The organism is Amycolatopsis sp., assembly GCF_036008905.1.
Classification (GTDB): Bacteria; Actinomycetota; Actinomycetes; order Mycobacteriales; family Pseudonocardiaceae; genus Amycolatopsis.
Genome location: NZ_DASYMU010000175.1, coordinates 1 through 83,052 on the forward strand (window position 1 = coordinate 1; position 83,052 = coordinate 83,052).

Here is an 83,052-nt window from a genome sequence, read left to right on the forward strand (position 1 = left end):
CGTGGGGTTCGGTGCAGGACGGCTCAGATTTGCGTGGGCCGCGTCCGGCGGCCGGTCAACCTGGCGATACAGACGCGGACGCCGGTTTCGAAGGCGCCGACGGTGAGCGTCGTGTAGGGCATGGGGATCGGTTTGTCCCCGTCGCGGATGGGCCGGGCGAGGCCGAGGCCGGTCACCGTCCAGCCGCCGTTCCCGCGCTGGTCATGGTGGGTGAACTCGACGGCGATGGGTCGTCCGGCTATCGGGCGCTCGATCGGTCTCTCCCGATCGAGGTCGATGAGCAGATCCCCGTCCCCGACGATGAGGCAGGTGAGCCGGCGGGGCTCCCGCCCGTCGACGGAGACCATGCCGTAGCGGGCGCGCTCCGGTGAGCCGATGAGTTTGACGCATTCTCGATGCGTCAAGGTGACCTCTCGCATGACCATCCTTTCCCGGAGTAGTCGTCATCGCCAGTATCCTCGCGATTTCCTTTGGGCGACAGGGGGAAAGTCGTCAATATCCACAATGGACCGTTTAGTGGTGGTACGAGACCTAGATCCGCCCGGCGTCGATGACGCGCCGCAGGAAAAGGCGGGTGCGTTCGTGGCGGGGGTCGCCGAGGACCTGCTCGGGTGGCCCGGTTTCGACGACGGCGCCGTGGTCCAGGAAGACGACCTGGTCGGCGACCTGCCGGGCGAAGCCCATCTCGTGGGTGGCCATCAGGATCGTGCCGCCCTGCCCGGCCAGTTCGCGGACGAGTGCGAGAACTTCGCCGACCAGTTCGGGGTCGAGGGCGCTGGTGATCTCGTCGAGCAGGAGCAGACGCGGCTCGTAGGCCAGTGCCCTGGCGATCGCGACACGTTGCTGCTGCCCGCCGGAGAGCCGGTCGGGGTAGCTGTTCGCCTTGTCGGACAGGCCGACGCGGTCCAGCAGGTCGAGGGCGCGCTGGGTGGCTTCCTTGCGTGGCACGCCGTGCACCTCGCGCGGGGCGAGGGTGATGTTGTCCAGTACCGAAAGATGCGGGAACAGGTTGAACGCCTGGAACACGATGCCCATGCGCCGCCGTGCCTTGCCGGCGTCGTGGCGCGGGTCGCTGATGTCGTCGCCGTCGAGCAGCAGCCGGCCGTCGTCGAGGTCTTCGAGGAGGTTCACGCAACGCAGCAGCGTCGACTTGCCCGAACCCGACGGGCCGATCAGGACGACGACCTGGTGCTCGCCGACGTCGAGGTCGACGCCGTCGAGCACGCGATTCCCGTCGTAGGACTTGACCAGCCCCCGCACGCTCAGCACCGGCTCCACGGTCATGCTCCCTGCCTGTTCGTCGCCCGGCGTGAAACCCAGTCGGCGAGCCGTCCCGACGGGATCGCGAGCAGCACGAACAGCAGCCCGGCCACCACGTACGGGGTGAAGTTGTAGGAAGTGGACGCGGTGATCTGGGCCGCGCGGACGGCGTCGACCGCGCCCAGCACGGAGATCAGGCCGCAGTCCTTCTGCAGCGCGACGAAGTCGTTGAGCAGCGCCGGAAGCACCCGGCGCACGGCCTGTGGCAGCACCACGATCCGCATCGTCTTGGCGTGGCCGAGGCCCAGCGACTTGGCGGCCGCCAACTGCGACGGGTGCACCGACTCGATGCCGGCGCGGAACACCTCGGCCACGTAGGCCGAGTAGACCAGCACCAGCGCGATCCCGCCGAGTAGCACCGGGTCGTTCGGGATCCCGCTCAGCCGCAGGCCCGGCAGGCCGAACCCGATCAGGTACAGGCAGATGATCAGCGGCAGCCCGCGGAAGAAGTCGACGTACCCTGTCGCGAGCGCGCGGACCGGGAACCACACCGGGCCGCGCAGCGTGCGCAGCACGGCGATGCCCAGCGCGAGCACCAGGATCAGCACCTCGCACACCACGAGTACGCGCAGGTTCAGCCAGAGCCCGTCCAGCAGCGCGGGCAGGGTGCGCCACGCGACCTCGGCGTTGAAGAACGACTGCCGTACCCGTGGCCAGCCGGGCGAGTTCGTGACCGCGAGCACCGCGACGGCCGCGAACACCACGGTGGAGGCGAAGGCGACCAGTACGGATCGGCGCGAGCGGGAACGCCGGTAGGCCAGGCGTTCCCGCTGCAGGTCACTGATCATTTCAGCTCGGGGGCGTTGCCGGCGGTGGTGAGCCACTCCTGTTCGAGCTTCGCGAGCGTGCCGTCGGAACGCAGCCCGTCGACAGCCCCGGACACACACGGCGTCAGCGAGCTGCCCTTGTCCAGCACGAGGCCGAACTGCTCCGGTTTGCCGTCGCCCCGCGGCAGCTGCCCGACGATGGTGGCGTCGGGCAGCTCGGCCGACGTCACGTAGAATGCCGTCGGCAGGTCCAGCACGAGGGCCTGGATCTGGCCGTTGCCGAGCGCGGCCTTGGCGTCGTCGTTGGTGTTGTAGACCGCGACCTGCTGCTCAGGTGCGACCCGCTGCGCGGCGTCGTAGCTGGTGGTGCCGACCTGCGCGCCGAGCTTGACCTTCTTCAGCTCGGCGAGGGTCTTGGCCGCGGCGGCCGGGGAGTTCTTCGGCGCGATGACGGCCTGGGCGACGTCGTAGTAGGGCGAGGAGAAGTCGACGGCCTGTTTGCGCTCGTCGGTGATCGAGAATTCGTTGACGTCGACGTCGTAGGCCTTCTTGCCCGGCTGGATCGCGGCGTTGAACGGCACCCGCGTCCAGACGACGTCGGCGGGCGCGTAGCCCAGTTTCCCGGCCAGGGCGTAGGCGACAGCGGCTTCGAAGCCCTGGCCGCTCTCGGGCTTGTTGTCCACGAACCACGGCTGGTAGACCGGCTCGTCGGTGCCGAAGGTCAGCTTCCCGGCGGTCAGCGTGGCCAGCTTGTCCTTGCCGCACGCGGCGCCGGTGGCCGGTCCGGCCGCGGTGGGGGTCTCGTCTACGGGCGCGCAGGCGGAGACGGCCAGCAGCGCCATGGCGGCCATGACGGCCTTCTTCTTCAGCATGCGCGTGATTATGGTGCCTGCCGGCAAACGCGGTGGTGTCGGCCAAACCGTGGCGTGATGGTCATGGGGAACGGCTCCGGCCGGTTAATACAATCAGGCAATGAGCGAGACGAGTGAACTGCTCACCGCTGCCCCGGCGATATCGGGACGGCGGCGGAGCCGGGTACTGGCCGGGGCGGCGGCCGGTTGCGTGGTCGGGTTGACCGCCGTCTACTTCGGGTTCGTCTGGACGCGCGCCGGCCAGGCGTTCGAGTTCGACGTCCTGAAAGGCGCTCCCGCGCTGCTCGACACGCCGCCGGTGCTCCGGGCGAGGTCGTGGCTGGCCTACCTCACCGAGTACGCGATGGCCGCGGTCGTCGTCCTCGTCCTGGTCGTCAGCCTGCTGCGCCGGCGTCCGGCGCTCGCGCTCCTCGGTGCGGCCGTCATCGTGGTGACAGCCGGGGTCGACCGGGTGCTGGTGCGATGGGTGTTCACCCGGCCGCCGCTCGTCGTCGACCCGATGAGCCGGGAAAACAGCTTCCCGAGCGGACATGTCGCCATGGCGATGTCGGCGTTGCTCGGCCTGCTGATCGTGGTCCCGTACGCCTGGCGCGGCGCCACCGCGCTGGTGGGTTCCGTTTTCGTCCTCGGCATCGCGGAGATGACGATGACCGTCGGCTGGCACCGGCTCAGCGACACCCTCGGCGGGAACCTGCTCGCGCTCGGCGTCGCCTGCGCGGGTCTCGCGGTGCTCATCCGGCGCTCCGGGGTGTGGATGCCGCTGCCCAGTCGACGGGTGCTTTCCGTTCTGCTGGCGGTGATCCCGCTGCTCGGTTACGTGGTCTGGACCATCGTGGCCGCGGTCGGACCGGTCTCCGACGCGCTCGAACACCAGTCCGCGCTCTTCCATGCCGCGGGTGCCGCCGCCACGGTGTTCAGCACGCTGATCGTGGTCGCGTTCCTCCTCTTGCTGGCCCGGATCGAACCCGCTCGCAGCACTCGCCGCCGGGCCGACGCCTGATCCTTTCGGCACGCGAGTTCCTTGGTCGGGAGCTGGTTTTCCCCTGCCCGGAAACTCCGCCGCCGCACGAGGTTAGCCGCTCGTTAGCGAATGCATAGCGGCTGCTGCGAGTGTTCCCGGACAACCTCGATCCGCCGGGACGGCGGTCGAGCGGGACAGGGGAGGAGGAACAGACATGAACGAGGCACAGCAGGCCGTGGTCGAAGCGGTGAAGCAGGCGATGGCCAACGAGTCGGCCTGGCGCGAGCGCTCGGACAGCGGCTGGAACCACTAGCCGGTCGGGCCGGTGGTGTGGAGAGCCGGGGGCTGACCCCGGCCTTCCGCACCACCGGCTGCGCCCGGGTCCCGGACGGAGTCGAATCATGTATCTGCCGAAGAAGGACGCGCCGCCCGCGTTCCAGGTTTTCTGGCCGCACCGCGAGCCGGCCGCACTGCTGGAGTCGGCCGAGCCCCGGTTGGCCGAGCGGCTCACCGTTTCGTCCTTGATCGGCAGCGCCGACTTCGACGCGCGGGTCGCGCCCTACGCGAAATGGGTCACCGAGATCGGCCTGCGGCCAAGCCGGGAAGTACAGCAGGCCGTCAACGCGCTGCTCGGGCGCACCTCCGTCGAACAGCGGTGGGAAGCGGTCGCACCGCTGGAGACGTTCGACCACTTCAGTCGCGGTCTCGCGGAGCGTGCCGGTGTCACCGGGAGGCCCGCGTTCGACCATCGCCGATGGGCGCGTCGCTGGCTCGAAACGGGGGAACACCAGGTCGTCACGCACACGATCGCGCAGTATGTCGACGGAGTCGGCTCGCAGGCCGACGCCGTGGAAGTCAGCGCCGCCGTCGCGGAGAGCGAGCCCGGCTTGGCGCGCACCGGCACCGCCGCGTTCCTCGTCCTGCACGCCGCGTGCGCCTTCGCGGTGGTGGGCGACGAGCGGTGCCGCGGCCTGTTCGACGCCGCCGCGGATCGGATGACCGGAGCGTGGGACCGCTATTTCGTCCTGCTGCGCGCTCTCACCGCCGAGGTGAAACGGCTCGACGGCGCCAGGTTGGACGAAGTACGGGAACGGGCCTGGGATTCGGTGCGGACGTTGTCCGCGAGCTACGGCGACGCGGCGGGAGCACTCGGCGAGGCGCTCCTGACGAACCTGGACGCGTACCGGGCGATGAAAGCCGGGGACCGCGGGTTCGCCGGTGAGCGCATCGACCGGGCGCGCGAGCTCGTTCTCCGCTCCGCACAGGGGGAAACCGGGTACCCGTGGCAGATCGGTTCGCGCTACTACGTGCAGGTCTGCCAGAACTGGGCCCGCACCCGGCTCGCCGATCCGGCGACCAGTGCCGCGGCGGTGCGGGAGATGGTGCGGCTGGTGGGTTTCTGCCGGACCGACGAGCGTGATTCGCTTCCCGAAGCGCTGAGCCTGCTCGGCCTCGGACTGTTCCGGCTCGGGCGGTACGAAGAGGCGATCGCGCCGCTCCAGGAAGCCGCGCGCGAGTTGACCGGCGGTATCAGCCTGATCCGGCGCAACACCGTCGTCGGCACCCTCATCGCCGCGTTCGACGCGTTGGGGCGCATAGAGGAGGTCGAGCGCTGGGCCGGTGAGCTGGAGCCCGGCGACGAACTGCTCGACCGGCTGCTCGCCGAGCGGAGCTGACGCCGATGTGCGGAATCGCGGGCTTTCTCGACAGTGCGGCGGACCCCGGATCCGAGGCTGCCCGCCGGTCGCGGGTCGCCGCCATGACCGGGCGGATCGCCCACCGTGGCCCCGACGCGACGGCCGTCGTGATCGACGGCCCGTTCGCGCTCGGCTTCACCCGGCTGTGCGTGGTGGACGCCGACACGACGTCACAGCCGTTCCGGTCTTCCGACGGCCACCGGATCGCCGCGGTGAACGGGACCATCTACAACCACGCGCGCCTGCGTGACCGCCTCTCGGGACGACATCGGTTCCGGACGGCGTCGGACTGTGAGGTTGTGCCGCACCTCGTCGAGGAAGTCGGCGCACAGCGCTGTCTCGCCGAGCTGGACGGGATGTTCGCCGCAGTCGTGTGGAATTCCGCGGACGGCACCGTGGACCTGCTCCGCGACCGGTTCGGGATCAAGCCGCTCTACACCTACCGGCACGGCACGCGGACCTACTTCGCCTCGGAGATCAAGGCGTTCCTGGCGATACCGGGCGCGAAGCCGTCCTTCGACTGGGACACCGCGCTGAACGATCCGCTCATCGGCGGTGTCCGTGCCTCGGCCCCGCTTCCGCAGCGGTCGCTGTTCCTGGACGTCGAGGTGGTCGAACCGGGAACGGTCGTGCGGCTCGCCGGTGACGGCCGCCGGACTGTCCTCTGTGGAGAGTTGACGACCGCACCGGGCACGAGCGGCGAGCGCCGCGAGTCGCTCCGCGAGGCGTTGTCGGACGCGGTCAGGGACACCTTCGCCGTCACTGATTCCCGTTACGGCACACCGGCCGTACTCCTCAGCGGAGGTTTCGACTCCGCGGTGATCGCCGCGCTCGGTGCCCGTGCGGCGACGCCGTCGTGCTACACCATCGACCATCCCGCGACGCGTGCCAACGGGGATCGGCAGAGCAGTGCCGCACTGGCCGCGCACCTCGGGCTGCCGCTGCACGTCGTCGACGCGACGGGCGCCGAGGCCCGTGACCCCGACGCCTGGCGTTCCCTGCTGTACACGGTGGAAACACCGATGTGCGGGATCGACACCCTGCTCAAGTCGGAAGCCGTCCGCGCGGCGTCGGCGCGGAACGTGCGGGTGCTGCTGTCGGGCACGGGGGCGGACGAAGTCGCCGGGGGATTCACCACCGTCGCGGCCCGCGGCCACCAGGAGCCGTCGTGGGCGGACTTCGCCGCGCGGGGACGAGGGATGGCCAGGATGGTCGCGGGGCTGGCCGCTCCGGGCGGACTGTGCCGCTGGGACGCGATGCTGCCCGAACCCGTTGTCCGCCATGGGGGTGGCGCGCCGGTGGACGAGGAGTGGTTCCGTTCGGTGCGCGACGGGCGCATCCGCGATCTCGCCCTGTTCGGCCTGCAGATCGACGACCGGATCACCGCGGCGGAGGGCATGGAATGCCGGGTTCCGTTCCTGGGCGGCCGAGTGGCCGACCTGTTCGCCGGGATCGGCGCGGCGGAGGCCGGATCTTCGTTCTGGGACAAGGCTTTGCTGCGTGACGCCGTCGAAGGCCTGATTCCGGACCAGTGGCGGCTGCGGCCGAAGACCCCGTTCGGCTATGCGGCTTCCGCGTCCCGGTACCTGGAACTCGATGTGGTGAACCTGCTCGCCGCGAAAGATTTCTCGCTCGTGCGGGCCGCGATCGAGAATCCGTCCTTCAAGGACCGTTTCGACCACGACGCCGTCTGGCGGTGCGCGCTGGCGCTCCAGGACGACCCTTCGTTCGCCGAACCCGTGCTGCGCCTGGTGAACATGAGCCTGCTCGACACGATGTTCTCCGAACACGCCGAGCCGGGTGGGCGACGTCATGTTCCCGTTGTCGTCACCGGGACCGAGCAGCCGCCGGAGCCCACCGGGCTGTCGGGCGACGACGTCCTCACGCTGCGGGACGAAGTCCTGCTGCTGGGCGACGTCCGGGTCCCAGACCTCTCGCCGCTCATCGTCTCCGTCACCGGGCGGAAACCGGTCATGCTCGACCGGCAGAGCGGGCAGGGACGCCAATGCGCCGATCTGCTCTCCCGGATCGACGGGGCCACGACGTTGTCCGCGCTCGCCGACGACGTCGGGTGTTCGCCCGCCACGGCGTCGGAACTGCTGGCCGAACTGGTGGGCGCCGGGTTCGTGACCGTGGTGGGACAACCGCTGTGCTGACCCTGCTCAAGTTCGTCGGCTACCGCCGCCTGCTCGCCGCCGACGCGTTGTCCAGCCTGGGTGACACGATGCTGCTCATCGTCCTCGGCGTGATGCTGAAGAACGAAACGGGCTCCAGCAGCGCGGCGGGTCTGGTCGCATTGGCCATGCTGCTCCCGAACCTCGCCGGGCCGCTGCTCGGCGCGGTCGCCGACCGGTTCTCCCGCCGGCGCGTGCTGGTGACGGTCAGCGTGGTGATGGTGCCGGTGGTCCTGCTCGTGGCGGTCGCCTCCGGCACCGCGATGGTGGTGGTCGTCTACCTGGTCGCGCTCGGGTACGGGTTCGCCTTCGTACTGATCGGCAGCGCCCAAGCGGGGCTCGTGCCCCATCTCGTTCCCGAGCCCATGCTCGGCCGGGCGAACGCCGCGATCCGCATGCTCAGCGAGGGCGCCCGGTTCCTCGGACCCGGTATCGGCGTGCTCGTCTACACCGCGGCCGGGGGCGACGCCGTCGCGATCATCGACGCCGCCACCTTCGCCTGCGCGGCGATCCTCCTGGCGCGGATACCCCGGCAGGACCGCGCACCGGCGCTCCCGACGTCGCCGCGGACCGACCTGATGGCGGGGATCAAGCATCTCCGCCGGTCGCCGGTGCTGCGCCGCACGGTGGGGGCGGCGATGGTGGCGTTCGCGACGATCGGCTTCCTGGAGACGGCCGTTTTCGCCGTGGTCACCGATGGTCTCGGCCGCCCGGCGGCCTTCGTCGCCACCTTCGCCGTCGCCCAAGGTGCCTGCGCCATCCCGGCCGGGCTGGTCGCCGGCGCGGTGATGGACCGGCTCGGCGCGGTGCGCACCGCGGCGGCGGGACTGGGTGTTTTCGGGGTCTCCGCGGCTTTGCTGATGGTGCCGGTGACCCCGGTCGCTGTCGCGGGCGCGGGGATCGGCGCGATCGGCATGACCTGGTTCTTCATCGCCTTCGGCACGGCGATCCAGCAGAACACCACCGATTCGGTGCAAGGGCGGGCTTTCGGCTCGGCCCGCGCGCTCGTCACCGCCGCCCAGCTGGTGGGCATCGGGGTCGGCGCCGCGCTGGGGACCGCGGTCGACCACCGGTTCCTGCTCGCCGCGATCGTCCTCGGCTGCGCCGGCGCGTTCGTCTTGACCTGGGCACCGGCCAGGGCCGAACTCGCGCAGGCGCGTCAGGCGGGGTAGAGGTCTTGATTCCGGCGCCGGGCGCCGTTAATCTCCAGGTATTCGGCACTGCGTGCCAAATACCTGAGCCCGCCCGGCCGACCAAGGGGTGCTTCCGCTGTGACCGTGCCCTTGCCCGCCGGCTTCCGCCTCACGATCGACCCCGACACCAAGCTGCTGGACGAGACCACGTTGTTCGGCGGGATGCCCGCCCGCGTGCTCCGCCTGTCGGCCGGCGGGGTCAAGGCGTGGACGGAACTGCGGGACGGCCCGGTGCGTTCCGCGAACGCCGGGGCGCTCGCCAGGCGGCTCACCGACACCGGCCTGGCCCACCCGCGGCCACCGGGTCCGCAGGTCGCGCCGGAAGTCACCGTGGTCATCCCGGTGCGGGACCGGCCCACGATGCTGGCCCGCTGCCTCGCCTCGCTCGGCGGCGCCTTCCCGGTCGTCGTCGTGGACGACGGCTCCTCGGACGAACGAGCGCTGGCCGACGTCGTCGCCGGTTCCTCGGCCACGCTGGTCCGGCGGGCGACCAGCGGCGGGCCGGGTGCCGCGCGGGCGACCGGGCTGGACGAGGTGCGCACCGAGTTCGTCGTCTTCCTCGACAGCGACTGCGTCGCCACGGACGGCTGGATCGAGGCACTGGCCGCCCACTTCGCCGATCCGCTCGTCGCTGCCGTCGCCCCCAGGGTCGTCGCGCTGCCGTCGGGAACCTCGGCCGGTCAGTACGCCGAGACGAACGGGAGCCTGGACCTCGGCGATCGCGAAGCTCGTTGTGTGCCAGGGAGCCGGGTCTCCTACGTGCCCACCGCGGCGCTCGTCGTACGCCGGGCCGCGCTGCTCGACGTCGCCCGCGAAGGAGCGGTGTTCGATCCGGCCCTGCGCTATGGCGAGGACGTCGATCTCGTCTGGCGCCTGCACGAAGCCGGCTGGCGGGTCCGTTACGACCCGGCCGTGCGGGTGCACCACGAAGAACCCGTGAGCTGGCGAGGAGTATTGACCCGGCGGTTCCATTACGGCACTTCCGCCGGGCCGCTCGCCCGCCGTCATCCCGACGCGATGGCTCCGCTGGTACTCCAGCCCTGGCCCACGCTGACCGTGCTCGCTTTGCTTTCCCGCCGCCCCATCCTCGCCGGGGCGAGCTTCGCCGCTTCGGTGCTGGCCATGAACCGCACGGTGCGACGCGCGGGCCTGCCGGTGACCGGGGTCGTCGGCGCGATGCGGACCGGCGTGCACCAGACCTGGCTCGGCGTCGGCCGTTATGGCACGCAGTTCGCCGCGCCCCTGCTGGCCGCCGGATTGGTGGTGCCCGGCGGTTCGACGCCGGTCCGGCGCTGGGGCCGTCGCGCCGCGATCGCTTCGCTGCTGCTCGGCCGCCCGGTGACGACCTGGCTCAGCGCCCGTCCCGCGGTGGACCCGGTGCGGTTCGTGCTCGGCCACATCGCGGACGACGTGGCCTACGGCGCCGGGGTGTGGGCGGGCTGCGTGCGAGCCCGGACCGCCGTTCCGTTGCGGCCCAAGGTGTCCTGGCGCCCGTTCCGGGTCAGCCGCGCCGCCGTGCCGACTTCCCCAGCGACGACGAAAGGTGCCAGCTGATGGGCAACCCCTGGTTCGAAACAGTGGCGGAAGCACAGCGACGCGCGAAGAAGCGGCTGCCCAAGTCCGTCTACGGCGCGCTGATCGCGGGCTCGGAGAAAGGGCTGACGCTGTCGGACAATCTCGCGGCCTTCGGTGAACTGGGCTTCGCCCCGCACGTGGCCGGGTTGTCGGGGGAGCGCGATCTGTCGACCACGGTCATGGGCCAGCCGATCGCGTTGCCGGTGCTCGTTTCCCCGACCGGGGTGCAGGCCGTGCACCCCGACGGCGAGGTGGCCGTCGCCAGGGCCGCGGCCGCGCGCGGCACGGCGATGGGGCTGAGTTCCTTTGCCAGCAAACCGATCGAGGAGGTCGTCGCGGCGAATCCGCAGACTTTCTTCCAGATTTACTGGGCCGGGACGAGGGACAGGTTGCTGCAGCGGCTGGAGCGGGCCCGTGCCGCCGGCGCGGTCGGCCTGATCGTCACCCTGGACTGGTCGTTCTCCAACGGCCGCGACTGGGGGAGCCCGGCGATTCCGGAGAAGATCGATTTCAAGGCCATGGTCCGGTACGCCCCCGAGGCGCTGACGCATCCGCGCTGGCTCTCCGATTTCGTGAAGAGCCGCCGGATCCCCGACCTCACCACGCCGAACATGGCCGTGCCGGGCGAATCCGCGCCCACGTTCTTCGGCGCGTACGGCGAGTGGATGCAGACACCGCTGCCGTCATGGGACGACGTGCGGTGGCTCCGGGACCAATGGGACGGCCCGTTCCTGCTCAAGGGCGTCATCCGCGTCGACGACGCCCGGCGCGCCGTCGACGCCGGGGTCAGCGCGATCTCCGTGTCGAACCACGGCGGCAACAACCTCGACGGGACGCCCGCGTCGATCCGGGCGCTGCCCGCTGTCGTCGGCGCGGTGGGGGAGCAGATCGAGGTGCTCCTCGACGGCGGTATCCGGCGCGGCAGCGACGTCGTCAAGGCACTCGCGCTCGGCGCGCGGGCGGTCATGATCGGCCGCGCGTACCTCTGGGGCCTGGCCGCGAACGGGCAGGCCGGCGTGGAGAACGTGCTCGACATCCTGCGCGGCGGGATCGACTCGGCGCTCCTCGGTCTCGGGCACTCCAGCGTCCACGACCTCTCTCCGGACGACCTCGTCATCCCGCCCGGTTTCGCCCGCGTGCTTGGGGATACCACCGCTGTCCAGTCCTGAGTCCCGCGCTAAACGGCGCGTCGCAGCACGTCCCGCAACGCCCTGGCGTTCTTCACGACCAGGCTCGATCCCTTGCGCCCGGCCACTTCCGTGACCGCCGCGAGCTCACCCGAGGCGCCGCAACGGGACGCGCAACGCGGATGACCCTAACGAACACCAGGCCGACCTCGGAGTCTTGGGCCACGAGATGTCGACATCTCGTGATACCCCGCGTCCGCAACTACCGCAATCTGTCGACAGATGGCGAAGGTTAGCTGGCGCGGTCTTGCGCAGGTTCACGTTCATGCGGATGAGTCAAGTGTCCCGGGCGGGTGTCCACATCGGTCTTCCGGCGGGCCGAACCGGGAATCCGGCCGACCTTCCGCGTTGGTCATCCGGAATTGCGGTCGGTGTCGGCCGGCTTGACGATCGGATTCCATACGACGATGAGGAAGGTCGCGATCGGGCCGAGGAGCAGCGACAGCAGCCACCAGTTCCAGCCACTGCGGCCCTTGCTTTGCGCGAGACCGGCGTTGATGAGAGTGAGCGTCCCCCACCAGGGGGCGAGATCGGTCGCGTTGTTCATGTGCTGCTCCAGTCGTGTCGAAATAATCGGTGGGCGGTCAGGGGGTTTCCGGGGGTGAGCCGGGTACACGGTCGTTGAACCGGGCCAGCAGTGCGGCGAGGAGTTTCATTTCGGCGGCCAGCGCTTCCCGTCCTTTGGGCAGGATGGCCGCCCAGGTTCTGGGACGCCGGCCCTCGTAGCCCTTGGTGAGTTCGATCAGGCCCTGCTGGGCCAGGAAATCCAGATGGCGGCCGAGATTGCCGTCGGTGAGACCCAGAACTCTTTTGAGATAAGGGAAATCTGCCCGGCCCGCCTCGTCGAGCACGGTCAGCAGCGCCAGCCGGGTCTTCTGGTGCACCGCGTCGTCGAGTTCGAGGGCCGGGTGGGAGCCCGGTTCCGGCGCGGTCACGGCGAGTACCGCTCGCGACGCCGGGTGACCAGCCCCGCGGTGAGGAGTGCGACACCGGCCAAGGCGTAGACCACCGATTGCAGCCATGCCCACTCCGGCGGCAGGCCGAGGCGTAGCACCACCAGGCTCTCGAGGCCGCCGGCCACACCGATCACCACGCCCAGCAGGACCAGTGTCCGGTTGCGCTGCCAGGCGCCGATCGCGGCCAGGACGGCGGCGGGCCACACCAGCGGCAGGAACACGCCGACGAACAGCACCGGGATGAGCACGACGATGATCACCACCTGCGCGACCACGTATCCCGCCGTCACGGCCCGATAGGACGGCGAGCCCTCGCCGACGCCGTCCCTGGCCGCCCGCCGCCGCGATCCCAGCCACAGGCCGAGCAGCGCGAAGAAGGTCAGTACCGGCCAGAACACGAGCAGGCCGAGATGACGGCCCCCGGCGCCAAGGCCGCCGAGGAACGGCCCGGCCACCGCGAAACCGAGCACCAGCGCGCCGAAGACCAGCAGGGGATCGGACGTCGCCCGCCGATCCGCGCGCACCCTGGCACGTAACCGCTCCAGTTCGTGCGTCAGGTCCGTCTCCACTGTTGCCTCCCGGTTTCTCACTATGAGAGAGAACTCTACATCAGAGAGTACTCTCCGATCCGAGGGCCAGTAGGCTGAATGAATCGTCGAGCCTTACGCCCGGTACCGTCCCTGGAAACCCTGGCGCGAGCCAAACCGTCGCCCTTTCAGTTGATTAAGATCTGCGGATGCCCGAGCGAGCGCCGACCGTGCGCCAGGTCCTGCGATGGTCGCGACGGGTGATCGCCGTGCTGATCACCGTCTGCGCGTTGGTAGGTGTAGTGCGGCTGGTCGCGCCCGCCACCGCCGGTCCGACCGGCGAGCCACCCGGCGTCCAGGGGCAGCTGGAATTCCTGCGCACAGCCCTGGACGAGGGCGCCGGTGAGGAAGCGCAGAGCCTGTTCCCGGAGGGGTACTTCTTCCTGCACGTGCTGTACGGCTTGAGCTGGGTCGAGATCGGGATGCGCGAACCGGCAGGCGAGCGGTCGGCGGCGCTGCGGGAGGCCCGGGATGCGTTGGGACGCTTGGAATCGCCGTCCGGCCGTGCGCCGTTCAGCGCGGAACTCGTGCCGTCGTACGCAGTCTTCTACCGCGGTTGGACCAATTGGCTGCGAGGCGGGGTGCTGAGCCTGCAACCCGCCGGGCAACGCGACCCGGCCGAGCTGCACCGCTTCACCGAGGATTCCGCCGCCCTCGGCGCGGCGTTCGATGCGTCGGTTTCCCCTTACCTGGAGGCGTATCCCGGTCAGGCGTGGCCGGTCGACTCGGTGGTGGCGATGGCGTCGCTGCGATTGCACGACACCGTGGCACCCCCGCGGTTCGCCGGGACCGTCGAACGGTGGCTTCAGGAGGTGGGGCAGCGGCTTGATCCGCGGACGGGATTGATTCCGCATCGGGCCGACCCCGGCACCGGTGACGCGGCCGAGGTGGCCAGGGGAAGTTCGCAGAGCCTCATCCACCGGTTCCTCGGCGAGATCGACCCGGTCTTCGCCGGTGCGCAGTATCTGCGCTTCCGTGAGCTGTACGTCGTTTCGCCGCTCGGTCTCGGCCCGGCCGTGCGCGAGTATCCCGATGGGATGGACGGTCCGGCCGACGTCGACTCCGGCCCGCTCCCGCTCGGCGTGAGCCTGTCGGCGTCCGCGGTCACCATCGGCGCCGCCCAGGTCCACAGCGACGGCCCGCTCGCCGCCGCGCTGGCCGGCTATGCCGAATTGGTCGGCCTACCGGTCGACACGCCGTGGACGAAGCGGTATGCCTTCGGTCTGCTGCCGATCGGCGATGCGTTCCTCGCGTGGTCGAAGACCGCACGGCCGTGGGTGGGGTCGTCGCCGTCCCCGCCACCGGCGACTATCTCGTGGTGGTGGCGGACGCCGTTGTCGTCCCTGCTGGTCGTTCTCGGTGCCGTGCCGTGGTTGCCGGCGTTGGTGCGGCGGCGGCGTATCGAACAAGGCGCGCCGATGGCCGGTGGCCAGGAGAGGGAAGTGGCACAGTGAGGGAACTCGACGAAGACGGACCCGTTCTCGCGGATCGAGCGCTGTGGTCCGAAGTGGACGACCTCGCCGGTATCGGCGAATTGACAGCCCGCTGGCTGGAAGGGGACATCACCTACCGGCCCGCGCGCGACGGACGGGCCCCCGGCGAGGAGACCGCCGAACCGGTGCCGGTGCTGGCGGCGCTCAATCGCGCGGGATTCGTCACCGACTTCTCCCAGACCGGCCTGCAGCTCACCGCTGGAAGCGCGCGCCGCGCCGCAGTCGGTGGCTTCTGCGATGAGCGGATGCGGCGGAACCTGGCCGGCGCCACTGCCGCGACCGACCTCGTCGTTCTGTGGTTCGCGCCCGCCGTCAAAAGCGTGGCGCAGGCCGTGGTCACGCTCGACGGGGGCAAGGAGGTCACCTGGCTGGGAACGGCGATGGCGCCGGACGCCATCGAGTACAGCTACGGCGAAGATGTTTCCCTTGCCGGGTTGGAAGCGTTGATCGACGCGTGGCAGGTGCACCTGTTCGACCCGGTCTGGGGGCGCGACGACCTGCTCTGGCCGCTGCTGGCCGACGTCGCCGCGCAGAGTTCTTGAGGCCGCGAGGCACTTTCTCGCCAAAGTGCGCCCGTGGCACTGGCCGACTGGAACCGGGGTCTCCGGTGACAGCCGGCCAGTGCCGCACGATCAGCCCGCCGTGACGGTGGGCGCCCGGAATTCGTAGTGACCGGAGCCCACCGTCATGGTGAGCGCCCCGCCACCGTGCGAGGAATCGGTGACCCCCATGGCTTTCGCCGCGGGTGCGCCGTCCTCGGTCACGGCATTCGCCGCCGTGGCCGGGATTTCGATCTGGGCGGTGGTGTTGGCCGGGACGTCGACGGAGAGCCGGAACCCGCCGGCGTCGTTGCGCCACGCCGACTTGATCGTGCCGTAGACCGAGTCGAACGAGCCCGAACCGCTGGTGAGCCCGCCGCCGACCCGCGGCGCGATCCGGGACTTGTGGTACCCGGCTTCCAGCGGCGAGATACCGCCGATGTTCTGGTACATCCACTGCCCGACCGCACCGTAGGCGTAGTGGTTGAACGAGTTCATCGAGGCGTCGCCGAAGGTCCCGTCCGGGTTGATGGAGTTCCAGCGCTCCCACATCGTGGTGGCGCCCATTTTGATCTCGTAGCCCCACGACGGGTATTCCTGTCGCGACAGCAGTGCGTACGCCTCGGTGAGCTTGCCGCTCCCGCTGAGCGCGGGCAGGAGCCACGGCGTGCCGAGGAACCCGGTCGTGAGGGCGTTACCGCTGGCCTGGAGCTTGGCGACGAACTTGGCGGCGACCTTCGGCCGTTGCGCGCCGGTCACCAGGTTCATGCCGAGCGCCATCGCGTACGCCGTCTGGCTGTTGCCCGTCACCGAGCCGTCGGCGCCGACGAAGGCCGACGCGAAGGCGGCCCGGACGTTGGCCGACAGCGCGGCATAGGCGTCCGCGTCGGCGTTCTCGCCGATCGCGCGTGCCATCTCCGAGAGCATGCGCGCGTCCTCGGCGAAGTAGGCGGTGCCGAGAATGCCGCTCGGGGTGGGATCATCGAGGTTGAGCCAGTCTTCGAACCTGCCACGGGCGTCGTCGATCAGGTCGGCACCCGCGCTCGAGCGCACGAACTCGAAGAACTTCTTCATGGCCGGGTAGTGCTCCCGCACGGTGGCCGTGTCGGCGTAGGCCTCCCAGACCGCGTACGGCACGGTGATGCCCGCGTCGGCCCAGCCGACGCCACCGCCACCGTCGTCGGTCGGGTCCGGCGCGATGCTGTTGAAGTCGCCGTTGGGGCGCTGGGTGCTCCGCAGGTCGACGAGCCACTTGCGCAGGAACGCGCGGGTGTCCTGGTTGTACGACGCGGTCGGGGAGAAGACGTTGATGTCGCCGGTCCAGCCCAGGCGTTCGTCCCGGGCCGGGGTGTCGGTGGGAATGGACAGGAAGTTGCCGCGCTGTCCCCAGGTGATGTTGCTCTGCAACTGGTTCAGCATCGGGTCGGACGTCGTGAGAGTGCCGGTGGTGCGAAGATCCGAGCCCCAGACGACCCCTTGGACGTCCTGGACCGGCGGCCCGGTGACGCCGGTGATCTCGACGTAGCGGAAGCCGTGCTGGGTGAAGGTCGGCTCGTAGTCGGCCGCGCCGGTGGCCGCGAACGTGTAGCGGTCGGTGGCCTCGGCCCCGCGCAGGTTCGCGGTGTACAGCGTGCCGTCCGGGTTGAGGACCTCACCGTGGCGGATCTTCGCCGTCTGCCCGGCGGTGCCGGTCAGGTGCAGCCGGGTCACACCCACCATGTTCTGCCCGAGGTCGTAGATGAAGGTGCCCGGTTTCGGCTCGGTGCGGGCTTTCGCGGCCAGCCGCTGGGTCTCGCGGACCGGCTCGTCGGGTTGCGGTACCAGCTTGGCGGTGGCGGACTCGGCGAGGTCCGGGGCGGTCCACTTCGAGGCGTCGAAGCCGGGGCGGTTCCAGCCCGGCTGCTCGAGACGGGCGTCGTAGGTCTCGCCCGACTGGAGGTCGGCGGCGACGTATGGACCGGCCGAGGTCCGCCACGAGGGGTCGGTGCGGATCCAGTCGTGGGTGCCGTCGGTGTAGTCGATCCGCAGCTGTGCCACGACCGAAGGCGTCGAGCCGTAGACACCCGGCTGGTGGCCGCCGACGCGACCGGCGTACCAGCCCAGCCCCAGCGAGATGCCGAAGGTGTTGGCACCCGGGCGCAGTTGCTTGCCGATGTCGTAGGTCTGGTGCTGGATCCTGGTGCGGTAGTCGCTCCAGCCCGGTGCCAGTTCCTGGTCGCCGACCTTCGCGCCGTTGAGGCTGAGCTCGTAGACCCCTTGTGCGGCACCGTAGGCGCGCGCGCCCTGGATCTTCTTGCCGGCCGGGATCGAGAAGTCCTTGCGGTACAACGGAAGACTGGTGCGCTCGGTGTAGAGCACGTCCGCGCTGGTGGACAGGTCCAGTCCCTCCGGGCCGACGGTTCCGCCGGTGAAGGGGTTACGGCCGCCGGCGAAATCGACGTCGGTCAGGGTCGTGCCGTCCGCACCGGTGACGGTGGCGCGGTGGATGATCGCCTGCTCCTGTCCTTCATTCGCCAGTGATTCCCGGTAGCCGAACGTCCCGGCCGCGAAGTTGCCCATCGTGCGCTGGTCGACCTGCGTGCCGTCGACCGCGGTGGTGATGGTCTGACCCGCTGCGGAGATCTTGAAGTGGTGCCGCCCGGACAGGAGCGCCTCCTGCGAGATCGCGCCGGAGATGTCGACGACGGCGAGCAGGTTGTAGCCACCGTTGACCCGAGTGTGCACCCGGAGTTTCGGCTTGGCGGTGCCGTCGGCGATGCTGATCTGCCACATGTAGCCGTTGTTGACGTTGGGGGAGCGGAAGAAGACGCCGATCACGAGGGCCTTGAGGGTGAACTCGGTGTCGACCGAGTAGTCCGTCCAGCCCAGTGGCGCGTCCTGGTCGGTGAGCCAGGCGGCGTTACCCCAGTCGGCCGCGCCGACCAGTCCGGTTTCGAACCAGGAGGGCTTGCTCCAGTCGCCGGCCTTGCCCGCGCCGTCCCAGACCCGGACCTGCCAGTGGTAGCGGGTCGCCGAACGCAGGGCTGGGCCGCCGTAGGGCACGTCGGCCTGGCGGGCGGAGGCCACTTTGCCGCTGCTCCAGACGTTTCCGGAGCCGGGCGTACTGCCGACCCGCACTTCGTAGGCGGTCTGGACCACTCCGCGACGCTGTGCGGTGGACGTCCAGCCGAAATGCGGCTGTTCCCCGCCGATGCCCAGCGGAGTGATGCGGTCGTTGACGGTGAGAGCACCCGTCCGCAGCGCGCCGTCGGCCGCGGCCGACGGCATCGGCACGAGCAGCCCGATCATCACCGCCAAGACGGCGATCAGGACGAGTTTTGCTCGCTTGGGGCGTTCCGGGGCCTCTTTGACCCGGGGTGCGGTCATCGCGCTACCTGCTTTCCGTGACTGTCAAAGGAAATGCGCGCAGCGCGGAACGAGCGGGGACCATGGGGACCTCCGACGCTTCGCAGCGCGGCGATGGGCGATTGAAACGATTCAATCGTGACTTTTCAAGGCTAGTGAGCTGGGTCACTGTTCGTCAAGAGGCTTTCGTTGGTCCACAACAAAAGCAGGCCGCCGTGCGTCGCGGACGGCCTAAGGAGAGCCCCTTCGGCTCACGGCGTTGTCTTGCGCGCGAGAGGTCGCCATCTGTCGACAGATGGCGAAGGGTTACGGGTGGTCGGCGATGTCGTTGGCCGCGACGTAGCCGAAGGTCATCGCCGGGCCGATGGTCGAGCCGGCGCCGGCGTAGCTGTGTCCCATCACCGCGGCGCTGACGTTCCCGGCGGCGTAGAGGCGGGGGATCACCGAGCCGTCTTCGCGGAGCACCCTGGCGCGGGCGTCGGTGCGCATACCGCCCTTGGTGCCGAGATCACCGGGGACGATCTTGAACGCGTAGAACGGTGGTGCCCACAGTGGTGCCAGACAAGAGCTGGGCAGGACGTACGGATCGGTGTAGTAGTGGTCGTACGCACTGGCACCACGACGGAAGTCACCGTCCACACCGGACCGCGCGAAGGTGTTGAACCGGTTTACCGTGCTGCGCAACGAGTTCGCCGGCACGCCCATCGCCGAACCCAGCGCGTCGACGCTCGACGCCTTGACGACGGCGCCGGACTGGTACCAGGAAGCCGGTAGCGGCAACAGTGGCGCGACGTCGCGGAAAAGGTACTTGTTGCGGTAGTTCTGGTCGACGACGAGCCAGGCCGGAATCGCCGGGGCGGTGGGGTTCCGGTCGTACATCGTGTGCACGACATCGCTGTAGGGTGCCGCTTCGTTGACGAACCGCTTGCCCGCCGCGTCGACCATCAGGCCGCCCGGTAGCGTGCGCTCGGCCAGGCAGAAGTACGGATCACCCGGGATCGGGATGGCCGGGCCCCACCAGGCGTCGTCCATCAGGTCGAAGGCCGCTCCGACACGTTGTCCCGCCCGGTGGCCGTCACCGGTGTTCTCCTTGGCGCCGACGGTCCAGGCGGTCCCGATCGGCTGGCGCTGGTACTGCGCGCGCATCGCGGCGTTGTGCTCGAACCCGCCCGAGCCGACGATCACCCCGCGTCGCGCCTTGATCAGTCCGGGCGTTCCGCCTTGGGACACAACGACTCCCGTCACGGCACCGGCGGTGACACTCAGGTCGACGAGCGGCGTGTTCAGCAGCACGGGCACGCCGGCCGCGAGCAGTCCCGCGCGCAGGCCAGCGGCCAGTGACTGGCCCATGGTGAGCGGTTTCTGGCCGGCCAGCGCGGCGGCGGTACCCCTGGCGAGACAGGCCGCGGCGACGGCGGCGCCCTTCGGGTTCACCGCGGCGAGGGCGAGCCATTTGTAGTCGGCGCTGAACACGACCAGCCCCGGTGGCGTCGCCAGATACGGCGGGTTCAGCCTGGCCAGTTCCGCGCCGAGGATGTTGCCGTCGAGCTGGTCCGGTTCGATCGAGCGGCCGTTGGGCATTCCGCCGGGGAGTTCGGGGTAGTAGTCGCTGTAGCCCTCCATCCAGCGGAATCGCAACGGGCTGTTGGTCATGACGAACGAGATCATCGGCGGCCCGCTCGCCAGGAACGCCCGCTGCCGCTCGACGGGCACGGTGTCGCCGACGACCGCCGCGAGATAGCGGGCGGCCTGTTCGGGGTTGTCACGAACGCCGGCGGCGGCCAGCACTTGGTTGCCCGGCACCCAGATCCCCGCGCCTGACCGCGCGGCCGAACCACCGAACGTCGGCGCCTTCTCGACGACGACACAGCTGAGTCCGCGTTTGGCCGCGGTGAGCGCGGCCGTCATGCCCGCGGCGCCCGATCCCACCACGACGACGTCGTACTCGCCCAAGACCGGGTAATCGGCCGCCCCGGCGCTGCCGGGAAGCGAAAGTCCTGACGCCAGCGCCAATCCCGCTCCGGCAGCGGTGCCGCGGAGGACCTGACGCCGGGACACGCCCGGCTCGTGACGGGTGGCCATGGGTTTCTCCTCGCGTCGGCGGGACGGCGAAGTCATCATCCCGGCGGCGACGCAAAACTGGAACAGGTTCTACCCGCATGGAGTACCGCAAACAGCCTAAGGGCACCGCGAGAAAGCCCCGGGGTGACATGCTCCCGGGGCTTTCTCGTCGTCAGGTTTCAGCTCTGGCGCTGGGACCCTGGCGTGCTCGGCGCCTTCTGCCCGTTGTGCGGTGTGGGCGACGGCTTGGGAGCTGATTTCGGAGCCGGCTGGGCGGCTACCGGCTTTTCGGCAGGCACCGGCTTTTCCGCGGCAACGGGCTTTTCCACGGGCACGGCCGGGGGAGTCTCCGGCGGCAGCGCTTCGACCTGGGGTGCCTGGCGCGAGCGGCGTGTGTACACCGCGGCGCCCGCGGCGGCGGCGATGGCGAGCAGCCACGGCCAGCGACGACGCTGCCGGCGCTCGCCCTTCACCGCGCTCTTCGACTCGGCGACTGCGGCGCGGAAGTCCCGCTTCGCCGCCTTGAAGTTCTTCTTGCCACGACGCTTGGAGTCGCCGACGGATTTGGCGGCCAGTATCGCCGCCTGCTTCGCCTTACGGCCGGGCGCACGCAGCTCCGCGGCCCTGGCGACCGTTTCATCGCGCGTCGCGGCGGAACTCTTCTGGAGTTCCCGCAGTGGTGTCTTCGTGTTCTTCGCGAAGTTCTTGCGGGTCCGGCGGCTCGTCTTCGCGAACTCGTCGGTCCCTTCGGCAAGCTTCCGTTCGGCGATTTCGACAGCCTGAGCGGTCAACTCGGCCCCAGCCTTGCCGGTCTCGATGGCAAGGGCACGCAGGCCCAGGGCCCCGCTCCTCACCGACTCGCTCATCGAATCCGCGGACCGGGTCATGGCCTTCACCTCAATCGATCGTCGTGGTAACCCTTCCTCGGTGCAATGCCCACAGCCGGGCCCCGGGAAACATCTAGGCCAAGCCCGCGTCGTGGACCAGGATCGCGATCCGGGTGCGGTTCGGGAGGTCCAGCTTCGCCATGACGCGGCCGAGGTGGGCTTTGACCGTGGATTCGCTCAGGTGGAGCCGTTTGCTGATTTCGGCGTTGCTGAGGCCTTCGGCGACGGTCAGCGCGACTTCGCGCTCGCGTTCGGTGAGGACGGTGAGCCGGTCGGCGGCCGCGGAGCGGGGCGCGGTGTCGGCGAAGCTGCTGATCAGGCGTTTGGTGATACGGGGCGACAGCATCGCGTCGCCCCGGGCGACGGTCTGGACCGCCTGCACGAGCTCCCGCGGCGGGATGTCCTTCAGCAGGAAGCCCGACGCCCCGGCCCGCAGTGCCGCGTAGACGTACTCGTCGAGGTCGAACGTGGTCAGGACCACCACCGGCGGCGCGTCGGGCAGGGCGGTGACCCGCCGGGTGACCTCCAGCCCGTTCACCGCCGGCATCTGGATGTCGGTGAGCACCACGTCCGGCCGGTACTCGGCCACGAGCTCGACGATTTTGCCGCCGTCGACGTCCTCGGCCACCACTTCGGCGCCGCCGCCGGCTTCCAGGATCAGCCTGATCCCGCTGCGGACGAGTTCCTCGTCGTCGAGCAGGACGACCTTGACCGTCATGACCTCTCCTCGCCCGGCGATGACGGGAGCATCGCGTGTACCCGGAAGACTCCGTCGGCCCAGCCCGTCTTCAGCGTGCCACCGGCCAGTGAAACGCGCTCCAGCATGCCGATCAGCCCGTAGCCGGAGCCCGGCAGGGTGGTGGTTTCCCGGCCGCGGCGGTTGGTGATCTCCATGACGAGGTGCTCGCCGGTGACGGTCACGTTGACCCGCACGGCCGCCCCGGGAGCGTGCTTCGCCGCGTTGGTCAGCGATTCCTGGACGACCCGGTAGGCCGCACGGCCGACCGACGGCGTGACCTCGGGAACCGGGTCGGGCAGCGCCAGGGTGACCGCGAGCCCGGTCCCGGCCGCATCGGCGACGAGCTCCGGGACTGCGTTCAGCGAGGGCACCGAGTGGTTCGGCTCGCCGGGCCGCTCGTCGCGGAGCACCTGCAGGATCTCGCGCAGCTCGGCGAGCGCGTCGGTGCTGGTCTTCCGGATCACCTCGGCGACCCGTTCGGTGTGTTCGTCGGGCGCGGTCATCGTCAGCGCGCCGGACTGCAGCGCGATCGCGCTGACCCGGTGGGCGACGACGTCGTGCATCTCCCGCGCGATCCGCCTGCGCTCGGCGGCCACGGCCTGTTCCGAGCGCAGGTCCCGTTCCCGCTCGGCCTGCTCGGCGCGTCCGCGCAGCGCTTCCAGCAACTTCCGCCGCTGGAAGACCCACAGTCCCAGCAGGGTCGGCACCCCCACGAACAGGACGAACGTCGCGGTCAAAGCCTGCCAGCCGAACCCGTCGCCCCGCGCCGGCCAGACAGCCAGCACCACCGCGCCCACCACGGCGCTGACGGCCGTGAGCGGCTTGAGTCCGCGCCTGCTGGCCACGGTGTAGGCGACCACCGTCACCTCGATGGTCGGGAAGAACAGCATGCTGAGCGGGGTGATCGCCACCGCCGCGAGCGGGAAGCGGCGCCGGACCAGGAGGCCGGCGAAGATCACCACACAGGCGAGCAGTGTCGGCGCCGTCAGCGGCGGCTTTTGGTCGTCGAGGAACGGGAACGCGACGATCCCAGCGGCGAACACCACGTCGAACGCCAGCACCCAGAGCTTGCCGTCCCACCAGGCGAGCCGTTTCCCGTCGCTCATGTGACCACGGTAGAGCGTCCACAGTGCACAGACGAAAGGAGGCCGCGGGCCTACGACTTTCGTACTGGGTGCCGTGCAGTTATGTCCGATGTGGAGCGCCGTGCCGGTGGTGATGCTGGTGGTACCCGCGACGAAAGGAATACCGATGCACCGCCTTCTGCTGAGCATGACAGCGGTTCTGGTGGCGTTGCCGTCCGGCGTGCCGGTGGCCGCCGCGGCCGAGCCCGTTCCCGGGGCGCGCAGTCTGGGGGACCGGTTGTTCCCCGCGCTCGGGAACGGTGGCTACGACGCCCAGGACTACGACGTGAGTGTCACCTATCAGGAGGGGGTGGAGACCATGCCCGCGTCGGTGACCATGCGCGCCACCGCCACACAGGCGCTCTCGGAGTTCAGCCTCGACTCGGTGGGGCAGCGGATCCATGCCGTCACCGTCGACGGCCGGGCCGCCGGATTCCTTCAGGAGAACGAAAAACTCGTCGTCACTCCGCCGCAAGCGATCCGCGACCGCCGGTCGTTCACCGTCAGGGTGGACTACACCGCCGACCGAGCGCGGAACCCGACTCCGCCGGGTGCGCACCTGCCGCCCGGTGTCGAATGGCCGCTGAAGGCCTGGGTCGACACCCCCGACGGGTTCGCGCTGATGGGCCAGCCCGATCGCGCGCACCTGTTCTTCCCGTCCAACGACCATCCCAGCGACAAGGCGGGGTTCACCTTCCGGATCACCGCGCCGGCCGACCGCACCGCGGTCGCGAACGGCACGCCGATCGCCAAGGACACCCGCGACGGCGTCACCACATCGGTCTACCGCACCGTGCACCCGATCCCGGCCGACGTGGTCCAGCTCGCCGTCGGCCGGTTCCGGGAGGTGGACCAGACCGGTCCGGGCGGGCTGCCCGTTCGCAGTCATCTCGCGCTCGCCCGTTCAACGGCGCCCCGCTCACCGACGCGATGGAACGCACGGCCCGCGAAACCCCGGGCCAGCTCGCCTGGCTGGCGGGGGAGATCGGCCGCCCGTTCCCGTTCGAGCGATACGGCGTCCTCGGTCTCGCCAGCGGCTACGACGGCGTCGCGCTCGAGACGGCGACCGTCTCCACCTTCGGCGCCGGGCTTTCGCTCACGCCCGAGCAGGAAGCGCCGACGCTGGTGCACGAGCTGACCCACCAGTACTTCGGCGACGCCGTTTCCGTGCGCACCTGGGACGACATGTGGCTCAGCGAAGGTCACGCCCGCTACTACGAACGCCGGTACGCCGCCGCTCGCGGGTTCATCGACCTGGACCAGGAACTCAAGAGTTCCTATGAGCGAGACCAGCAGCAGCGCACCGAGGTCGGCCCGATGGGCAGGGACCCTAGTGGGGGACAACACTTTCCGTCGGATCGAACAGTCCTTTGTGGATCGTTTCCGGGATCGGGCGGCGTCCACTCAGGACTACGTCGACGTCGCGAACCAGGTCTCCGGGCGTGACCTCACCGCGTACTTCCACGACTGGCTCTACAGCCCGATCACCCCGCCGATGCCCGGCCATCCCGACTGGCACAGCGCGCCCACTGAAAAGGGCTGGGTGCCGGGCTCGGCTTGGGTGGGTGGCTCGTGAGTGGCTACGAGTGTTCTAACACTCGTAGCCACTCACGACCCCCACGCGCCTGACCGGCGGCGAGTTCGACAAGTTCGGCTGTTCAGGGCGTTTTTGCCGGTTCGGCGAAGGACAGGTTCTCGTCGCCAGTTCTTCGCCGAGGATCCGGATGGCCTTCGGGCCCATGCCGTGGATCTTCAGCAGTTCCTTCGTTGTCACGGTCGTCAGGGCACCGGGGCGTCCTGAGCAACCATCCCCGTCCCTCCTCGCTGATCACTGTGGGGCCTCACGATAGCGCCGACGGCGGCGGCGAACCCGCCTGTGAGTACGTGGATGTCGCGCCGGTAACGTTGACTGTTAGCGCGCTATTCATGTCGTGTCGACCTTCGGGAGGCGGGGCGCGCGATCACCGGTGGCAGGAGGAGACAGCAGCGATGATGGCGGGCGTTTCGGCGGCAGGGTCCGGAAGTGGTCTGTACGACGGAATCGCGGGGTTCGCCGTCGCAAGTCCGGCGTGGCTGCAGAAACTCGGGGCGCTCTACACCGAGGTGGGATTGTTCCTTTTCGGGGCTTTGTTCGTTTATGTGTGGTGGCGGGCGAGGACGACCGGCACCGCGAAGGACATGGCGCTGGCCCTGCTGGCCCCGGCGGTCACCGTCGCCGCGTATCTGGTGAGTGAGGTTTCGAAGAGCTTCATCCAAGAGGAACGCCCGTGCCGCGGGCTCGCCGAGTCGGCGACGGTCCTGAAATGCCCGGACGTGGGGGATTGGTCGTTCCCGAGCAACCACTCGACGATCGCGGCGGCGGCCGCGGTGGGCCTGCTCCTCGCCTGGCGCAGGTCGAGGCCGTGGGTGATCACGATGGCGGTCGCCATGGCCTTCTCGAGGGTGTTCGTCGGCGCGCATTACCCGCACGACGTCCTGGCCGGTCTGTTCGTCGGGGCGGTCGTCGCGTGGCTGCTGGTCCGGGCACTGACCGAGCGGCTCACGGCACTCGTCGAGCGGTACGCCGACCATCCGCGGTTCGGGTGGCTGGTGGGGATCCGGCCGGGGCAGGAGCCCGAGCCTGAGTTCGAACCCGAGTGGGACGACTCGGAGGAGCCGACTCAGTTGCTACCGCGGCAGCCGCGAGCGCCTCGCCGGGCGCCGCAGCGTCCCGCCCGGGCCGACCAGCCGACGGTCCGTATCGCCACGCCGCCGCCTCCGGCCCGGTTCCGGCCGCAGGTTCCCCCGGCACCGCGACGGCAGCCACCTCGTCCGTCCGTCCGGCCCGTCCGGCAGCGCGCAGAGCCCCCGACACCCTGAACGCACCGGGAACTCCGCGGGAGGTCCGGTCGTTCCCCCGGCGTGATGACGCTGCTGGAATGGAGCATTCCCGGCGGGATGGTACTGCTGGTCGCCGTCGGGATCTTCGAGCTGTGGCGGGAGAAGCGCCGCAAACGCACGGGGAAACGGCTGTCCGCGACCTACGTCGACGAGGTCACGGCGATGTTCTACGGGACCAAGCGGATGGAGCTGAACCACCGGGATTCGGTGGAGATGCTGCGCGAGGAGGAGGACGACGGCGCCCCGCCCCGGTTCGGTGTCGACCTCGACCGCGGGACCGTGTCCGTCCGGCCGCAAGATCCGGGTCCCCGGTCCGAATAGGACGGTGGTCTTCGGGGGATTTGCGACCACTGACCGAAAAACGGCCGATGTCCCCCTCGGTTCTTGTTGTGGCGACGGCAACCACGAACTAGCCTCGAGCCGAGGATTCCGCGACTGAGGAGCATTGTGTCCGACGAGATCACTGCCGCGACCGTCACCATCACCGGGCACGGGGGTGACGAGATCGAGGCCTACCTGGCTCGTCCCACTGGGCCGCAAGCGCGCGGCGGGGTGGTGGTCATCCACCACATGCCCGGCTACGACGCTTCGACGAAGGAGATCGTCCGGCGCTTCGCCGCCGCCGGTTACGCGGCCGTGTGCCCCAACCTGTACACCCGCGAAGCCCCCGGCGCGAGCCCGGACGACGCCGCGGCCGCCGCCCGTGCCTCCGGCGGTGTCCCGGACGAGCGGCTGGTCGGTGACGTCGACGGCGCCGCGCGGTACCTGAACGGGCTCGACGGCGCGAACGGCAAGATCGGCGTCATCGGCTTCTGCTCCGGTGGCCGCCAGACATTCCTTTCCGCGTGCTCCCTGCGGATCGACGCCGCCGTGGACTGCTACGGCGCGTTCGTCGTCAACGAGCCGCCCGCCGGGATGCCGGCGTCGATGAAACCGTTGCTGGGCCTGGCACCGGACCTGTCCTGCCCACTGCTCGGGCTGTTCGGCGCCGACGACAAATTCCCCGCGCCCGACGAGGTCGCGATCCTCGCCGCCGAACTCGACAAGTTCGGCAAGACCCACGAATTCCACTCCTACGAAGGTGCCGGTCACGCCTTCTTCGCCGTCGACAGGCCGAGCTACCGGCCGGAGGCCGCGGTGGACGGCTGGCAGAAGATCCTCGGCTTCTACGGCCGCCACCTCAACGCGTAAGGAACCGCGAAACCAATGTGCACCTACCTCACCGAAAAGATCGCCGTCGAAGGCAGCGGCAAGGGCGCGAACGGCTGGTTCGGCCTCAGCCACGCCACCGTCTACGTCGACCACCCCGTGCACGCCCGGTTCGCGCACACGGTCAACATCGACTTCCTCAACCCGGCACAGGGCGCGTCGGCGCGGGTCGCGGTCGAGCTGACCGAAGAGGACGCGCTGGCACTGGTCGCCGCGATCCAGACCGCGCTGGCCGCCGCGCCCGCCGGACTCGCTTCTCGCGACCAGTAGCGGCGACGGCGTCACGCGCTATCGTCGGGGTGGGCCGGTCCCGGCCCGTGAGGGACGGAGCACAGGATGAGCGGAACGGACGCTGAGCACCCGGACGTGGTGGAAGCCGAACTCGTCGAGGACACCAAGGCCGCCTCCCTGCCCGACACCGTGGCGCCGCAGGTCCCGGAAGCGGACTACACCGAAGCCGGGGTGCCCGGTTTCGACTACGTCCGGGACCGGATCGAAAAGCGGTTCGCCACTTCGGTAGGCGCGACCGAGCTCGCCGGGCTCGGCGGGAAAGAGGACATCGCATCGCTCGACAAGAAGCTGGCCGACCGCGACAAGGCCGCCAAGGACAAGCTCGCCGAGATCCGGCGTTCGATGCGCCAGGACACGACCTAGGTTTTCACCTGGGCCGGGCACCGGACGATCACCGCACGGTAGTCGTCCGGTGACGCAGAATGGGCGGCTGGGCCTGGTGATCATGCGCCCTCACCGCCGCGAAACACGTCTCGTACACTGACCGCCGAGGTCGGCAGGATGCCTGCCGAACACCGGGGGTTCACGGTAGTTGAAGACGACAGTCACGCAGGAATACCAGCGTAGTTCCGAGGCGCCCCAGCCGGGTTCGGGCACGGCCCGGGCCAAGGGTTTCCGGCCCGATATCCAGGCCCTGCGCGCGGTGGCCGTGATGGCCGTGGTGCTCAATCACGTGTGGCCGTCCCGGCTGCACGGCGGCTACGTCGGTGTCGACGTCTTCTTCGTCATCTCCGGTTTCCTGATCAGCTCGCACATCGGGCGGGAGATCGCCCGCACCGGGCGGGTCCGGCTTGGCCGGTTCTACGCCCGGCGTATCCGGCGCCTGTTGCCTGCCGCTTTCCTGGTGCTGCTGTTCAGTCTCGCCGCGGCCTACCTGCTGCTGCCGTTCCCGCGCTGGGAGGTCAACGCGCAGGAGGCGCTGGCCAGCGCCCTGTACGGCGAGAACTGGCTGCTGGCCGCCAAGTCCGTCGACTACTCGGCGCTCACCGAGGCCGCGAGCCTGTCGCAGCACTACTGGTCGCTGTCGGTCGAAGAGCAGTTCTACCTCTTCTGGCCGATCCTGTTGCTGTTGCTGTTCAAGGTCAGGCGCACCCGGGCCCAGATCGTGGGCATCGCGATCATCGGCGCCGCCTCGCTCGCCTTCAGCGTCTACTTCACCGCGGCTTCGAAGAGCCAGGCGTACTTCGTCACCCCCACCCGGGTGTGGGAGTTCGCCCTCGGCGCGCTGATCGGACTGGCCGGGGCCAAGGTCGCGCTGCCGCGCATCGCCGCCAATCTCGCCTCCGCCGCCGGGCTCGCGATGATCCTCGGGTCCGCGCTGCTGTTCGACCACGCGACGGAGTTCCCCGGCTACCTCGCCCTGGTGCCCACGGTGGGTACCGGCCTGGTGATCATCGCCGGCACCCGCCCGGGCAAGCAGTGGCACACGGCGCTCAGTTCGTCGCCGCCGGTGCAGTTCCTCGGCAACGTCAGCTACTCGCTGTACCTGTGGCACTGGCCGCTGATCGTGCTGGCGCCGTTCTTCCTCAGCGATGTGTTCGGCACCGACGGTGTGCTGACCTTCACCCAACGGGCCGGGGTGCTCGTGGTCGCGGTCGCGCTGTCGTACCTGTCGAAGAAACTGGTCGAGGACAAGGGGATTTCCTGGGGCCTGTTCGTCTCCAGCACCAAGCTCACCTTCGTCGGGATGGTGGCCGGTATCGCGGCCGTCTCGCTGGTGGTGGGCGGCCTGGTCTGGACCTATGACCGCCATGTGACGCAGTCCGCGCTCGAGATCTGGAACGAGGCGGTGAAGCCTTGTTACGGGGCCTCCGCGATGGTCCCCGGCAGTGGGTGCGCCGACCAGTTCGGTCCCGCGAAGGTCGTCGACATGGGGCCCGCCAACGAGTACTACGGCGGCGCGGAGGAATGTCCTCCCGACAGCGACCTGCTCATGGTCGCGGGCAACAAGCGCACGACCAACATCTGCGACTTCAGCGACGGCGCCCCGTCACCGCAGGTCGCCTGGCTGGTCGGTGACTCGCACGCGCAGCAGTGGCAGGGCCCGGTGCTCGATCTGGCCCGCGAGCACAACTGGGTGCTCAAGCGCAGCTACCTCGGCGGCTGCCCGGTCGCGAAGATCCAGTTCCGTGGCTACGACGGCCGTGACAACAAGGACGAGGCCCGGTACTGCATGACCTGGGGCGAGGACGTGAACGACGCCATCGTCGAGGACCGGCCCGATTTCGTGTTCACCTCGTTCTACGCGCGCAACGAACCGGCCATCGAAGTTCCCGGGAAGACACAGGCGGACCATTACCGCGAAGGGCTGGAGCCGTACTGGAGCGCGTGGACCGGCGCCGGCGCGAAGGTCGTCGTGCTCGGCGACCCGCCGCTGAACGGTACCGTCCGGCCCGCCGACTGCATGTCGTTGAACCGGGAGACCCCGGCGGTCTGCGCGGTGGACCGGGCCACGGCCCAGCCGCCGGACCCGATGCTCGAAGCGGCCAAGCGGAGCACCGATCCGAATGTGAAGTATCTCGACGTCACGGACTACTTCTGTGACGAGGGCAGCTGCTACGGCGTGATCGGCGGGGTGATGGCCTACTACGACCCCAACCATCTCAACCTGATGTTCAGTCGCAGCTTCCGGCCGATGATCGCCGCCGTGGCCGGGTTGCCGGACCAGTAGGACGACGCCTCGGCTCATCGACCGGAAGCGGTGCCCGCCCGAAAGCGAGATGTATAACGACCTATACGGCCGGGGTTTCACGCGCCGGCTCTTCCGAGATCGAGTCGACGCGGTCCGGGTAGAAGGCCACATGGTCCTTGATGTCGGCGACGGCCGGATACGGGGCCTCGTAGATCCACACGGAGTTCACGGACCTCTCCCCGCCGACGGGGATGCTGTAGTAGCCGCTCTCACCCTTGTAAGGGCAATAAGTGGTGTGGTCCGTCCGCTCCAGCAGCGAGACGTCCACATCCTTGAGCGGGATGTACTGGACCGGTGGGTACGACGCCTCGCGCAGGGTCACCGCGTCCCGGGTGTCGGCGATGACGCGCCCCGCGAGCGTCACGACGACCCGGGCCGGGTTGTGCTCGGTCGTGATGGGGTGATCGGGGCCCGGCTGCTTGATCTGCTTGTCCGCCATGATCGTGGCTTTGCCTTTCGGTGATCGGTCTTTGATTCCGTCTACTGCACTGCTGGGATCAACCTCAGGCGCCGCCGATTCTGTTCCCTCCCACAGCCGCGGGCCAGGATCCGCAGGGCACGTTTGAGTACGGACCGGCGCTCGGTGACCATCGTGGGCGAATTTCACGATCGCTCTACGGATGGTGACAACTTGACGGGAGGTCGTGCGTCCTGGAGGGCAGAGAGACGTTTCGACACGACAAGGGACTTCATGCCGCTGAACGCCGACCATTGCCCCTCCTGGCCAGAAGGACTGTCCCGCCGCACACTGATGCTCGGCGGTTTGGCGGGATTGGGTGCGGTACTCGCCGGTTGCGCCTCGAACTCCGAGCCGTCCGCCGCGCCGCCTCCGCCGACGTCGCCCTCTGCCTCGGCCGATACGACCTCGGCCGAAACCGCGCTGGCCGCGTTGGAAACCGGGTTCGGGCGGCTCGGGGTGTCCGCGATCGACACCGGCAGCGGCGCGGTGATCCGGCACCGGGCCGACGAGCGGTTCCTGATGTGCTCGACGAGCAAGGCATTGGTGGCGTCCGGGGTCCTGCGGCTGAGTGAGCGCGAGCCGGGGCTGATGGACAGGGTGATCCGCTACGACCGGTCGCAGCTGCTGGAGTACGCGCCGGTCACCTCCCAGCACGTCGCCGACGGCATGACCGTCTCCGCGCTGTGCGACGCGGCGATCACGGTCAGCGACAACACCGCGCTCAACCTGCTGCTCGGGGTTCTGGGCGGTCCGGCGGCCGCGACGGCGTTCGTCCGGACGCTCGGCGACCAGGTCACCCGCCACGACCGGACCGAGCCGGACCTGAACGTCGGCGCCCCCGGTGACGAGCGGGACACCTCGACCCCCGCGCAGCTGGCCACGGACCTGCGCGCGTTGGTACTCGGTGACGCGCTCGCCGTGCCGGGCCGGGGCCTGCTCACCGGCTGGCTGAAGGCCAACACCACCGGCGCCAAGCAGATCCGCGCCGGAGTGCCCGCGGGCTGGGTCGTCGGCGACAAGACCGGCTCCGGGTTCAAGGGCGAGCGGAACGACATCGCGGTGGTGTGGCCGCCGGGCCGCGCCCCGCTGGTCATCACTGTCTTCACCGTGCCGACTGACCCGGAATCCACCAGGGGACAGGAGATCATCGCCGGCGCGGCGTCGATCGTGGCCAAGGCGTTCGTCCCGGCGGCCTGACCTGGTTGCTCAGTGCACCTTGCGCAGCCGCAGCGCGAGCGCCGGGCAGGCGGCCGCGGCCCGGCGAGCTTCGGCCACCAAACCCGGCGGTACCGGGCCGTTCGCCAGCACCGGGTAGCCCCATTCGTCGAGACCGATCGCCTCGGGCAGCGCCTCGGCGCACAAGCCGTGCGCGCGGCACCCGATCGGGTCGACCGTCAGCCGATGCCCGGTCATGCCGCTCGCCTCGCCCGGGTAAGACAACGGCGGTGCCGGACGTGCGAGGTGACGTCGTCACGGAACACCCCCAGCGCGGTGGCGCCCAGCCGGACCGCGCCGTCCGGATGGGCGCACGCGCCGCGCCCGGTCACCAGCGGCAGTCGCCGGTCCAGGCGCGCGACGGCGTCCGTGTCGCCTTGTACGAGCGCGGCGAAGTCCCCGGCGATGGCCGGCAGCCCGAACATGCACGGGCCGCACTGCCGGGCGGACTCGCCGGCGAGCTGGGCCAGCATCTTCGCGGTGAAGTGCAGTCCACAGGCCGAAACCGGGAGCACGTACACCGACGCGATCCCGGGCACCGCGCCCAGGTGCGTCCCCGTGGCGGCCCAGGGCAGCCAGGTTCCGCCGTACCCGCCGACGAGCACCGCCTGAACCGGCTCGATCGCTCCACCGGCGCGCACGAGCAGATCTGAGATCGGCAGCCCCGCCTGGACTTCGACCACCCCCGGACCGCGCACGGCACCGCCGACCGTCACCAGATCCGTGCGGGACCGGCGATACGCGTCAGCCCCGGTGCGGGCGACCAGTGCGAGCTGGGCGAGGGTGTCGACGTTGTCCACCAGCGTCGGCCGGCCACCGACCCCGCGTTCGGCCGGCCGTGGTTCCTTCCCGGCCGGGCGGGCGTCCCCGGTCGTCAGGTAGTTGACGAGCGCAGACTCTTCGCTCGCGACGTACCGCGGCGGGATTTCGACGACCCGCACCGGTGTCGGGTCACGGCGTTCGGCGAGCGCCGCCAGGACGCTCGCGATGGCGGTGCTCCCGCGGTGCACGCACAGCACGGCCTCGGTGGCGGCCACCGCCTGTGCGGCGAGCTGGACGCCGTCGAGCACCAGGTGCGGGGCGAGGGTGAGCAGCGCGTTGTCCTTGTGGCTCAACGGATCGCCTTCGCAGCCGTTCGCGACGACCACGGCACGGCGGCCTTGGACGGCGGCGAGTTTCCGGGCGGTCGGGAAGCCAGCGCCACCGCGGCCCCGGAGATCCGCCGCGCCGACCTCGGCGACGAACCGGCGCCGGCCTTCGGCGCCGGAGAAAGCCGCGAGCGGCGAGCCGCCGTGGGTACGTTCGTGGGCGGCCAGGTCCTGCCGGTGGGACGGCAGGGTGCGGGCCATCGGGGTGAACACGGTGGTCACCGGGTCGCCTCCTTCGGTGCGGACAGCTTGCGGGCTTCGGTGTCGGGATGGGTGCTCATCACCCGGGTGACCACGGCGACGGCCACCGCGATGACACAGAGCAGGTCCAGGGTGAAGATCCAGCCGCGGTTCGCGTCGGACTCGGCCATGCCGATCCCGTGCACCAGCGCGACCGGCCAGCAGAGGTAGGCCAGCCAGTGCACCGCGCGCCAGGCGCGGGCCGGGATCCGCGTCCGCAGCAGGCTGGTGACCACGATCGCGAGCAGGAGATCGATCGCCACCGCGCCGAGCCCGACCCAGAAGGCGTGGTACGCCGAGACGAACGGGATCAGGACGTCGACCCAGCGCAGCTGCACGTAGCTGTCGAGCACCGCGCTGATGATGTGCGCGGCGAGGAACAGCACGCTGGTCAGCGCCAGGTTTCGGTGCAGGGTCGCGGTCGTCAGGCGCGACCAGCCGCGGCTTTCGAACCGACCGGCGCCGAGAGCGCCGAGCACCACGACCGCGGTGAAGAGCACGAGCGACACCAGCCCGGTCGCGCGGCTGAAGTACCACAACGCCGGGCCCATCACGCCACCTCGGGGAGCGCGACGTCGTCGCCTGGCCAGCCGGCGACCGTGGTCACCGAACCGTCCAGCGCGACGAGCCTGGCTGGCAACCGACGCGCCGCCAGCCAGGCTGTCGCCCCTTCGCCGAGCACGACCGCCGCTGTCGACGCTGTGTTCGCGTCCACACAGGACAGTGCGGTCACACTGACCGTGCGCCAGTACGGCACCGGATTGCGGCCGGTCCGCGGGTCGACGATGTGGTGCACCGGCCGTCCGGCCCGCAGCCACCGGCGCCGGGTCGTGCCGGAAGTCGCCAGCCCGCCGCCGCGCATGGCGACCGTCGTCTGTGCTTGGTCGACGGCGGTGCGGTGGTCGTCGCCGACGGCGATCCGCCAGCCACCGGCCGGGGCACTGCCCGCGACAGCGACATCGCCGCCGAGGTTGACCAGCACACCGCAACCCAGCTGTCGCGCGATGAGCCGGGACGCGCGGTCCGCGGCGAAGGCTTTCGCGGTGGCACCGAGGTCGAGGTGGACCCGCCGGGGGAGGACCACGGTCGCCGACGCGGGGTCGAACAGGACCCGGTGCCAGCCCGGCGCCGGTGCCGGGCTCGCCGCGGCGCCGATGTCCGCTCTGTTGTCCGCCGGCAGGGCCGCGAAGTCCCGGTCGTAGCCCAGCGCCCGGATCGCGGTACCGACCGTGGGATCGACCAAGCCGCCGGTGAGCCGCGCGGCCCGCAGCGCCACGCCGATCGCGTCGGCGAGCAGCGGGCTGACGTGCACGGCATGGCCGGTTTGCCGGTGCAGCAGGGAAATCTCGGAATCCGGCCGGAACCGGCTGCAGGTCCGGTCGACGGCGTCGAGCTCGGCTCGCAGCAGTTTGGTGGCGTCGCCGAGCTTTTCCTGTTCGGTGACCACGACTTCGGCGGTGGTGCCGAGCGCGGGGAAGGACGCCCGCGCGGTCACGACGCACCCGATCCGCTGTGCGAGCCGGTGCCCGAACTCGAGTCCGGATTCGTGACCGGCGGCTGCAACTGGTCCTGCGACTGGGAATCCGAACTGTCGGTGGTCGTGGTCATGGTCGTCGTGTCAGTGGTGCCGGTCGCACCGGCCGCCATGGCCACGCCGATCCCACCTGCGGTGGCCGCACCGAGCAGTGCGGCCACCGCGGTCACCATGGCGGCCTTACGCCGACTTCGATCCCGCTTGGCCATCCGTTCGGGGGTGCTCGGATTCATCACCGTGTCCTCTCGCCGTCTGCCGGCCAGTGTCATCGGTGATTCTTTGAGACTGCTGGGTACAACCTGTCAGCCTGCTGTCGCCTGTCCGATGTGTCACGGCGCGCAGGAGTCCCGCGGCCCGCCCTTCCCCGCGCAGACGAACGCCGAGGGATTGAGCTGTGACGGCGGTTGCCGCAGCTTGGTGGCCTGTTCGTACGCGTAGCCGTAGCCGACCAGCGTCGGTTCGCTCCACGCCTGGCCCAGCAGGGCGATACTGAACGGCCGCCGGTTGGCCGACTGGTAACCCGCCGGGACGCTGATCGACGGATAGCCCGCCTTGGCCCCGATCCCCGCGCTCCCGCTGTTCGCGAACAGCAGCGCGGTCAGGGTGTTGTCGCGCATCACCGCGTCGATCCGGCTCTTGCTGTCGAGCAGGTCCTGCGCCCGGTCCGCCTGGTACTTGACGGTGTCGGCGCTGCCGGGGGCGAGATCCTTGGCCTGGGACGCGAGTGCCAGCACCTGCCCGAACTTCAGCGCCGCCGCGGCGTGCGCGTTGTTGTAGGCGATGACGTCGGCGAGGGTCTTGACCGGGGCGTTCCCCGGGAGCCTCGACAGGTAGGTGTTCAGGTCGCGCTTGAACTCGTAGCTCAGCACGGAGGAACCGCCGGGGATGCTGCCGGAGGTGTCCAGCGTGACCGGGACGAGCGTCGCGCCCTGTGCCTGCAGCGCGGTGAGGGAGGCGTCCCAGAGTGTGCGGTTGTCCGTGCCCGCGGCCGGTACCTGGCTCGCCACCACGCCGATGCGGGCGCCCTTGAGTGCCGACTTCGACAGGTCCCGGGTGAAGTCGTGGCCCACCAAGGGATTCGCGGCGGTCGCCGGGTCCAGCGGATCGGCGCCGGTCATCGCCGTCAGCTGCGCGGCGGCGTCGGCGACGGTCTTGGTCATCGGGCCCGCGGTGTCCTGGCTGGCGGCGATGGGCACGATGCCGGTCCGGCTGATCAGGCCGACGGTCGGCTTGATGCCGACGACGGAGTTGGCGGCGGACGGGCTGAGGATCGACCCGGACGTCTCCGAGCCGACGGTCAGCGGGGCGAGGCCGGCGGCCGCCGCGGAGCCCGGACCGGCGCTGGAACCGCTCGGCGTCTGCGAGGTGTCGTAGGGATTGAGCACCTGGCCGCCGAGCGAGCTGTACCCGCCGGGCATCCCACTCGTCAGGTAGTTGGCGAACTCGGTCAGGTTGGCCTTGCCGAGGATCACCGCGCCGGCCTTCTTCAGCCCGGTCACGAGCGGTGCGTCCACGGCCGGGGACGACCGCGCGAGCGCGACGGACCCGGCCGTCGTGGGCATGCCCTTGACGTCGATGTTGTCCTTGAGCAGCACCGGAATCCCGACGAGCGGGCCGTGCGGGCCCTTCCGGCGCAGGATCGCGTCGGCCGCTTTGGCCTCGGTGAGCGCGTTGGGGTTCAGGGCGCGCACGGCGTTGAGTGAGGGGCCCTGTGAGTTGAGCCGGCTGATGCGGTCGATGTAGCCCTGTGTCAGGTCTTCGCTGCTGAGCTTCCTGGCGCCGAGCAGCTTGCCGAGGTCGGCGACTGTGGCGGTCTCGAGGTCCACGGCCGGGCCACCACGATCTGCCGGGTCGGCGGTCGAACTGCTGGTCTGGGCAAAGGTCAGCGTCGCGGCCACGGCCACGGCGAGTACGGCACTCCACGGTGGTCTCTTGCGAAACGTGCGATACGGCTGCATCTGGGCACCTCGTTGCTGGAAGTGATTAGCTTTGCTAACCAGATCCCAGTCCCGGCGCGTTTCGTCCCCGGTGCGCCAGGATTAAGACCGCGTTGCGCGATCGCCCCTCCCGCACGGGTCGTGAGTGGCAACGAGTGTTAGAACACTTGTTGCCACTCACGAGCCACCCACTCAGCGGAGGTGTCGTCGCTCGCTGCTCGTCGCTTAAGGCTTCAGGAGTTCCAGGTCGACGGCGTCGGCCATCGCCTGCATTCCCGTCGCGTTGGGGTGCAGGTGGTCACCCGAGTCGTAGGCGGGCAGCAGGGCGGTGACGTCCGCCGGGTTGCGCGTGGCCAGGTCGAAGTCGACGACGCCGTCGAACGCGCCCGAGGTGCGGATCCAGGTGTTCGCCGCCTGCCGGATCGCTTCGCCGGATTCGCTGTAGTACCCGGCTCCCTTGACGGGCTGCACCGTGCCGCCGAGGATCCGCACCCCGGCCGCGTGGGCTTGGGCGATCAGGCCGCGATAGCCGTTGATGAGGTCCTGCGCGGTCAGCGGGGCGCCGTCGGGGCCGGCGTTGTTGCCGATGTCGTTGATCCCCTCCAGCAGGATGACGGTCCGCACGCCGGGCTGCTGCAGCGCGTCGTGGCGGAATCGCTTGAGCGCGCTGATTCCCTGCCAGATGTTGGGCACGTCGGTGAGCACCCGATTGCCGCCGAGCCCGGCGTCGACGACCGCGGTGGGGCGGTGACCGGCGAGCCGGCGGGCGAGGTCGTCCGACCAGCGGCGGTAAGTCCCGGTCGGGGTGTTGTAGCCGTCGGTGATCGAGTCGCCGAACGCCACGACGGTACCGGTGGCCTGCGGCGAAACGACGTCCAAACCGGACAGGTAGTACCAGGAAGTGGTGGCGGCGATGTAGTTCCCGTCCTCGGTGTCCCCGGTGTGGTTGCCCGGTTTTGACAGGTAGCTGGTGTCGAAGGCGTCAGAGTGCCAGGTCGCGGAGCTGGTGGCCTGTGGAAGATACAGGCTGACCAGCAGGTTCTGCTCGGCGCGCACCGACATCGGGATCGGGTCACTGACCACTTCGGACCGGGCCGGGATGGTGAACGTCTTGGCACGGTTGAAGGTCACGGTTCGCTGGGTGCCGGAAACCGCGGTCGCCTGGTTCGCCTGCAGGGCGACGCTCACCGCGCCGACGGCGAGCGGGGTCGTGCCGCGCAGATTCGACAACCGCAGCCGGGGCTGGTCACCGCCGACACTGGGATGCACGACCATCCGCAGGGTCTGGTCGGAGAAATTGGGGCCGCCGATGGTCATGCTCGGTCCCCACACGGCCACGCGGGAACCGTGCGCGCCGCCGGCGGTGTCGGCCGACGCCACGCCGCCGGACAACGTAAACACGGCCAGCAGGACGACCAGAAGTCTTTTCGGGGAAATCACAGTGACACACCCTTTTTCGTGCCGGAGGGGACCATCGCAACCTGCCTGAACTCGCCGACGCCTCACGTCACCGCGAAGCCGTCCACGAGGAAGTACGAACCGCTGAGCTTGGTGACGGTCAGCGTGTGCGGACCGGCGGGCAGGCCGGTCACCGAATAGACCGGGAACTGCGCCTGCCGCTGGGACGTGTTCGCGCTGACGGTGCCCTTCGCGACGCCGTCGAGGGTGACGCCGATGTCGCCTTCGTCGGAGTTGGTCTCGGTCAGTAAGCTGATTCCCGTGCCGGTGAAGGAGATCGTCGCGGAATCGCCGTCACGCTGGGTGTAGTGGACGCCGTTTTCCAAGTCACCGAAGGAGCGTGCGCCGCTCGACGACCAGCTGCCGAAGTAGCTGATCCGGAGATCGTCGTCGTCGATCACCTTGCCCGGCCGAGTGCCCGGCCCGGCCGCGTCCATGATCGACTGCGCCGCCGCCGGCCATCGGCCGTCGGTGACCACAGTGGACTGTTCGAAGGTGATGTTCGTGCCGCTGTTGTTGTACGCGGCGGTGTCGGTGTAGTTGCCGTGGATGTTGTCGTCGTGGATGCTCGGCGTCCACAGGTTGAGCCACAGCGAGCCGTTGCTGAACCGGACGACGTTGTCGTGGGTGTCCCACAGCGAGCTGCCCTCGTCGTGATAGATCATGTTGCAGCCGTTGATACATTCGGCCAGCACGTTCCCGGTGAACTCCGACGGCGACGCCTGGCCGCCGAGGGTGTAGACCGGGCCACCGTCGAACAACGCGCCCATCACACTGTGCACGTGGTTGCCGACGACCTTGTTGCCGCCGGTGTAGGTCGTGCCGTGGCGGCAGGTGGACAGGCCCTGCTTCGCCTGCAGCGTGCAGTCGGACGCCCAGCCCCAGCCCCAGCCGATCGAGATACCGGAGTACGGCGTGTAGCCGATGTCGTTGTGCGACAGGGTGGTGCCTCGGCTGTGACCGACCCAGATGCCGACGGCGTCCTGGTACTGCTGGCCCGGGTGGCGCACAGTACTGCCGGAAACGGTGTTGCCACTGGTCATCAGCGCCGGCTGGGTCTGGTAATAGTCGTCGACCTCGCCGACGGCCACGCCGATGCCCCCGATGTCTTCGACGACGGAATCGGTCATCGAAGAGTCCTGGGTCTGGTCTGCCAGGTCGATGCCGCTGGTACCGGTCTGCCGGACGGTGACGCCGGTGAACTCGATCCGCGCGCCGCGGTGCACCTGGACGGCGGCCGGGATCCGGATCGGGGCCCGGGTGGCCGGGTCCCACAGGATGCCCGCCTGGTTGTCGATGTAGCCGGCGGCGGTCGGCGCGTTCCATGTCGTGTGGGCGAAGGTGATCCCGGCGAAGGTGATGTCGTGTGCGGGGGCGACGACGTCCGGGATGACGGTGACGCCGTCGACGAGCAGGTAGTCCCCGCTCGTCTTGACCACGCGGACGGTGTGGGTGCCCTTGGCAAGGCCCGTGACGGACACGAGTGCCTGCTGCGCCAGCCTTTGCGGCGCGTACCCGGACACCGTGGACACCTTCTTATCGTCGACGTAGACCTCCGCGTCGCCTTCGTCGGCGCTCAACTCCGAGAGTAGCTGGAGGCCGGTACCGGTGAAGGTGTAGCTCACCGAGTCGCCGTTGGCGCCGGTGTAGTGGACGTCGTCGCCGAGGTCGCCGAGCTGCCTGTTGGTGGAATGGTTCCAGGCGCCGGTGTAGACCACGCGCCAGTCGGTGTCGTTCAGCGGCGCGAGATGTCCGGGCGTGCCCGAAACGTTCAATAACTCCTGGGTGACCGGCAGTTCGACGTCCACTTTGGACATGTCCTGGCCGGGGCGCGGAACGTAGAAGAGCTTGCCCGCGCCGCTGTCGAGGTAGAACTGGCCGGGTGTGCCCAGCAGCTGGTAGGCGTTCTCCAGCCAGGTGATGCCGTCCAGGGTGGGCAAACCGGCTCCGTTGAACGGGAAGCCGAGGTTGGGCACTGAGTTGTGGTTGTTGTTCCAGCAACCCGGGTCGACCATGAGGTTCGAACCGCCGGTGGAGCCTTCTGTGATCGACGCGAGTGTGATCGACGCGAGCGGGCACCGCATCTGCTTCCACCCGCTGTTGCGGACCACCTCGACCCGGCTCGCGTTCGTCCACGTCGTGTAGGACGGGTCGCTGGTGGTGAACCCCGTCGCGGTGACGGAGAACCCGCCGGGATCACGCGGCCCGGCCGCTCGCTGCGTGCGGACGCCGTCGACGAACAGGTCCCGGCTTTCGGTACCCACGGGCACGGCCGCCTGGTAGATGTTCTTGGCAGCGTCGAACTTCGTGAATCCGGTGATCTTCCGCGCCCCACTGAGCACGGGGGTCTGGCCCGCGGCGGCGCGGTAGACGACCCGGTGTCCCGGTCTGCCGGAATCCTCCACCCCGAGCCGCAGTGGTGCCGACAGCCGATAGGTGCCGCCGCTCAGTTCGACGACGACGTCTCCGGCCGCGCGGGGCACGAGCGAGCGGACCTTGTCGCGCGCCGTGGTCAGTGCGCAGGGACTGGCGGCACTACAGGAGGAGCTCGTCCCGGTGGGCGAGACATAGAGGACATCGGAGGGAGCGGCAGGCGCTCCCATGGTGCCGAGGGTGAGCGCGGCGGTGACCAGGTGCACGGCGACGGTGGCGATCTGCATCAGGCTCTCCGGCGGGGACGAGGGAAAGACGTCCGATGAATATAGCGCCGAAACCCCGAAGTGGGGGAAATTTCTGGGTTCTCTTGTGGATCGGCCGTCCAGATGTCCTACCTTTGTCCGCTACGCGCTCCTGGGTGCCCAGTCGAAGGGAGGCGACGTCGCAATGGGCGCGGCGGGTGTGCCGTAGTAGCCCGGCGGCAGGGTGCGGTGGCGATGCCGGTGCACCGACCAGCCGACCAGCTGGGTGCCGACGGCGAGCGCGACATAGAGGAGGAGCCACCACGTGAACTCGTGAGGCTGCCGGTGAGTGGAGATCAGAGCCATGCTGACCGGGTACTGCGAAGAACGCGGGCATCACGAGATAAGCGTCCTCGGCCCGCAGGACGTCGTCGACCGCCAGGGAAGCGGCGTCCTCCGCGATGACAGGCGAACGAAGAACACTGCGCAGGATCACGGTGAAAGTGAGCGCGCTCAGGGCGAGCAGTCCGAGTCAGCTCCAGGCGTAGGTTCGCGCTGGAGTGGTCAGGTACATGGCGACGCCGAGCGTCGCGCCGCCGAGGAAGCTCCGCCGGCTCCTTCTGACATCACAAAGCCCTCCCCTTGAGCCAACGAGCATGTACGACTTACACGACGGTGGGCGCAAGAAGGTTGCCTCTTCGGCTCCGCGCGCTGACCGCCACTTGTGTGCGCGGGTGAGTCCACCTATGTTGAGAAAGCGCTTTCTCTACAAGTGTCCAGCCTGCGATGATTGTCCGGTTGTGGAGCAGGAGTGTTCGTGAAACCGTTACGCACCGCCGTCGTGGGCACCGGGAACGTCGCCCGCGTCCACGCCGAGGCCCTGCGCGACATCGCCGAGGAGACCGGCGAGGTCGAGCTGGTCGCGGCTGCCGACACCGACGCTGCCCGGCTCGCCGCGTTCACCTCGGAGTTCGGCATCGCCGAGTCCTATCGCGATGCCGACGCGCTCTTCGCCGGATCGGAGATCGACCTCGTGCACATCTGCACCCCACCGGGCGCGCACTTGCCGGTAGCGCTCGCGGCCCTCGCCGCGGGGAGCGACGTCGTCGTCGAGAAACCCGCCACGCTGTCACTCGCCGAGTTCGACGTGCTCGCCGACGCGGAGAAGGAGACCGGGAGGTTCATCGCCACGGTTTCCCAGCACCGCTTCGGCTCCGGGGCCCGCCGGTTGCGCGAACTCGTCGCGTCCGGGGTGGCCGGGCGTCCGCTCCTGGCGCTGTGCGACACCACGTGGTTTCGTGATCAGGCCTATTTCGACGTCGAGTGGCGCGGGCGCTGGGACACCGAGGGCGGTGGCCCGACGATGGGCCACGGCATCCACCAGATGGACCTCATGCTGTCGGTGCTCGGCCCGTGGACGTCGGTGAGCGCGGTCGCGCGTCAACAGGCCCGCGAGACAGAGACCGAGGACGTATCGCTGGCACATGTCGTTTTCGCCAGCGGCGCTGTCGCCTCGGTGGTCAACAGTGTCTTGTCACCGAGAGAGGAAAGCTACCTGAGGTTCGATTTCGAGCACGCCACCGTCGAACTCAGGCATCTCTACGGGTACACCGACGCCGGCTGGCGGCTGACGCCCGCGCCCGGGCACGAAGACGAGGTGCGCGCGGTATGGGAGGCGGGGCCGTCGAACATCCGCAGCGAGCACCTCGCCCAGTTCCGTGAAGTCGTCAAGGCGCTACGGGAAGGTACTCCACCGCCGGTGTCCACCCGGGACGCCCGGCCGACCATGGAACTGGTCGCGGGCATCTACGCGTCGGCGTTCGGGCGGAAGCACGTCGGCCCCGAAGATGTCGGCCCCGGCTCCGCGTTCTACGGCGAAATGCGAGGGGACGGCCCGAAATGGTGAGCTTGGTCGACGAGCAGGGAGCGCTGTCGGCCGGTTGGCGGGGCGGCGAGCTGTTCCGGTACGTGTACCGGCCAGGGGAGTCGCAACTGGAGGCGCCCAGGCCGTATTTCCATCCGGTCCGGACGCTCGGCGGTGTACCGGTCACCGCGTACCGGCCGGCGGATCACGTCTGGCACAAGGGAATCTCCTGGGCGCTGTCCACAGTGGACGACGAGAACTTCTGGGGCGGACCCACCTACCTAAGGGATCGGGGCTACGTCCAGCTCGACAACGACGGGACCCAGCGGCACACCGGTTTCGACCGGATCGATTCTTCGGGCGACCGGATCGGCGTCACCGAAAACCTGGACTGGGTGACGCAGGCAGGTGAGCTCATGTTCACCGAGCGCCGGAGATTCTCCGTGCGCGTACATCCGGATCTCGGCGCTTGGCAGCTCGCGTACCGGTCGGAGATGACGAACGCCAGTGGTGGCAATGTTTCCTTCGGCAGCCCGACCACGCGGGGACGTGAAGCCGCGGGCTACGGCGGATTGTTCTGGCGCGGGCCGGATTCGTTCATCGGCGGCGCGGTGGTGAGTCCCGCGGGTTCGGGCGGTGACGAGCTCATGGGTACCCGCGGACCATGGCTGGGCTTCGCGGGTGACGGTGCGACGGTCGTTTTTCGTGACCACGTAACGAACTACAACCATCCGACGCAGTGGTTCGTCCGCACCGGCGAGTTCGCCGGGATCTGCCCGGCACCGTTCTACGACACCGAACACGAGGTGGCGGCCGGGGAGAAGCTGAGCCTGCGCTACGACGTCCTGATCGCCGACGGTCTCCGTGCTGCCGACGCCTGTGCCCGCCTCGCCGATCGCGCCGCCACTTCCGACCTGCTCACCTAGCGTCGTGAGCCGCCATCTGTCGACAGATGGCGCGCGGGGTATCACGAGATGTCCGGCTGCGCGCCTTGCGGACGGTCATTGTCTGGGAGTGATCAGCTGTCGCGGATTTGGTCGGCTATTCAGGTCGGCCGGAGAAATTTCGTGGGGAAGAATTCGGGTACCTTCATTCAGCTCGCGTGGCGATGGACGCTGCCGCTCGGTTGTGTCGGCAGGTGCAGTGTCCGGAGTGGACTCGTCCTGGGGCCCCGATGCGCTGGGGTGCGGCGGTGTGCCGGTCCGGAGCGGGGAATCCCCGCTTTGTCTTTCTCCGCAATGAGTTCCTCGATCAGGATCCGGTTCACGGTTTTCGAAGCTCGCCGTAGTTTGAGCACCGTGATGAGCACCAGCGAGACGACGAGAACGGCGGCCAGTGCTGTCACCGGACCTGCGGAGAGAATATCCATGACTTCCTTTCCTTGCGTGCTGATCCGTCCCCTGGTGGACCTGACGCGCGGTGGGTCGTCAATACAAACACCAAGTCGGCTGATTGTCGATGAGGTCGGTGCTTTCGTCCCGCCGGGAATCCGTTGCGGCCGATGATGTGTCGAGAACTCACGCATTGCCGTTACGGAATGCCATCAACACGCGAAATGCGTCACTCGAACGGGTGATATGTCGGATCCTATGGTGTTCGCCGCGGTGCGGCTAGTGGCCCAGCGCGAGCGCGTTCTTACTGCATTCGAGGGCAATATGATCTTGGCTCGACGCCTGGGCTATTTTTCGCCGCCGTGAATCGTGCCAAGAGCGTGCGATGAAACGCTTCGTAGCTCCCACGGCACCGGCCGACCGGCGATGCCCTGAACGACGCGTTCGTGCCACTCAACGTCCTCAGCGCGTCGTTCAGGGCATGCTGCCCATTGGGGCAGCTCGCGGTACCCGAAGGTCTGCCGGTCCGTGGCTACCGCCAGGGCAGCGGCCAGAGGACCGTATCGGCAGGAGGTGCGCCGTGATCCATGAGGTCGACGAAGCACTGCGGCGCCTGGTGCGGGAGAAGGCGTTACGAGGACGCGATGTCGAAGTCGCCTTCGACGCCCCCACCAAGGACTGGGCCGCCAGGCGCAACGCACCGACGGTAAACGTGTACCTCTACGACATCCGCGAAGACATCCGTCGGCGGCAGCGAGGCCTGCTCAACGAGTACGACGTCGCGGGCGACGTGACCGCGCGCCACCTGCCGCCCCGGCACATCAAGCTGTCGTACCTGGTCACGGCCTGGACACAGCGGCCGGAAGACGAGCATCGGGTGTTGTCCGACCTCCTGCTCGGCTTGCTGCGATACGAGTCCGTGCCCGCCGAGGTGCTGACGGGTTCGCTGGCCGAGTTCGGTCTCCCGGTGCCCATGACCGTCGCGCTCCCGCCGCCGGAAGATCGGGCGTTCGCCGATGTATGGACCGCGCTCGGTGGCGAGCTCAAGCCGTCGCTGGACGTCGTGGTCTCGGCGCCGATCGAGACGGGCCGGGCATACCCCGCCGGGCCTCGCGCGAAGGCGGGTATGGAGCTCGGCGTGGGCGACGACCGAGTGGCCCACAACGTGGCACCGGACGACGAGCGGCACGTCGGCGGGCAACGCCGGGTCGCCATGACGCGTGCCCACCGGCGCAGGCCGTCATGACCTTCCTGGAGCGGCTTGCCCGGCTGGAAGGCCGGATCCGTGACGCCGTCGACACCCGGCGTGCGGTCGACCCGAACCCCGACGACCCGTTCCGCGGCCTGTATCTCTCCAACGACGCGATCGCCGCGCTCCTCGAGGGACGCCGAGAGCCGTTCGCGCCGTTCTCGGAGGCGGCGGCCGATGGCCGCCTCGGGCGCCTCGCCGATTCACTCGACCTCACCGATGTGGACGTCGAGCTGCTCCTCGTGGCGGTCGCGCCGGATGTGGACAGCCGGTTCGAGCAGTTCTACGGGTACCTGAACGACGACGTCACTCGCCACCGCGCGACGGTCGGGCTGGCGTTGCGCCTGTGCGGAATCCCGGAAGCCTCCTCGACCGGCAGGGCCAGGCTCGACGCCGACGCCCCGCTGATCGCCTCCGGGATGCTGGTGGTCGAGGAGGACGACCGCCCGTTCCTGTCCCGGTCGCTGCGGGTGCCCAACCGGGTCGTGAACCATCTGCTCGGTGACGATCGGCTCGCCCCGGAGCTCGCCGGATTCGCGCGGCTCGGTGAGGCGCCGGGTGACTTGCCCGACGCGGGACGGCTCGCGCGGGCGTTGCGAGCTCAAGTCCGGCTGGTGTACCTGCGGGAACGTGCTGGTGGCGGGGCGCCGGAGCTGGGCGCGGCGGCTCTTTCGCTGGCCGGGTTCCCGTCCCTGCTGGTCGATGTGGGGCGATTGCACGCCGAACCCGGGCACGCCGAATTGGTGCGCGCGCTGCGCCGGGAGGCGCTGTTGCGCGGGTCCGGGATCGTGTTCGGCCCGATCGACGGGGACAGTCCGCCGCGGCTGGAAGCGCTGGCACACCAAGCGGTTCCGGTGATCGCGTACGGTCCCGGAGCGTGGGATCCGCGCTGGAGCGCGACCCCGCCGTTGCAGCTCGACGCCCACGGCCTGCCGCTGGCGGCCCGGGCCGAGCTGTGGCGGTCCGCATTGGACGGTGTGCTCGCGCCCGGTGTCGACCCGGCGGAGATCACCGCCCATTTCGTGCTCGGGCCCGGCCAGATCGCGCGGGCAGCGCGGGCGGCGTCGGTGTCCGCGCTCGCCGACGACGGGCTCGTGGGACCAGAGCATCTGCGAGCGGGCGCGCGCAGTCAGAACGCCGCCGGTCTGCAACGGCTCGCCCGCCGGATCGAGCCCGCCGTCGACTGGTCGGACCTGGTGCTCCCGCCGAACGTCCTGTCGCTGCTGGACGAACTCGCCGCACGGGCCCGGTTCCGGGACCGGGTGCTCGACGAGTGGCGGATGCGTCCCGGTGGCGGCCGTGGCCGCGGGGTGACCGGTCTGTTCGCCGGCGACTCCGGGACAGGCAAGACGATGTCCGCGGAGGTGGTCGCCGCGTCGCTCGGCCTCGACCTCTACACGGTGAACCTGGCGACAGTGGTGGACAAGTACGTCGGCGAGACCGAGAAGAACCTCGAACGCATCTTCACCGAAGCCGCCGGGGTCAACGGTGTGCTGCTCTTCGACGAGGCGGACGCGATCTTCGGCAAGCGGTCCGAGGTCCGCGACGCGCACGACCGGTACGCCAACATCGAGAGCGCGTACCTGTTGCAGCGGATGGAAACCTTCGACGGCATCGCCGTCCTCGCCACGAACCTGCGCGCGAACCTCGACGAGGCGTTCACCCGGCGGCTCGACGTGATCGTCGACTTCCCGCTGCCCGACGAGGAACACCGCCGCCAGCTGTGGGACCGCTGCCTCGGGGACACACTGCCGCGCGCGGACGACCTGGATCTGGACTTCCTCGCCGCGGGCTTCGAACTGGCGGGCGGCCATATCCGGTCGGCCGCGGTGACCGCGGCGTACCTGGCGGCCGAGGCCGGGCGTCCGGTGTCGATGGCCGATCTGGTGGGCGCGGTCGTCCGGGAGTACCGGAAACTGGGCAGGCTCTGCCTGGAACGCGAGTTCGGCCCGTACATCGACCTGGTCACGCTTTGACGCCCGAAAGGGCAGCCGTGGTCGCCCTTTCGGCCGCGCCCCGGTATCTGGTGCGGGCGACGCCGGCGGGGCACGCTCGTGAAGGAAACCTCTAGCCAGCAGGGGGCGATGATGCGCGGGCACAGCCACGATCAAGAACCGGAAGGCGGCTTCCGGCCGAGAGGCGACCGGGTCGACCGGGACGACCACGACCTGCTGGGCCGCGCCGCGGCCGCGGGACGCACCGACGTGCTCGGCCCGGCGGGCATGCTCGGCCTGCAGCGCGCCGTCGGCAACGCCGGCGTCGGCACCCTCGTCGACGAGGAGCGCTCGCCGGTGCACGACGTCGTCAACTCCGGCGGCGGTGCCCCACTGGACACCGAAACCCGCACCGACATGGAAACCCGTTTCGGCCACGACTTCGGCGACGTCCGCGTCCACACCGACGGGGCCGCGCACGAATCGGCGAAGTCGGTCAACGCGCAGGCGTACACCGTGGGCTCGAACGTCGTGTTCCAGCGGGACAAGTACGACCCGTCATCGGAGGGCGGCAAACACATGCTGGCTCACGAGTTGACGCATGTCGTGCAGCAGCGGAGCGGGCATGTTGATGGCACCGACACTGGTGGAGGAGTGAAGGTCAGCGACCCATCGGACCGGTTCGAACGCGAGGCTGTGGCTAACGCGGACCGGTTGATGTCTTCGCCCGTGGTGGCTTCGACCAGCGGCCCGGCTGTGCAGCGCTGCGAGGACGGGGGCGCGCACGAGGAGTCAGTCCAGCGTGAGGAAGCGCCCGAGGTGGAAGAAGGCGAAGAGGAGAAAATGGCCCAGACCTTCGTCCAGCGCGAGGAAGACGAAGAAATGGGCGAATAGCTGCGTCTTTGCGCTTGACGGTATCCGGTTGCGCGCGGCTAGGATTTGAGCAGGTCTATCGTCTTGATCCGCCGCCCGGTCGACGGTGCGAAAGTCACGCGTACCCGGTCTCCGATGTCGAACTGCTGAGCGATGTCGCTGTCGCCGTGGAAATTGTCGTGAGGAAAGCTGACCAGGTTCATCGTGCCGCCTCGCTCGTCGAACACCGCGCTCACGTCGATCCGTAGCCGGGCTTCTCGCCGTGCGGGCTTCCCTTTTGCCTTGTTGGGTATCTCGTGCACTTCGAGGGTGCGGATCGTGCCATGCGCCTCAAGGTCGCGGCTGCGACGGCCCCACATGATTTCTCCTATTTCATCGGACGGGCTTTACTCGTCTTGTCCGGGAGCTGCTCTGGGGGTAGCGGGTTGCCTTCCGCGTCGAGTCCCATTTTCTTGTTCTGCTTTTCGATCTCGTTGTGCAGGCTATTCGGATTGTCGATCAGCAAACCGCCCGATGGAGCGCTCCGGCCGGTCGTGGCGGCGAACATTTCCCGAGCGAACGTCGTGCAGTTGTAGCGGAGCAGATTGTACGCCGCCGCGGCCTTCCCTTTCGCGTAGGCCACGCCCTTCTCCAGCTCCTCTTTGCTGATATTGACCTTCATGGTGCTGGTCGGTTCATGGGCGGTATCGGGATTTCGCACCTCGCCCGGCACGCTCTTCCACGGCCGCCGGGGGTCGAACCCACCGCCTCGGCCGAGGTTGGCTGGCCAGAAGCCAAAGGAATCGCTCTTCCCCGTTTTGTGCTTGATCATGATCCACGCGTGCCCGACGCGGGAATCGCGGAAGTATTCCCTGGTGAAGAAACCCGCCTCCTTGTCCGCGGCGACGGAAAGTTCGATGTCTTTCGGGCCTTGTACCTGAACCTCGCTCACCTTGGTCGCCGGACTTGCGACGGCAAGGATGTCGAGCCGATTTTCATCATCCTGGTGTGGAGTGACTCGCAACTCCTTCAGGCCTTCTGGCCGAAGTGTCGAGAGGACTTCATCAGTGGCCTTGTGTACTGCCCGGACATCGGGCTGCGGGCCGCTCAACTTGCCGGCAAGTGCGTCCTTCGCCTTCTTCTTGACGTCAGTGCCGTCCTTGTCTTTCCCCTTCCCCTTCAACTTCCCGAACAGTTTCTTCCCCGCCTTGACCACGGTCCCCACCACGGTGTCGACCACCTTGGCGACCGGGGCTTGCACCTTCTCAAGGATGCTCTTGATCTTCTCCGAGATCCCGCCCAGCCCGAGCAGGCTCGCCAGGAACCCGAGCACCATCGGCAGCGCCTTCGCCAGCGTCCGCTCGATCAGCCCGGCCACCGCACCGGCACCACCGCGGGCGATGGACTCGACCGAGTCCAGTACCGAGTCGACGAACTCCTTGATCTGCGCGGCCTTGTCCACGAAGAACATCACGACGTCGTAGATCGCCTTGCAGGCCTTGATGAACGCGGCCGCCGGGTTGAGCAGGGAGATGATCCAGGTGATCCCCGCCTTGACGATCTTCTCGACCACGAACTCCTTGATCTGGCCGAGCACCAGCTCCTTCAGGTCGCCGAGTTTCTCGACCACCCAGCGCCACAGGCCCGGGATGCCTTCGGTCACCATGATCTTGACAACCTCGAACGTGCCCTCCAGTTTCGCCAGGATCGGCTCCGGGATGAACCGCAGGATGCGCGCGCGGACGCTGGCCCAGGTCAAGCCGAGGATGGACATGATCATCTTGAGGATGCCCTTGACGTCGAACGTGTCCGGGATCTCGATGCCCGCCGCGGCGAGGTTGCCGAGCAGCCAGCCTTTCAGGCCGGATTTCAGGTGTTCGACGATGTTGGAGCCGAAGTTCATCACGCCCGTCTTCACGGCGTTGACCAGGTTGCCGAGGAAGCCGATCGGGTCCTTGATGATCAGCTCGATCGCTCCCGCCGCCCTGGCGAGTACGCCCAGCAGCATGTCCTTGAGCTTCCCGATGGTTTCGATCGCGCCGCCGACGGCTTCCTTCGCCTTGTCCCACAGGCCTTTGTTCTCCGCCTGCAGGGTCTTGATCTCCTCGTCCACGGCGTTGCGGGCCTCGACGTACTTCTCCGCGAGATCGTCGACGACGGCTTGCTGTTTCTCGTCGACGGACTTTTCGAGGTCGTCGAACTGCTCCCCGAACTCCTTGGCCGCGTCCCCGGCGATCTTGCGCAGCGCCGGCGACTGCGAGTCGACCTTCTGCTTGACTCGCTCGCGGCCGTCGGCGATGAGCGTCTTGGCTTTGGCGAGCTGTTCTCCCACATAGTCGGCGATGCCGCCGATCACGGTCTGCATCTTCGACTCGTAGACCTTTTTCGCCTCGAGGAAGAGATTGTTCGCCTCGGCGGGCAGACTGGCGAACAGGTCGTATGTCCAGCGCGCGGCGCCGGAGATGCCGTCGTAGCGTTCGGCCTTGTATTTCTTCATCCGAGCCTGGTGATCGGCGGTGAACGCCGCTTTCGCTTCGGCTTCACCAGCGGTGAACCGAGCCGCCACCTCGCCGTCGAGTCCATTGAGGATTACCTCGACCTTGGTCTTGGTGTCGTCGAAAATGGCCTTGATCTCGGAAGTGATCTTCGCGCGGTCCTGCTCGTCCTTCGTCTTGGTCGCGGACTTGGCGGCTTGACCGCGTTGGGCGCCGGTGGTGCGCGCTCCCGCCATCGCGGCGACAGCGGTCTGCCCGGACGCTTGGGCGTTGCCGGTGGCGCCGGCGAGCTGGCCGGCCTCGGATTCGCGGACGGCGGCGGGCGCGGCGGCGGTGTGCTGCTCGCCGGTCTTCTTGGCGGCGAGTGCGCCGGTGAACTCCGGCTCGTTGGACTGGGCGAGCTGGCCTTCGGTCACCCCGGCTTCGGCCATTTTGCTGTTCGTGTCGCATTGGCCGGCGCGCAGGTCCGTTTGCTCGGGCGGCGCCTTGTCGGGCACGGCTTTCTTGGCGTCGGGCGGGGCGGGGGCCGGTGGGGCGGATTCGGCCGGGAGCGGGGTGACCGGTTTCTCGACCGCTTTGCTGGTGTCGGGGGCTTCCTTGGTCTTGTCGGTCACGTCCTTCGCGGACGAGTCCTTGCCGGCGGTGACCTTGCCCAGCACCTCGGACTTGATCTGGTCGGCCTTCCCGGAGGTGGCGAACGTGTCGGCCTCGTCCAGGTTCTTGGGCGCCTGCTTGGCGATGGCCGCGTTGACCGCCGCGACGAACGCGGCCTTGTCGAACCCCGCCGGTTTGGCGGCCGCCATCTTGTCGGCCTGCGTCGCTTTCGCCTGGGCGTCCTTGTCGTCGGCGGGAGCGACAGCCGCGTCCTGGGCCTTCTTGACTTCCGCACTGGGCGGCGGATGCGCTTTGGACGTCTTCGCCTTGTTGTCGATATCCTTGGTCAGCGACTGGAACTTCGGGTCCGCGGCGGGGGTGACCCCGGCCGGTGCGGGCGCGGGAGCCGGGCAGGCGGCACCTTGCCGCTGCAGCGCGAGCATGCCCGACACGGCGGCGTTTCCGGCGGTGGCCTGGAGTCGCAGCAGCGCCGGCGGTGAGGCCTTGCGGGCGTGCGGAACCTGGCGGGCGGTCACGGGCGGCCCGGCCTGCTCGCGTGCCGTGCCTTCCCGGCCAGGTCGCATGAGCTCACCTTCGGTGGTCGCCGCGGGTTTGCCAAGGGAAGGTCGCGCGCCCGAAAGGGCCGGACAAGCTGCCCCAATGGGCACCTGCCTCATGGGGCAGCAATCAGTTCCCCATGGCACATCCTCATGGTCGTTTCGCCGGTGCCTCTCGGGTAGCAGCATCGTCAATCACAAGGTGCTGCGTCAACAAGGGAGGCACGGATGCCCACCTATCTCACTCCGGGCGTGTACGTCGAGGAAGTCGAGGCGGGCGCACGGCCGATCGAGGGCGTGGGCACCGCGGTGGCCGCCTTCGTCGGGTTCGCCTCGCAGGGGCCGTTCAACACCCCGACGCTGGTGTCCAACTGGGCGCAGTTCACCCAGAACTTCGGCGACTTCGTCGAGGACTGCTATCTGGCACAGTCGGTGTACGGGTACTTCCTCAACGGGGGCGCCAACTGTTACATCGTGCGCATCGGCGGTTCCCGGGACAACGGAAGCGGAAACGGTGCGGTCAAAGCCCTTCCGGCCGCGCCGCAGGCCGAGCTCGGCGGGTATCGCGTCGTCGCCAAAGAGCTGCAGGCCGGCAAGATCACCGTCGAGGTGGCCGACCCCGGCGGCGAGAACCCTTCCGACGACAGGTTCACGCTGCTGGTGAAACAGGACGGCAAAGTCGTCGAGACCCACCACGTGACCACCAAGCGCACCAAGGAAAACGTCGTCACGGCGGTCCGTGACAAATCGAACCTCATCACGATCGAGGAGATCGCCGGCGTCGCCCCGGCGCGACCGGACAAGGGCACGGTCGCCCTGCAGGAGCTGCCTCAGCCGCCCGTCGTCCCGAGGAAGGTCGCGGCCGACGACTACGTCGGCGACGTGGCCGACCGCACCGGATTCGGTGGCCTCGAAGCGATCGACGAGGTGACCATGGTCGCCGTGCCCGACCTGATGGGCTCGTTCGAACGCGAGCTGATCGACCTCGAAACCGTCAAATCCGTGCAGCTCGCGATGATCGCCCACTGCGAGCTGATGGGCAACCGGATGGCGATCCTCGACCCGCCGCCAGGGCTGTCGCCGCAGAAGGTCAGGGAATGGCGCAACGACGACGCCGGCTACGACTCGAAGTACGCCGCGCTCTACTACCCGTGGGTCAAGGTCTTCAACCCGGCGAGCGGGGTCAACAGCTTCATCCCGCCGAGCGGCCACATGGCGGGAGTCTGGGCACGCAACGACGCGACCAGGGGCGTCCACAAAGCCCCGGCGAACGAGGTCGTCCGCGGCGCGGTCAACCTCGAAGTGCGGATCACCAAGGCGGAGCAGGAACTGCTCAACCCGATCGGTGTGAACTGCATCCGGTCCTTCCCCGGCAAGGGAATCCGGGTCTGGGGTGCGCGGACCCTGTCGTCGACCGACCCGGCATGGCGCTACCTCAACGTCCGCAGGCTGTTCAACTACCTGGAGGAGTCGATCCTCAACGGCACCCAGTGGGTGGTGTTCGAGCCGAACGACGACGCGCTGTGGGCGCGCATCAGGCGGACGATCAGCGCGTTCCTGGTGATGGAGTGGCGCAAGGGCGCGCTGTTCGGGCTCACGCCGGACGAAGCCTTCTACGTCAAGTGCGACCGCGAGACCAATCCGGCCGAAGGGATCGACCTCGGCCAGGTGATCTGCGAAGTGGGCATCGCGCCGGTGAAGCCCGCGGAGTTCGTGATCTTCCGGCTGGCTCAGATGTCCGGCGGCACCAGCCTGGTCAACGAATAGCGGAAGGGCTCCTCCATGGCACTCCCAGATCTCGACAAGGCGGTCGGCCATTCGTTCGGCCTGGAAATCGACGGGGTTCAGATCAAGCAGATCTCCGAGGTGTCCGGGCTGAAGATGGAACAGGACGTCATCGAACTCAAACAGAACACCGCCGACGGCAAGTACGTCATCAAGAAGCTGCCCGGCAGGCCGAAGGCGGGCGAGGTCACGCTCACCCGCGGGCTCACCGACGACAACAGCTTCGAGAAGTGGGTGAAGGACGCGCACTTCGGCAAGATGGCCACCGCTCGCAAGGGCGGCGCGATCATCGTCTACGACTACGAGGGTGTCGCGCTCAAGCGCTACAAGCTGATGAACGCATGGCCGAAGAGCCTGGAGATCGGCTCACTCAAGGCCGGCGACACCAGTGTGCTCACCGAGAAGATCGTGATCACCTACGAGCAGATGGAAATCGAGTGAGCCGATGCGCCGCACGATGATCTCGATCCCGGTCCCGGACGCGCCGCCCGCGGCGTCGTCCGGCGAACCGGAGAGGGAACGCGCCCAGCTGCGGACGGAGTTCGCGTTCGAGCTCCCGCGCGGGTACGTCGACGACTCCGGAGCGGTGCACCACTCGGGGGTGATGCGGCTGGCGACCGCTCGCGACGAGCTCATCCCGTTGCGCGACGACCGGGTCCGGGAGAACTCGGCGTTCCTGACGGTGGTGCTGCTCGCCAGGGTGGTCACCCGCATCGGCACGATCACCGACGTGCACGCCGGGGTCATCGAGAACCTGTTCGCCTCCGATCTCGCGTTCCTGCAGGACATGTACCGCCGGATCAACAGCGAAGGGCACACCAGGGCGGGGGTGGCGTGCCCGGAGTGCGGGCACGGTTTCGTGGTCGACGTCGCCGGTGGCCGCCTGGGGGAATCGTGACGTACGCGGCCGACCGGCTGCACGAAGAAGTCGCGTACGTCGCTTACCACCTGCACTGGTCGCTCGACGACATCCTCGACCTCGAACATCCCGACCGGCTGCGGTACGTCTCCGAGATCGCCCGGATCAACACGCGAATCAGCCAAGGGCGGTGAGACGATGTGGAACCGGCGACGGACCGAGGCCGCATCGCCTCCGGTACCCGCTGTGCCTGTTTTGCCCGTGCGGCGCGGGGAATGGCGTCAGCTGCCCCCGATCCAGCGAGTGGCCGGCGACCATCCGCTGATCAATCCGGTGCAGCGGTTCAGCTCGTCGCTGACCTCGTGGCGGGATCCGTCCTACGTCGAGGCGCTCGGGCACAGTGTCGGGCCGGACGAGCCGGCCGGCGTCATCGCGGACATCGCCCGGCCGCGGGCGGCTGACATCCCGGCGCCCGCCATGCCCATGGCCGTTCCCCCCGCGCCCCGTCGGCCCGGTCTGTGGTCCCGGTTGCTGGGCGGCGGGGTTCAGCGCAGCGTCGAGGCAGCGGCGGCCGCGCCTGTGGTGGTGGCGCGATCGGTGGAGCGGCCGGATGTCGCCGTGCCCGAGCTCACGCTGCCGACTGTCGAGGCGCCGGCCGAAATGCCACTGATGACCACTGCGCCCGTCGCCGACGGACGTCCGGTGCGGGTGATGCACGCGGCGCAGCGGGCGATGGAGGCGAGCCTGGTGGAGCCGGTGGTTCCTTCGGTGCCTGAACCGGCCCCGGCGCCCCCGGAGCTCGTTGTCCCACCTGCACCTGCACCGCCGCCGCGACGGCTTGGTCTCGGTGCGCCGCTCAGTCCGGGCTCGACGCCGTCGATCCAGCGTTCCCTCTCCAGCGAGGACGCGCCGCTCGCCGGAGAAGCCGTGCTCGATCCGCTACCGCGTCTTGCCGACCCCGAGCCGTCGGTAGCGCGGCAAGCTCCGAGTCCAGAACCGTTGACAGTCGCGAGGATTCCCGAGACTCAACCGACAGTTTCGGAGACCTCACCGACCCTTGCCGGAGTACCTCCGGTTTCGCCGACGATTTCCGATGGCCCGCCCACTGTCGCGAGCGTTCCCGAGACCGCTCCGACCGTCGCGAGAATCCCGGACAGCCAGGTGGTTCCTTCGGCCGGTGGGAAGATTCCCGACGGTCTGCTGACGACCACGACTCCGGCGGCCGAGTCATCGGTGACGATCTCCGGCACCCCGCCGACGGTCGCCGCGACTCCCGACATGCCGCTGCCGGTGGCGAGAATCCTCGACGGCTCGCCGCTGTCAGCGGCTCCCGAATTTCCTTCGCCGGTAACGAAAACCCCTCACAACTTGCCAACGGTTTCCACGGCTTCGGAAACCCCGTTGCCGGTGGCGAGGGTCCTTGAGGGCTCGCCAAGGGATGCTTCGGCTCCTGGAACCCTTCCGTCGGTGGAGAGAATCCTCTCGGACTCGCCGACGGATGTTCCGGTTCCAGAAATCCCTCTGCCGGTGGCGAGGATCGGCGATACCGCACAGCCGGTCACCCACGAAGCCGCGCCGACCATCGGACGCGATACCGAGGCTCCTCTGACAGCCGCAACGAGTTCGAATCCAGGAACTCCCGATGCTCCGCTCCCGGTTGCCAGAATCCCTGAGACCGTCACAAGCCCTAGTTCACCCGCGGCGGAGTTGTCCGTGAAGGCCACGTTGAGGGACTCAGAGTCCCTCACCGTGGCCTTCACGGACCGTCAACCGGGTGGGGGAGGGGGCGAAAGCGCGGCGGCGCCGCTGCCTGTGGCTAGAAGTGTGGAGCGCTCGACAACGCCAGTGTCCGGGTCTCTGAAGGCCACCATGAGGGAACCGGACGCCCCCGAACTCGTGAAGGGAACTTTGGGGGTGTCAGACGCGGTGAAGGTGGCCTTCACGGTCAGCGGAGCCGGGCAAAGCGTCCAGCGGCAGCACCCAAGCGTAGTGGAGATGGCGACGCGATCACCGGCGGAGCCACCGTCCCACGGGTTCCCGGCGGCGGTGCCGCCGGTGGTGTCGCGGCTGATCGGTGACGGCATTCCGCAGGCGCGTCCGGAAGCCGCACCACCCACGGTCGACCTGGTGCCGGTCCTGCGGCGAGCCGAGGAACCCGTGGTCCAGCGGGAGGACACACCCGCCGAGCCGCCGGCCGAACCGGTGGCCGCCCCGGCACCGGCGCAAGTCGCGGCACCCGCAGTGGCCCCGGCACCACCCGAGACCGACGAGCTCGTCAAGAAACTGTTCGACCCGCTGCTGAGGCGGCTCAAGACCGAACTGCGGCTCGACCGTGAGCGGCGCGGTGCGCTCACCGACCGCTCGCACTGAGGAGGACACGATGGTGAGCACGGAAGAGGCGGTCGCCGTCTGCTTCGTGGTGAAGCTCGACGACCAGAACCTCGGTGCGTTCAGCAGCTGCGACGGCCTGGGCTGCGAGTTCGTCATGGAGCAGCGAGAGGAGGGCGGCAACAACGGCATGGTGTGGCAGCTGCCCACCCGCCTCAAGTACTCCAACGTCAAGCTGTCCCGCCCGGTCACCAAGGACAGCGCCAAGATCACGCAGTGGTTCGCCAGCATGGCGGGTGGCATCAAACGCAAAACCGCCACGATCGAAGCCCGGACGCTCGAAGGCACCGTGATCGCCAGCTGGTCGCTGGAGGGCGCGGTGCCGGTGCGGTGGAGCGGGCCCCAGCTGTCCGCGGAGTCGCCGAAGGTCGCCATGGAGACCCTCGAGCTCGCGCACCACGGTTTCCTCAGCCCGGGCAAGTGAGGAGCACGCCATGGCCTCGCCGATCACCTTCACCTCCGCCGGCTCGAAACCCGTCGCCGCGTACGGCTCCGGCGAACCCGCGCCGAACAACCTGCAGCGGGCGTCGCTGAAGGTCCACAAACCACCACAGGCCGGCGGGACGGCGAAGCCCGGCGACCTGATGTACGAGATCAAGTTCCAGTTCAACCCCAAGGAACTCTCGCTCACCAAGAACGCGAAATGGGCCAGGGAGGCGCAGCGCAACGCCAAGAAGAGCGGACCGCCGGAGTTCAAGGGCTCCGACCCGTGCAAGCTCGCGCTGGAGATGTTCCTCGACGCCACCGACACCATGGGCGACGAGGTCGTCAAGAAGGTGGAGCAGTTGTTCAGCTGCTGTGTGGCCACTGAGGACAGTCGTCAGCACCTCAAGGGCTCACCGCCCTGGATCGTCTTCACCTGGGGCGGCATGACCGGTTTTCCCGCCTATATGGCGAGTGTGACCGCGAAGTACACCCTCTTCACTCCGGCGGGCACGCCCGTTCGCGCGGTCTGCACGGTGAACCTCGAGGAGATCTCCGGCGAGCAGGGCGGGCAGAACCCGACCTCGGGCGCGCTCGCGGCGAGGGACACGCACCTGCTCGTCGCGGGGGACACGTTGCCGTCACTGGCGTTCCAGTCTTACGGCGACGCGGGGCTGTGGCGCGAGATCGCCGACGCCAACGACATCGACGACCCGATGCGCCTGCGTCCCGGCGCCCGCCTGCTCGTCCCCGCGCTGGAGGAGATCCAGCATGGCCAATGAGAGTTTCGCGAACAGTCTCGTCGTCGAGGTCGCGGGCAGGCCACTGCCCGAGGACGTCAAGACACTGCTGACCTACGCCTACGTCGACGACAGCCGGAACCTGCCGGACACCTTCGTCCTGCGATTCCGCGACTCCGGCCATGTGGTCCTCGACAAGGGCGGCTTCACCGTCGGCGCGAAGATCGCGTTGAAGGTGCAGACCTCTGACCCTGGCGGCCCGCTGCCGCTGATGAGCGGCGAGGTCACCGCGGTCGGGCTCGACATCGACCGCGTAGGTACGTTTACGGAAGTCCGCGGGTACGACCACGCGCACCGCCTGTTCCGCGGCCGGCGCGTCGCGGTGTACCCGGACATGACGCTGTCCGACGTCGTCCGCAAGGTGACCACCCGCGCCGGGCTGCAGGCCGGGACGATCGACAACGTCGCGGGCGTCGGCGGCCGCCCGCACACCCAGTTCAGCCAGGACAACGTCAGCGACTGGGAGTTCCTGTCCCGGCTGGCCGACACGGTCGGCGCGCAGATCGCGGTGCTCGACGGGAAACTCGACTTCAAACTCGCCAGGAAACCGCAGGGCGCGCCCGAAACCACGGCGAAGGCCAACGCCAACCCGCTGGTGCTGGAAGTCCACCGGACGCTGATCGCCTTGCGCGCGAACATCACCGCGGCCGAGCAGGTCCCCGAGGTCGAGGTCCGCGGGTGGGATTTCGAAGCCAAGCAAGAGGTTTCCGCGGTCGCCACGCCGACGAGTGCGGGCACCGAGGTCGAGGGCGTGGACCCGGTCGCGCTGGCGAAGAAGTTCGGCAGCCCGCATTTCCTCGTCGCCGACGCGCCTTACCGCACGCAGGCCGCGGCGAAAGCGACCGCCGAGGCCTTGGCCGCGCAGCTCGGCGGGGCGTGCGCGGAGCTCGACGGTGTGGCCAAAGGGAACCCGAAGCTCCGCGCGGGCACGGCGGTGACGCTGACCGGCGTCGGGAAACCGTTCGCCGGCAAGTACACCCTCACCAGCACGCGCCACCTGTTCAACGCGGATGTGGGGTACACGACCGAATTCGCCGTGTCCGGCAGGCAGGAGCGCTCGTTCTACGGCCTGGTCAGCGTGGGCGGTGGCGGGGTGTCCGCTCGCGGCGGCCTGGTGCCGGCGGTGGTCAGTGACGCCAAGGACCCCGCGAAACTCGGCCGCGTCAAGCTGACGTTTCCCTGGCTGGACAAGGATTTCACCAGCACCTGGGCGCGCACGGTCCAGGCGGGCGCCGGAAACGGCCGCGGCTCCGTGATCGTGCCCGAGGTCGGCGACGAGGTGCTCGTCGGCTTCGAGCACGGTGACTTCGAGGCGCCGTACGTCCTCGGCGGGCTGCACAACGGCAAGGACGCGGTGCCGAAACTCTCGGCCGAGGTCGTCGACGGGACCAGCGGGGAGATCGCCGCGCGCGGTTTCGTCTCCCGCACCGGGCACCGGCTCGAGTTCGTCGAGAACGACGGCATCACGCTCGCCAGCGGCGACGGGAAGCTGGTGATCAAGCTGGACAAGAAGAACCAGATGATCGAGGTGACCAGCGGGAAGGGTGTGACGGTCAAGGCGGCCAACGGTGTCACGATCGACGCCGGGCAAGGGCCGTTGGAGCTCAAGGGACAGAAGGTTTCGATGAAGTCCATGACCGAGGTCGCCGTCGAAGCGGCGACTTCACTGGCGCTCAAGGGAACCTCCGGCGTCAAGGTCGAAGGCGCGACGGTCTCCGTCGCCGCCCAGGCCCAGGCGGAGCTGACGGCGAGCGCGATGGTCACCGTCCGCGGTGGCGTGGTCAAGATCAACTAAGTGGTCACACTGAGCAGGGAGAGCCAAGATGCCACCAGCCGCCAGGGTCGCGGACCCGACCGGACATCCCGGCGCGATAGCCGGGCCGGGGGTGCCGACCGTGCTCATCGGCGGTATGCCGGCGGCCACCGTCGGCACGCTGCACACCTGCGCGTTCCCTGGACTGCCGCCGCATCCACCCGCGCCGATCCTGCCGCCGGGCTGTCCGACGGTGCTCATCGGCGGTATGCCCGCGGCCCGCATGGGCGACATGACGACCTGCGGCGCGCCCATCGTGATGGGTTGCCCGACCGTCCTGATCGGAGGGTGACCCGTGGACTTCGTCGGCAGGGGACTGGCTTTCCCGGTGCACACCGACGCCACCGGCTCGGTCGCGCTGGTGGGCGGCGAGCGGGAGATCGTCGAGAGCATCCGGCTGATCCTCGCGACTTCGCCGGGGGAGCGCCCGATGCGCCCGGAGTTCGGCTGCGCGGTGCATGACCTGGTGTTCGCGCCCGCGGACGCTTCGACGGCCGGCCAGATCGCCTACGAGGTCAGGCTTTCGCTGGAGCGCTGGGAACCGCGGATCACCCTGACCGACGTCGTCGTCGGCTTCGACGAAGTGGACCGGGGCATGCTGCTGATCGACGTGCGCTACACCTTGCGCGGTACCAACGACCCGCGCAACCTGGTCTTCCCGTTCTACGTCATCCCGCCGCACGAGTCCCTCGGGGACGGTGCCTGATGGCCCTGCCGACCCCGAACCTCGACGACCGCCGGTTCCAGGACCTCGTCGACGAAGCCAAGCATCTGGTGCAGCGCAACTGTCCGGAGTGGACGGATCACAATGTCTCCGACCCCGGCGTGACGCTGATCGAGACCTTCGCGCATATGGTCGACCAGCTCCTGTACCGGCTCAACCGGGTGCCGGACCTGCACTATCTGCATTTCCTCGAGCTGATCGGCGTCCGCCTGTTCCCGCCCACCGCGGCCCATTGCGATGTCACGTTCTGGCTTTCGGCAGCCAGGGAAACCCCGGTCGTCGTCCCGGCGGGCAAGCAGGTCGCGAGTCTGCGCACCGAGATCGAGGAACCCGTGGTGTTCACCGTCGAGCGCACGCTCGACATCGTGCCGTGCTCGCTGGCCCACCTCGCGACGACCACCTCCGACACCGGCCTGCCGCCGGTGAACCGCACCGACGATCTCCTCACGGGCGGTGGACCGGCTGCCTTCACCGCGACACCGGCGCCGGGCGACGCCGTCCTTTTCGGACTGTCGAACGCGGTTCCCGGCTGTGCGGTGCTCCTGCGGATGACGTGCGAGGTCGAGGGTCAGGGCGTCGACCCGCACAACCCGCCGTGGAGCTGGGAGGCCTGGAACGGCGAAGACTGGGAGACCTGCGAGGTCGACCACGACACGACCGGCGCGTTCAACAAGGCCGGCGACGTCGTCCTGCACGTACCGCCGTCGCACACCACGTCCGTGCTCGCCCGGCAGCACGCGGGCTGGCTGCGGTGCCGCCTCACCGAACCCGAGCCGGGGCAGCCGTTCTACCAGAAGCCGCCGAGACTGCACGCGGTCGCGGCGTCGACCGTCGGCGGGACCGTGCACGCGGTACACGCCGAAGTCGTGCACGACGAGATCGTCGGGGTGTCCGAAGGCGTTCCGGGACAACGGTTCCCGCTAGGCCGCCGCCCGGTCGTCGTCGCCGACGGCGCGCTGGTCGTCGAGGTCGCCGGTGACGACGGCTGGCAGGCGTGGCTCGAGGTCACCTCGTTCGCGGAGTCCGGCCCCGGGGACAGGCACGTGATGCTCGACCGGGTCGCCGGCGAGGTCGTCTTCGGGCCCGCCGTCCGCCAGCCCGAAGGCGGAGTCCGTTACTACGGCGGTGTTCCGGCCAAGGCCGCGGCGATCCGCGTCCCCGAGTACCGCGCCGGTGGCGGCCGCCGGGGCAATGTCGCCCGAGAAGTCCTTCAGGTGCAGCGAGATCCGATCCCGTTCGTCAGTTCGGTGGTCAACCGGCGCCCGGCCGGTGGCGGGGTCGACGGCGAGTCGGTCCGTGACGCGTCGGTCCGCGGGCCACTTCTGTTGCGGACACGCGATCGCGCGGTGACCGCGGAGGACTACGAGCAGCTGGCCCGCGAAGCCGCGCCGGAGACAGCGCGCGTGCGATGTGTCCCGGTCACCGACGAAGCCGGACGTGAGCAGAACGCCGTCCGGGTGCTCGTCGTCCCGGCGGTGCCCGACACCGGGGAACTGGACTTCGCCACGCTGCAGCTCGACCCGTCGATGCGGACCAGGATCGAGAAATACCTCGACGAGCGCCGCTGCGTCGGCGCGCAGGTTTCCGTCGAACCTCCCTTCTACCAAGGCGTGACGGTCGTCGCGCAGCTGCGGGCCCGCACCCGGACGGCGCCGGGAATCCTGGGTGCCCGCGCGACCCAAGCGCTCTACGACTACTTCAACCCGCTCACCGGCGGTCCGGACGGCGATGGCTGGCCGTTCGGCAGGCCGGTCCAGTCCGGCGAGGTTTTCGCGGTGCTGCAACGGCTGCCGGGTGTCGAGCTGGTCGAGGACGTGCTGCTGTTCGGCGCCAACCCGGTGACCCGCGAACGCGGCAACGCCGTGGCCAGGCTCGACCTCCCGCCCAACGCGCTGGCCTTCTCGTTCGGCCACCAGGTCCGGGTCAAGGAGAGCTGACATGAGACTCGGACTCACCCGGCTGCCGACCCCGCATCCGATCGGCGAGCAGCTGCCCGCGGTGTACGCCGAGGACGACTTCATCCAGGGCTTCACCGGCGCGCTCGACGACGTCCTCGCACCGGTTTTCGCCACGCTCGACAGCTTCTCGGCGTATCTCGACCCGCGGCTGGCGCCCGCGGACTTCCTCGACTGGCTCGCGCACTGGGTGGCGCTGGACGTCGACGAGAGCTGGACACCCGCGCAGCGGCGGGAACTGATCACCAAGGCGGTCGAGCTGCACCGGTGGCGCGGTACGCGGCGTGGGCTGGCCGAACACGTTGAACTACTGACCGGCGGTGTCGTCGAGGTGACCGACAGCGGGGGGTGCGTGACCCCGGAACAGCCGGGCGGCCCGCTGCCGGATCCCGGGCGCGCGCGGGTCACGGTGCGAGTCCGGGTGGCCGATCCGGGCCGGGTGAACGAGCGACGACTCCGGGCGGCGATCGCGGAATCGGTCCCGGCACACGTGCTGGTGACGATCGAAGTACTGCCGGCGGCTTCAGGGGCGGAGGGGTAGCGAAATGATGGAAACCGGGATCGTCATCTGCGGTCAGTGCGGCGAGCGCGGACTCGCCGACACCCAGTTCTGCGGGGTGTGCGGTGCTTTCCTGAAATGGGACGGCGAGCAGGCTGACGAAAAGCCCGTGCCGCAAGGCACTCAGCCCGACGTCGTGCAGCCCGCCGAACAGCGCGCGCCCCAGCGCCAGGGACTCCAGGTGCCCGACGAGCCGCCGCCGCTGAACCCCGGCGACCTCATCTGCGGCAACTGTGGGCTGGGTAACGTGCCCTCCCGGAAGTTCTGCGGCCGGTGCGGCGCGTCGCTCGCCCAGGCCGAGACGGTCGCCGTGCCGTGGTGGCGGCGGTTTTTCCCTGCTCGGAAGGCGAAGGAACTCGAGGCGGGTACCCGGCCGCGTCGCCGTCGCGGCAGCGGTGAAGCGCGTCGCCGCGTCGGGCGCGTGGTCCGGCGGACGATCGCGGTGGCCGTGGTCGTCGCCGGGGTGCTGTACGCGACGGTCCCTCCGCTCCGGAGCGCGGTCAACACCCAGGCGGTAGGGCTCAAGAACGAGGTGGCAGGCATCTTCGTCACCCAGTACGCCCCGGTCCGCCCGACCAAGGTGATCGCGACCGCGGCGAACCCGGACCACGGGGCGAACCTGGTGAGCGACAACGCTTCCAACACCTACTGGTCCGCATCGGGAGACCGGGAGCAGGCGCTTGTGCTGACCTTCGATCGCGCGGTGGACCTGCGCAAGGCGATCGTCCGGATCGGGATCGGCGCCGACTTCCAGTCCGCGCACCGGCCGCAGAAGCTGCACCTGGTCTATTCCACCGGCAAGACCTACGACCTGAGCCTCGTCGACATCCCGGACGCACAGGAGGTGACGCTCGAGAACAGTGCCGGGTCTACGAGCGTCGAGCTACACGTGGTCGCGCTGCACCGCTCGTTGCAGGGCAACGACGTCGCCATCTCCGAGATCGAATTGTTCGAGGCGAAGTCGTGAGAACGCGTTTCCCGAGACCTCTGGTCGTCCTCATGGCCGTCGCGTTGGTGAGCGGCCTGGTGGCTGCCGCCCCTGTGGCGGCCCAAGCGCCGGCACCGCCGCCACCGCCCGCGTCGCCATACCGGATCGGGTACGTCAGCACGGACAGACCGGGGCTCTGGCAATGGAACGGCGAGGGCACGAGCCAGGCGCTGCCCGAAGGAACCCAGGGCGTCGACTTCGACGCGACCGCGGCCGCCGGGGCGATGGTGTGGGTCAGCAAGCGGGCGGCGACCGCCGGCGCGGCCGAGCGCGACGGGGAACTGTGGTACCTGAAGGACGGCGAGAGGACCGCGCGGCGGCTCACCACCGACGAAGCCACCGACCGGAATCCGGCGCTGTCGCCGGACGGCCAAACCGTCGCCTTCACCTCGGATCGGGCGGGAAACCCGGATATCTGGGTGATCGGGGTCGACGGCTCCGGTCTGCGGCGCATCACCGAAAGCCCGGCGGAGGACACGTGGCCGACGTGGTCGCCGGACGGCACCACGCTGGCGTTCGGCAGTACCCGTGAAGACCCGGCAGGCGAGATCTACACCGTCCCCGCCGCCGGTGGCACGCCGACGCGGCTCACCACCGATGCGGCGTCGGACCGGGAACCGGCGTGGTCGCCGTCGGGCGACCGGATCGCCTTCACCACCACGCGTTTCCGCCCGGCGGGCGACGTCGCGCTGATGTCGGCGACAGGCGGCGCGGTGACGCGCGCGGTGCCCGATCCCGGGGACTCCGCGGAGCCCGCGTGGAATCCGGCGGGCAACCGCCTGGCGTTCACCCGCCGCGACGCCGACCCGCTCGGCGACGTCTATCAGGTCACCCTCGACGGCGGCGCTGTCGAGCCGGTGTCGGCACGCGAGGAGCTGGGCGAGAGCGAACCCACCTGGCGCCGCACGACGTCTTTCCCCGACGGCACCGTCCTTTTCACCCAGCTGCACGCTAGCGATTCCCGCGACATCTGGAGTTCGGACGCGCAGGGTGGTGACCGCCGTGACCTCACCAACCGGCCGGACGCCGACGAGACCGACCCCGCCTTCTCACTGGACGGCGCCCGGCTCGCGTACACCGAGATCGGCACGGGGGAGAGCTTCACCAGCCGGGTCATGGTGGCCGATGCCGACGGGCGCGCGCCGAAACCGCTGACCGGCGCCGAACCCGGTCGCAAACTGGAACGCCATCCGGCGTGGTCGCCGGACGGCACGATGATCGCGCTGACCAGAACCCTCGGCAGCGGCGACGGCACCCGGGACATCGTGCGGATCTTCCGCGTCGCCGACGGCCGCGCGCTGGGGGACATCCCGATCCCGGAACACCTTACGGGCCAAGACGTCGAACCGGCGTGGTCCCCGGACGGCACCCGGATCGCGTTGCGGCGGGAGGCGACCCGCAACGCGCCGCCGCCACCATCCAATGTGGACCCGGCGGTCGCCGCCCCGACAGTCGCGCGCGGCCAGACGACGACGATCGACACCACCGTGCGCACGCAGAAAGTGCCCGAAGTGCCGGACATCGTGCTGCTCATGGACCAGACCTTGTCCATGAGCGGTGTGCTCGCCAAGGTCAAGGACGACCTCAAGCTCGTCATCGACCAGGTCCTCGCCGTACAGACGAGCGCCCATTTCGCCGTCGCCGCCTTCGGGGACAAGGACGACACCCCGGGCGATCGGGTATTCGACGTGAAACAGCAGCCTGTCGGGTCCGACAACCCCGATCAACTGAAGCTGCTCAGGGAAGCGTTCGAGCGGATCACGGCCGCCGGCGGCGGAGACCTGCCGGAAGACTGGATCCACGCGCTACACCGGATTTCGACCGGTGCGGTCACTTTCCGGCCGAACAGCAGTAAGATCGTCGTGCTGGTCGGCGACGCCGAGAGCCACGATCCCAGCTTCGGGGCCGGTCGCCCTGATCCTGGTCCTGGCATCTATCTCGACGATCCGGCTTTCCCCAACCAGTCGCTGCTGCCCGAGCTGGCCGGTCAGAAGATCAGGGTCGTCGCGGTTCCGGTCGGGGCCGCCAAACTGGACTCGACCCAGCAGGCCACGAAGATCGCCGATGCCACCAAGGGCGTGCTGATGCCGCCGACCGCGGACCCCGCGGAGGTGGCGAGGACCATCGTCGCGGGTATCGGTGATCTGCCGGTCACGGTCACCCCGGCGGTGCGGTCCTGCGATCCCGGGCTGTCGCTCACGTTCGCGCCGGACGGTTCGGTGCAGGTGCCGGGCGGTCAGGACGTCAAGTACACCGAAACCGCGCGGGTCGCCGACACCGCTCCGGCGGGAGCGATCCTGCGCTGCACGGTCGAATTCCGGCTCAACGGCGAGAACGACGCCCGCCCGGGTTACGTCCAGGAGATCGCCGTCCGGGTCAACGAACGGGGTCTCCCGTTGATTACCCTGACCGGTTCCACAGTGGACGCGACGAGCCCAGCCGGAGCCGTGATCGACTACCCGGTCTCCGCCGTCGACGCCACCGGCAGGCCGCTGATCCCGACGTGCACGCCGCCCCCGGGCACCACGTTCCCCGCCGGGGTGACCACGGTGACCTGCTCGGCCACCGACCTGGCCGGGAACACCGCTGTCGCGACGGCGGACATGACCGTGGCACAGCCGCGCGGCCCGTCGACACGGACGCTCTGGCTGGTGAGCCTGAGCCGCCCGTCGCCGGATCAGGTCGTGGTGACCGGCCAGGTCGACCTGTCGACCCGGATCGGGCCGCCCTGCGCGAACGGGCGCGAGGACTCGCCCGACTGGTCGCCGGACGGCGGTTCGCTGGCGTTCGAACAGGGCGACGGTGACCTGATCTGCGTGGCGGGGGCGGACGGCTCGAACGGCCGGATCCTGTTCCGTGCGGGGGAAGGAGCCTCCGTCGCGGACCCGGCGTGGTCACCCGACGGCAAGCTGGTCGCGTTCACCGTGTACTTCGGCGAGGACTACCCGCGGATCCGGGCGGTGCCCGCCGCGGGCGGCGAGCCCGTGACGGTGATCGACTCGCCGGGCGAAGTCACTCAACCGGCCTTCCAGCGGATCGCGGACCTGACCTTGACCGCGCGGGCCCTGCCGCCGTCGATTCCGTTCGGCGGCCGCACCACGCTCGAGTACGTCGTCGGCAACCACGGCCTCGCCGTGTCCTCGGCGACCGAACTCGTGGTCGTGGTTCCGGCGGGCCTGGTGCGTGAGCAGGTGACGACGTCCAAGGGCACCTGCGTCGAACTGCGGTGCACGCTCGGACCGCTGACCCCGGGGGACGAGGTGACCGTGCAAGTGGTCGTCACCGGTTCCGTGGCCGGCACGCACGTCGTCACGGCGAACCTGAGCGCTCCGGCCGAAGCGAACCCCGTTGACAACCTGGCAACGCTGACCGTCACAGTGGCCGAAGCGATCCGCCCGCCGTTGCGGCCGGGTTCGCTCGGGCTCGCGGTGGCCGTCGCCCCGAACCAGGCCTTCGTCGGCGGTGACGACGTCGTCGTCACGTACTCGGTGCGCAACGGCTCGGAGGCGCCGATGCCGGACGTCCGGATCGTCACCACCGTGCCCGCGGCGTTGCTGCCGGTGAACACGGGGTGCGCCGGCAGCTGCGCGCTGGGGGAGCTGGCGCCGGGGCAGGCCGTCGACGTCCGGGTCGTCCTCGCCGCGAAGTCTATTGTGGACGCTGCGGTGTCCGGCCGGATCACCACGTCCGGCCCGGATTCCGACGCCGCGGACAACACCGCGAGCGCGAGGATCGTGATCCGGCAGCCGGTGCTGGCGGTCGATCCGGGGATCGGGACGCCGGGGTTGGTCACGCGCGCGACAGGCACGGATTTCCCGCCGGGCGCGAGGATCCGGCTCACCTGGACGGTCGGGATCTCGGCGACCCCCGGCGAGGTCACCGCGGGTGCCGATGGCCGGTTCGACACGCAGGTCCTGATCTTCCACCGCGATCTGCTCGGTGTCCGCAACCTGGCGGGGACGCCGGTGAGCGGGCCGCGGTTCGGGACGGTCCAGTCGAACCCGTTCCTCGTGGTGCCACGGACCGAACAGCCGCCGTTCATCGGGCGCGGGTGATCGGCTGCCCATTCGGGCGGTTCGAGGCGCACTGCCGGACACCCCTGCGGTCGTGCTGCGGGGGACGGCGGTACCGGAGACTCGGCGTATGGGAGCTACGGCGACGCTGTCCACCGCGGGCCTGGTGGTCGAACCAGGCCAGGAGATCCGCTGTGTGGTGACCATCCGCAACTCGGGACGGGTGGTCGACCAGTTCGCGATCGACGTCGTCGGCGAGCCGAGCGCGTGGGCCACCGTGGAACCTCCGGCGGTGAACGTCATGCCGGGGGAGACCGCCACGGTGACCGTGCGGTTCGCGCCACCGCGGTCCGCGAACGTGGTCGCCGGTCAGCTTCCCTTCGGGGTCAGGGTTTTCTCGAGTGAGGACCCGTCCGGCTCGGTGGTCGAAGAAGGCATGCTCGACATCGCGCCGTTCGCCGAAGTCACCGCGGAAATGGTGCCCGCCAAAGTCGAAGCGAGTTCGAAGGCGCATTTCGAGGTCGCTGTCGACAACCTCGGGAATCACCCGGTCGCGGTCGAACTGAGCCCGCACGACCCGGAAGACGACCTCGAGTTCAGCCTCGAGCGCTCGCGGATCGACCTCAACCCGGGCACGGCGGCCTTCGTCCGGCTGCGGGTCCGGCCGAGGAAGCGGTTCCTGCGGGGCCAGCCGATCCGGCACCCGTTCCAGGTGCTCGTGCGGCAGGAAGGCCGTGAACCGTTCCCGGTCGAAGGAACGATGGTGCAGCGGCAGTTGCTGCCCAAGTGGCTGCTCCCGTTGCTCATCGCTTTGCTGGCTTTCGCGCTGGTCTTGGTCGCGCTGTGGTTCACCGTGATGAAGCCCGCGGTGAAGTCCGCCGCTCGTGAAGCGGCTGTCGAGCAGAACCAGGAGATCATCCAAGCCGCTCAGCAGGCCGGTGGCGCGGCGGGCGAAGCGAAGAAGGAAGCCGAGGCGGCCAAACAGAACTCCGACAAGGCGATGCAGGCCGTCGGCCTGAACCCCGCCGATCCGGGCGCCGCGCCGGCAGGCAGCCCCAAACCGGCGACCGGCACCACGGGCGGAGAGCCCACCGACTTCCGGGTCGCCGCCGACGCCTCGATCCAGGGCGACGCGAAGCGGTTCACCGAGTTCGCCTACACCCCTCCGGACGCCACGAAGACGCTGGTCGTCACCGACCTCGTGCTGCAGAACCCGCGCGGCGACGCCGGCACCCTGCGCCTGCTCCGTGACGCGGGCGGAACGAAGAGCGTCCTGCTCGAAGTCGGTCTCGGCAACTTCCGGGACCTCGACCACCACTGGCTGCAGGCCTGGCGATTCCAGCCGGGGGAGAAGGTCGTGCTCGCGGTCAGCTGCCAGAACCCTGGCGACCGCGGCAGCTGCACCCCGTCGGTGTCGTTCTCCGGCCGGATCGAAGGCTGAATCGAAGGCCGAGCGCGTCAACGCGCGTCGGCGGGTACCTCCGACGCGAGGACTTCGGCGTTGGCGCAGGTCGGGAGGCCCCAGAGATGGGACCGGCCTTCGCTGTACTGCCGGCATCGGCAGGTCCCGTCCGGCTGGCCGGGGAGCCGGGCGGGGTGACGTCCAGGTGTAGCGCCCATGCGGGTGCGGTGTTCATCGGGCTGGCTCCTGAAGGTGAAGTGACTTTGGCGTCCCAGCGTAGGGAGCCTCGGGCAACGCGACCCCCGGTTTTCCCGGCGGTGCCCGCGAGCGGCGGACGTGGACGACAAACGTCCGCCCGCCATCACCCCCACCGAACTCCGCAGCTCAGAGGGGGTGCGCGCGGCGATCGTCGCTGTTCACCGGTCACCTGCCGGGATTGCTGGCTTGCAGATGGGTGTCGCAGGGCGTGCCGTCCGTACCGCTCATGGACTCGGGGGCGCCCGATCCGGTGACGGCTGTAACGGGTTGCGGGAACTGGTCGTAACTATTACTGTTACGTCAGTCGAGGAGGTGTCCGTGAGCGCGAACAGCAGGCTGACCGTCGCGGTGCACGCACTGGCGTGGGTGGGGCTGTACCAGAGTCGTGGCTACGCGGTCGCCACCTCGGAGCAGATCGCGGACAGCGCCAACACCAATCCCGTGGTGATCCGGCGCCTGCTCGGTGAACTGCGGGCGGCGGGTCTCGTGCACGCCCAGCGCGGCGCCGGGGCGGGCTGGATGCTGGCACGTGACCTCGCGGAGATCACGCTGCTCGACGTCTACGACGCCATCGAGTCCGGCCCGCTGTTCGGTATGCACCGGGCGGAGCCGAACCAGGATTGCGTGGTGGGAGCGGGGATACAGCCCGCGTTGAAGAGCGTCTACGGGCGGCTGGACCAGGCGCTGCGGGCGGAGTTGGCCGCGACGAACGTGGCCGACGTGCTCAAGGACGTGCTCACCACCCGGTGATTTTCGCGTCACCGGTGGCGGGCTCTTTTTTGCCCTTCAATGTAACCAAAATAGTTACTACTAGCAGAGTGGGAATCATGGCACAGATGAACGGCAAGACGGCAGTGGTGACCGGGGCTTCGAGCGGGATCGGGCGCGCTATCGCGCAACGCTTCGCCGACGACGGCGCCCGCGTCTACCTGACCGGACGGCGCTTGGCCGAACTCGAATCGGCCGCCAAGGAAATCGGCCCGAACGCCGTCGCGGTGCAGGCCGACGTGTCCAAGGTCGAAGACCTCGACCGGCTCTTCGACGTCATCCGGGCGGATGGCCGTGTTCTCGACACCGTGGTCGCCAACGCCGGGCTGGGCGCGCTCTCGCGGCTCGAGGACGCCACGGAGGAGCAGTTCGCGCACACCTTCAACGTCAACGTCCTGGGCACCCTCATGACCGTCCAGAAGGCGTTGCCGCTGCTGGCGCCGACGGCGACCGTCATCCTGCTGTCCTCCTCCACCACTTCCCTTGGTAGCGAAGGTATGGGCTTGTACGCGGCGTCGAAGGCGGCCATCCGCAGTCTCGGCCGGACCTTCGCCGCTGAGCTGGCGCCGCGGGGAGTGCGGGTCAACGTGATCACGCCCGGACCGGTCGAGACGCCGGGTATCGCCGGTCTCGCGGCCAACCTCGGCCAGGACACCGAGCAGTTCCACAAGCTCCTGGCGTCCGAACTCCCGCTGAAGCGCATGGGCAGGCCCGAGGAGATCGCCGCCATGGCGGCTTTCCTGGCCAGTGAAGAGAGTTCCTTCGCCACCGGGGCCGAGTTCTCCGTCGACGGCGGACAGGTCCAGGTCTGACAGTCCACTTAGGACTTCGTGAGTGCGTAACAGTGTTAGAACACTGTTACGCACTCACGACCCCACGTGACCACGCCGCATCGCTGATTGTCGGTGCGGCAGGCTAGGTTCGCCGGCGTGACACTTCTGGGGTTCTTGGCCGACGACGAATACCTGCCCGAGTACGGCACCCTCGTCATCCGTGACCGGCGGCGCGCGGACGCGTTGCCGCCACTGGAAAACGAGCTGCTCGGCGAGCTGGCGACGAGCGCGTTGGCGGGCACGGTCGCGACAGCCGGTGACGCCTGGTTGCATGGGCACGCCGGTGACCATTACCAAGCCGTCCGGCTGGAAGCACACGATACCGAGCCGCCCGTACCGCCCGGTGACTGGGAAGAGGTCTTCGAGACGCCGTTTCACACGCGGACCGGTTTCGTCGGGCTCGGCTCGCTGACCGGCGGCGACAGCGGGAGCGAACTCGCTCTTGGGGACAGGGGCTTCTTCCGTGCCCGTGTCGTGCGCAAGGCGGCCGAGGAAGGCGAACAGGGCGACGTCTGGTTGACGCAGTTCTGGCCGGTGCAAGGAATTCCCGAGCCGCCGCGCTGGGTCAAACGCACCCGAGCGGCCGTCTCGCCGGCCGATCCGGGCTGGCGGGAAGTCCTGGGCTATCAGGTCATCGAGGTCTCGTGGTTCCTCGGGGGCATGGGAATGCCGCGTCCGGACGGCTGGCTCGACGAACTGTTGCCGGGCAACGACAAGCCCACGGCGTCGGTATGCGAACAGCTCGGCGTCCCGGTCCCCATGACCCGGCGGGACACGATTCCCCTGCTGGTCGCAGCGGGCCTGATCGAGGAGGCCGACGGGGGCTATCGAGGTGTCGGAAATCCTGCCCTGGCAACGGAAAAGGTCCGGCTGCCGGTGGACTTGGCGGCCAGGATCGAAGCAGGTGCGGTCCGGGCGCGGTACGTCTGGCTCGCGGCCGATCTCACCAGCGTCGCCGCTTGGCGGAACCCGGCGAGCACTGAGGGACTCGTCGAGCGCCTGCTCATCGGCGACGAACATCTGAACCCGTTGATCGCCCACGCCGTCGCGGACAAGTACCTCCACCATGACAGCACCGGGATCACCGCTTTGGCGCGGCCGGCTCCCACCCATGTACGCATGCCGGTTCCAATGGTCGCCTCGCGGCGCCGGGAGGAGCCGGAAACCGTGCCCGGCGGCCCGCCCCGGGCCGGTTTCGTCACCGGCGACGGCGAAGTGGTGGTGTGGCGCGACGGCGAGCCCGTGGTGCTGGGCAGAGCGACCGACGAATACCTCTACCGGGCTTTCGAAACCACCGCCGGTGTCTTCGTGTCCACGTCGCGCGGGCCGGGCACTTTGGTGCGCTGGAACGGAACCACTGAGCGGCTCGCGGCGGACACCGGTTCTCGCCCGGTCCGCAGCGCGGACGGCCGCTATCTGGCCGGAGTCGAGACGCACACCGGCCGGCACACGTGGGATCAGGTCCACCTGGTCGACGTCGTCGAGGGCACGGTGGCGAGCCTGCCGAAGACCGAGGAGCTCACGCGCCAGGCGCACGGCATCCATGGCGGGGCCGTCTACTTTTCCGTCAATGGTCGGGGAATGGGCCCCTTGAAGAGCTATCGCTGGTCACCCGGCCGGGAACCGGAGCCACTCGGCTTGACCCTGAGCGGATTAGACCCGCTGTCCGGAACGATGCTGGGCGAAGACGCCGAAGGCCTCTGCGTGCTCGCGCCCGACGGCTCCCGTTTCCCGGTGACGGCTGAGCGGCCTTGCACCCTGATGCCGGGCGGCGCCCGGCTCTACAACCTCCGGTACTCCCCGCCCATGGCCGAGGTGCTCAACGTCGGAAGCGCCGAACCGGTCGAACATTCGCTGCCCGACCGTTGTGAGACCAGCGCCGCGATCCCGGCCGCGCCGGTGTGGGAAGACGCCGGCACCCTGGTCTTCAGCCAACGCCTCGGCGGGCCGAAGCCGCGGATCGTGCGGTGGCATCTGCCGAGCGGCACCTTCGAGCAGTTCGCGCTCCCGGCCAACGCCGGGTACCGGCCCTTCCTGGTCCAACCGCGGCTCGGTGCTGGATGACCAAGGTTTCGTGTCGAAGGTCATCGGGATACGCCGTGTGCACGGCCTGTCCACGCGCAGTGGCATAGCCTGCGAGAAGGCAGAGCTGCGGACGCTTCTGCGTGGTGATCGGAGAAGGAGTGCGGGAGTCGCCGCTTTTCGGGCGTGAGCTGGAGCGGAAGCGGCTCGGTGAGCTGATCGACGGGGTCGGCCGGCGCGGCGGCGCGCTGCTCGTCCGGGGTGAGGCCGGGATCGGGAAGTCGGCGCTGCTGAAAGAGGTGACCGCGCTCACCGTGACCTCACGGATGCGGGTGCTCACCACGGTCGGCGCGGTATCCGAGCAGCACCTGCCCTATGCCGGGTTGCACCAGCTCCTGCATTCGATCCGCGCGGGGATCGACACGCTCCCGGTGCCGCAACGCGACGCGCTGCGCGCCGCACTCGGCTTGGCCGAGGGCGCGGTGCCGGAGATGTACCTGGTCGGGCTCGCGGTCTTGAACCTGCTCGCCGAGAAGGCCGTCGATTCGCCGCTGGTGCTCGTCGCCGAAGACGCCCACTGGCTCGACTGTGCCAGCCAGGACGTGCTCGCCTTCGTGGCGCGGCGCTTGGAATCCGAGCCCATCGTGCTGATCGCTACCATCCGCGACGGGGAGACTTCGCGCCTGGACGACGCGGGGCTTCCCGCCATGCGGATCGAGCGGCTGCCGGACGACGTCGCCGCCGAGCTGTTCGACACCGTCGCACCCGGCCTCGCCACGCAGGTCCGGTCCCGGCTGCTGGCCGAGGCGGCGGGCAATCCGCTGGCGCTCACCGAACTGCCCCGGACCGTGCGGAGCCGGGACAGCGCCGACATCGTGCCGCCGGCCGCCCTGCCGCTTACCGCGCGCCTGGAACGGGCGTTCACCGCCCGCGTCGCGGGGCTGCCCGCCGACACCCGGAAGAGCCTCCTGATCGCCGCGCTCAACGACGGCAGCTCCCTCACCGAAACCCTCGACGCCACGGCACAGGCCATCGGTGCGGCCGTCGACGTCGCCGTGCTGGTGCCCGCGGTCGAAGCCGGGCTGATCGAACTCGCTCCCGGCACGCTGACGTTCCGCCATCCGCTGATGCGCTCAGCGATTCCCCAGGCCTCCGGGGTCGCCGAGTGCCGGCAAGCCCATCAGGCGCTGGCCGAAACGCTGAGCGGGCACCCGGACCGCCAGGCGTGGCATCGCGCCGCCGCCACTTCGGGGGCGGCGGAGAACGTCGCCGCCGAGCTGGAGCTGGCCGCCGACCGGGCGCAGCGCCGGGGCGGCGTGGGCGCTGCCATCGCCTCCCTCGAGCATTCGGCACGGCTGAGCGAAAGCCCTGATCGGCGCGCGGAGCGGCTCCTGCGGGCGGCGGACCTCGCCGTCGAGTCGGGCCGTCGAGACGTCGTCGAGCGCCTGGTACGCGAGGTCGCGACGCTGGAACTCTCCGCGCGGCAACGAGCGCTGGGCACCTGGCTGCTCAGCGCCTTCGACGACGGCATGAGCCAGGGTGCGGCCGGACCCCGGGAGCTCGCGGGACTGGCCGAATCGGTGGCCGCCGACGGAAACGTCGACCTCGCCCTGCGCATCCTGTGGGGCGCCGGGATGCGCTGCTTCTGGATCGAACCGGGTACGGCGGCTCGGCAGCGCATTGCCGACGTCGCGGACAAGCTGCTCGGCGACGAGAGCGACCCCCGCAAGGTGGCCATCTCGGCGTACGTCGCGCCGATCGAACGCGGCCGTTCGGTCATGGCCGGCCTGCGCGAGCTGGCCGATCGCACGGACCGGGATCCGCAGGTGGAACGTTTTCTCGGGAGTGCCGCGTTGCAGATCGGGGCGTTCGACCTGTCGGCCCGGTTCTCCGCCGCCGCGGTGCCCGGGCTCCGCGCCCAGGGCAGGCTCGGGTTGCTGACACGCGCGCTCGCCGTCCGGGCGTGGAGCTGTGTGCGCCTCGGTGACCTCGCGGCCGCGCTGCCCGCCGCCGAGGAAGCCGGGCGACTTGCCCACGAGACCCATCAGCCGTTCATGTACGGATTGGCGCGCGCCGTGCAGGCGGAGACAGCGGCGCTGCGCGGGGACTACGAGCAGGCCACCGTGCTCGCCGCCGAGGCGGAGCGCGTCGGCCTGGCCTCGGGCGCCCGCCCGGTGCTGGCGACCGTGCAGCGGGCTCGCGGCCTGATCGCACTCGGCGAGGGCCGCTACGCCGACGCCTTCGCGGACCTCCTGCGGGTGCACGATCCCGGCGACCCCGCGTACCAGCTCGGACTGCGGTGCTACACCCTCGCGGAGCTCACGGAGGCGGCCGTCCGCGCCGGGCAGACCGGCGCGATGACCTCGATCCTGGACGAGCTTGAGCTGTTCGCGGTGTCGACGCCGTCGCCGGCACTGCACATCGGCCTGCGCTATGCCCGAGCCGTTCTCGCTCCGGACGTCGAGGCGGAAGACCTGTTCAAGGCCGCGCTGGGGGCCGACCTCGACGGCTGGCCGCTCGAACGAGGGCGGGTCCGGCTCGCCTTCGGTGAATGGCTGCGACGCCGTCGCAGGGTGGCCGAGTCGCGGCCACATCTGCGGGCGGCCCGCGAGACTTTCGACGCCCTCGGGGTGCTTCCCTGGGCTGAGCGCGCACGCCGGGAACTGCGCGCCGCCGGTGAGGTGAGTCCACGCCGCGGCCCGGACGCCCGCGACCAGCTCACGGCCCACGAGCTGAGCATCGCCCAGCTGGCCGCCGAGGGCTTGACCAACCGTGAGATAGGCCAGCGGCTCTATCTGTCCCACCGGACGGTGAGCACTCACCTGCACCGGATCTTCCCCAAGCTCGGTATCAGCTCCCGTGGTGAGATCGAGGCGGCGATCCGGCCCGGGCCGTAGTCCGCGCGATGACGTACACCGACAGCGTCATCCGACGGGCGCGAGAACGACAGCACGCGTTCTACCGTCGGAGCCATGATCAGCAGGAGGAAGTTCTCGCAGGCAGCGGTCGCGGCGGCAGCGGTGGCGGTGGTCGGCAGCTCGACGGCGCGGGCCGCGGTGCCGCAGGTCGCCGGGAAGCACACGACACTCGGCCCGCTGAAGCAGGTCAACGCCGGAGTGGTGAACGTCGGTTACGCCGAACTGGGTTCGGCCGCCGGTCCGCCGGTCATCCTTCTGCACGGCTGGCCCTACGACATCCACAGTTATGTCGACGTAGCGCCCATGCTCGCGTCGGCCGGTTATCGGGTGCTCGTCCCGTTCCTGCGCGGCTACGGCACCACCCGTTTTCTCTCGAGCGAAACGTTCCGGAACGGCCAGCAGGCCGCGGTCGCGTCGGACGTCATCGCGTTCATGGACGCCCTCAAGATCAAGAAAGCGATCCTGGGCGGGTTCGACTGGGGCTCGCGGACGGCCGGGGTGATGGCCGCGCTCTGGCCCGAGCGGATCACGGCACTGGTCGCGGTGAGCGGCTACCTGATCACCAACCTCGAGATGAACCGGAAGCCACTGGACCCCGCGGCGGAACTGGGCTGGTGGTACCAGTACTACTTCGCCACCGAACGCGGCGTGCTCGGCTACACCAAGAATTGGCACGAGTTCAACAAACTGATCTGGAAGATCGCCTCGCCGAAGTGGAATTTCACCGAGGCGACCTACCAACGTTCCGCGGCTGCCTTCGACAACCCCGATCACGTCGACGTCGTCATCCACAACTACCGCTGGCGGCAGAGCCTGGCCGGCGGTGAGGCGAAGTACGACGAGCTCGAAGCCGAACTGCAGAAAGCCCCGGTGATCTCGGTACCGACGATCACCATCGCGAGTGACTTCGACGGCGCGGCCGCCGATGGCGCGGCTTACCGCAAGCAGTTCACCGGGAAGTACACGCACCGGATCCTCAAGGGCATCGGCCACAACGTGCCGCAGGAAGCGCCGCGGGACTTCGCCAAAGCCATTGTGGACGTCAGCCGCTGATACCCCGCGTCCGCAACGACCGCCATCTGTCGACAGATGGCGAAGTCAGACGGGGTGTTCGGAGCACAGGCAGCCGACACCCTTTTCGATCCACTCTTGCCCGGTCCAGTCCGGGTGCCGCCGGATCATCAGCGCCGAGATCTCTTCGGCGATGGTTTCTTCGCTCATCGCCGAATCCCGGCGCGTCCAGGTCTCGTCTCGCAGTAGTTCGAGGTAGTCGCGGACGTCGGCGAGCAGTTGCGGGCCGCCGACGTCGCCGTGTCCGGGTACCACGATCCGCGAGCTCTCGGCGGCGAGCCGCCGCATCACCTCGAGCCACCTGGTGCCGGAGACGTCGGTGTCGTACGGCGGGAACCATGGGAAGATCGAGAACTGGGCCGCCTCAACGAGATCGCCGGTGAACAGCACTTCGGCGTCCGGCACCCGGACGACCTGGTCACCCCTGCTGTGTGCCCGGCCGGTGGCCCGCAGCTGCACGACCCGGCCGCCTAAGTCGAGGTCGTACTCGTGGTCGTAGACGACGTCGGGCCGCGCCAGTTCGACGCCTTCGAGCTGACGGGCGACGGACGCGCCGAGTCCCCGGAACATCTCGAGATAGCCGGGCCCCTTCGTCTTCAGGTCGTCGGCCTGGTCGCGGTTGATCAGGAAGGTCGCTTCGCCGGCGAAGACCTGGGCGCCGAACGAGTGCTCGGGGTGGAAATGCGTGGTGGTCAGGTAAAGCTTGCGTCCCCGGGCGTATTCGGCGGCGAACTCCAGCACGGTTCCGGCGTTGCCGGGGCCCATCCCGGTCTCGACGACGAGCACGGAATCCCGGCCGCCGATGAGACCGATGTTCGGGACGAGCTGCACCCGCCGGTCCGGGATGACCACCAGGTCGTGGCCGAGTTCCCGGACGTCCGAGACCCGTACGACGGGTTCGGGCAGCGCGTGTTCAGCCATTCCGGCTCCTTCTGAGAGTGATGCCGCGAGCGGGTCGTGTCGCGGCGGAACAAGGTAGGTCCAGTCCACCCCGGGGCCCGCCGAGGTGTCCAAGCCCGATTCCGTATTCCCGATACCGCTCGGGTATCGTCGCTGGTAATGGACCTACGCGAGCTGCGCTACTTCGTGGCGGTGGCCGAAGAGCTCCACTTCGGCCGGGCCGCCGTCCGGCTGCACATGACCCAGCCTCCGCTGAGCAGGGCGATCAAACAGCTCGAGACCGACCTCGGCTACGTGCTGCTGCACCGTTCGCCCAGCGGCGTGGCGCTCACCCCCGCCGGCGCCTCGCTCTACGACGAGGCACGAACGCTGCTGGCACAGGCCGACCAGGTCCGCGCCAAGGTGGCGGGTGCGGCAGGCGCGGCGACCATGACCATCGGCACCCTCGCCGAACAGGTCGGCACCCGGCTGGCCGCGGTCTACCGGGAGCGTCATCCCGGGGTGCACGTCCGCATCCGCGAGGCCGACCTGAGCGACCCGACGACCGGGCTGCGGACCGGCCTCGCCGACGTGGCTCTCACCCGGATACCGTTCGACGACACGGGTATTTCGACGCACGTGCTGCGCACGGACCCGGTCGGAGTGGTCCTCCGTGCCGACGATCCGTTGGCAGGCCGGGAAAGCCTGCACACGGACGAACTCGCCGACCGTCCGTGGTTCCGGTTTCCGGAGGGCACCGACCCGATCTGGCAGGCGTACTGGAACGGCCCGGGCGGCGGGCGTCGAGACGGCCCGGTCGTGCGAACGGTCCACGAGTGCCTCCAAACCGTGCTGTGGAACGGAAGCGTGGGGCTGACCCCGCTGGGCCACACCCTTCCCGAAGGCCTCACCTCGGTGCCGCTGGTCGACATGCCGCCCAGCCGCCTTGTCGTCGCCTGGGCCGGATCCGACCCAGGCCCGCTCATCCGCTCGTTCGTCCGGATCGCCGCGACCGTCGTCGGGGGCAAGGCAGACTGAGGACATGGCTCATCACGACGTGAGGCGGCCTGCCAGCCTGCCACGAGATGTCGACATCTCGTGATACCCCGCGTCCGCAACTACCGCCATCTGTCGACAGATGGCGAAGGTACGGCCTCGCCCGCCATCTCGACGGTTTCGCGGCCCTCCTGGTCAGCGGACGACGTCGTAGACCAGTTTCTGGATTCCGTTGCCGTAGGACTCGCATTCGATGACCTTGAGGTTCTGCTTGTCCTTGTCGGTGTCGCTGAACAGCCGCTTGCCCGCGCCGAGCAGGACCGGGAAGACCAGCAGGTGGTAGCGGTCGATCAGGTTGGCATCGGCCAGGTGGCGGTTCAGGGTGGCGCTGCCGTGGACGATGATCGGCCCGCCCTCGGTCTCCTTGAGCGCGGCGACGTCGTCCAGCGAACGGAGGATGGTGATCTCGCCCCAGTTGGACACCAGGTCCGTGTCCTGCAGCGTGGTCGACACGACGTACTTCGGCATCACCTTGTAGCCGGGGAACTCCGCGATCATGTCCGGCCACACCGGCGAGAAAGCCTCGTAGCTGGCGCGGCCCATCATCATGGCCGCGGCTTCGTCCTGCTCGCGGCCCTTGATCTCGTAGGCGGCCGGGTCGAACTCGATGTCCTTGAAGGTCCAGCCGGAGTTGCGGTAGCCCGGTTCTCCGCCGGGGGCCTCGACGACGCCGTCGAGGGAGACGAACGCGGTGGCGATCAGGGTGCGCATGGCGTGCTCCTTGGTTGGTCTGTGGTGCTGTCATCGGTGCGTCGAACAGGAGCTGCCGGATTCGACACCTCGCGCCGAAAAACTACGGCAAGAGTCGATTCGTCGGTTCCGGTGTCGATTCGGGCCCGTCCCGTTCGACGCAGGGGTATGACCAACACAACGAACGACCCGACCTCGACCACCAACCTCGACCGATACGGGTCCGCGGAGCTTCCGTGGAGCCGTCCGCGCGATGTCCTCACCAAGGACACACCCAAAGCCGACCTGACGTTCTTCCTGGCGACAGTGCGCCCCGACGGACGGCCCCACTCGGCGGGCGTCGGGGCCACCTGGATGGACGACGCGCTGTACTTCACGAGCGGACCGGGCGCGCGCAAGGCGCGCAACCTGGCGGCGAACCCGGCGTGCAGTGTGTCGGTGCGCTTGCGTGGCATCGACCTGACGCTGGAGGGCCACGCCCACCGGGTCACCGACTCCGCCACCCTGGAACGTGCGGCGGCCGTCTACCGCGAGGGCGGCTGGCCGGCTTCGGTGGAGGGCGACGCTTTTACGGCTCCGTACAGCGCGCCGAGCGCGGGCCCCGCGCCCTGGCATCTGTATCGCCTCACGCTGCACACCGCCGTCGGCGTGGCCACCGCCGAGCCTCATGGCGCCACCCGCTGGGACTTCGCCCACTGATCCGGTTGCTGCGAGGATCACCGCTATGGGCGTGACACGCAAAGCGCTGGTGGTTCTCGGGTTCGTCGGGCTGACGGCATGGAGCGAGCTCGTGCACTGGCGCGCCTCCCGCGCACTGGTGCACGAGCCTCCGGCGGCTCGCTCCGAGGCGGTTGTCGTACTGGGGTGCCGCAACCGGCGAGGCGACCGGGCCAACGCGTTGAACCGGTGGCGCGTGCGAGCCGCACTGCGTTCCCTCGACGACACGGTGCCCGACTCGATCCTGATCTGCTCCGGCGGTGTCACCAGCGGCACCTCGGTGTCCGAGGCCGTTCTGCTGGCCCGGTACGCACGCGCCGAACGCGGCTTCACCGGAACGGTGCGGCTCGACGAGCAGTCGCTGAATACCTGGGAGAACATCCGAAACGTGATCCCGTTGCTCGAAGACAGGGACCGGATCACTCCGCATCACCGGAACGTCCAGGCGGTAAACGGCCGGGCCACCGAATATCGGCACGTCGGTCGCACGGATTTCGCAGTACCCGTTCACCGAATCTGCCGAACACCGTGTCCGCAGCAGTGTTCGCATGCGAACGGCGATATCTTTCCAATCGATATTCAGCCTGGTGGGCAGCAGAAATTTGTATGACCGGCCCATATTGATATTCTGTGCGACGATCGGCACAAATCGTCCCATGGCATCCCCCTGGTTCTCTGGCAGCATGATGATGTCGTTCCGCAGGTCCAGGAGGATGAGCCGGGTCTCTTTCGAGTGCGATTCAAGCAGCATCACGTCATCCTCGGACAACAACGACGGGACCCTTGCCCCTCCCGTACCCGCCACCTCGTTTGCCGCCTGATCGATCTTCTCCGACAGGATCGCTCCGATGCGGGCCCACCATGGCGGAATGCTGCTGGGCTCGCTGTTCGGTATGACGCAGCGAGACGTCCATATAGCGAGCAAGGGGCCCGAAGTCCGGTGTGACAGCCTCGCTGACGCGATCACCGAAGACCAGGTAGTCCAAGCTGGCTCCGAAGGACTCCGCCAAGGCGACCAGGGTCTGAAACGACGGCCTGCTCTGCCCGCCGAGTTCGTCCATGCAGAAGCTGCAGCGATTTTGGTAATCACCGGATATCTGTTCCGACGCTGGATCCTTCGCGTCCTGTGCGGCGCCGGTGTTCTACGAGATGATCAAAGAGTTCATCGCCAACGACGACTGGGCGGGCAACGCCATACCTCCGCACGGCAGTACCTACGCGGCCGCGATGCTGGACGATCTGCACCTGAAAAATGCGCGACAGCAGTTCGATTACCTGTGGAAGGGCGGTACATGCCTGTAGGCGGTTCTGAGGTGCCGGAACCGGAGCAGGTCGTCAAGGTCGCACTGGCGTAAGTCGGTTGCTCCGGGGTGACGATCTTGAGATGCTTCGCGCATGCCTGCCCTCCCTGTGGCGTCCACCGAGGACGTCATCGACCAACCGGCCCGGCTCCAGTTCGAGGTGTTCCTCGACGAGCATCGCGCCGCGCTGAACGATTGCTTGGACGGATTGACCGAGGAAGAGGCGCGCCGTTCGCTGGTGTCCTCGAAGACAACGCTGCTGAGCCTGGTGAAGCACGTGACGTTCGTCGAGAAGGTCTGGTTCGACGAAGCCGTCAGGTGCCGGTCGCGCGCCGAGATCGGCATCCCCGCGACACCGGACGAGTCGTTCGTCCTCGATGACGACGACACCATCGCCACGGTCCGGCAAGCGCATCGCGACGCTTGCGAGGCCTCCCGTCGCGCGGCATCGTCCTTGGGACTGGACGACTTGGTCCACGGCAACCGGCGTGGCCCGCTCCCGCTGCGCTGGGTGTATCTCCACATGCTGCGTGAGCTCGCTCAGCATTGCGGGCACGCGGACATCCTGCGCGAGCAGCTCGCCGACCGGTAACCCTGGTGTCCGGGCCGGCCGACGAGCGGCCGGCCCGGACAGCCACGATCAGGCTACGTCGTACCGGTCGAGGTTCATGACCTTGTCCCACGCGGCGACGAAGTCCCGCACGAACTTCTCCCGCGAGTCGTCACTGGCGTAGACCTCGGCGAGGGCGCGCAGCTCGGAGTTCGAGCCGAACACCAGGTCGCTGCGGCTGCCGG

The 83,052-nt window shown here is 69.1% G+C and carries 78 protein-coding genes and 2 pseudogenes; 48 read left to right on the forward strand and 32 right to left on the reverse strand.

Features of this window, described 5'->3' with window-relative positions:
* Positions 1-23: 23 nt before the first annotated feature.
* The 4 genes from VGP60_RS29415 to VGP60_RS29430 form a co-directional block, all read right to left on the reverse strand.
* A complete protein-coding gene (locus VGP60_RS29415) occupies positions 24-419 on the reverse strand; it encodes a hypothetical protein (RefSeq protein WP_327551383.1) in 396 nt (131 codons plus the stop codon).
* A gap of 112 nt (positions 420-531) precedes the next feature.
* Positions 532-1,284 carry an amino acid ABC transporter ATP-binding protein gene (locus tag VGP60_RS29420; RefSeq protein WP_327551384.1) on the reverse strand — a complete coding sequence of 251 codons (753 nt, stop codon included), beginning with the start codon at positions 1,282-1,284 and terminating at the stop codon, positions 532-534.
* The gene (locus VGP60_RS29425; RefSeq protein ID WP_327551385.1) at positions 1,281-2,108 is read right to left on the reverse strand and encodes an amino acid ABC transporter permease; all 828 of its coding nucleotides are present in this window, start codon (positions 2,106-2,108) and stop codon (positions 1,281-1,283) included. Before VGP60_RS29425 ends, VGP60_RS29420 begins: the two co-directional genes overlap by 4 nt.
* Positions 2,105-2,959 (reverse strand): ABC transporter substrate-binding protein, encoded by an 855-nt coding sequence (locus tag VGP60_RS29430; protein ID WP_327551386.1) that lies wholly within the window; start codon positions 2,957-2,959, stop codon positions 2,105-2,107. Before VGP60_RS29430 ends, VGP60_RS29425 begins: the two co-directional genes overlap by 4 nt.
* A 100-nt stretch (positions 2,960-3,059) precedes the next feature.
* On the opposite strand from VGP60_RS29430, the gene VGP60_RS29435 reads away from it, so the two are divergent.
* The 6 genes from VGP60_RS29435 (at position 3,060) to mftD (ending at position 11,728) form a co-directional block, all read left to right on the forward strand.
* Complete coding sequence (locus VGP60_RS29435; protein WP_327551387.1) at positions 3,060-3,959, forward strand: phosphatase PAP2 family protein; 900 nt, start codon at positions 3,060-3,062, stop codon at positions 3,957-3,959.
* Positions 3,960-4,321: 362 nt separating this feature from the next.
* Positions 4,322-5,596: a hypothetical protein gene (locus tag VGP60_RS29440; protein WP_327551388.1), complete on the forward strand. Its 1,275-nt coding sequence runs from the start codon at positions 4,322-4,324 to the stop codon at positions 5,594-5,596.
* 5 nt (positions 5,597-5,601) lie between these two features.
* Positions 5,602-7,773, forward strand: coding sequence for an asparagine synthase (glutamine-hydrolyzing) (gene asnB, locus VGP60_RS29445; protein WP_327551389.1), 2,172 nt, complete (start codon positions 5,602-5,604; stop codon positions 7,771-7,773).
* Complete coding sequence (locus tag VGP60_RS29450) at positions 7,767-8,963, forward strand: MFS transporter (RefSeq protein WP_327551390.1); 1,197 nt, start codon at positions 7,767-7,769, stop codon at positions 8,961-8,963. Before asnB ends, VGP60_RS29450 begins: the two co-directional genes overlap by 7 nt.
* A gap of 99 nt (positions 8,964-9,062) precedes the next feature.
* A complete protein-coding gene (gene mftF, locus VGP60_RS29455; RefSeq protein WP_327551391.1) occupies positions 9,063-10,538 on the forward strand; it encodes a mycofactocin biosynthesis glycosyltransferase MftF in 1,476 nt (491 codons plus the stop codon).
* On the forward strand, positions 10,538-11,728 hold the full coding sequence (gene mftD, locus VGP60_RS29460; protein WP_327551392.1) for a pre-mycofactocin synthase MftD: 1,191 nt from the start codon (positions 10,538-10,540) through the stop codon (positions 11,726-11,728). The genes mftF and mftD overlap by 1 nt, the downstream gene beginning before the upstream one ends.
* 370 nt (positions 11,729-12,098) lie before the next feature.
* On the opposite strand, the gene VGP60_RS29465 is transcribed toward mftD, so the two are convergent.
* The 3 genes from VGP60_RS29465 to VGP60_RS29475 are packed head-to-tail and all read right to left on the reverse strand — an operon-like array spanning position 12,099 to position 13,271.
* The gene (locus tag VGP60_RS29465; protein ID WP_327551393.1) at positions 12,099-12,293 is read right to left on the reverse strand and encodes a hypothetical protein; all 195 of its coding nucleotides are present in this window, start codon (positions 12,291-12,293) and stop codon (positions 12,099-12,101) included.
* A 37-nt stretch (positions 12,294-12,330) separates the two neighbouring features.
* A complete protein-coding gene (locus VGP60_RS29470) occupies positions 12,331-12,681 on the reverse strand; it encodes a transcriptional regulator (RefSeq protein WP_327551394.1) in 351 nt (116 codons plus the stop codon).
* A complete protein-coding gene (locus VGP60_RS29475) occupies positions 12,678-13,271 on the reverse strand; it encodes a hypothetical protein (RefSeq protein WP_327551395.1) in 594 nt (197 codons plus the stop codon). Before VGP60_RS29475 ends, VGP60_RS29470 begins: the two co-directional genes overlap by 4 nt.
* Positions 13,272-13,438: 167 nt before the next feature.
* Here VGP60_RS29475 and VGP60_RS29480 point away from each other — a divergent pair, with 167 nt between their 5' ends.
* Entirely contained in the window at positions 13,439-14,743 is a 1,305-nt protein-coding gene (locus VGP60_RS29480; RefSeq protein ID WP_327551396.1) for a hypothetical protein, read from the forward strand.
* Positions 14,740-15,324: a DUF6919 domain-containing protein gene (locus VGP60_RS29485; protein WP_327551397.1), complete on the forward strand. Its 585-nt coding sequence runs from the start codon at positions 14,740-14,742 to the stop codon at positions 15,322-15,324. The genes VGP60_RS29480 and VGP60_RS29485 overlap by 4 nt, the downstream gene beginning before the upstream one ends.
* Positions 15,325-15,414: 90 nt before the next feature.
* Here VGP60_RS29485 and VGP60_RS29490 read toward each other — a convergent pair whose 3' ends face one another.
* From VGP60_RS29490 to VGP60_RS29510, 5 genes are all read right to left on the reverse strand, one after another.
* On the reverse strand, positions 15,415-18,687 hold the full coding sequence (locus VGP60_RS29490; protein ID WP_327551398.1) for a family 78 glycoside hydrolase catalytic domain: 3,273 nt from the start codon (positions 18,685-18,687) through the stop codon (positions 15,415-15,417).
* Between the two features lie 285 nt (positions 18,688-18,972).
* On the reverse strand, positions 18,973-20,748 hold the full coding sequence (gene kstD / locus VGP60_RS29495; protein ID WP_327551399.1) for a 3-oxosteroid 1-dehydrogenase: 1,776 nt from the start codon (positions 20,746-20,748) through the stop codon (positions 18,973-18,975).
* Positions 20,749-20,906: 158 nt separating this feature from the next.
* Positions 20,907-21,614: a hypothetical protein gene (locus VGP60_RS29500; protein ID WP_327551400.1), complete on the reverse strand. Its 708-nt coding sequence runs from the start codon at positions 21,612-21,614 to the stop codon at positions 20,907-20,909.
* Between the two features lie 73 nt (positions 21,615-21,687).
* The gene (locus VGP60_RS29505) at positions 21,688-22,332 is read right to left on the reverse strand and encodes a response regulator transcription factor (RefSeq protein WP_327551401.1); all 645 of its coding nucleotides are present in this window, start codon (positions 22,330-22,332) and stop codon (positions 21,688-21,690) included.
* Complete coding sequence (locus VGP60_RS29510; protein WP_327551402.1) at positions 22,329-23,459, reverse strand: sensor histidine kinase; 1,131 nt, start codon at positions 23,457-23,459, stop codon at positions 22,329-22,331. Before VGP60_RS29510 ends, VGP60_RS29505 begins: the two co-directional genes overlap by 4 nt.
* Before the next feature lie 640 nt (positions 23,460-24,099).
* On the opposite strand from VGP60_RS29510, the pseudogene VGP60_RS41800 reads away from it, so the two are divergent.
* From VGP60_RS41800 to VGP60_RS29520, 3 genes and pseudogenes are all read left to right on the forward strand, one after another.
* Positions 24,100-24,264: pseudogene (locus VGP60_RS41800) on the forward strand (M1 family peptidase); the annotation flags it as partial.
* A 143-nt stretch (positions 24,265-24,407) separates the two neighbouring features.
* Positions 24,408-24,923 carry a M1 family aminopeptidase gene (locus VGP60_RS41805; RefSeq protein ID WP_414640422.1) on the forward strand — a complete coding sequence of 172 codons (516 nt, stop codon included), beginning with the start codon at positions 24,408-24,410 and terminating at the stop codon, positions 24,921-24,923.
* Complete coding sequence (locus VGP60_RS29520; protein ID WP_327551404.1) at positions 24,811-25,053, forward strand: hypothetical protein; 243 nt, start codon at positions 24,811-24,813, stop codon at positions 25,051-25,053. Before VGP60_RS41805 ends, VGP60_RS29520 begins: the two co-directional genes overlap by 113 nt.
* Before the next feature lie 15 nt (positions 25,054-25,068).
* Here the strand turns inward: VGP60_RS29520 and VGP60_RS29525 are convergent, their stop codons facing one another.
* Entirely contained in the window at positions 25,069-25,251 is a 183-nt protein-coding gene (locus VGP60_RS29525) for a hypothetical protein (RefSeq protein ID WP_327551405.1), read from the reverse strand.
* Positions 25,252-25,466: 215 nt separating this feature from the next.
* Here VGP60_RS29525 and VGP60_RS29530 point away from each other — a divergent pair, with 215 nt between their 5' ends.
* The 6 genes from VGP60_RS29530 to VGP60_RS29555 all read left to right on the forward strand — a co-directional run bounded on the left by VGP60_RS29530 (position 25,467) and on the right by VGP60_RS29555 (position 30,528).
* A complete protein-coding gene (locus VGP60_RS29530; protein WP_327551406.1) occupies positions 25,467-26,336 on the forward strand; it encodes a phosphatase PAP2 family protein in 870 nt (289 codons plus the stop codon).
* Between the two features lie 45 nt (positions 26,337-26,381).
* The gene (locus VGP60_RS29535; RefSeq protein WP_327551407.1) at positions 26,382-26,678 is read left to right on the forward strand and encodes a DUF6191 domain-containing protein; all 297 of its coding nucleotides are present in this window, start codon (positions 26,382-26,384) and stop codon (positions 26,676-26,678) included.
* 126 nt (positions 26,679-26,804) lie between these two features.
* The gene (locus tag VGP60_RS29540) at positions 26,805-27,548 is read left to right on the forward strand and encodes a dienelactone hydrolase family protein (protein WP_327551408.1); all 744 of its coding nucleotides are present in this window, start codon (positions 26,805-26,807) and stop codon (positions 27,546-27,548) included.
* 15 nt (positions 27,549-27,563) lie between these two features.
* Positions 27,564-27,836 (forward strand): DUF6295 family protein, encoded by a 273-nt coding sequence (locus VGP60_RS29545; RefSeq protein WP_327551409.1) that lies wholly within the window; start codon positions 27,564-27,566, stop codon positions 27,834-27,836.
* Positions 27,837-27,902: 66 nt separating this feature from the next.
* Positions 27,903-28,220 (forward strand): hypothetical protein, encoded by a 318-nt coding sequence (locus VGP60_RS29550; RefSeq protein WP_327551410.1) that lies wholly within the window; start codon positions 27,903-27,905, stop codon positions 28,218-28,220.
* A 169-nt stretch (positions 28,221-28,389) separates the two neighbouring features.
* Entirely contained in the window at positions 28,390-30,528 is a 2,139-nt protein-coding gene (locus VGP60_RS29555; RefSeq protein WP_327551411.1) for an acyltransferase family protein, read from the forward strand.
* 61 nt (positions 30,529-30,589) lie between these two features.
* Here VGP60_RS29555 and VGP60_RS29560 read toward each other — a convergent pair whose 3' ends face one another.
* Entirely contained in the window at positions 30,590-30,988 is a 399-nt protein-coding gene (locus tag VGP60_RS29560) for a DUF427 domain-containing protein (protein ID WP_327551412.1), read from the reverse strand.
* Between the two features lie 252 nt (positions 30,989-31,240).
* Between VGP60_RS29560 and bla the strand changes: the two genes are divergently transcribed.
* Complete coding sequence (gene bla, locus VGP60_RS29565) at positions 31,241-32,206, forward strand: class A beta-lactamase (protein ID WP_327551413.1); 966 nt, start codon at positions 31,241-31,243, stop codon at positions 32,204-32,206.
* Between the two features lie 9 nt (positions 32,207-32,215).
* On the opposite strand, the gene VGP60_RS29570 is transcribed toward bla, so the two are convergent.
* The 9 genes from VGP60_RS29570 to VGP60_RS29610 all read right to left on the reverse strand — a co-directional run bounded on the left by VGP60_RS29570 (position 32,216) and on the right by VGP60_RS29610 (position 41,525).
* Positions 32,216-32,422, reverse strand: a complete 207-nt coding sequence (locus VGP60_RS29570) for a ferredoxin (RefSeq protein ID WP_327551414.1) — start codon at positions 32,420-32,422, stop codon at positions 32,216-32,218.
* Complete coding sequence (locus VGP60_RS29575; protein ID WP_327551415.1) at positions 32,419-33,594, reverse strand: NADH-ubiquinone oxidoreductase-F iron-sulfur binding region domain-containing protein; 1,176 nt, start codon at positions 33,592-33,594, stop codon at positions 32,419-32,421. Before VGP60_RS29575 ends, VGP60_RS29570 begins: the two co-directional genes overlap by 4 nt.
* Positions 33,591-34,163: a ferric reductase-like transmembrane domain-containing protein gene (locus tag VGP60_RS29580; protein ID WP_327551416.1), complete on the reverse strand. Its 573-nt coding sequence runs from the start codon at positions 34,161-34,163 to the stop codon at positions 33,591-33,593. Before VGP60_RS29580 ends, VGP60_RS29575 begins: the two co-directional genes overlap by 4 nt.
* On the reverse strand, positions 34,163-35,107 hold the full coding sequence (locus tag VGP60_RS29585; protein WP_327551417.1) for an FAD:protein FMN transferase: 945 nt from the start codon (positions 35,105-35,107) through the stop codon (positions 34,163-34,165). The genes VGP60_RS29580 and VGP60_RS29585 overlap by 1 nt, the downstream gene beginning before the upstream one ends.
* Positions 35,104-35,379, reverse strand: coding sequence for a hypothetical protein (locus VGP60_RS29590; protein ID WP_327551418.1), 276 nt, complete (start codon positions 35,377-35,379; stop codon positions 35,104-35,106). Before VGP60_RS29590 ends, VGP60_RS29585 begins: the two co-directional genes overlap by 4 nt.
* A 96-nt stretch (positions 35,380-35,475) precedes the next feature.
* Positions 35,476-37,104 (reverse strand): amidase family protein, encoded by a 1,629-nt coding sequence (locus tag VGP60_RS29595; RefSeq protein ID WP_327551419.1) that lies wholly within the window; start codon positions 37,102-37,104, stop codon positions 35,476-35,478.
* 204 nt (positions 37,105-37,308) lie between these two features.
* Positions 37,309-38,523, reverse strand: a complete 1,215-nt coding sequence (locus VGP60_RS29600) for an SGNH/GDSL hydrolase family protein (protein WP_327551420.1) — start codon at positions 38,521-38,523, stop codon at positions 37,309-37,311.
* A 62-nt stretch (positions 38,524-38,585) separates the two neighbouring features.
* Positions 38,586-41,201 (reverse strand): hypothetical protein, encoded by a 2,616-nt coding sequence (locus tag VGP60_RS29605; protein ID WP_327551421.1) that lies wholly within the window; start codon positions 41,199-41,201, stop codon positions 38,586-38,588.
* Positions 41,202-41,321: 120 nt separating this feature from the next.
* A complete protein-coding gene (locus VGP60_RS29610; protein WP_327551422.1) occupies positions 41,322-41,525 on the reverse strand; it encodes a hypothetical protein in 204 nt (67 codons plus the stop codon).
* A gap of 451 nt (positions 41,526-41,976) precedes the next feature.
* Between VGP60_RS29610 and VGP60_RS29615 the strand changes: the two genes are divergently transcribed.
* Together VGP60_RS29615 and VGP60_RS29620 are read left to right on the forward strand one after the other, a co-directional pair.
* Positions 41,977-43,065 (forward strand): Gfo/Idh/MocA family oxidoreductase, encoded by a 1,089-nt coding sequence (locus VGP60_RS29615; protein ID WP_327551423.1) that lies wholly within the window; start codon positions 41,977-41,979, stop codon positions 43,063-43,065.
* Entirely contained in the window at positions 43,059-43,949 is an 891-nt protein-coding gene (locus tag VGP60_RS29620) for a PmoA family protein (RefSeq protein ID WP_327551424.1), read from the forward strand. The genes VGP60_RS29615 and VGP60_RS29620 overlap by 7 nt, the downstream gene beginning before the upstream one ends.
* Positions 43,950-44,116: 167 nt before the next feature.
* On the opposite strand, the gene VGP60_RS29625 is transcribed toward VGP60_RS29620, so the two are convergent.
* The gene (locus VGP60_RS29625) at positions 44,117-44,392 is read right to left on the reverse strand and encodes a hypothetical protein (RefSeq protein WP_327551425.1); all 276 of its coding nucleotides are present in this window, start codon (positions 44,390-44,392) and stop codon (positions 44,117-44,119) included.
* A 542-nt stretch (positions 44,393-44,934) separates the two neighbouring features.
* On the opposite strand from VGP60_RS29625, the gene VGP60_RS29630 reads away from it, so the two are divergent.
* From VGP60_RS29630 to VGP60_RS29640, 3 genes are all read left to right on the forward strand, one after another.
* Positions 44,935-45,600, forward strand: coding sequence for a DUF4255 domain-containing protein (locus tag VGP60_RS29630; RefSeq protein WP_327551426.1), 666 nt, complete (start codon positions 44,935-44,937; stop codon positions 45,598-45,600).
* Positions 45,597-47,579: an ATP-binding protein gene (locus tag VGP60_RS29635; protein ID WP_327551427.1), complete on the forward strand. Its 1,983-nt coding sequence runs from the start codon at positions 45,597-45,599 to the stop codon at positions 47,577-47,579. Before VGP60_RS29630 ends, VGP60_RS29635 begins: the two co-directional genes overlap by 4 nt.
* Positions 47,580-47,690: 111 nt before the next feature.
* On the forward strand, positions 47,691-48,431 hold the full coding sequence (locus tag VGP60_RS29640) for a DUF4157 domain-containing protein (RefSeq protein WP_327551460.1): 741 nt from the start codon (positions 47,691-47,693) through the stop codon (positions 48,429-48,431).
* Positions 48,432-48,469: 38 nt separating this feature from the next.
* Here VGP60_RS29640 and VGP60_RS29645 read toward each other — a convergent pair whose 3' ends face one another.
* On the reverse strand, positions 48,470-48,769 hold the full coding sequence (locus VGP60_RS29645) for a hypothetical protein (protein ID WP_327551428.1): 300 nt from the start codon (positions 48,767-48,769) through the stop codon (positions 48,470-48,472).
* Between the two features lie 8 nt (positions 48,770-48,777).
* The gene (locus tag VGP60_RS29650; protein ID WP_327551429.1) at positions 48,778-52,062 is read right to left on the reverse strand and encodes a hypothetical protein; all 3,285 of its coding nucleotides are present in this window, start codon (positions 52,060-52,062) and stop codon (positions 48,778-48,780) included.
* A 201-nt stretch (positions 52,063-52,263) separates the two neighbouring features.
* Here VGP60_RS29650 and VGP60_RS29655 point away from each other — a divergent pair, with 201 nt between their 5' ends.
* The 4 genes from VGP60_RS29655 to VGP60_RS29670 are packed head-to-tail and all read left to right on the forward strand — an operon-like array spanning position 52,264 to position 54,873.
* Positions 52,264-53,802: a phage tail sheath family protein gene (locus VGP60_RS29655; RefSeq protein WP_327551430.1), complete on the forward strand. Its 1,539-nt coding sequence runs from the start codon at positions 52,264-52,266 to the stop codon at positions 53,800-53,802.
* A gap of 15 nt (positions 53,803-53,817) precedes the next feature.
* Positions 53,818-54,261 (forward strand): phage tail protein, encoded by a 444-nt coding sequence (locus VGP60_RS29660; RefSeq protein WP_327551431.1) that lies wholly within the window; start codon positions 53,818-53,820, stop codon positions 54,259-54,261.
* Between the two features lie 4 nt (positions 54,262-54,265).
* Entirely contained in the window at positions 54,266-54,718 is a 453-nt protein-coding gene (locus VGP60_RS29665) for a hypothetical protein (RefSeq protein ID WP_327551432.1), read from the forward strand.
* Positions 54,715-54,873 (forward strand): DUF6760 family protein, encoded by a 159-nt coding sequence (locus tag VGP60_RS29670; protein ID WP_327551433.1) that lies wholly within the window; start codon positions 54,715-54,717, stop codon positions 54,871-54,873. Before VGP60_RS29665 ends, VGP60_RS29670 begins: the two co-directional genes overlap by 4 nt.
* Before the next feature lie 831 nt (positions 54,874-55,704).
* On the opposite strand, the gene VGP60_RS29675 is transcribed toward VGP60_RS29670, so the two are convergent.
* Entirely contained in the window at positions 55,705-55,959 is a 255-nt protein-coding gene (locus tag VGP60_RS29675; protein WP_327551434.1) for a hypothetical protein, read from the reverse strand.
* An 81-nt stretch (positions 55,960-56,040) separates the two neighbouring features.
* Positions 56,041-56,439: a hypothetical protein gene (locus VGP60_RS29680; protein WP_327551435.1), complete on the reverse strand. Its 399-nt coding sequence runs from the start codon at positions 56,437-56,439 to the stop codon at positions 56,041-56,043.
* Between the two features lie 235 nt (positions 56,440-56,674).
* On the opposite strand from VGP60_RS29680, the gene VGP60_RS29685 reads away from it, so the two are divergent.
* From VGP60_RS29685 to VGP60_RS29735, 11 genes are all read left to right on the forward strand, one after another.
* The gene (locus tag VGP60_RS29685) at positions 56,675-57,049 is read left to right on the forward strand and encodes a hypothetical protein (RefSeq protein WP_327551436.1); all 375 of its coding nucleotides are present in this window, start codon (positions 56,675-56,677) and stop codon (positions 57,047-57,049) included.
* Positions 57,050-57,059: 10 nt separating this feature from the next.
* Positions 57,060-57,491: a phage tail protein gene (locus tag VGP60_RS29690; protein WP_327551437.1), complete on the forward strand. Its 432-nt coding sequence runs from the start codon at positions 57,060-57,062 to the stop codon at positions 57,489-57,491.
* Positions 57,492-57,501: 10 nt separating this feature from the next.
* Positions 57,502-58,272, forward strand: coding sequence for a LysM peptidoglycan-binding domain-containing protein (locus VGP60_RS29695; protein ID WP_327551438.1), 771 nt, complete (start codon positions 57,502-57,504; stop codon positions 58,270-58,272).
* Entirely contained in the window at positions 58,262-60,085 is a 1,824-nt protein-coding gene (locus VGP60_RS29700) for a VgrG-related protein (protein WP_327551439.1), read from the forward strand. The genes VGP60_RS29695 and VGP60_RS29700 overlap by 11 nt, the downstream gene beginning before the upstream one ends.
* A 28-nt stretch (positions 60,086-60,113) precedes the next feature.
* Entirely contained in the window at positions 60,114-60,395 is a 282-nt protein-coding gene (locus VGP60_RS29705; protein WP_327551440.1) for a PAAR domain-containing protein, read from the forward strand.
* Positions 60,396-60,398: 3 nt separating this feature from the next.
* The gene (locus tag VGP60_RS29710) at positions 60,399-60,809 is read left to right on the forward strand and encodes a GPW/gp25 family protein (protein ID WP_327551441.1); all 411 of its coding nucleotides are present in this window, start codon (positions 60,399-60,401) and stop codon (positions 60,807-60,809) included.
* Positions 60,809-62,764, forward strand: coding sequence for a putative baseplate assembly protein (locus tag VGP60_RS29715; RefSeq protein WP_327551442.1), 1,956 nt, complete (start codon positions 60,809-60,811; stop codon positions 62,762-62,764). Before VGP60_RS29710 ends, VGP60_RS29715 begins: the two co-directional genes overlap by 1 nt.
* A gap of 1 nt (position 62,765) precedes the next feature.
* A complete protein-coding gene (locus VGP60_RS29720) occupies positions 62,766-63,323 on the forward strand; it encodes a phage tail protein (RefSeq protein ID WP_327551443.1) in 558 nt (185 codons plus the stop codon).
* 4 nt (positions 63,324-63,327) lie between these two features.
* Positions 63,328-64,308, forward strand: a complete 981-nt coding sequence (locus tag VGP60_RS29725) for an NADase-type glycan-binding domain-containing protein (protein ID WP_327551444.1) — start codon at positions 63,328-63,330, stop codon at positions 64,306-64,308.
* Positions 64,309-64,340: 32 nt separating this feature from the next.
* Positions 64,341-68,384: an HYR domain-containing protein gene (locus VGP60_RS29730; RefSeq protein ID WP_327551445.1), complete on the forward strand. Its 4,044-nt coding sequence runs from the start codon at positions 64,341-64,343 to the stop codon at positions 68,382-68,384.
* An 88-nt stretch (positions 68,385-68,472) separates the two neighbouring features.
* The gene (locus VGP60_RS29735) at positions 68,473-69,783 is read left to right on the forward strand and encodes a hypothetical protein (protein ID WP_327551446.1); all 1,311 of its coding nucleotides are present in this window, start codon (positions 68,473-68,475) and stop codon (positions 69,781-69,783) included.
* Positions 69,784-69,800: 17 nt separating this feature from the next.
* On the opposite strand, the gene VGP60_RS29740 is transcribed toward VGP60_RS29735, so the two are convergent.
* Positions 69,801-69,962, reverse strand: a complete 162-nt coding sequence (locus VGP60_RS29740; RefSeq protein ID WP_327551447.1) for a hypothetical protein — start codon at positions 69,960-69,962, stop codon at positions 69,801-69,803.
* Positions 69,963-70,320: 358 nt separating this feature from the next.
* Here VGP60_RS29740 and VGP60_RS29745 point away from each other — a divergent pair, with 358 nt between their 5' ends.
* From VGP60_RS29745 to VGP60_RS29765, 5 genes are all read left to right on the forward strand, one after another.
* Positions 70,321-70,752 (forward strand): Rrf2 family transcriptional regulator, encoded by a 432-nt coding sequence (locus VGP60_RS29745; RefSeq protein WP_327551448.1) that lies wholly within the window; start codon positions 70,321-70,323, stop codon positions 70,750-70,752.
* A gap of 77 nt (positions 70,753-70,829) precedes the next feature.
* Positions 70,830-71,582 (forward strand): SDR family NAD(P)-dependent oxidoreductase, encoded by a 753-nt coding sequence (locus VGP60_RS29750; RefSeq protein ID WP_327551449.1) that lies wholly within the window; start codon positions 70,830-70,832, stop codon positions 71,580-71,582.
* 117 nt (positions 71,583-71,699) lie between these two features.
* On the forward strand, positions 71,700-73,667 hold the full coding sequence (locus tag VGP60_RS29755) for a hypothetical protein (protein ID WP_327551450.1): 1,968 nt from the start codon (positions 71,700-71,702) through the stop codon (positions 73,665-73,667).
* 104 nt (positions 73,668-73,771) lie between these two features.
* Positions 73,772-76,522: an ATP-binding protein gene (locus VGP60_RS29760; RefSeq protein WP_327551451.1), complete on the forward strand. Its 2,751-nt coding sequence runs from the start codon at positions 73,772-73,774 to the stop codon at positions 76,520-76,522.
* Between the two features lie 75 nt (positions 76,523-76,597).
* A complete protein-coding gene (locus tag VGP60_RS29765; RefSeq protein ID WP_327551452.1) occupies positions 76,598-77,596 on the forward strand; it encodes an alpha/beta hydrolase in 999 nt (332 codons plus the stop codon).
* Between the two features lie 45 nt (positions 77,597-77,641).
* On the opposite strand, the gene VGP60_RS29770 is transcribed toward VGP60_RS29765, so the two are convergent.
* Entirely contained in the window at positions 77,642-78,535 is an 894-nt protein-coding gene (locus tag VGP60_RS29770; RefSeq protein WP_327551453.1) for an MBL fold metallo-hydrolase, read from the reverse strand.
* A 138-nt stretch (positions 78,536-78,673) separates the two neighbouring features.
* Between VGP60_RS29770 and VGP60_RS29775 the strand changes: the two genes are divergently transcribed.
* Positions 78,674-79,531 (forward strand): LysR family transcriptional regulator, encoded by an 858-nt coding sequence (locus tag VGP60_RS29775; protein ID WP_327551454.1) that lies wholly within the window; start codon positions 78,674-78,676, stop codon positions 79,529-79,531.
* Between the two features lie 153 nt (positions 79,532-79,684).
* Here VGP60_RS29775 and VGP60_RS29780 read toward each other — a convergent pair whose 3' ends face one another.
* The gene (locus VGP60_RS29780) at positions 79,685-80,260 is read right to left on the reverse strand and encodes a dihydrofolate reductase family protein (RefSeq protein ID WP_327551455.1); all 576 of its coding nucleotides are present in this window, start codon (positions 80,258-80,260) and stop codon (positions 79,685-79,687) included.
* Positions 80,261-80,407: 147 nt separating this feature from the next.
* On the opposite strand from VGP60_RS29780, the gene VGP60_RS29785 reads away from it, so the two are divergent.
* The 4 genes from VGP60_RS29785 (at position 80,408) to VGP60_RS29800 (ending at position 82,849) form a co-directional block, all read left to right on the forward strand.
* Positions 80,408-80,938, forward strand: coding sequence for a pyridoxamine 5'-phosphate oxidase family protein (locus tag VGP60_RS29785; RefSeq protein WP_327551456.1), 531 nt, complete (start codon positions 80,408-80,410; stop codon positions 80,936-80,938).
* A 49-nt stretch (positions 80,939-80,987) separates the two neighbouring features.
* Positions 80,988-81,566, forward strand: coding sequence for a YdcF family protein (locus VGP60_RS29790; protein WP_327551457.1), 579 nt, complete (start codon positions 80,988-80,990; stop codon positions 81,564-81,566).
* 539 nt (positions 81,567-82,105) lie between these two features.
* Positions 82,106-82,258, forward strand: a complete 153-nt coding sequence (locus tag VGP60_RS29795) for a hypothetical protein (protein WP_327551458.1) — start codon at positions 82,106-82,108, stop codon at positions 82,256-82,258.
* Positions 82,259-82,351: 93 nt separating this feature from the next.
* Positions 82,352-82,849: a DinB family protein gene (locus tag VGP60_RS29800; protein WP_327551459.1), complete on the forward strand. Its 498-nt coding sequence runs from the start codon at positions 82,352-82,354 to the stop codon at positions 82,847-82,849.
* Between the two features lie 48 nt (positions 82,850-82,897).
* Here the strand turns inward: VGP60_RS29800 and VGP60_RS29805 are convergent.
* Positions 82,898-83,052, reverse strand: a pseudogene (locus VGP60_RS29805) (peroxidase/catalase (catalase-peroxidase)); the annotation flags it as partial.

What these genes read in the sequence shown, in the direction of transcription:
- VGP60_RS29675 (WP_327551434.1), bottom strand. Translation starts at nt 55,959, where the DNA reads ATGTCGGGAGTCGCGGCGACCGTCGGCGGGGTGCCGGAGATCGTCACC.
- VGP60_RS29685 (WP_327551436.1), top strand. Translation starts at nt 56,675, where the DNA reads ATGGCGACGCGATCACCGGCGGAGCCACCGTCCCACGGGTTCCCGGCG.
- VGP60_RS29740 (WP_327551447.1), bottom strand. Translation starts at nt 69,962, where the DNA reads ATGGGCGCTACACCTGGACGTCACCCCGCCCGGCTCCCCGGCCAGCCG.
- VGP60_RS29500 (WP_327551400.1), bottom strand. Translation starts at nt 21,614, where the DNA reads ATGACCCGGTCCGCGGATTCGATGAGCGAGTCGGTGAGGAGCGGGGCC.
- VGP60_RS29440 (WP_327551388.1), top strand. Translation starts at nt 4,322, where the DNA reads ATGTATCTGCCGAAGAAGGACGCGCCGCCCGCGTTCCAGGTTTTCTGG.
- VGP60_RS29695 (WP_327551438.1), top strand. Translation starts at nt 57,502, where the DNA reads ATGGCCTCGCCGATCACCTTCACCTCCGCCGGCTCGAAACCCGTCGCC.
- VGP60_RS29660 (WP_327551431.1), top strand. Translation starts at nt 53,818, where the DNA reads ATGGCACTCCCAGATCTCGACAAGGCGGTCGGCCATTCGTTCGGCCTG.
- VGP60_RS29635 (WP_327551427.1), top strand. Translation starts at nt 45,597, where the DNA reads ATGACCTTCCTGGAGCGGCTTGCCCGGCTGGAAGGCCGGATCCGTGAC.
- VGP60_RS29580 (WP_327551416.1), bottom strand. Translation starts at nt 34,163, where the DNA reads ATGGGCCCGGCGTTGTGGTACTTCAGCCGCGCGACCGGGCTGGTGTCG.
- VGP60_RS29595 (WP_327551419.1), bottom strand. Translation starts at nt 37,104, where the DNA reads ATGCAGCCGTATCGCACGTTTCGCAAGAGACCACCGTGGAGTGCCGTA.
- VGP60_RS29645 (WP_327551428.1), bottom strand. Translation starts at nt 48,769, where the DNA reads ATGTGGGGCCGTCGCAGCCGCGACCTTGAGGCGCATGGCACGATCCGC.
- VGP60_RS29420 (WP_327551384.1), bottom strand. Translation starts at nt 1,284, where the DNA reads ATGACCGTGGAGCCGGTGCTGAGCGTGCGGGGGCTGGTCAAGTCCTAC.
- VGP60_RS29775 (WP_327551454.1), top strand. Translation starts at nt 78,674, where the DNA reads ATGGACCTACGCGAGCTGCGCTACTTCGTGGCGGTGGCCGAAGAGCTC.
- VGP60_RS29620 (WP_327551424.1), top strand. Translation starts at nt 43,059, where the DNA reads ATGGTGAGCTTGGTCGACGAGCAGGGAGCGCTGTCGGCCGGTTGGCGG.
- VGP60_RS29700 (WP_327551439.1), top strand. Translation starts at nt 58,262, where the DNA reads ATGGCCAATGAGAGTTTCGCGAACAGTCTCGTCGTCGAGGTCGCGGGC.
- VGP60_RS29570 (WP_327551414.1), bottom strand. Translation starts at nt 32,422, where the DNA reads ATGACCGGGCATCGGCTGACGGTCGACCCGATCGGGTGCCGCGCGCAC.
- VGP60_RS29510 (WP_327551402.1), bottom strand. Translation starts at nt 23,459, where the DNA reads ATGAGCGACGGGAAACGGCTCGCCTGGTGGGACGGCAAGCTCTGGGTG.
- VGP60_RS29665 (WP_327551432.1), top strand. Translation starts at nt 54,266, where the DNA reads ATGCGCCGCACGATGATCTCGATCCCGGTCCCGGACGCGCCGCCCGCG.
- VGP60_RS29560 (WP_327551412.1), bottom strand. Translation starts at nt 30,988, where the DNA reads ATGGCGGACAAGCAGATCAAGCAGCCGGGCCCCGATCACCCCATCACG.
- VGP60_RS29715 (WP_327551442.1), top strand. Translation starts at nt 60,809, where the DNA reads ATGGCCCTGCCGACCCCGAACCTCGACGACCGCCGGTTCCAGGACCTC.
- VGP60_RS29625 (WP_327551425.1), bottom strand. Translation starts at nt 44,392, where the DNA reads ATGGATATTCTCTCCGCAGGTCCGGTGACAGCACTGGCCGCCGTTCTC.
- VGP60_RS29750 (WP_327551449.1), top strand. Translation starts at nt 70,830, where the DNA reads ATGGCACAGATGAACGGCAAGACGGCAGTGGTGACCGGGGCTTCGAGC.
- asnB (WP_327551389.1), top strand. Translation starts at nt 5,602, where the DNA reads ATGTGCGGAATCGCGGGCTTTCTCGACAGTGCGGCGGACCCCGGATCC.
- VGP60_RS29590 (WP_327551418.1), bottom strand. Translation starts at nt 35,379, where the DNA reads ATGAATCCGAGCACCCCCGAACGGATGGCCAAGCGGGATCGAAGTCGG.
- VGP60_RS29730 (WP_327551445.1), top strand. Translation starts at nt 64,341, where the DNA reads ATGGCCGTCGCGTTGGTGAGCGGCCTGGTGGCTGCCGCCCCTGTGGCG.
- VGP60_RS29430 (WP_327551386.1), bottom strand. Translation starts at nt 2,959, where the DNA reads ATGCTGAAGAAGAAGGCCGTCATGGCCGCCATGGCGCTGCTGGCCGTC.
- VGP60_RS29705 (WP_327551440.1), top strand. Translation starts at nt 60,114, where the DNA reads ATGCCACCAGCCGCCAGGGTCGCGGACCCGACCGGACATCCCGGCGCG.
- VGP60_RS41805 (WP_414640422.1), top strand. Translation starts at nt 24,408, where the DNA reads ATGGAACGCACGGCCCGCGAAACCCCGGGCCAGCTCGCCTGGCTGGCG.
- VGP60_RS29530 (WP_327551406.1), top strand. Translation starts at nt 25,467, where the DNA reads ATGATGGCGGGCGTTTCGGCGGCAGGGTCCGGAAGTGGTCTGTACGAC.
- VGP60_RS29765 (WP_327551452.1), top strand. Translation starts at nt 76,598, where the DNA reads ATGATCAGCAGGAGGAAGTTCTCGCAGGCAGCGGTCGCGGCGGCAGCG.
- VGP60_RS29550 (WP_327551410.1), top strand. Translation starts at nt 27,903, where the DNA reads ATGAGCGGAACGGACGCTGAGCACCCGGACGTGGTGGAAGCCGAACTC.
- VGP60_RS29690 (WP_327551437.1), top strand. Translation starts at nt 57,060, where the DNA reads ATGGTGAGCACGGAAGAGGCGGTCGCCGTCTGCTTCGTGGTGAAGCTC.
- VGP60_RS29465 (WP_327551393.1), bottom strand. Translation starts at nt 12,293, where the DNA reads ATGAACAACGCGACCGATCTCGCCCCCTGGTGGGGGACGCTCACTCTC.
- VGP60_RS29735 (WP_327551446.1), top strand. Translation starts at nt 68,473, where the DNA reads ATGGGAGCTACGGCGACGCTGTCCACCGCGGGCCTGGTGGTCGAACCA.
- VGP60_RS29770 (WP_327551453.1), bottom strand. Translation starts at nt 78,535, where the DNA reads ATGGCTGAACACGCGCTGCCCGAACCCGTCGTACGGGTCTCGGACGTC.
- VGP60_RS29545 (WP_327551409.1), top strand. Translation starts at nt 27,564, where the DNA reads ATGTGCACCTACCTCACCGAAAAGATCGCCGTCGAAGGCAGCGGCAAG.
- VGP60_RS29640 (WP_327551460.1), top strand. Translation starts at nt 47,691, where the DNA reads ATGCGCGGGCACAGCCACGATCAAGAACCGGAAGGCGGCTTCCGGCCG.
- VGP60_RS29605 (WP_327551421.1), bottom strand. Translation starts at nt 41,201, where the DNA reads ATGCAGATCGCCACCGTCGCCGTGCACCTGGTCACCGCCGCGCTCACC.
- VGP60_RS29480 (WP_327551396.1), top strand. Translation starts at nt 13,439, where the DNA reads ATGCCCGAGCGAGCGCCGACCGTGCGCCAGGTCCTGCGATGGTCGCGA.
- VGP60_RS29780 (WP_327551455.1), bottom strand. Translation starts at nt 80,260, where the DNA reads ATGCGCACCCTGATCGCCACCGCGTTCGTCTCCCTCGACGGCGTCGTC.
- VGP60_RS29650 (WP_327551429.1), bottom strand. Translation starts at nt 52,062, where the DNA reads ATGCGACCTGGCCGGGAAGGCACGGCACGCGAGCAGGCCGGGCCGCCC.
- VGP60_RS29725 (WP_327551444.1), top strand. Translation starts at nt 63,328, where the DNA reads ATGATGGAAACCGGGATCGTCATCTGCGGTCAGTGCGGCGAGCGCGGA.
- mftD (WP_327551392.1), top strand. Translation starts at nt 10,538, where the DNA reads ATGGGCAACCCCTGGTTCGAAACAGTGGCGGAAGCACAGCGACGCGCG.
- bla (WP_327551413.1), top strand. Translation starts at nt 31,241, where the DNA reads ATGCCGCTGAACGCCGACCATTGCCCCTCCTGGCCAGAAGGACTGTCC.
- VGP60_RS29435 (WP_327551387.1), top strand. Translation starts at nt 3,060, where the DNA reads ATGAGCGAGACGAGTGAACTGCTCACCGCTGCCCCGGCGATATCGGGA.
- VGP60_RS29425 (WP_327551385.1), bottom strand. Translation starts at nt 2,108, where the DNA reads ATGATCAGTGACCTGCAGCGGGAACGCCTGGCCTACCGGCGTTCCCGC.
- VGP60_RS29505 (WP_327551401.1), bottom strand. Translation starts at nt 22,332, where the DNA reads ATGACGGTCAAGGTCGTCCTGCTCGACGACGAGGAACTCGTCCGCAGC.
- VGP60_RS29800 (WP_327551459.1), top strand. Translation starts at nt 82,352, where the DNA reads ATGCCTGCCCTCCCTGTGGCGTCCACCGAGGACGTCATCGACCAACCG.
- VGP60_RS29795 (WP_327551458.1), top strand. Translation starts at nt 82,106, where the DNA reads ATGATCAAAGAGTTCATCGCCAACGACGACTGGGCGGGCAACGCCATA.
- VGP60_RS29610 (WP_327551422.1), bottom strand. Translation starts at nt 41,525, where the DNA reads ATGGCTCTGATCTCCACTCACCGGCAGCCTCACGAGTTCACGTGGTGG.
- kstD (WP_327551399.1), bottom strand. Translation starts at nt 20,748, where the DNA reads ATGGCCACCCGTCACGAGCCGGGCGTGTCCCGGCGTCAGGTCCTCCGC.
- VGP60_RS29720 (WP_327551443.1), top strand. Translation starts at nt 62,766, where the DNA reads ATGAGACTCGGACTCACCCGGCTGCCGACCCCGCATCCGATCGGCGAG.
- VGP60_RS29785 (WP_327551456.1), top strand. Translation starts at nt 80,408, where the DNA reads ATGACCAACACAACGAACGACCCGACCTCGACCACCAACCTCGACCGA.
- VGP60_RS29535 (WP_327551407.1), top strand. Translation starts at nt 26,382, where the DNA reads ATGACGCTGCTGGAATGGAGCATTCCCGGCGGGATGGTACTGCTGGTC.
- VGP60_RS29415 (WP_327551383.1), bottom strand. Translation starts at nt 419, where the DNA reads ATGCGAGAGGTCACCTTGACGCATCGAGAATGCGTCAAACTCATCGGC.
- VGP60_RS29490 (WP_327551398.1), bottom strand. Translation starts at nt 18,687, where the DNA reads ATGACCGCACCCCGGGTCAAAGAGGCCCCGGAACGCCCCAAGCGAGCA.
- VGP60_RS29655 (WP_327551430.1), top strand. Translation starts at nt 52,264, where the DNA reads ATGCCCACCTATCTCACTCCGGGCGTGTACGTCGAGGAAGTCGAGGCG.